At 58.9% G+C, this 98,852-nt stretch carries 87 protein-coding genes and 1 tRNA gene; 58 read left to right on the forward strand and 30 right to left on the reverse strand.

Annotated elements, in window-relative coordinates:
• Window positions 1-136 precede the first annotated feature (136 nt).
• Window positions 137-391 carry a hypothetical protein gene (locus AAAX72_RS06405; protein WP_022093864.1) on the reverse strand — a complete coding sequence of 85 codons (255 nt, stop codon included), beginning with the start codon at window positions 389-391 and terminating at the stop codon, window positions 137-139.
• A gap of 150 nt (window positions 392-541) precedes the next feature.
• Between AAAX72_RS06405 and AAAX72_RS06410 the strand changes: the two genes are divergently transcribed.
• The 7 genes from AAAX72_RS06410 to AAAX72_RS06440 all read left to right on the forward strand — a co-directional run bounded on the left by AAAX72_RS06410 (window position 542) and on the right by AAAX72_RS06440 (window position 7,483).
• Window positions 542-1,846: an aminotransferase class I/II-fold pyridoxal phosphate-dependent enzyme gene (locus tag AAAX72_RS06410; RefSeq protein ID WP_349129620.1), complete on the forward strand. Its 1,305-nt coding sequence runs from the start codon at window positions 542-544 to the stop codon at window positions 1,844-1,846.
• A 51-nt stretch (window positions 1,847-1,897) separates the two neighbouring features.
• Window positions 1,898-2,212 carry an STAS domain-containing protein gene (locus AAAX72_RS06415; RefSeq protein WP_035137695.1) on the forward strand — a complete coding sequence of 105 codons (315 nt, stop codon included), beginning with the start codon at window positions 1,898-1,900 and terminating at the stop codon, window positions 2,210-2,212.
• Between the two features lie 153 nt (window positions 2,213-2,365).
• Window positions 2,366-2,941, forward strand: a complete 576-nt coding sequence (locus AAAX72_RS06420) for a twin-arginine translocase TatA/TatE family subunit (protein ID WP_349129622.1) — start codon at window positions 2,366-2,368, stop codon at window positions 2,939-2,941.
• A complete protein-coding gene (gene tatC, locus AAAX72_RS06425) occupies window positions 2,941-3,732 on the forward strand; it encodes a twin-arginine translocase subunit TatC (protein WP_171025188.1) in 792 nt (263 codons plus the stop codon). Before AAAX72_RS06420 ends, tatC begins: the two co-directional genes overlap by 1 nt.
• 6 nt (window positions 3,733-3,738) lie before the next feature.
• Window positions 3,739-4,095, forward strand: a complete 357-nt coding sequence (hypA, locus tag AAAX72_RS06430; RefSeq protein ID WP_217108232.1) for a hydrogenase maturation nickel metallochaperone HypA — start codon at window positions 3,739-3,741, stop codon at window positions 4,093-4,095.
• A gap of 55 nt (window positions 4,096-4,150) precedes the next feature.
• Window positions 4,151-4,834 (forward strand): hydrogenase nickel incorporation protein HypB, encoded by a 684-nt coding sequence (hypB, locus tag AAAX72_RS06435; protein WP_349129624.1) that lies wholly within the window; start codon window positions 4,151-4,153, stop codon window positions 4,832-4,834.
• A 54-nt stretch (window positions 4,835-4,888) separates the two neighbouring features.
• Window positions 4,889-7,483, forward strand: a complete 2,595-nt coding sequence (locus AAAX72_RS06440; RefSeq protein ID WP_349129625.1) for a DNA topoisomerase I — start codon at window positions 4,889-4,891, stop codon at window positions 7,481-7,483.
• A 163-nt stretch (window positions 7,484-7,646) separates the two neighbouring features.
• Here AAAX72_RS06440 and AAAX72_RS06445 read toward each other — a convergent pair whose 3' ends face one another.
• Window positions 7,647-8,693 carry a zinc-ribbon domain-containing protein gene (locus AAAX72_RS06445; protein WP_349129626.1) on the reverse strand — a complete coding sequence of 349 codons (1,047 nt, stop codon included), beginning with the start codon at window positions 8,691-8,693 and terminating at the stop codon, window positions 7,647-7,649.
• 318 nt (window positions 8,694-9,011) lie between these two features.
• Here AAAX72_RS06445 and AAAX72_RS06450 point away from each other — a divergent pair, with 318 nt between their 5' ends.
• From AAAX72_RS06450 to AAAX72_RS06515, 14 genes are all read left to right on the forward strand, one after another.
• Window positions 9,012-9,950, forward strand: a complete 939-nt coding sequence (locus AAAX72_RS06450; protein WP_349129627.1) for a serine hydrolase — start codon at window positions 9,012-9,014, stop codon at window positions 9,948-9,950.
• A gap of 252 nt (window positions 9,951-10,202) precedes the next feature.
• The gene (gene tmk / locus AAAX72_RS06455; RefSeq protein WP_349129628.1) at window positions 10,203-10,886 is read left to right on the forward strand and encodes a dTMP kinase; all 684 of its coding nucleotides are present in this window, start codon (window positions 10,203-10,205) and stop codon (window positions 10,884-10,886) included.
• 1 nt (window position 10,887) lies between these two features.
• On the forward strand, window positions 10,888-12,015 hold the full coding sequence (locus AAAX72_RS06460; protein WP_349129629.1) for a DNA polymerase III subunit: 1,128 nt from the start codon (window positions 10,888-10,890) through the stop codon (window positions 12,013-12,015).
• The gene (gene ricT, locus AAAX72_RS06465; protein ID WP_349129630.1) at window positions 12,006-13,706 is read left to right on the forward strand and encodes a regulatory iron-sulfur-containing complex subunit RicT; all 1,701 of its coding nucleotides are present in this window, start codon (window positions 12,006-12,008) and stop codon (window positions 13,704-13,706) included. The genes AAAX72_RS06460 and ricT overlap by 10 nt, the downstream gene beginning before the upstream one ends.
• A gap of 102 nt (window positions 13,707-13,808) precedes the next feature.
• Entirely contained in the window at window positions 13,809-14,615 is an 807-nt protein-coding gene (locus tag AAAX72_RS06470; protein WP_349129631.1) for a double zinc ribbon domain-containing protein, read from the forward strand.
• A gap of 11 nt (window positions 14,616-14,626) precedes the next feature.
• The gene (locus AAAX72_RS06475) at window positions 14,627-15,736 is read left to right on the forward strand and encodes a hypothetical protein (protein WP_349129633.1); all 1,110 of its coding nucleotides are present in this window, start codon (window positions 14,627-14,629) and stop codon (window positions 15,734-15,736) included.
• Window positions 15,737-16,469: 733 nt separating this feature from the next.
• Window positions 16,470-17,480 carry a transporter substrate-binding domain-containing protein gene (locus tag AAAX72_RS06480; RefSeq protein ID WP_349129692.1) on the forward strand — a complete coding sequence of 337 codons (1,011 nt, stop codon included), beginning with the start codon at window positions 16,470-16,472 and terminating at the stop codon, window positions 17,478-17,480.
• Window positions 17,481-17,797: 317 nt separating this feature from the next.
• Window positions 17,798-18,382: a ribosome-associated translation inhibitor RaiA gene (gene raiA / locus AAAX72_RS06485; RefSeq protein WP_035137685.1), complete on the forward strand. Its 585-nt coding sequence runs from the start codon at window positions 17,798-17,800 to the stop codon at window positions 18,380-18,382.
• 79 nt (window positions 18,383-18,461) lie between these two features.
• A complete protein-coding gene (locus tag AAAX72_RS06490; protein ID WP_055310423.1) occupies window positions 18,462-19,415 on the forward strand; it encodes a DegV family protein in 954 nt (317 codons plus the stop codon).
• Window positions 19,416-19,514: 99 nt separating this feature from the next.
• Entirely contained in the window at window positions 19,515-20,594 is a 1,080-nt protein-coding gene (locus AAAX72_RS06495; RefSeq protein WP_195621877.1) for an NAD(P)-dependent oxidoreductase, read from the forward strand.
• A gap of 5 nt (window positions 20,595-20,599) precedes the next feature.
• On the forward strand, window positions 20,600-21,028 hold the full coding sequence (locus AAAX72_RS06500; protein WP_118206488.1) for a hypothetical protein: 429 nt from the start codon (window positions 20,600-20,602) through the stop codon (window positions 21,026-21,028).
• Window positions 21,029-21,043: 15 nt separating this feature from the next.
• Complete coding sequence (locus AAAX72_RS06505; RefSeq protein ID WP_349129634.1) at window positions 21,044-21,742, forward strand: hypothetical protein; 699 nt, start codon at window positions 21,044-21,046, stop codon at window positions 21,740-21,742.
• 6 nt (window positions 21,743-21,748) lie between these two features.
• The gene (locus AAAX72_RS06510) at window positions 21,749-22,834 is read left to right on the forward strand and encodes an isocitrate/isopropylmalate family dehydrogenase (protein ID WP_349129635.1); all 1,086 of its coding nucleotides are present in this window, start codon (window positions 21,749-21,751) and stop codon (window positions 22,832-22,834) included.
• Window positions 22,835-22,960: 126 nt separating this feature from the next.
• Window positions 22,961-24,055: a hypothetical protein gene (locus AAAX72_RS06515; protein ID WP_349129637.1), complete on the forward strand. Its 1,095-nt coding sequence runs from the start codon at window positions 22,961-22,963 to the stop codon at window positions 24,053-24,055.
• A 114-nt stretch (window positions 24,056-24,169) separates the two neighbouring features.
• Here AAAX72_RS06515 and AAAX72_RS06520 read toward each other — a convergent pair whose 3' ends face one another.
• Together AAAX72_RS06520 and AAAX72_RS06525 are read right to left on the reverse strand one after the other, a co-directional pair.
• The gene (locus AAAX72_RS06520; protein WP_254179377.1) at window positions 24,170-24,385 is read right to left on the reverse strand and encodes a helix-turn-helix transcriptional regulator; all 216 of its coding nucleotides are present in this window, start codon (window positions 24,383-24,385) and stop codon (window positions 24,170-24,172) included.
• A gap of 33 nt (window positions 24,386-24,418) precedes the next feature.
• Complete coding sequence (locus tag AAAX72_RS06525; RefSeq protein WP_349129638.1) at window positions 24,419-25,057, reverse strand: hypothetical protein; 639 nt, start codon at window positions 25,055-25,057, stop codon at window positions 24,419-24,421.
• Window positions 25,058-25,759: 702 nt separating this feature from the next.
• Here AAAX72_RS06525 and AAAX72_RS06530 point away from each other — a divergent pair.
• The 8 genes from AAAX72_RS06530 to nagA all read left to right on the forward strand — a co-directional run bounded on the left by AAAX72_RS06530 (window position 25,760) and on the right by nagA (window position 32,451).
• Window positions 25,760-26,203, forward strand: coding sequence for a PTS fructose transporter subunit IIA (locus AAAX72_RS06530; RefSeq protein WP_055310428.1), 444 nt, complete (start codon window positions 25,760-25,762; stop codon window positions 26,201-26,203).
• A complete protein-coding gene (yajC, locus tag AAAX72_RS06535) occupies window positions 26,203-26,484 on the forward strand; it encodes a preprotein translocase subunit YajC (RefSeq protein ID WP_022094612.1) in 282 nt (93 codons plus the stop codon). Before AAAX72_RS06530 ends, yajC begins: the two co-directional genes overlap by 1 nt.
• 36 nt (window positions 26,485-26,520) lie before the next feature.
• Window positions 26,521-27,003, forward strand: a complete 483-nt coding sequence (agaV, locus tag AAAX72_RS06540; RefSeq protein WP_022094611.1) for a PTS N-acetylgalactosamine transporter subunit IIB — start codon at window positions 26,521-26,523, stop codon at window positions 27,001-27,003.
• 90 nt (window positions 27,004-27,093) lie between these two features.
• A complete protein-coding gene (locus tag AAAX72_RS06545) occupies window positions 27,094-27,894 on the forward strand; it encodes a PTS sugar transporter subunit IIC (protein ID WP_022094610.1) in 801 nt (266 codons plus the stop codon).
• On the forward strand, window positions 27,884-28,966 hold the full coding sequence (locus tag AAAX72_RS06550; protein WP_138374505.1) for a PTS system mannose/fructose/sorbose family transporter subunit IID: 1,083 nt from the start codon (window positions 27,884-27,886) through the stop codon (window positions 28,964-28,966). The genes AAAX72_RS06545 and AAAX72_RS06550 overlap by 11 nt, the downstream gene beginning before the upstream one ends.
• Window positions 28,967-29,151: 185 nt before the next feature.
• Window positions 29,152-29,883, forward strand: coding sequence for a GntR family transcriptional regulator (locus AAAX72_RS06555; protein ID WP_349129639.1), 732 nt, complete (start codon window positions 29,152-29,154; stop codon window positions 29,881-29,883).
• A gap of 114 nt (window positions 29,884-29,997) precedes the next feature.
• On the forward strand, window positions 29,998-31,164 hold the full coding sequence (agaS, locus tag AAAX72_RS06560; RefSeq protein WP_349129640.1) for a tagatose-6-phosphate ketose isomerase: 1,167 nt from the start codon (window positions 29,998-30,000) through the stop codon (window positions 31,162-31,164).
• A 117-nt stretch (window positions 31,165-31,281) separates the two neighbouring features.
• Window positions 31,282-32,451 (forward strand): N-acetylglucosamine-6-phosphate deacetylase, encoded by a 1,170-nt coding sequence (gene nagA, locus AAAX72_RS06565; protein WP_271744016.1) that lies wholly within the window; start codon window positions 31,282-31,284, stop codon window positions 32,449-32,451.
• Between the two features lie 75 nt (window positions 32,452-32,526).
• Here nagA and AAAX72_RS06570 read toward each other — a convergent pair whose 3' ends face one another.
• Entirely contained in the window at window positions 32,527-33,111 is a 585-nt protein-coding gene (locus tag AAAX72_RS06570; protein WP_055310431.1) for a flavodoxin domain-containing protein, read from the reverse strand.
• A 156-nt stretch (window positions 33,112-33,267) separates the two neighbouring features.
• Here AAAX72_RS06570 and AAAX72_RS06575 point away from each other — a divergent pair, with 156 nt between their 5' ends.
• The 4 genes from AAAX72_RS06575 (at window position 33,268) to AAAX72_RS06590 (ending at window position 37,580) form a co-directional block, all read left to right on the forward strand.
• Window positions 33,268-34,149, forward strand: a complete 882-nt coding sequence (locus tag AAAX72_RS06575; RefSeq protein WP_349129641.1) for an aldose 1-epimerase family protein — start codon at window positions 33,268-33,270, stop codon at window positions 34,147-34,149.
• A gap of 59 nt (window positions 34,150-34,208) precedes the next feature.
• Window positions 34,209-35,144, forward strand: a complete 936-nt coding sequence (locus tag AAAX72_RS06580) for a hexose kinase (protein WP_349129643.1) — start codon at window positions 34,209-34,211, stop codon at window positions 35,142-35,144.
• A gap of 197 nt (window positions 35,145-35,341) precedes the next feature.
• A complete protein-coding gene (locus AAAX72_RS06585; protein WP_117743267.1) occupies window positions 35,342-35,815 on the forward strand; it encodes a YhcH/YjgK/YiaL family protein in 474 nt (157 codons plus the stop codon).
• 781 nt (window positions 35,816-36,596) lie between these two features.
• Window positions 36,597-37,580 carry a site-specific integrase gene (locus tag AAAX72_RS06590; protein WP_349129644.1) on the forward strand — a complete coding sequence of 328 codons (984 nt, stop codon included), beginning with the start codon at window positions 36,597-36,599 and terminating at the stop codon, window positions 37,578-37,580.
• Window positions 37,581-37,606: 26 nt separating this feature from the next.
• Here the strand turns inward: AAAX72_RS06590 and AAAX72_RS06595 are convergent, their stop codons facing one another.
• Window positions 37,607-38,341 carry a hypothetical protein gene (locus AAAX72_RS06595; protein WP_349129645.1) on the reverse strand — a complete coding sequence of 245 codons (735 nt, stop codon included), beginning with the start codon at window positions 38,339-38,341 and terminating at the stop codon, window positions 37,607-37,609.
• 571 nt (window positions 38,342-38,912) lie between these two features.
• Between AAAX72_RS06595 and AAAX72_RS06600 the strand changes: the two genes are divergently transcribed.
• The 4 genes from AAAX72_RS06600 to AAAX72_RS06615 all read left to right on the forward strand — a co-directional run bounded on the left by AAAX72_RS06600 (window position 38,913) and on the right by AAAX72_RS06615 (window position 43,287).
• Window positions 38,913-39,749, forward strand: coding sequence for a DnaB-like helicase C-terminal domain-containing protein (locus AAAX72_RS06600; RefSeq protein WP_349129647.1), 837 nt, complete (start codon window positions 38,913-38,915; stop codon window positions 39,747-39,749).
• A 323-nt stretch (window positions 39,750-40,072) separates the two neighbouring features.
• Complete coding sequence (gene mobC, locus AAAX72_RS06605) at window positions 40,073-40,411, forward strand: plasmid mobilization relaxosome protein MobC (protein WP_349129648.1); 339 nt, start codon at window positions 40,073-40,075, stop codon at window positions 40,409-40,411.
• Between the two features lie 9 nt (window positions 40,412-40,420).
• On the forward strand, window positions 40,421-42,325 hold the full coding sequence (locus AAAX72_RS06610) for a type IV secretory system conjugative DNA transfer family protein (RefSeq protein ID WP_349129650.1): 1,905 nt from the start codon (window positions 40,421-40,423) through the stop codon (window positions 42,323-42,325).
• Window positions 42,326-42,351: 26 nt separating this feature from the next.
• The gene (locus AAAX72_RS06615; protein ID WP_349129651.1) at window positions 42,352-43,287 is read left to right on the forward strand and encodes a relaxase/mobilization nuclease domain-containing protein; all 936 of its coding nucleotides are present in this window, start codon (window positions 42,352-42,354) and stop codon (window positions 43,285-43,287) included.
• A 464-nt stretch (window positions 43,288-43,751) separates the two neighbouring features.
• On the opposite strand, the gene AAAX72_RS06620 is transcribed toward AAAX72_RS06615, so the two are convergent.
• Together AAAX72_RS06620 and AAAX72_RS06625 are read right to left on the reverse strand one after the other, a co-directional pair.
• Window positions 43,752-44,279 (reverse strand): hypothetical protein, encoded by a 528-nt coding sequence (locus AAAX72_RS06620; RefSeq protein ID WP_349129653.1) that lies wholly within the window; start codon window positions 44,277-44,279, stop codon window positions 43,752-43,754.
• Between the two features lie 307 nt (window positions 44,280-44,586).
• Window positions 44,587-45,015: a hypothetical protein gene (locus AAAX72_RS06625; RefSeq protein ID WP_349129654.1), complete on the reverse strand. Its 429-nt coding sequence runs from the start codon at window positions 45,013-45,015 to the stop codon at window positions 44,587-44,589.
• Between the two features lie 281 nt (window positions 45,016-45,296).
• Here AAAX72_RS06625 and AAAX72_RS06630 point away from each other — a divergent pair, with 281 nt between their 5' ends.
• A complete protein-coding gene (locus AAAX72_RS06630; protein ID WP_349129656.1) occupies window positions 45,297-47,498 on the forward strand; it encodes a hypothetical protein in 2,202 nt (733 codons plus the stop codon).
• Window positions 47,499-47,644: 146 nt separating this feature from the next.
• Here the strand turns inward: AAAX72_RS06630 and AAAX72_RS06635 are convergent, their stop codons facing one another.
• Complete coding sequence (locus AAAX72_RS06635) at window positions 47,645-48,247, reverse strand: hypothetical protein (protein ID WP_349129657.1); 603 nt, start codon at window positions 48,245-48,247, stop codon at window positions 47,645-47,647.
• Window positions 48,248-48,251: 4 nt separating this feature from the next.
• On the reverse strand, window positions 48,252-48,551 hold the full coding sequence (locus AAAX72_RS06640) for a DUF2958 domain-containing protein (protein WP_349129659.1): 300 nt from the start codon (window positions 48,549-48,551) through the stop codon (window positions 48,252-48,254).
• Between the two features lie 331 nt (window positions 48,552-48,882).
• Between AAAX72_RS06640 and AAAX72_RS06645 the strand changes: the two genes are divergently transcribed.
• Window positions 48,883-49,113 carry a hypothetical protein gene (locus tag AAAX72_RS06645; RefSeq protein ID WP_117847931.1) on the forward strand — a complete coding sequence of 77 codons (231 nt, stop codon included), beginning with the start codon at window positions 48,883-48,885 and terminating at the stop codon, window positions 49,111-49,113.
• A gap of 43 nt (window positions 49,114-49,156) precedes the next feature.
• Here AAAX72_RS06645 and AAAX72_RS06650 read toward each other — a convergent pair whose 3' ends face one another.
• Both AAAX72_RS06650 and AAAX72_RS06655 read right to left on the reverse strand, forming a co-directional pair.
• Window positions 49,157-49,555: a hypothetical protein gene (locus AAAX72_RS06650; RefSeq protein WP_349129661.1), complete on the reverse strand. Its 399-nt coding sequence runs from the start codon at window positions 49,553-49,555 to the stop codon at window positions 49,157-49,159.
• Window positions 49,555-49,872, reverse strand: coding sequence for a hypothetical protein (locus AAAX72_RS06655; RefSeq protein ID WP_349129662.1), 318 nt, complete (start codon window positions 49,870-49,872; stop codon window positions 49,555-49,557). The genes AAAX72_RS06650 and AAAX72_RS06655 overlap by 1 nt, the downstream gene beginning before the upstream one ends.
• 202 nt (window positions 49,873-50,074) lie before the next feature.
• On the opposite strand from AAAX72_RS06655, the gene AAAX72_RS06660 reads away from it, so the two are divergent.
• Window positions 50,075-50,824 (forward strand): HNH endonuclease, encoded by a 750-nt coding sequence (locus AAAX72_RS06660; RefSeq protein WP_349129663.1) that lies wholly within the window; start codon window positions 50,075-50,077, stop codon window positions 50,822-50,824.
• Window positions 50,825-50,844: 20 nt separating this feature from the next.
• Here the strand turns inward: AAAX72_RS06660 and AAAX72_RS06665 are convergent, their stop codons facing one another.
• From AAAX72_RS06665 to AAAX72_RS06675, 3 genes are read right to left on the reverse strand one after another with little or no spacing between them, the layout of a single operon-like run.
• On the reverse strand, window positions 50,845-51,783 hold the full coding sequence (locus AAAX72_RS06665) for a restriction endonuclease (RefSeq protein ID WP_349129664.1): 939 nt from the start codon (window positions 51,781-51,783) through the stop codon (window positions 50,845-50,847).
• Entirely contained in the window at window positions 51,761-52,741 is a 981-nt protein-coding gene (locus AAAX72_RS06670) for a hypothetical protein (protein ID WP_349129695.1), read from the reverse strand. The genes AAAX72_RS06665 and AAAX72_RS06670 overlap by 23 nt, the downstream gene beginning before the upstream one ends.
• Window positions 52,677-55,454 carry a DNA methyltransferase gene (locus AAAX72_RS06675; protein ID WP_349129665.1) on the reverse strand — a complete coding sequence of 926 codons (2,778 nt, stop codon included), beginning with the start codon at window positions 55,452-55,454 and terminating at the stop codon, window positions 52,677-52,679. The genes AAAX72_RS06670 and AAAX72_RS06675 overlap by 65 nt, the downstream gene beginning before the upstream one ends.
• A gap of 380 nt (window positions 55,455-55,834) precedes the next feature.
• Here AAAX72_RS06675 and AAAX72_RS06680 point away from each other — a divergent pair, with 380 nt between their 5' ends.
• Complete coding sequence (locus AAAX72_RS06680; protein WP_349129666.1) at window positions 55,835-56,872, forward strand: hypothetical protein; 1,038 nt, start codon at window positions 55,835-55,837, stop codon at window positions 56,870-56,872.
• A gap of 192 nt (window positions 56,873-57,064) precedes the next feature.
• Here the strand turns inward: AAAX72_RS06680 and AAAX72_RS06685 are convergent.
• Window positions 57,065-57,140 (reverse strand) — tRNA-Thr (locus AAAX72_RS06685).
• A gap of 157 nt (window positions 57,141-57,297) precedes the next feature.
• On the opposite strand from AAAX72_RS06685, the gene AAAX72_RS06690 reads away from it, so the two are divergent.
• Entirely contained in the window at window positions 57,298-57,792 is a 495-nt protein-coding gene (locus AAAX72_RS06690; protein ID WP_349129668.1) for a PTS sugar transporter subunit IIB, read from the forward strand.
• 222 nt (window positions 57,793-58,014) lie between these two features.
• Here AAAX72_RS06690 and AAAX72_RS06695 read toward each other — a convergent pair whose 3' ends face one another.
• Window positions 58,015-59,067, reverse strand: coding sequence for an aldose epimerase family protein (locus tag AAAX72_RS06695; protein ID WP_349129669.1), 1,053 nt, complete (start codon window positions 59,065-59,067; stop codon window positions 58,015-58,017).
• Between the two features lie 205 nt (window positions 59,068-59,272).
• Between AAAX72_RS06695 and AAAX72_RS06700 the strand changes: the two genes are divergently transcribed.
• Entirely contained in the window at window positions 59,273-60,037 is a 765-nt protein-coding gene (locus AAAX72_RS06700; RefSeq protein ID WP_349129670.1) for a DeoR/GlpR family DNA-binding transcription regulator, read from the forward strand.
• Window positions 60,038-60,469: 432 nt separating this feature from the next.
• On the opposite strand, the gene AAAX72_RS06705 is transcribed toward AAAX72_RS06700, so the two are convergent.
• Both AAAX72_RS06705 and AAAX72_RS06710 read right to left on the reverse strand, forming a co-directional pair.
• Window positions 60,470-61,189 carry a GntR family transcriptional regulator gene (locus tag AAAX72_RS06705; protein WP_172678010.1) on the reverse strand — a complete coding sequence of 240 codons (720 nt, stop codon included), beginning with the start codon at window positions 61,187-61,189 and terminating at the stop codon, window positions 60,470-60,472.
• Window positions 61,190-61,261: 72 nt separating this feature from the next.
• Complete coding sequence (locus tag AAAX72_RS06710) at window positions 61,262-62,182, reverse strand: hypothetical protein (protein ID WP_022094155.1); 921 nt, start codon at window positions 62,180-62,182, stop codon at window positions 61,262-61,264.
• Between the two features lie 356 nt (window positions 62,183-62,538).
• Between AAAX72_RS06710 and AAAX72_RS06715 the strand changes: the two genes are divergently transcribed.
• Window positions 62,539-64,233, forward strand: a complete 1,695-nt coding sequence (locus AAAX72_RS06715) for a PTS lactose transporter subunit IIBC (RefSeq protein WP_195520962.1) — start codon at window positions 62,539-62,541, stop codon at window positions 64,231-64,233.
• Between the two features lie 162 nt (window positions 64,234-64,395).
• Entirely contained in the window at window positions 64,396-64,791 is a 396-nt protein-coding gene (locus AAAX72_RS06720) for a hypothetical protein (protein ID WP_349129671.1), read from the forward strand.
• 107 nt (window positions 64,792-64,898) lie between these two features.
• On the opposite strand, the gene AAAX72_RS06725 is transcribed toward AAAX72_RS06720, so the two are convergent.
• The 3 genes from AAAX72_RS06725 to AAAX72_RS06735 all read right to left on the reverse strand — a co-directional run bounded on the left by AAAX72_RS06725 (window position 64,899) and on the right by AAAX72_RS06735 (window position 69,773).
• Complete coding sequence (locus tag AAAX72_RS06725; protein WP_349129673.1) at window positions 64,899-66,131, reverse strand: Fic family protein; 1,233 nt, start codon at window positions 66,129-66,131, stop codon at window positions 64,899-64,901.
• A gap of 366 nt (window positions 66,132-66,497) precedes the next feature.
• Window positions 66,498-67,919 carry a 6-phospho-beta-galactosidase gene (gene lacG, locus AAAX72_RS06730; protein ID WP_349129674.1) on the reverse strand — a complete coding sequence of 474 codons (1,422 nt, stop codon included), beginning with the start codon at window positions 67,917-67,919 and terminating at the stop codon, window positions 66,498-66,500.
• A gap of 75 nt (window positions 67,920-67,994) precedes the next feature.
• Window positions 67,995-69,773 (reverse strand): PTS lactose transporter subunit IIBC, encoded by a 1,779-nt coding sequence (locus AAAX72_RS06735; RefSeq protein ID WP_349129676.1) that lies wholly within the window; start codon window positions 69,771-69,773, stop codon window positions 67,995-67,997.
• A 283-nt stretch (window positions 69,774-70,056) separates the two neighbouring features.
• On the opposite strand from AAAX72_RS06735, the gene AAAX72_RS06740 reads away from it, so the two are divergent.
• On the forward strand, window positions 70,057-71,058 hold the full coding sequence (locus AAAX72_RS06740) for a LacI family DNA-binding transcriptional regulator (RefSeq protein ID WP_349129677.1): 1,002 nt from the start codon (window positions 70,057-70,059) through the stop codon (window positions 71,056-71,058).
• 413 nt (window positions 71,059-71,471) lie between these two features.
• Here the strand turns inward: AAAX72_RS06740 and AAAX72_RS06745 are convergent, their stop codons facing one another.
• Window positions 71,472-73,232: a PTS lactose transporter subunit IIBC gene (locus AAAX72_RS06745; RefSeq protein ID WP_022094682.1), complete on the reverse strand. Its 1,761-nt coding sequence runs from the start codon at window positions 73,230-73,232 to the stop codon at window positions 71,472-71,474.
• A 176-nt stretch (window positions 73,233-73,408) separates the two neighbouring features.
• Window positions 73,409-74,857, reverse strand: a complete 1,449-nt coding sequence (lacG, locus tag AAAX72_RS06750) for a 6-phospho-beta-galactosidase (RefSeq protein WP_082437840.1) — start codon at window positions 74,855-74,857, stop codon at window positions 73,409-73,411.
• Between the two features lie 344 nt (window positions 74,858-75,201).
• Here lacG (AAAX72_RS06750) and AAAX72_RS06755 point away from each other — a divergent pair, with 344 nt between their 5' ends.
• Window positions 75,202-76,230, forward strand: a complete 1,029-nt coding sequence (locus tag AAAX72_RS06755) for a substrate-binding domain-containing protein (protein ID WP_055310566.1) — start codon at window positions 75,202-75,204, stop codon at window positions 76,228-76,230.
• A 267-nt stretch (window positions 76,231-76,497) separates the two neighbouring features.
• Here the strand turns inward: AAAX72_RS06755 and lacG (AAAX72_RS06760) are convergent, their stop codons facing one another.
• Window positions 76,498-77,937 (reverse strand): 6-phospho-beta-galactosidase, encoded by a 1,440-nt coding sequence (gene lacG, locus AAAX72_RS06760; RefSeq protein ID WP_349129678.1) that lies wholly within the window; start codon window positions 77,935-77,937, stop codon window positions 76,498-76,500.
• A gap of 66 nt (window positions 77,938-78,003) precedes the next feature.
• On the reverse strand, window positions 78,004-79,779 hold the full coding sequence (locus tag AAAX72_RS06765) for a lactose/cellobiose PTS transporter subunit IIB (protein WP_349129680.1): 1,776 nt from the start codon (window positions 79,777-79,779) through the stop codon (window positions 78,004-78,006).
• Window positions 79,780-80,135: 356 nt separating this feature from the next.
• On the opposite strand from AAAX72_RS06765, the gene AAAX72_RS06770 reads away from it, so the two are divergent.
• The 6 genes from AAAX72_RS06770 (at window position 80,136) to AAAX72_RS06795 (ending at window position 85,469) form a co-directional block, all read left to right on the forward strand.
• Complete coding sequence (locus AAAX72_RS06770; protein WP_349129681.1) at window positions 80,136-81,140, forward strand: LacI family DNA-binding transcriptional regulator; 1,005 nt, start codon at window positions 80,136-80,138, stop codon at window positions 81,138-81,140.
• Window positions 81,141-81,354: 214 nt separating this feature from the next.
• Window positions 81,355-81,693 carry a PTS lactose/cellobiose transporter subunit IIA gene (locus tag AAAX72_RS06775; protein WP_089572387.1) on the forward strand — a complete coding sequence of 113 codons (339 nt, stop codon included), beginning with the start codon at window positions 81,355-81,357 and terminating at the stop codon, window positions 81,691-81,693.
• A 327-nt stretch (window positions 81,694-82,020) separates the two neighbouring features.
• Complete coding sequence (locus AAAX72_RS06780) at window positions 82,021-83,010, forward strand: hypothetical protein (protein WP_349129682.1); 990 nt, start codon at window positions 82,021-82,023, stop codon at window positions 83,008-83,010.
• A 307-nt stretch (window positions 83,011-83,317) separates the two neighbouring features.
• The gene (gene lacA / locus AAAX72_RS06785) at window positions 83,318-83,746 is read left to right on the forward strand and encodes a galactose-6-phosphate isomerase subunit LacA (protein ID WP_006234830.1); all 429 of its coding nucleotides are present in this window, start codon (window positions 83,318-83,320) and stop codon (window positions 83,744-83,746) included.
• Between the two features lie 63 nt (window positions 83,747-83,809).
• A complete protein-coding gene (lacB, locus tag AAAX72_RS06790; protein ID WP_006234831.1) occupies window positions 83,810-84,334 on the forward strand; it encodes a galactose-6-phosphate isomerase subunit LacB in 525 nt (174 codons plus the stop codon).
• A gap of 199 nt (window positions 84,335-84,533) precedes the next feature.
• Window positions 84,534-85,469, forward strand: coding sequence for a hexose kinase (locus tag AAAX72_RS06795; protein ID WP_349129683.1), 936 nt, complete (start codon window positions 84,534-84,536; stop codon window positions 85,467-85,469).
• Window positions 85,470-85,816: 347 nt separating this feature from the next.
• Here AAAX72_RS06795 and AAAX72_RS06800 read toward each other — a convergent pair whose 3' ends face one another.
• Window positions 85,817-87,445: a UDP-glucose--hexose-1-phosphate uridylyltransferase gene (locus tag AAAX72_RS06800; protein ID WP_349129685.1), complete on the reverse strand. Its 1,629-nt coding sequence runs from the start codon at window positions 87,443-87,445 to the stop codon at window positions 85,817-85,819.
• Window positions 87,436-88,641: a galactokinase family protein gene (locus AAAX72_RS06805; protein ID WP_195445006.1), complete on the reverse strand. Its 1,206-nt coding sequence runs from the start codon at window positions 88,639-88,641 to the stop codon at window positions 87,436-87,438. Before AAAX72_RS06805 ends, AAAX72_RS06800 begins: the two co-directional genes overlap by 10 nt.
• A 383-nt stretch (window positions 88,642-89,024) precedes the next feature.
• Here AAAX72_RS06805 and AAAX72_RS06810 point away from each other — a divergent pair, with 383 nt between their 5' ends.
• Both AAAX72_RS06810 and AAAX72_RS06815 read left to right on the forward strand, forming a co-directional pair.
• On the forward strand, window positions 89,025-90,011 hold the full coding sequence (locus AAAX72_RS06810; protein ID WP_349129694.1) for a LacI family DNA-binding transcriptional regulator: 987 nt from the start codon (window positions 89,025-89,027) through the stop codon (window positions 90,009-90,011).
• 129 nt (window positions 90,012-90,140) lie between these two features.
• The gene (locus AAAX72_RS06815; RefSeq protein ID WP_161115048.1) at window positions 90,141-91,301 is read left to right on the forward strand and encodes an MBL fold metallo-hydrolase; all 1,161 of its coding nucleotides are present in this window, start codon (window positions 90,141-90,143) and stop codon (window positions 91,299-91,301) included.
• A 74-nt stretch (window positions 91,302-91,375) separates the two neighbouring features.
• Here AAAX72_RS06815 and AAAX72_RS06820 read toward each other — a convergent pair whose 3' ends face one another.
• Window positions 91,376-92,179 carry a DeoR/GlpR family DNA-binding transcription regulator gene (locus AAAX72_RS06820; protein ID WP_349129687.1) on the reverse strand — a complete coding sequence of 268 codons (804 nt, stop codon included), beginning with the start codon at window positions 92,177-92,179 and terminating at the stop codon, window positions 91,376-91,378.
• A 334-nt stretch (window positions 92,180-92,513) separates the two neighbouring features.
• Between AAAX72_RS06820 and AAAX72_RS06825 the strand changes: the two genes are divergently transcribed.
• Window positions 92,514-93,371 (forward strand): class II fructose-bisphosphate aldolase, encoded by an 858-nt coding sequence (locus tag AAAX72_RS06825; RefSeq protein WP_022095149.1) that lies wholly within the window; start codon window positions 92,514-92,516, stop codon window positions 93,369-93,371.
• A gap of 709 nt (window positions 93,372-94,080) precedes the next feature.
• On the opposite strand, the gene vsr is transcribed toward AAAX72_RS06825, so the two are convergent.
• A complete protein-coding gene (vsr, locus tag AAAX72_RS06830) occupies window positions 94,081-95,070 on the reverse strand; it encodes a DNA mismatch endonuclease Vsr (RefSeq protein WP_349129689.1) in 990 nt (329 codons plus the stop codon).
• Between the two features lie 148 nt (window positions 95,071-95,218).
• Here vsr and AAAX72_RS06835 point away from each other — a divergent pair, with 148 nt between their 5' ends.
• Together AAAX72_RS06835 and AAAX72_RS06840 are read left to right on the forward strand one after the other, a co-directional pair.
• Window positions 95,219-96,004 (forward strand): ABC transporter ATP-binding protein, encoded by a 786-nt coding sequence (locus AAAX72_RS06835; protein WP_349129690.1) that lies wholly within the window; start codon window positions 95,219-95,221, stop codon window positions 96,002-96,004.
• The gene (locus AAAX72_RS06840) at window positions 95,994-98,216 is read left to right on the forward strand and encodes an ABC transporter permease (protein ID WP_349129691.1); all 2,223 of its coding nucleotides are present in this window, start codon (window positions 95,994-95,996) and stop codon (window positions 98,214-98,216) included. Before AAAX72_RS06835 ends, AAAX72_RS06840 begins: the two co-directional genes overlap by 11 nt.
• Window positions 98,217-98,852 lie beyond the last annotated feature (636 nt).

The raw sequence follows: 98,852 nt of genomic DNA on the forward strand, positions 1-98,852 counted from the left end.
CCCTCTCGGGGGCAGGGACGTTCGGCCGTGCGCGGGCGCCCGGTCGGCGGCCCGTTCTGGGCGCGCCTCAATCGTAGCCCGAGACGGTCCCGGGCTGACAATTTCGACTGTAATGGACGTTCTTAAATGACTAGGGCTATTCCACCGTTCCGTAGACGGCACCCCAGCCGTGGGCGGCCAAGGCGGAGTTGAGCTGGTCGCAAAGTGACTGGCGGTCGTAATAGCCGGGCGGTAGCAGGTTGACGATCTCCATGAGATCGGGCGCCAGGTCCAAGATCTCGGCCTGTACGATCAGATCCAGGCGGTCGATGGCGTGGCGGTCGTAAAATAGTCCGTCGACCAGGCGCTGCAGGTCGCCGAATTCTTCGGCCTGGAACGATCCGTACTCCATAGTGCCTCCTTGGGCGCCCCACGCCGGCATGCGTGGCGATTCGTAATTTATTGCGATGTACTTAATCTATCACGGCTTCATAACGTTGCGGCGGTGGCGGTCTATACTTAGACGAACTGCAACGTACCGCTTCGCGAAAGGTCGCACCCCATGCAGACGATCTACCAGAAGATGGAAACCACCGAACTCGATGCCGCCATCGAGGCGCTCAAAGCCGAGGTCGCCGAGGTCAAGGCCAAGGGCCTGGCGCTCGACATGGCGCGCGGCAAGCCGTCGCCCTCCCAGGTGGACATCTCGCGCCCCATGCTCGATATCCTCAATGCCGACGCCGATCTGCACGACGGCAACGTCGATTGTTCCAACTACGGCTGTTTTGAGGGTATTCCCTCGGCGCGCAAGCTGGCGGGGGAGTTCCTGGGCTGTCCCGCCGAGCAGACGCTCGTGCTGGGTTCGTCGAGCCTTTTGATCGAGCATGACATCGCCGGCATGTTCTGGCGCTGCGGCTCGTGCGGCAGCGAGCCCTGGGACGCCTACGAGGCCGCGCACGACGGCAAGAAGGTCAAGTTCCTGTGCCCCGTTCCCGGCTACGATCGCCACTTTGGCATCACCGCCGACTTGGGCATCGAGAACGTCCCCGTCGCGATGACCGACAACGGCCCCGACATGGACGAGATCGAGCACCTCGTTGCCGCCGACGATTCCATCAAGGGTATCTGGTGCGTGCCCAAGTATTCCAACCCCACGGGCATCACCTTTAGCGAGGACACTGTGCGCCGTCTGGTCGAGATGCCCACGGCCGCGCCCGATTTTCGCATCTTCTGGGACAACGCCTACTGCGTGCACGACCTGTACGACGAGACCGACGAGCTCGCAAACATCTTTGACCTCGCTCGCGCGGCGGGCACCGAGGACCGCGTGGTGGCCTTTGCCTCGACGTCCAAGATCACCTTCCCGGGCGCCGGCATCGGCTTTATCGGTGCGAGCCCCGCGGTCATCGCCGAGTTCTCCAGGCGCCTGAAGGCCGGCCTCATCAGCGCCGACAAGCTCAACCAGCTGCGTCACGTGCGTTTCCTTCCCACCATCGAGGCGGTCAAGGAGCACATGAAAAAGCATGCCGAGTTCCTGCGTCCGCGCTTTGAGGCCGTCGAGCGCAAGCTCACCGAGGGCTTGGGCGATACGGGCTGTGCCACCTGGACGCACCCCCGCGGCGGCTACTTTGTAAGCTTCGATGGTCCCGAGGGCTCGGCCCAGAAGGTCGCCGCGCTTTGCGCCGACCTGGGCGTCAAGCTCACGCCTGCCGGTGCCACCTGGCCCTATGGCAAGGACCCGCGCGACACCAACATCCGCATCGCGCCGAGCTATCCCACGGTCGAGGACCTGGAGGCAGCGCTCGACGTACTGGTGCTGGCCGTTAAGCTTGTCGCTGCCGAGCTTGCTCGTGCCGAGCGCGCCTAACGCGCGGCTTCCCGTACTATCCGCACTTTCGATACGTAAAGGAGCGTATACATGGATCTGGGTATTTCCACCAACCCCACGCCAGAGCTCTACACCATTAAGGTAACCGGCGAGATCGATATTTCTAACGCCGATAGCCTGCGCAATGCCATCGATTTGGCGCTCGAGCAGCCCACCGAGGCCGTTGAGCTCGACTTTGCCCAGGTGAGCTACATCGATTCGACGGGCATTGGCGTGCTCGTGGGCGCCGCGCACCACGCGGTCGACCACGGCAAGCGCTTTAGCTGCACCAATGTGCAGCCCCCGGTGATGCGCGTGGTCCAGCTGTTGGGTGTCGACCAGGAGATTTCGATCACCGCTGCATAATCTTTGCTCCCAAAAGGGCGTGCCGTTTGGTATATGTTTGTGATGCGCTCGGACGTTTTAGCGTCCGGGCGCTATACTTGACCGAATGAATAGACGAGTTCCGGCCGAATGGCGCGGTGCGGGCTCGACTCACATCGAGCCTTGGAGGTATGTGTGTTTGGTATTGGAGAGGGTGAGCTCGCGATCATCGTGGTCTTCGGCTTTTTGCTGTTTGGCCCGGATAAGCTCCCGCAGATGGGCCGCACGATCGGCCGTGCCATCCGTCAGTTCCGCGAGACGCAGGAAAAGATGACGGCCGTTGTTCAGTCCGAGATCATCGATCCGGTAAGCGAGGCCGCTTCGGCTCCGGTTAAGCCCAAGAAGGCTGCCGTCGATGACGATTCCGATGCGGACGAGGATGCCGCCGAGACGGCAGCGGCCGCCAAGAAGGAGACCTTTGCCGAGCGCCGCGCCCGTCTTGCTGCCGAGAAGGCCGCGAGCGAGGGTGCTGCTGAGGGCGAGAATACTGCCGAGGAGCCTGCGACCGAGGGCACCGCCGGGTCCGCCGCTGCCGAGCCCGAACCTGCTGCAGAGCCGGAGCCCGAGCCGGAGCCGGCAGAGCCCACGACGGCTGACCTCTACGCCCGTCGTCCCCGCAAGCGCAAGGCCGTCGTCGACCAGCTCGCTCGTGAGCTCGAGGCCGAGGACGAAGCCGCTGCCGCCGACGCCTCGAAGGGAGGCGATGAGTAATGCCTATCGGACCTGCGCGAATGCCGCTCTTCGATCACCTGGGAGAGCTCCGTCGCCGTCTGACCATCGTGGTCGTATCGGTGTTTGCCGCCGCCATCGTGCTGTATTTCGCCACGCCCGTGGTGCTCGACATCCTGGAAGACCCCATCCGCTCCTTTGTGCCGGATGGTAAGTTCTACATCACCACCACGCTCGGCGGCTTTGGCTTGCGCTTCTCGCTGGCCATCAAGATGGCCGTGGTCATGTGCACGCCCATGATTATCTGGCAGATTCTGGCGTTTTTCCTGCCTGCGCTTCGCCCCAACGAGCGCAAGTGGGTCGTGCCCACGGTGCTCGCCTCGACGGTGCTGTTCTTTCTGGGCGCCATCTTTTGCTACTTCATCATCATCCCTGCGGGCTTTGAGTGGCTCATCGGCGAAACTTCGGCCGTCGCTACGGCGCTGCCCGATCTGGAGAACTACGTCAACATGGAGCTGCTCTTTATGATCGGCTTTGGTGTGGCGTTTGAGCTGCCGCTCATCATCTTTTATCTGTCCGTCTTCCATATCGTGTCCTACGCGGCCTTCCGTAGTGCCTGGCGTTTCGTGTACGTTGGCCTGCTTGTGGGCTCGGCTGTGATTACGCCCGACGGCTCGCCCGTTACGCTGGGCCTCATGTATGGCGCCCTGCTCTCGCTCTACGAGATTTCGCTTGCCATCGCCCGTGTGGTCATTACCGCGCGCGAGGGCAAGGAGGGCTTGTTTGTGAGTCGTCTGGACCTGTTCTCGGACGATGAGGACGACGAGGAGTAAATCGGTATGCACGAGGTTGGCATTGTCAACGGCATACTCGATACAGTGATTCGCGCGGCGCGTGGGGCGGGGGCCTCGCGCGCCGTTTTGGTAACGCTGCGTATCGGGGATATGACCGAAGTTGTGCGCGAGGCGCTCGACTTTGCGTGGGAGACGTTTCGCGACGAGGATCCGCTCACGCAAGGCTGCGAGCTTGCCGTGGAGGAGGTCCATCCACAAAGCGAGTGTCTGGATTGCGGCGAGGTTTTCGACCACGATCGCTTCCATTGCCGCTGCCCCCAATGTGGCGGCGCCAACGTGCGCCTGTTGCACGGCCGCGAGCTCGACATCGCGAGTATCGAAATCGAAACCCCCGACGATTAGCCCGCCAGCCACCTGGGGACGGGGTATAAAGGGGTCAAAGTAAGGAGTGCCGAGTATGGCCGAGAAAACGATTGATATCGCATCGCCGATTCTGTCGCGCAATGAGCGCCTGGCAGATCAGCTGCGTCAGCGATTTAAAGATACAAACACCTATGTGATCAACGTCTTGTCGAGCCCTGGCTCGGGTAAGACCACTACGATTCTGGGCACCAACGAGCGCCTGCGCGACAAGGCGGGCCTGCGTTGCGCCGTCATCGAGGGCGATATCGCCTCGGATGTCGATGCCATCACCATGAAGGAAGCCGGCATGCCCGCCATCCAGATCAACACGGGCGGCCTGTGCCACCTCGAAGGCAACATGATCATGGAGGCCGTTGACGCGTTCGACCAGGCCGTCGGTCTGGAGAACATCGACGTCATTTTTATCGAAAACGTGGGCAACTTGGTCTGTCCGGTCGACTTTGACCTGGGTGAGAACCTGTCCATCATGATCCTCTCGGTGCCCGAGGGCGACGACAAGCCCATCAAGTACCCGGGCATCTTCCAACACGCCGGCGCGCAGCTGCTCAACAAGGTCGATGTGGCCCCGGCTTTCGATTTTGACATGGATAGGTATACTAAGACACTCGATGACCTCAATCCGCAGGCGCCGCGGTTTGCCGTGAGCGCGCGCAAGGGCGAGGGCATGGATGCCTGGTGCGATTGGCTCATCGGGCAGATTGAGCAAGCAAGGGCGTAAGTCGGCCGCCATACGGGCGGGCGTAGCCGCAGAGATACGAGATAGGAGCCTCTTTTGAAGCTCATCATCGCCGAGAAAAACGACGCCGCGCGTCAGATCGCCGAGCGGCTGTCCACGGGTAAGCCCAAAAAGGACAAGGTGTACAACACCGCCATCTACCGTTTTGAGTGGAAGGGCGAGGAGTGCGTGACGATCGGTCTTGCCGGTCACATCCTGGCGCCCGATTTTTGCGACAGCGTGCTGTTCGATAAAAAGCTGGGCTGGTATTCGGTCACCGAGGACGGCGAGATGCTGCCGGCCGACATACCCGATGGCCTGGCGCGTCCGCCCTACGACACCAAGCGTAAACCGTTCCTTGCCGACGGCATTTCCATCAAGGGCTGGAAGCTCGAGAGCCTGCCTTACCTCACCTGGGCACCCGTCATTAAGCTACCGGCCGAGAAGGAGCTCATTCGTTCGCTCAAGAACCTGGCTAAGAAGTCCGACAGCGTCATCATCGCCACGGACTTCGACCGCGAGGGCGAGCTGATCGGTTCGGACGCTCTCAACAAGGTGCGCGAGGTGGCGCCCGACTTGCCGGTTGCCCGCGCCCAGTACTCTTCGTTTACCAAGGCCGAGATCACGCACGCCTTCGATAATCTCGTCTCACTCGACCAGAATCTAGCCGACGCCGGTGAGAGCCGCCAGCATATCGACCTCATTTGGGGCGCGGTGCTCACGCGTTATCTGACGCTCGCCAAGTTCGGCGGCTTTGGTAACGTGCGCTCTGCCGGCCGCGTGCAGACGCCGACGCTCGCCCTGGTGGTCGAGCGCGAGCGCGAGCGCATGGCGTTTGTGCCCGAGGACTATTGGCAGATTCGCGGCATGGGTGCCGCGCAGGGCGCTGCCGAGGACGACCGCTTTAAGATCGCGCACAAGACGGCGCGTTTTACCGACAAGGATGCTGCCGAGACGGCGTACGGCCATGTCGACGGCGCCAAGACGGCGACCGTTGCCGCGGTGACCAAGCGCTCGCGTAAGCAGCAGCCGCCCACGCCGTTTGCGACGACCTCGCTGCAGGCTGCCGCCGCGGCCGAGGGCATCTCGCCTGCGCGTACGATGCGCATCGCCGAGTCCCTCTACATGGCCGGTCTCATCAGCTACCCGCGTGTCGATAATACCGTGTACCCTGCGACGCTCGATCTGGGCGCCGTGGTGAGCGACCTGGCAAAGATCAACCCGGCGCTGGCGCCCGTGTGCAAAAAGGTGCTCGCCGGTCCCATGAAGCCCACGCGCGGCAAAGTCGAGACCACCGACCACCCGCCTATCTATCCCACGGGCGAGGGCGATCCGTCCACGCTCGACGGCGGCCAGCGCAAGCTCTACGACCTCATCGCCCGTCGCTTCCTGGCGACGCTCATGGGGCCCGCGACCATCGAGAACACCAAGCTCGAGCTCGACGTGAACGGTGAGCCGTTCGTGGCTTCGGGCGATGTGCTCGTGACCCCTGGCTTCCGCGAGGCCTACCCGTACGGCCTTAAACGCGACGAGCAGATGCCGCCGCTGGAGCAGGGCGATACGGTCGACGTGTTCGACATTAAGCTCGAGGCCAAGCAGACCGAGCCGCCCGCGCGCTATAGCCAGGGCAAGCTCGTTCAGGAGATGGAAAAGCGCGGCCTGGGTACCAAGTCCACGCGCGCGAGCATCATCGAGCGTCTGTACGCCGTGCGCTATCTCAAAAATGATCCCGTTGAGCCGAGCCAGCTGGGCATCGCCATCATCGACGCGCTGACGCAGTTTGCCCCGCGCATCACGAGCCCCGATATGACCAGCGAGCTCGATGGCGATATGACCCGTGTGGAGCGCGGCGAGGATACCGAAGAGCATGTCGTGACGCATTCGCGCGCGCTGCTGGCCGGCGTGCTCGACGAGTTGCTCAAGCACACGCAGGAGCTGGGCGACGCCATTAGCGACGCCGTCACGGCCGATGCGCGCGTGGGCGCCTGCCCCAAGTGCGGCAAGGACCTGGTTATGAAGACGAGCGCCAAGACCCGCGGCAGCTTTATCGGCTGCATGGGCTGGCCCGACTGCGACGTGACCTATCCGGTGCCGAGCGGCGTCAAGGTAAGCCCGCTCGAGGGCGAGGCGGCCGTGTGCCCCGAGTGCGGCGCGCCGCGCATTAAGTGCCAGCCGTTCCGCCAGAAGGCCTTCGAGATTTGCGTGAACCCCACGTGCCCCACCAACTACGAGCCCGATCTTAAGGTGGGCGAGTGCAAGGTGTGCGCCGAGGCAGGACGCCATGGCGACCTGATCGCGCACAAGAGCGAAAAGAGCGGCAAGCGCTTTATCCGCTGCACCAACTACGATGACTGCGGCGTGAGCTATCCGCTGCCGGCGCGCGGCAAGCTCGAGGCGACGGGCGAGACCTGTCCCGAGTGCGGCGCTCCCATCGTGGTGGTCAACACGGCGCGCGGTCCGTGGCGTATCTGCGTCAACATGGACTGCCCGACCAAGGAGAAGAAGCCCGCCCGCGGCCGCAAGACCACAACCAAGGCGAGCACGGTGAAGAAGACTTCGACGGCAAAGAAGGCCACGGCTAAGAAAGCCACTGCCGCCAAGAAGTCGACCGCGAAGAAGTCGACTGCCAAGAAAGCAGCCGCTGACAAGTAACCGAGCACATAACCGAGCACATATAGACACGGCGGGGCCGGGCGCGCAAATGCAAATGCGCGCCCGGCCCCACTTCTAAGTTGCGGTGAAATAGGGACTGTTTTTGCTGGCAAAAGGCCTAATTAATCCCTATTTCACCGCAAGTTTTGATCAGTTGTTGGGATTACTTCACCTCGACGGGTGCGGCGCCGGGGTAGCGGTCCTCAAAGTCCAGACGGTATTTGTTGTCGTTGGTGCCCGCTACGTTGTCGCGCGCCAGCGGTGCCACGATCTCGTCCTTGTGGTTGGCGGGGCTGGAGTACTCAAGGCTGATCTCCCAGGCATCGCAAATGACGTCAATGCGATTCTCCAGGTCGTCGTAGAGCGCGATGATGTCTTTCCACGAGCTGTAGTTCTGCGAGTCGATGGGAACGTCCAGGTCCTCGACCTCGTCCTTGAGGTCGTCGACCTGATCCTCGAGCGCCTCGGCGGCATCGCTGGCCGACTGACGCGAGCTTCGGTCATCCTTGAGATAGTACGTGTTGAATGTGGTGGCGCAGTCGCGAACCTGCTGATCAAGATCGGAGAGCCTGCTGTAGTAGGAGCTCAGCTGGTCGTAGACGTTCTGCTCGCTGATGGTGGCGGCATCGTGGACGTCATCGTCATCATCATCGTCAAGCTTGTTGGGGTCGCCCTTGACGGACGCATCGTCGTTATCGTGGTCGATCTTGACCTTCTCGATCGTCGTGCCCTTGGTATCATCGGCGCCCTTGTCGAAAGGCTTGATCATAAAGAACACGACGAGCGCGATAATCACGACGATTAGCGCGGCGATGATGCCGATGAGCAGGGCGTTGTTGTTTTTGGGAGCAGCGGGGGCGCCGGCCTGCGGAGCGGCGGTCGGAATGGGCTGCTGCGGCGCGGAGCCGGCTGGCGCCGCCCATTGCTGCGTCGTGCCAACTTCGGGCTGGGGAGCGGACACGGGCTGATGGGCGGACTGTACGGTCACGTCTGCCGGTTGGGGCTGAGTCGCCGTGGGCTGCTGCGCAGACTGAACCGTGGTCGCGGCGGTGTCGAAGGCGGCGTCGGGCGCGGCGGCATGTTCGGCTGCCTGCGCATTCTCTTGCGACTGAGAGGCCTGGCCATCATCGGTTACCGGCGTTCCGCAGCTGGTGCAAAAACGCTCGTCGTCATTCAGAAGCTTGCCGCAATGGGTACAAAACCGGGGCATGATGGTTCCTTCCGTTCGATGTGTTGGCTAGATTATAAGGTGGTTCAGGTGCGGTTGGGCCGCGCCGACCCAACTGGTTATGTGAGGATGATCATGTCGCGCAAGCCCTGTCGCATGCGTCACAATGAGTGCGGCGTACTGGGTGTCCGGCGCGGCCGTTTATCGACGGCTCGGTAGAATGCGATGGTGGGGAGTGAGTCTGTGTACTGCGGCGAGCAAGGTCGGGGTGGCGGCGAAAACGTGGAGGCGTTCCGGATCCCGCCGGGGGATGCACCCCTCACTGCGCGCGATTGCTCGCGTCGAGTGTTTTGTGCCGGGATGTTGACCGGAGCGCTTGCCTCGGTGATGAGTCTCGGCGGTTGTGCCGCGCGCCGCAACGAGGCTGAGGGCTCCGCTGTCCCTGCCAAACAAAAAGCGAATCATCCGTCCGCTCAAAAGGCGGAAGCTGTCTCCCGGGCTTCTTGGATTGCCGGCCTTCAGCAAGATATCGAAGCCCTTGTCGAGCCGTATGGTGGGTCTACCTCGGTCTATGCTGTGGCGCTTGATCCTCAAACGTTCGCGTCGCTCGATGGTGAAGCCGCTGTGGCGCCGGATGCGCGACATGTGGCGGCAAGCATCATCAAGCTTCCCGTTCTCGCTTGTGCGCTCGAGACCGTGGCGGCGGGCGAGCTGTCCCTCGACGAGCAGATAACGGTAACGCAACAGGATATCGTGGGTGGCAGCGGCAACATTCAGTCGCGCGGCGCGGGTGTGTCGTACAGTATTGACGAGCTACTGCACGCTATGATCGCCCAGAGCGATAACGTGGCAGCGAACCTTGTTATCGGCAGGGTTGGCATGGATACGGTCAACGAAACGTGTGCCGCATTGGGACTGACCCAGACCGTGCTCGCTCGTTTGATGATGGACACCGATGCCCAGGCGCAGGGTCGCGAGAACTATACGAGCGCCCGTGATGCTGCGGCCGTGTTGCAGCGGCTGGCGGCGGGGACAATCGCGACGCCCGAGCTGTGCGAGCGAGCGCGCGGATATCTGCTGGCGCAGGAAGACGCGCGCGGTATTGTCGAGGGTGTTCCCGGCGGCGTTTTGGTTGCGCACAAAACGGGCAGCCTGGCGAATGCTCAGCACGATGCCGCAATCGTCTATGCCGAGCGCCCTTACGTGCTGGCAATCCTCACCCAAGACCTCGAACGCGAGCAGGCCCTAGCGCTCGAGCGCGACATTTCCTTCGCCATCAACGCCCGCGCCCACTCCTAACTTGCGGTGAAATAGGGATTGTATTTGCTGCTAGAAGGCGTTTTCAGTCCCTATTTCACCGCAACTTAGAGGGTCGGCAGTTGGGGGACGTTCCTTTTCGGCCGGCACTTTGGGAACGTCCCTAACTGCCACCTAGCCATTTAAGAACGTCCCCAATGACTAGGTGGGATTTGGGGTGCACCGGACGCTGGGGTATCATGGCTTGGTTGCTATAACTTGCATTTTCGCGCCTTGTAGGAAGGGGCTGCGCCCATGGCTTTTGAGCCCGCTCAACATAGCTTTATCACGCTCGAGGGCGTCGACGGCGCCGGCAAGTCCACGCAGGCGCGCCTGCTGGCCCGCGCGCTCGACCTCGCTGGCTATCAGGTCGTAACTCTGCGCGAGCCGGGCGGCACCGCCATCAGCGAAAAGATCCGCGCCCTGCTGCTCGACCCCGCCAATACGGCGATGGGCGACACCTGCGAGCTGCTGCTCTACGAGGCCGCGCGTGCCCAGCTGGTGCACGAGGTTATCGCGCCCGCCCTTGCGGCCGGCAAGGTGGTCCTGTGTGATCGCTTCTACGATTCCACGACCTGCTATCAGGCGTTTGCCGATGGCCTCGACCGCCAGATGGTGCGCGATGCCAACAACCTGGCTGTTGCGGGGACGCATCCGGCGCTCACGCTCGTCTATCACATCGCGCCCGAGCAGGCGGCGCTGCGCATGGCGGCCCGCGGTGCGGCGGATCGCATGGAGGCCAAGGGCATGGCCTTCCAGGAGCGTGTTTACCAGGGATTCTGCAGCATTGCCGCCGAGGAGCCAGACCGCGTAAAGCTCATCGATGCCGCTGCGTCGATCGCAGACGTCTTCGCGCAAACGGTCGAGCTGGTTCGTGCGCACGGTCTCGACATCCCCCAGGATGCCGTCGCCGCCGCGCTTGCCCAGGAGGCCGAGTAACATGGCCCCCGCTCAGGCAAGCTTGCTGGCCAAGCTCGACACCCAGGAACGCGTGCGCGACTTTTTGACCAATGCCGTCACCAGCGGTCGCGCATCGCACGCCTACCTGTTTTTGGGCGCGCCCGGCGCCGGTAAGCTCGACGCCGCATGGGCGCTTGCCCAGGCATTCCTGTGCGAGCAGGACGGCTGTGGCTCGTGCGACAGCTGCGTACGCGTCGCCCGCCATACGCATCCCGACGTGCACTATTACACGCCCGAAAGCGCTACGGGCTACCTCATCGCGCAGACCCGCGAGCTGCTCGACGACGTGCCCTTGGCGCCTATCCGCGCCAAGGCAAAGGTCTACATCATCGACCGTGCCGAGCAGCTGCGCGCCAACACCGCCAACGCGCTGCTCAAAACGCTCGAGGAACCGCCCGAGGGCGTCATGTTCATCCTGTTGGGCACCTCGGCTGACGTGATGCTGCCCACCATCGTGAGCCGCTGCCAGTGCGTACCGTTTCGGCTGGTGTCGCCCACTGTGGCCGCGCAGGCCGTGAGCCGCGCCACCGGTCAGGATCCCGCGCGCTGCCGCATGGCCGTCGCTGTGGCGGGAAGCCCCACGCGTGGTATCGAGTTCCTCAAGAGCGCCGAGCGCCAGGACGCCCGTCGCCAGATGCTCCGCGCCATCGACTCGCTCATCGCTGCCGACGAGGCCGACGTGCTCAGCCGCGCCAAGTCACTCATCGTCGCCGTCAAAGCGCCGCTCGCCGAGGTCAAGTCCACGCAGGAAAAGGTGCTCGAGCAAAATGCCGACTACCTGTCGCGTGGAGCATTGAAGCAGCTTGAGGACCGCAACAAGCGCGAACTCAACGCGCGCGAGCGTTCGGGTATCATGGAAGCGCTGGCGAGCGCGCGGACGCTCATGCGCGACGTGCTGCTGACGCTTCAGGACGAGGCGGCAGACGTTGTGAACGAGGACGTGCGCGACACGATCGGGCGGCTTGCCGCCGCGACGAATGTTGCGGGTGCCACTCAGGCGCTTGAGGCGGTTGCCACCGCTGAGCGCAACATCGCCAGAAACGTTACTCCCCAGCTGGCCATCGAGGTCATGCTGTTCGATATCAGGAAGGCACTGAAATGCCGTTAGTCGTACCCGTTAAGTTTACCTACGCCTCGCGCGACCTGTGGTTCGACCCGCAGGATCTGGATATCCTCGAGGCCGATTATGCCATTTGCTCCACCGAGCGCGGAACCGAGATCGGCCTGGTCACGGCCGATCCCTTCGAGGTGCCGCAAGACGAGATTGGCCAGCCGCTCAAGCCCGTGTTGCGCGTAGCGAGCGACATCGACCTGCAGCTTGCCGACGACCTGGCTATCCAGGGTGACGAGGCCATGGTCGACTTCCGCCGTCTGGTCAAGGAACTCGACCTCGAGATGAAGCCGGTCGGCGTCGAGTACCTGTTTGGCGGCGAGAAGGCTGTGTTCTACTTTGCTGCCGAGGAGCGCGTCGATTTCCGTCAGCTCGTCAAGGACCTGTCCTCGACGCTGCACATTCGCGTCGACATGCGCCAGATCGGCGTGCGTGACGAGACCCGCCTGGTGGGCGGCTATGCCCAGTGCGGCCAGGAGCTCTGCTGCACGCGCTTTGGCGGACAGTTTGAGCCGGTTTCGATTCGCATGGCAAAAGAGCAGGACCTGCCGCTCAACTCGTCCAAAATTAGCGGCGTCTGCGGCCGCCTGATGTGCTGCCTGCGCTACGAGTTCGAGGCGTACAAGGACTTTAAGAGCCGCGCGCCCAAAAAGAAGACGCTTATCGATACGCCGCTTGGCAAGGCGCGTATCCAGGAATATGACACGCCGCGTGAGCAGCTGGTGTTGCGCCTGGAGAACGGCAAAGTCTTTAAGGTCAACTTGGCCGACATGACCTGCTCTGAGGGCTGCAAAAAGAAGGCCGCCGAGCAGGGCTGCAACTGCCGCCCCGACTGCGTGACGCGCGATGTGCTCGAGCGTATCGAGTCGCCCGAGATGCGCTTGGCGCTTATGGAGCTCGACCGCGAGAACGGCGTCGACGTGGGCGATGGCCTGTCGAGCGCCGACCGTCTGGCCGGCACGTCGATGCCCAAGCGCCGCCGTCGCGATGCGGACGCCGATACCCGTGCCGGTCAGAGCCAGGGCGAGGGTCGCGGCCGCGGTAAGGGTCGCGGCAAGGCCGAGGCACCCGAGGCTGAGGAGGCCGCCGGTGGACGTCGCCGCCGCAAGCGCTCGGGTTCGGTCGATGCCGGCGAGACCGCTCCCGCAGGCAAGAACTCCTCCCGCGAGCGCGAGGCTCAGCAGCCTCAGCAGCAAAACCGCGGCGGTGGCATGAATCCCACGCGCCGTCGCCGCCGCCATTTGTCGAGCGAGGAGCGCGAGGACGCCTTCCGCGCCGCAGCCGCTCGCGAAGCCGGTGCCGCCCCCAAGGGTGGTTCGGGTTCTGATACGCCTGCCGACAAGGGTGGCAAGCAGCGCAACGATGACGAGCGCACCCCGCGTCCGCGTCGTCGCCATTCCTCGGGCACGCAGCAAAAGCCCTCGGTGCCCTCCGTGGCCGATCAGGTCTCGGACGGCGAGGTCAAGGTCACGCGCCGTCGCCCCGGAGATGGCGGAGGGGCGGCAGCCAAGGCCGCACGCGGCGCTGCTCGCGACGAACGCGAGTCGCGCGAAGATCGTGGTGGCGAGGGTTCGGCCGACCAGGGTCAAAAGCGCCGTCGCCGTCGTCGTTCCCGCAAGCCGCGCCAGGATGGTGGCGAGGGCTCGACCCAAAACTCGTCCGCACCGCAACCGCCCACCGGCGAATAGTGCCCGCAAACGGATTTAACCTGCCTGACCCCAAACGCGTCGGGGTACCATAGCGCTGAATCAACAACCCTCCCTGCGACCGAACGTAGGGAGGGTTGTGTCGTGAAGAGACACTTGAATGTGTTGGGATGCCTGCAAGGTGCCGACATTCTACCGTTTGCGGACGAATTGCTACCGGTTGCCGAGCGGGCGGCGCACGAGGCGCTTGAGGCGTTGTCGCCCACGCGATGCGCCGGCTGCGAGCGCTCCGGCGCGCTTATTTGCCAAGACTGCCTGGCGGCGCTTGCGCTTATCGACCCGCGGCATAGCTGCACTCGATGCGGTGCCCCGTTTGGAGACTTGTTGTGCACCGAGTGCTCGGTCGAGGGTACGTCCTCGGCGATGGCCGAAGCACTCGACCGGTGCCTGGCATGTGCCGTTTACACGCATCCGCTGCCGCGGATCATCAAAGCGTACAAAGACGCGGGCGAGCGACGCCTGGCGCCGTATCTGGCAGAGCTGCTATACGACACCGCCTTACATGCCCAGGTCGCGGCACCCGATCGCTATGACGGTGTGTTGTCCGGCGCCGATGCAGTGGTGTTTGTGCCCGCGACGTCGGCGGCGTTTCGGCGACGCGGCTTCGATCATATGGAAGCCATCGCGCGCCCATTTTGCGAGCTGTCGGGTGTTCCGCTGCTCGACGCCCTCGTTAAGTACGGCCATGGCGACCAGCGTGAACTCGGTCGTGAAGAACGCCGTGAACGTGCCCGAGGCATGTACGAGACCGTTGAGGACGTGCGGGGCCGCCGCCTGCTGCTTATCGACGACGTTATCACCACGGGTGCGACGATGGCAGCGGCTTCGGCGGAACTCAAGCGCGCCGGTGCCGCGGCCATTGATGGCCTCGCTATCGCACGCGTTTGGTAGGGGTGATTCGTGTGGCGGTAACAATCAGGCAGTGCAACAAACCGACAAAAGAGCAGCTAGCGGCTTCCGTGATCCTGACGGGCGCCTCGGCGTTGCGTATGATTCGAGCCGAGCGCCGGCAGATGGGCTACATCGGCTGGAAGGACCTTGAGCCCGAGGAGGAGCACCGCGTGCTGTGCACGTCATCGCCTTCGACCGAGGATATCTATCTTCCCGACCTGGTTCGAATTGGAGCCAAAAGCGGCGAGGTGCAAGAAGATCTGTGCTTGCTGGTGGGATCTGCGGCGCAGCGCCGCCGCATGCCTGGCGTGGGCTGGTCCGTGTGTTCCGGGTTGCCTGCCGGCTCGATTCTAGAGGTGGAACCGGGGGTGTACAGCCTATCACCCGAGGCCCTTTGTGTTGCCGTCGCCCGCGAGGTCGGCTGTATCCAGGCGTTTGCCCTGGCCCAGGAACTGTGTTCCAAGATTTCACTGAGCGATCGCGGGAAGTATCTACCTCCCTATACCTCGCCTGTTGCGAATAGACTTGCAAAGGACAAGGACCAACCGGCAGACGTGGGCTACTTTGAAGTCGAGCCGGTGCTGACGCCCGATCGCCTGGCAGATTACCTTGCGGCATGCAAGGGGAATGTGGCCAAACAGCTGCTGAGCCTGTGTCCCTACCTGTCGGAAAACCTGCTCTCGCCCATGGAGTGCATCATGCTCGCTCTGTTTTCGCTTCCGTTTTCCTATGGCGGATTTGCCTGCGGTCCCTTTAAGACCGACTACAAGATCGAGTTCGATGACCGCGCGCAGGCAATCTCGGGGATGCCGCATGCAGTTTGCGATGCGTATCAGGAAGAAGCCCGGTTTGACCTGGAATACAACGGTGAGCTGGGCCATTCCTCCCGGAGGGGGCGTATCCATGATGAAAAACGCAACACGGGCTTGATTACTATGGGAATCGAGGTCGCGACGGTCAACAACGAAATGCTCTGCGACATGGAAGCGATGGAAGCGCTCGCATGGCGCATCCACCAGCGCATGGGTAAGCGATATCGCAACCGTGTTGACGCTCGCAGAAAGAAACAAGAGGCGCTATTTAACACGCTGCGGGCGTGTTTTGGGCTTAAACCCGCCTAACAATGCTCTGAAACAGGGGGTTGGATATATGCGCTGGCCAAAATATAGCAAATATGAGTACTGCTACAAATTCAGTAACAGCAAAATCAGGGATTTTGGGACTGGAAGATGGCGTAAATTAGAAAGATATTAAACAAATGTGGAATATCCTGGCATCAATCTGACGTTATAGAGCGCGAAAACTGCTTGCAGAGGCAAAAAACTCCTGCTACTAAATTGGTAACAGTACTCATATTTGCTATTTTTTGGCCACGGCACCCTGAGACGGGTGCCCCGGAGCTCCCCGTAGGGGAGCTCCGGGCTTCATGGGGGCACGAATAGTCCGCTCCGACCTGCAAAATCTGTGCTCACGGTGCGAATGACGCCCCTAACCTTAAACTTTAGCTTGAACTTAGCTATAATGCGCTACGTTCCTGCCAGGCTGTGGTTGCGGACGGACGAAATGTCCATCCTAGTCCAAGACAGACGCGGTCAAAGGGATCCACGTAAGCGACCGCGTGCGCGCGGCGCGATCATGGCGCGTCCTAGATGTAAGCCGCACCGTCCGTTCTACTTTCTTTGGGGCAATACCGCCTCGCGGGCGAGCGGGCCAGTCGTGAAGGTGGCTATGGCCTCCCGAGCAAACGCCCCGGTGCGCAAGTGTGGGGTCAAATACCAGGTCAGCTGGTGGGAACAACCCGTTATTCCGCGCAATGCACGGATTGTATACGACACAGAAGGCAGGGTAGTGGACATGGTGAGGGGCAGCTTGATGCACGCGGCTCGGTTAGGCGCTGGGACCGCGGCGGTCATTGCCGTATTGGGCTTGAGCGGATGCGCGTTCAATCCGCTGTCCACGTTCACGACGCCCACGATTGACCAGATCGAGCGCGAGACCGTTACCCCTACAGTGTCGGACGATGCCCTGGTCACTCCCGGCACCCTGACGGTTGCCCTCGATACCTCCGATGCTCCGCAGGCCATGCAGGGCGCCGATGGCAACCTCACGGGCTACGCGGTCGACGCTGCCCGCGCCCTTGCAAGTCGCATGGGCCTCAAGGTTGCCTTCGTCGATGCGTCTTCTGCCGATTCCGCGCTTGGCGACAAAAAGGCCGACATCTTCATTGGTGACATCAATTCCACGGATGGTGACATCAGCACGCTTGGTACTTGCCTGTACGACGCTGCGGCAGTGTTCGGAAAGACGAGCGACGGCGAGTCGCTGAGCGTTTCCACCGAAACGCTTAACGCCGCTACCCTGGGCGTTCAGACCTCTTCGGCCTCGCAGGAAGCGCTCGCCAAGCAGAGCATCACGGCCAACCAAAAGACCTTCTCCAACATCAACGAGTGCTTTGAGGCGCTCGAGTCCGGCGAGATCGACTACGTGATTTGCGATTCCACGGCCGGCGGCTACCTTGCGCGCCTGATGAGCCAGATCTCTTACGTCGGCGCGCTCGAGACACCCTCGACGCTCGGCGTCGCGGGCCTCGCGGCCAACGATGAGCTATGCCGTGCCGTGAGCGATGCCCTCGACGGTATCACGGTCGATGGCACGCTCGAGGCGGTCCACTCCGTCTGGTACGGCACGATGCCCTATGACCTCACCACCAAGACGGTCTCGGGCGCCGACGTGCAGTCGACCGATACCGGATCTAGTGAGTCCGCATCCTCCGATTCGAGCAGCGATGGTGCAACCTCCGAGGATAAATCGTCCAGCCAGGAGGGCACCATCACCGACGACGACATTAACAAGCTCAATAGCTAGTTATTGCCAGGGGTGGGGTCTCCTATGCGCTAGGAGAGACGCCTCTTCACGGTTTCAACACGCACTGCCGGGTTTTCCCAACAGGGGAGCCCGGCATTTTCATCCCAATAAAACCAGCAGGTCAAAGCCAATTTTCGGGACCAAAAACAAAGTCGCCGTTGCTCTCCCATAGCGCACTTTGCCACAGAAAAGTGCGAGACTTCGGTATGCGGTATCAAGCAATCGTTATTCGGGTCTTTGGGAATCCGCGTGATTAAATGCACGGCAATGGGTACATAGCCAGTACAGTAAGTCCCCGAGGCAGATTGGAGCCACGTATGGATATCAAGGTTTCTGGACGCAAGACGACGGTAACCGATGCTCTGCGTGCGCATGTGGATGAGAAGATCGGCGAGGCGCTCAAGGTTTTCGATATCGAGCCCATGACGGTCGACGTTGTACTTCGCTATGAGAAGAACCCCTCGAACCCCAACCCGGCGATCGTCGAGGTTACGGTTCGTGCCCGCGGTTCGGTGATTCGCGTTGCCGAGCACGGTGCAGATATGTACGCCGCCATCGACCTCTCCGCCGATAAGGTCACCCGCCAGCTGCGCAAGTTCAAGACCAAGGTCGTGGACAACCGCCAGGGCGGTGCCAGCGCAGCGGATGTCGCACCGGTCGAGCGCGTCGAGGATCTGGCCGACCTGCTGCTGCCCGAGGAGGAGGACGACCTGCTCGTCCGTGAGAAGGTCATTGATGTCACCCCGATGACTGAGGAGCAGGCGCTGGTGCAGACCGATCTGCTCGGCCACGACTTCTACGTGTTCGAGAACGCGACGACTGGCCTCATCAATGTGGTGTATCACCGTAAGAATGGTGGATATGGCATCATCAAGCCCCGCATCGAAACACTTGACGAGTAAAATACGTTAACTTGCATGAGTTAACGGTTGGCGGCCATCCCATGCGGGTGGCCGCCTTTTTACGTAAGGAGTCGCTTTGATGGACAAGGCTGCATCTACCGGCCATTCTGACCGCTGCCGCATCGTCGTCGATACCTGCTGCGACTTTAGCCCCGAGGTCGCCGCGAACCTCGATGTCGATATCTTGGGCTTCCCCTTTATCATCGATGGCGAGGAGCGCACGGACGATATCTGGTCGAGCATGAGCCCTAAGGAGTTCTACGACCGCATGCGCGCCGGCGCTCGCGTGTCTACCTCCGCCGTGTCGCTCGGTCGCTATATCGAGTTCTTTACCGAGTGTGCCAAGGAGGGCACGCCCACGGTCTACCTGTGCTTTACCTCGGCGCTGTCGTCGAGCTACAACTCCGCGTGCCAGGCGGCGGACGCCGTGCGCGCCGAGTATCCCGATTTTGAGCTGTACGTGGTCGACAACGCTCTGCCCTGTGCGACCGGCGCGCTCTTGGCGCTCGAGGCCGTGCGCCAGCGTTCGGCGGGACTGACCGCCAAGCAGCTGGTCGATTGGGCAAACGAGGCAAAGACCTACGTCCACGGTTACTTTACGCTCGAGAGCTTCGACGCACTGGCTGCTGGTGGCCGCATTCCGCCCGCGGCGGCACAGCTCACGGCAAAGCTCGATGTCAAGCCCGAGCTCTCCTACGACCTTGCCGGCTCGCTGTCGCTGATCGGCGTCAACCGCGGCCGCAAGAAGGCGCTCAAGTCCATCCTCAAGTCGTTCCGCGAGAACTACGTGCCCGACCGCACCATGCCCATCGCCATCATGACGGCCGATGCCGAGAAGGACGGCGACTGGCTCGAAGCCGCCATCCGCAAGGAGGAGGGCTGCGCCGACGTCACGATCATTCGCAGCTCCGTGGGTCCCACCATTGGCTCGCACGTGGGCCCCGGCATGGTGGCCTGCGCGTTTTGGGGCAAGAATCGCGCCGAGAAAGCCTCGCTTTCCGACCGCATCGCGCGCCGCGTGCGAGGCGAGTAGGTAGGCGCTGCGGCTGCAAGTGCCCTCAAGTCACGGCCGAAACGCTGGCACCGAGTATTTTAACCTGGTAACAACACCCAACCCAAAAGGAAAGGTTTCATGGCAAACAAGCTCTCCGTCGCATTCATCGGCACCGGAATCATGGGTGCCCCCATCGCCGGCCACATCCTGGACGCCGGCTACCCCGTCACGGTCAACAACCGCACCAAGTCCAAGGCCGCCGCGCTTATCGAGCGCGGCGCCGTCTGGGCCGATACGCCGGCCGAGGCCGTGGCGAACGCCGATGTCGTCTTTACCATGGTGGGCTATCCCTCCGAGGTCGAGGAGCTCTATCTGGCGGGCAACGGCCTGCTTGCGTGCACCAAGCCGGGCGCGGTCTTGATCGATCTCACCACGAGCTCGCCCGAGCTCGCCCGTGACATTGCCGAGGCCGCCCAGGTTTCTGGTCGCATGGCGTTTGACTGCCCCGTCACCGGCGGCGAGTCGGGTGCTATCGCCGGCACGCTCACGGCTATCGTGGGCGCTACCGAGAACGACATCGCCCCGGTCCGCGACATCCTTGCCACCTTTGCGGCCAACATCTGCTGCTTCGACGGCGCCGGCAAGGGCCAGGCTGCCAAGCTCGCCAATCAGGTGTCGCTGGGCGCCTGCATGGTCGGCATGGCGGACGCCATGGCATTTGCCGAGCTGAGCGGCCTTGACCTGGAGAAGACCCGCCAGATGATCCTGGGCGGTACCGGCAAGTCCGGCGCCATGGAGAGCCTGGCGCCCAAGGCGCTCGACGGCGACTACAAGCCCGGCTTTATGGTCGAGCACTTCATCAAGGACCTGCGTCTGGCGCTCGCCTATGCCGACGACCGCGAGCTTGCGCTGCCCGGCGCCGACGTGGCCTTTACGCTCTACGACATGCTCGACGCCATCGGTGGCGCCAAGCTGGGCACCCAGGCCATCACGGTCCTCTACAAGGAGGAGGCCGACGCCATCGCCGCCGGTCTGGACTGGTCGCAGTATCGTCCCGAAGAGCATGGCGCTCACGAGGAAGGCTGCGGTTGCGGCGAGCATGGCGACGACCACGAGTGCGGTTGTGGCCACCACCATGGCGAGGACCACGAGTGCTGCGGCGGCCACGGCCATGATGACGGCCACGAGTGCTGCTGCGGCCACCATCACGAGGAGTAGCGCCCATGAGCTGGACGTTCGTGGTGCTTGCGCTGGTACTTTTTATCTTTGCGATCTACATCGGGTTTTTGTGCGGACAGTGGGCGTGCGAAAAGCGCGTCATCACCAAGCGCGACTACTGGATCGCCAACTTTGCAGGAGCGGCGGCAGTCGTCCTGCTGACCTGGGTGTTTTCGCTGTTCCCGCTGGTGCAGTTTGCGCCGATCGGCTGGCTCGGCGGCTTTATCGCCGGCCTTAAGATGAGCTTTGGCGAGTCCGTCGGTCCGTGGCGCAAACACGACGAGGTCTTTAACGTCAACAAGGCTCACCGCGCCGCCGCCGACGCGGGCGACGCGGAGGAGCGTCGCCGCGCACGCCGCAATGGCGCGGCCGACCGACAGCTCATCTCGGTCACCGATGACAGCAAGGGTGCTGGCAAGCACGCTAAGAAATAGTAAGAAGAGGTAACTATGGCAGAAAACAAGGAAGAACAGCTCACCGACGAGGAGCTGGCACAGCTTCAGCTGGCAGAGGAGAACGAGAACGCCGTCGACCGCCTGGTCAAGGAGCTCGGCTGCCCCACGCGCCGCATCCGTCAGTTTGCCGCCCGCGTGCTGCACCTGCTTGCCGAGCGCGATCCGCAGCGCGTCGTGCCCTGCGTGCCCGCGCTGATCGAGGCACTCGACCGCCCCGAGGCTCAGACCCGCTGGGAGGCCCTCGATGCCCTGGCGGCGCTCGCCACCACCTGCCCCGAGCAGCTGGGCGATGCCTTTGAGGGTGCCGAGACCGCGCTGTTCGACGAGATTTCCTCCACGCTGCGCTATGCCGCCTTCCGCCTGCTGTGCGTGTGGGGTGCCACGAGCGTCGAGCGTTCGCGCGAGGCTTGGCCCATCCTGGACGAGGCTATCCAGTGCTACCACGGCGACCTTGAGTATCGCGACATGCTCGGTTGCCTGTACGAGTTTGGCCAGGGCGAGATTGACGCCGAGGTCGCCGAGAAGCTCGCGCTGCGCCTTAGGTTCGACGCCGAGAACGGCAAGGGCAGCTATCTCAAGGCCCGTTCGAGCGAGATTTGCGAAATGCTTGTTAAACGTTTTGGCCTGGATCTCTCCAAAAAGAAGAAGCGTGCTAGCGTTAAAAAATCTGACGACGCCGAAAACGAGGAGTAACAGATTATGGCGCACGATGTAGTCCTGATTCCCGGTGACGGTATCGGTCCCGAGATTACGCAGGCCATGCGCCGCGTGGTCGAGGCCACCGGTGTCCAGATCAACTGGAACGTCCAGGAGGCCGGTGCCGGCGTCATGGACGAGTTTGGCACGCCGCTGCCCCAGCACGTGCTCGATGCGGTCGCCGAGACCAAGGTTGCCATCAAGGGTCCCATCACCACGCCGGTCGGCACGGGTTTCCGCAGCGTCAACGTGGCTCTGCGCAAGCATTTTGACCTGTACGCCTGCGTGCGCCCTTGCCTGTCGCAGCCGGGCGACGGCTCTCGTTTCCGCGGTGTCGACCTGGTTATCGTGCGCGAGAACACCGAGGACCTCTACGCCGGCATCGAGTTCGATGAGGGCGCTGCCGAGGTCGAGGAGCTCTCGCAGCTCGTCGAGCGCTCGGGCCAGAAGACCTTCGCCGCTGATTCCGCCATCTCGATCAAGCCCATCTCCATCGCCAAGAGCCGCCGCATTGTGGAGTATGCCTTTGAGTATGCCCGCCGCTGCGGCCGCAAAAAGGTGACGGCCGTGCATAAGGCCAACATCATGAAGGCGACCGATGGCCTGTTCCTGCGCGTGGCGCGCGAGGTGGCCGCCAACTATCCCGATATCGAGTTCAACGACAAGATCGTCGACGCCACCTGCATGGGTCTGGTCCAGAACCCCAACGACTTCGATGTCCTGGTGCTGCCCAACCTGTACGGTGACATCGTGAGCGACCTGTGCGCCGGTCTGGTAGGTGGACTGGGTATGGCTCCGGGTTCCAACATCGGTGCCGACTGCGCCATCTTCGAGGCGACGCACGGCTCCGCGCCCGATATCGCTGGCCAGGATATCGCCAACCCCACGGCCGAGATTCTGTCTGCGGCTATGATGCTCGATCACCTGGGCGAGAACGACGCGGCCAATCGCATTCGCGCCGCCGTTTCTGCCACGCTCGACGAGGGCGAGCAGGTTACCGGCGACGTTCGTCGTGCCCAGACCGGCTCCGTCGAGGGTGCGGTGGGCACGCAGGCTTTTGCCGATGCCGTTATCGCGCACCTGGCCTAAGGTATGCAGACTGCAAACGCCTAAATAGTACTTAAGTGTTTGCGTATAACCTGAGAATCAATACGCCCGGCGCTCTGTCGGGCGTATTCTATTGCGGACTATGTTTCCTAACAAGGAGTAACTGATATGGGTCTGATTCAAAAGAAGGACGAGAAGGACGAGATCGACGGCATCCAGATCATCGAGCGCGGCGAAGGCCCCGACGGTGATGAGGACGAGAAGATCGATCTGGTCGCCGGTACGTCTGCCGAGCACATTGCTGCCGGAACGACGGCCGAGGAGGAGGACGCCCGCCTGGAGGCTCAGATTGCCGCGGATGCCGCTGACGAGAATCTGATGCCCGAGGAGCAAGACGAGGACAACGATATCCTGGGTTCCGACGAAGACGACCATGCATCCAAGCACAAGAAGACGATGATTGCCGCCTTTGTGGTCGCTATCGTGATCGCTGCTGTGGTCGGTTTCTTTATTGGCAATGGCGGCTTTGGCGGCAAGGGCGTCGGCTCGGCGACTCTGACCGAGGATCAGCTCGATTCGACCGTGGCAAGCTACAGCTACAACGGCAAGAAGAGCGACATCACCGCGCGCGAGGCTATCGAGAGCCAGTACAGCCTCGACACCGTCAAGGATAGCGATGGCAACTACACCGCTCCGTCTGCCGACGTTATCCTGTCCTACGTGCGCAACAAGATCCTGCTCGATGCTGCCGCGGACGAGGGCATTACCGTTTCTTCCAAGGAAATGAAGAAGTACGCCGAGGATTCCATCGGCACCTCCGACTACAAGACCATGGCCACGCAGTATGGCGTGTCCAAGGACCAGGCCAAGCAGATCGTCCGCCAGTCCGCGACGCTGCAGAAGCTCTACAAGAAGAAGGTGGGCGATAGCTCCGCAAACATGCCGACCGCCCCGACCGAGCCTGCTGACGGCAACGAGGAGACCGCGAGCAAGGATTACGCCGATTACATCATCAACCTTGCCGGCGACGAGTGGGATAACTCAAAGGGCACTTGGAAGGACGCCGATAGCACCTACGCTAAGGCCTTCGCCGACGATGCCTTTACTGCCGATAGCGCCACCTATAAGCAGGCCATGACCGCCTATTACACCGCCTACCAGCAGTATTCCTCGCAGGCTTCGAGCGCCAGCTCCAAGTGGACCGAGTATGCTAACGGCCTCTACGCCAAGGCCAACATCAGCATCTACGGCCTGTTTGCGTAAAGAGTTGCACGGCTCATCGAGCATCTAGCCGATAGACAGCAAGTAGCCCGCCAGTACGGAAGTCGTTCTGGCGGGCTATTTGCGTTGAGAGCGTGATCGGCAGTTTAATTATGGCTATTCATCTTTAAGTCCAAAAAGGCTATCGGCTTCATCGTCGGATATATATTCCAGCACATCACCTGGTTGGCAGTCGAGTGCCCGGCATATCGCGTCAAGAGTTGAAAAACGTATGGCAGAAACCTTGCCCGTCTTAATGCGTGACATATTGACCTGGGAGATGCCCACACGTTCCGCAAGCTCTTTGGATGAGATCTTGCGTTCGGCGAGCATGCGGTCAAGCCGCAGAATAATCATGGATTCCCCCTAGAGCAACTCGTCATCTTGTTTTTGCAGGATATACCCGTAGCGGAAGATGCTGGCAATCAGGCAAATAATCAGGCCTGCAAAGAGCATGGAGGGCTCGAATAACTGGCCGACGAACGCATCCGTAAAGCTGCCACCAAATCCTGAGAGTATCATTCCCGTGATTACGGCACCAAGAAGCCTCACGGCAACGCCGCCGATAAGGAATAAATGTCCTACTCGACGAAGTGTCTGGTTACATTCAAGGTCAAAGGGCCTGCCTTCCTTTTCAATGTTGAAGAAAAGCCTGCGCACGCTTATTGCGATGGTAAGCGCGAGGCATGTCATCAAGAGGCTCCCTATGGCAGTGTGACCATCGTGTGCGACGAGCATAAGTGGGGCCTGCACATCGGTACCGACGATAGCAAGGCACGGCCCTTCGCCGGCTTGAAGTTCTACGGATTGGAGACACGGGCCTTGGGAGAGGCCAGGCAATATGAGTAGAAGGTCAATCGCAATGACTGCGAGGAGCCCCAGAGCGAGCGCGGTGGTAATGCAGATCGTGGCCCATTTGCAGATGCGAGCGAGCTTCCTCAGTTTGGCTACCGTCTGTTCGCGGCTGATGGTTTCATTCGATATAGATGCGTTTCGATGGACCATAACCCCTCCAATCGGCGTTTGGGATGATACTTGTATCATATCAGAATTAACGATAAACGATAAATAATTACGGATACTGAGTAAGTAATGATTGAAAACGATTAGCGTGAGCTATTAGCTCATTTTGGATGCCGGAGTTTGGCGCGTGGGGGATAAGGACAAATGCCAAAATTTCCTGTGATCGCGCAAGCGCTCCATCGGGTTCCCCTAATTCATCTGGGAAAACAACTGCAAACGATTGCAAGTAACCGGTGAACGGTCGAAAACTACCGTTCACCGATAATCTCAAAACTGGTTCTAACTGGTATTAAGTCAAAAAGACCAATTCACATATCTTCACAATGACCTGCAATTTTTCTACACGCTATTTTTAGCCGCCCTGCGTTGTTTAGACACAGGAAAAGATCCGATTTTTTGCCAAAGCATTTCGAAACGGTTTCAAAACCGCAGGTAGAAGTGTTAACGACCGGTAAACGGTCGATTTATCACCGTGAGCGGTGCAAAAACGTTTTACCGTATGAATCAACGAAAGCGACCTCTTCTGGGGTGATATAGTGACAACAACACGTCACGTGGTTACTACCAGTTTAGAAACCACTGGTCTTCAAAGAACGCTTTCTAAGAAGCTTTAAGGGCGAGTGCCCGCTGGCTTCCGAAAATCATCGGACTCAGATTGTACACACCTTCGGAAGGGAAATTTGAATGGTTGGCTTTATTCTTACCGGTCATGGACAGTTCGCACCCGGCCTTGCAAGCGCTATCGCTATGGTTGCCGGCGACCAGCCTGCTTTTACCGTCGTTCCTTTTGAGGGCGACCAGGCCGCATCCTACGGTGAGGATCTCCGCGCCGCTATTACCGCCATGCGCGAGGAGTGCGATGGCGTGCTTGTCTTTACCGACCTGCTTGGCGGCACCCCGTTCAACCAGTCGATGATGATTGCCCAGGATGTCGACAACGTCGAGGTTCTGACTGGCACCAACCTTCCCATGGTTATTGAGCTTCTGTTCCTCCGCGGCAATGCCACGCTCGCCGAGCTTGGCGAGCAGGCCGTGACCGTTGGCCAGACGGGCATCACCGCCCAGACGGTCGCATCCGTTGCCGGCTCCGAGGAAGAGGATATCTTCGGCGACGAGGACGGCATCTAATGGCCGATTTCGGAGCCAACGTCCTGAGCTCCTCGGTCGCCCTTTTAGGCCTGCTTGTCATCATGGGCTTGATTTACACCATCTGGTCGCAAATCAACATGAAGAAGAAGCAGAAGTACTTCAAGGAGCTGCACACCGAGCTCAAGCCGGGTCAGGAGGTTCTTTTCGCCGGCGGTATCTACGGAACCGTCAAAGGCATCGAAGGCGAGAAGGTCCAGATCAAAGTCCGATCCGGAGCCGTCGTAGATGTTTCGCGTTACGCGATTCAGGAGATCAAGTAACTGTCGTCAGCAAATATCGAAAGGAAGCTGATCAACATGGCAGAACCCAACATTCTTCTTACCCGCATCGATAACCGACTGGTTCATGGTCAGGTTGCAACCCAGTGGAACTCCACCCTGGGCTCCAACCTCATCCTCGTCGCCAACGACGACGTGGCGTCCAACACCATGCGCCAGAACCTCATGAAGATGGCCGCTCCCGCCGGCGTCGCTACGCGTTTCTTCTCCCTGCAGAAGACCATCGACGTCATTGGCAAGGCGAGCCCGCGCCAGAAGATCTTCATCGTGGCCGAAACACCGGAAGACGTGCTTACGCTCGTCAAGGGCGGTGTGCCTATAAAGAAGGTAAACATCGGCAACATGCACATGTCGGAAGGAAAGCGCCAAGTCGCCACCTCCGTCGCAGTTAACGACGAGGATGTCGCTGCGTTTAAAGAGCTGCAGGAATTGGGGGTGGAGTTGGAGATCAGGCGCGTTCCGAGCACGCCTGTTGAGGACACGAGCAAGCTCTTCTCGTAATCCTCGTGATCCACGTTGTCAGGAGTGAAACCCTGACGTTCTGTACGTGATATCCAAAGTGCGTACATTCATTTTGAAAGGAGGAGCAAGATGGAATACTCGATCATCCAGATCGCTCTGGTCTTCGTTGTTACGTTCATCGCGGCAATCGACCAGTTTGATTTCCTCGAGTCTCTCTATCAGCCCATCGTCACCGGCGCCGTCATCGGTCTTATCCTTGGCGACCTCAACACCGGTCTTCTCGTGGGTGGTACCTATCAGCTCATGACGATCGGCAACATGCCGATCGGAGGCGCTCAGCCGCCTAACGCCGTCATCGGCGGCATCATGGCAGCCATTCTCGCTATCGCCACGGGCCTCGAGCCCAACGCGGCAGTCGGCCTCGCTATTCCGTTCGCCCTGCTTGGCCAGCTTGGCGTTACCCTGGTCTTCACGCTTATGTCCCCGCTTATGTCCACGGCCGATAACATGGCTCACAACGCGGACACCAAGGGCATCGAGCGCCTGAACTACTTCGCCATGGCTCTGCTCGGCCTGATCTTCGCTGTCGTCGTCACCCTGTTCTTCATCGCTGGCGCTACCATTGGTCAGACCATCGCTTCCGCCATCCCGACTTGGCTGCAGACCGGTCTGTCCGCTGCAGGCGGCATGATGCGCTTCGTCGGCTTCGCCGTCCTGCTCAAGGTTATGATGAACCGCGATATGTGGGGCTTCTTCCTCATGGGCTTTGGCCTCGCGCTCATCACCGTTGCCAACGATTCGCTGGCAACCCCTGCTCTGCTCATCCTCGCTCTCATCGGCTTCGGCATCGCTTTCTGGGACTTCCAGCAGCAGACCGAGCTGAAGGGTGCAGCTGTTTCTGACGGAGGTGACTTCGAAGATGGCATCTAATGAGTATGTGATCCCGGAGCACTACGAGGATCTCACTCCTGCTCCGCAGCTCGACCAGAAGACCCTCAACAAGATGGCTTGGCGCTCCTGCTTCCTGCAGGCCTCGTTCAACTACGAGCGTATGCAGGCCGCTGGCTGGCTCTACTCCATCATCCCCGGTCTGGAGAAGATCCACACCAACAAGAACGACCTCGCGGCTTCCATGAGCCATAACCTGGAGTTCTTCAACACCCACCCGTTCCTCGTCACCTTTGTTATGGGCATCGTGCTTTCGCTCGAGCAGAACAAGGTTGACATCCCCACGATCCGCGCCGTCCGCGTCGCCGCAATGGGCCCGCTCGGTGGTATCGGTGACGCCCTGTTCTGGCTGACGCTCGTGCCTATCACGGCCGGCATCACCTCCAACATGGCCATCAACGGCAACGCCGCTGCGCCGATCATCTTCCTGGTGATCTTCAACGCCGTTCAGTTCGCTCTGCGCTTCTGGCTCATGAACTGGTCCTACAAGCTTGGCACCAGCGCTATTGACGCTCTGACCGCCAACATGCAGGCCTTCACGCGTGCCGCTTCCATCATGGGCGTCTTCGTCGTCGGTTGCCTGGTCGTCACCATGGGTGGCACCCAGATCAACCTCCAGATCCCCAACGGCACCACCCGCGGCCTCTCCGCTACTACCGTGATTGTCTCCGAGAAGGAGGCCGAGAACTTCACCGGTATGGAGGGCATCGATACCGAGACCGCTGAGGCCGGTACCATCGCCATGACCGATAAGGACGGCAACGCCCTTACCGCTTCCGATGCCGACGGCAACGCTGTCGAGTGCGGCGTCACCGATCTGGGCAACGGCATGGAGTCCGTGACCTACGGCACCGTTACCGAGGATCCGGTCAACTTCTCTGTTGCCGACACCCTCAACACCATCGTCCCGAAGCTCGTCCCGCTTATGCTTACGCTGCTGCTTTACTACATGTTCGCTAAGCACAGCTGGACCCCGACCAAGGGCATTCTCCTGCTCTTCGTCCTTGGCATCCTGGGCGCTGGCCCGCTTGGTCTCTGGCCGAGCATCTGGTAAGGCTCTAGCTTGAGGGGTGTGTCCCTACGCGGCTCACACCCCGACCCCTTAAGCCATGTGTATGTTAAAAGCCGCGCGCTCTTTCGAGCACGCGGCTTTTGTTTTCTTGATGATTCAGGTGTTGCAGACTGATAATGCTTAACACCCTAGGTAGTTAGCCGAATTCGAGCAAAAGGGAGGATAGGATGGCGATCGGAGCGCGTAAGCAACCGCTGTACGATCAGCTGGTCGATATTCTGACCGAAAAGATCGACCATGAATATCGCGCCGGTGACATGATTCCTTCCGAGCGCGAACTTTCGGAGCGCTATGGTCTCTCGCGCACTACGGTACGCCTGGCTCTGCAGGAACTGGAGCGTTTAGGACTGGTGGTTCGGCAGCACGGTCGCGGTACCTTTGTGACCGACCGTTCGGCAAAAGCAACCAATCTTATGCAGTCCTACAGCTTTACCGAGCAGATGCGCGCAATGGGTCGCGACCCCGAGACCACGATTCTCGAGTTTTGCGAGATGGAGGCCGATAAGAATCTGGCCGAGCATATGGGATTGCGTATCGGTGATCGCATTTTTAAGCTTAAGCGCCTTCGTTCTGCCGATAACATGCCCATGATGGTCGAACGCAGCTATCTACCGGTTTCTCAATTTCTGTCCCTAAAGCGACCACTGCTGGAGCGTAAGCCGCTTTACGATGTGATTGAGCAAGACTTTCAGCAAAAGATTCGCGTGGCCGAAGAGGAGTTCTATGCGAGCATAGCCCGTCCCACCGACGCCCACCTTTTGGGAATTGTCGAGGGCTCGCCTGTGCTCGATTTGGTCAGGACTACGTATAACGAGTCAAACGAGGTTGTGGAGTATACACTCTCGGTTGCTCGTGCCGATCAGTTTAAATACAAGGTTTACCACCAGCGTAGCAACTAGTGTCCGCATCGTTTCCATATGATGATTCTTTGCATTTAACTGGTTACTACCAGATAACCAACCGAAGTGTATAATTGCACGTCAGAGGATTACTTCTAGAGAGAGGTATTAGAAATGTTCGAGAAGAGTGTCGAGGAGCTCACCGAGCTCGGCGCCCAGATCACCACGGCCGAGATTGCTCAGCAGCCCGAGCTTTGGCGTGATACGCTCAACATCTATCGCGAGAACAAGGAGGCCATCGAGGCCTTCCTGGCCGAGGCTCGCGCTATGGGCGAGGGTCGTCTGTCCGTTGTCTTCACCGGTGCCGGTACGTCCGACTACGTTGGCGATACCTGCGCCCCGTACCTGCGTCACGCTGGCAACACTGATCTCTACGACTTTAAGCCCATCGCCACGACCGACATCGTGAGCGCCCCGCGCGACTTCCTGCGCGCCGAGGATCCCACGCTCGTGGTTTCCTTTGCCCGCTCTGGCAACAGCCCCGAGAGCCTTGCCGCCGTTGCCGTTGCCAAGGAGCTCGTCCACAGCGTCAAGTTCCTCAACATCACCTGCGCTCCCGAGGGCAAGCTCGCCGTCGAGTCTGCCGATGATCCCAATGCGCTGACGCTGCTCATTCCGCGCGCCAACGACAAGGGCTTCGCCATGACCGGTTCTTATTCCTGCATGACCCTGCTCTCCACCCTTATTTTCGACACTGCCTCTGACGAGCAGAAGGCCGAGTGGGTCGAGACCATCGCCAAGATGGGCGAGGAGGTTATCGCTCGCGAGTCCGAGGTCGCCGATTACCTCGCTGGCGACTTCAACCGCGTGACCTACCTGGGCTCCGGCTCCTTTGGCGGCCTTGCTCAGGAGAGCCAGCTTAAGATTCTCGAGCTTGCTCACGGCCTGGTTGCCACTTCTTACGACACTTCCATGGGCTATCGTCACGGACCCAAGTCCTTCGTCGACGATAAGACGCTCGTCTTCGTGTTCGTCAACAACGACGCCTACACCCGTCAGTACGACATCGACATCCTCAACGAGATCGGTGGCGACAAGATCGCTCAGCACACCGTCGCCGTTCAGCAGGAAGGTGCCACCGTCTATGAGGGTGAGTCCTTCACCTTTAAGGGCTACGAGGCACTTCCCGAGGGCTACCTTGCTCTGCCGTTCGTGATGTTTGCCCAGGCCATCAGCCTGCTCAACTCCGTGCGCGTGGGCAACACGCCCGATACGCCGAGCCCCACCGGCACGGTCAACCGCGTGGTTAAGGGCGTGACGATTCACCCCTTCACCGCTTAATCGCGTCCCCCTGTAAGGGCGCCCGTCCGCTCATAACGGCGGGCGGGCGCTTTTTGTTTTACGTGTGCTGGGTATAAGCATCACCACAGTCAACTGCTTTAGAAGCAAGGAGTGCATATGAGCACGTACGCAATTAAGGCTGACAAGTTCTTCTTGCCGGCAGGCCCGCAACTGGGCGGCTATCTTATGGTCGAGGATGGCGTCTTTGGCGCCTGGCAGGCCGACGAGCCCTCTTGCGAGATTAAGGACTACACGGGATCGTGGATCGCGCCGGGTATGGTCGATACTCACATCCATGGCTTCTACAACCACTCAACTACCGATAACGATCCCGAGGGCATCGATATCAGCTCGACCGAGCTCGCCCGTCGCGGTACCACCAGCTGGCTGCCCACGACGTTCACCGATGGCGTCGAGCAGATCAAGGACGCCTGCGCCGCTATCGCCCAGGCGGACGAGGGTCGCGGCCCCGACTTCTGCGGTGCTCGCATTCAGGGCATCTACCTGGAGGGCCCCTTCTTTACCATGAAGCATGTGGGCGCGCAGAACCCCGCTTACCTGATCGATCCCTCCGAGGAGGTCTTCGACCAGTGGCAGGAGGCTGCGGGTGGTCGCATCGTCAAGAGCGCCATGGCGGCCGAGCGCGACGGTGCCGCTGCTTATGCGGCTGCTCTGAACGCCAAGGGCGTGGTGACCAGCATCGGTCACTCCGACGCCACCTATGATGAGTGCATCGCCGCCATCAACGCCGGTGCCAGCTGCTTTACGCATACCTATAACGGCCAGCGCGGGCTGCATCACCGCGAGCCCGGTGTCGTGGGCGCTGCCATGTCCACGCCCGAGACCTACGCCGAGATCATCTGTGACGGCAAGCACGTAAACCCTGCCGCCATCAAGGCGCTGCTGCAGGCAAAGGGCTGGCAGCACACGGTGCTCATCACCGACTGCCTGGGTTGCGGTGGCATGCCCGAGGGCAGCTACACCAGTGGTGGTATGGACGTCATCATGAAGGACAACCTGTGCTGGCTCGCCGACGGCAAGAGCATTGCCGGCTCGGTGCTCACGCTTGCCCAGGGCGTCAAGAACATCGTCGACTGGGGCATCGCCAGCGCCGATATCGCCATTCGCATGGCAACCGAGGTGCCGGCACGCTCCGCGCACATCGAGGGTAAGTGCGGCAGCATCATGCCGGGTCGCGACGCCGACTTTGTCGTGTTCGACCATGAGCTTACCCTCGTCGAGACGTATGTTGGCGGCCAGAGCGTCGGCAACGCCTTTACCGAGTAACGATAGAAAAAGACGGCGGGCCCGAATCTGCTCGGACCCGCCGTATGGGTTAAATGCTCAAAAGCACCTTCACAGTTACAGCTTGTTAGCGATCTTCTTTGCCGTGCGCTTGACGCCGGCCACCAGGCCTCCTGCAGGATGCTCCTTCTCGTATGCTAGACGCTTCTCGCGCTTGGCGTACTCTTCGACGATGATATCGCCATATTCGTCTTCGATCTTGTCGAAGAAGTCGACGGCGCCCTTAATTTCCTCAGCGGTCGGGTGTCCCTTTTGGACACCGCCGGCGAGTTTGAACGGCCCCCACGTATCAAAGCCGGGGCAGCCGTAGACACCCATAAAGATGGCCTGCCTCATGCGGCAGATGCCATCGATATCCTTGCCGTACCACTTGTTTTTGCCACCGTAGGTCATAAGGCCAAACACCTTGTCCTGCGGCTGCAGCACGTTCGTGAGCACGCGTGCCATGTCCTTGTCGATCTCGGAGTAATAGATGCCCGTGGCGACACCGATCAGATGATATTCGTGCAGGTCGGGGTACTCGTTTTTACCGAGCGCCTTGACGTCGAGGGTATCGATCTCGGGGTGTGCCTCGACGATGGCGTCCACGAGCTTTTTCGTATTGCCGTGATGGCGCGAGGCGTAGAGGATGATGGTTCGCATAAGAAGGCCTTTCAGCTGTAATTGCATCAATGTCTGTATGGTACCCCGTTACATGGCTGGGATACCGGACGCATCGATGAACGTGCGGGTTTGTCCTTTGGTTAGGGCCGAGACGGGTACTTGCGAGCAAAAAGCAGTTGTTCGAAAGGATGGGCAATGGAATACGCTCTCTCCAACGATTCGATTTCTATTAAGGTGTCCACGGCTGGCGGTTCGTTTACCTCGATTGAGGCCGGAGGCCGCGAGTATCTGTGGCAGGGCGATCCCGCCGTGTGGTCTGGCCAGGCACCGATTTGCTTCCCGATTTGCGGAGGCTTGCGCGATAACAACGCCATGACGTTTGCCGGGCATCATGTAAAGCTCGCCCGCCATGGGTTTGCGCGCAAACAGGAGTGGAAGCTGCTGAGCCAGAGCGAGAACGAGCTGGCGATGTGCCTGGCTTCGGAGGATAACGCCGCGCTGCTGAGCGATTATCCGTATCCGTTTAAGCTTGTCGCCCGTTATACGCTTGAGGGAGATGCCGTTCGCGTCTCCTATGAGGTGACCAACGAGGGAACCGAGGACATGCCGTTCTTTATCGGCGGTCATCCCGGCTTTAGGTGTCCGCTCGATGAGGGCGAGGCCTATACGGATTACGAGTTGCGCTTTGAGAAAGACGAGGCTGCGGAGCTCTGCACCGCCGTTCCCTCGACTGGATTGATTGACGTGGCAAACCGCTCCAAGAACCCCATGGTGGGAAAGACGCTGCCCCTGTCGCACGAGCTCTTCGATTTTGCGGAGACCATCTTTGACGTGCTCGAGAGCCGTCAGGTCACGCTTTCCAAAAAGGGCGAGGACAAGGGCGTCCGCCTGAGCTTTGAGGGCTTCCCATATCTCATTGTGTGGAGCAAGCCCGAGGGCGATTTTGTGGCGGTTGAGCCTTGGGGCGGTCTCTCGACCTGCTCCGATGAGGACGACGTGCTTGAGCACAAGCGCGGCTGCCTTATCGCCAAGCCCAAAGAAACCATCGTGCGCTCGTTCACGATTGAGATTCTGTAATTCCGTTTTGTCGACTCGTATCGCGAGGCACAAGGAGCCTGCGAGATAAGGAGCTAAAAATGATCCTCACCGTCACGATGAACCCGTCTGTCGATACGCGCTATCAGCTCGATGAGCTCATTATCGACGACGTCAACCGTGTGACGCCCGAAAAGACCGCCGGCGGCAAGGGCCTTAACGTAGCCCGCGTCCTTGGTCAGTTGGGCGACGACGTTGTGGCAACCGGCCTGCTTGGTGGTCATATGGGCGCCTATATGGCAGAGCTCATGGATGCCAACGGCATTAAGAATGATTTTGTGCCCATCAAGGGCGAGACCCGCATCTGCCTCAATATCCTTCATGCCGGCAATCAGACCGAGCTGCTCGAGAGCGGCCCGACGATTGCCCCCGAGGAGCTCGATGCCTTTACCGCCAAGTTTACCGAGCTTGCAGGTAAGGCCGACGTCGTCACCATCTCGGGTTCGCTGCCCCGCGGCGTCGAGGCGGACTACTACGCCAAGATCACGGGCATTGCCGAGAACGCCGGAGCCAAGGTGCTGCTCGATACCTCGGGTGCCTCTCTCGAGGCCGCCCTTAAGTCTGAAATTAAGCCCGAGCTGGTCAAGCCTAACCTGACCGAGATCAACGGCCTTTTGGGTACGAGCTTTACCACCGACGATGTGGACGAGCTCCGCGCCGCGCTCGCCTCTGATGTCCGCTTCTCCGATATCCCCTGGGTCGTCGTGTCCATGGGCGCTGCCGGCTCCGTTGGCTTCCACAATGGCCGTGCGTTCCGCGCAAAGACGCCCGATATCCCTGCCGTTAACGCCACGGGCTCTGGTGACTCCACTATCGCTGGCTTCGCGCATGCCATCGCTGCTGGCGCGGACGACGAGACGGTGCTGCGTACCGCCAACACCTGCGGCAAGCTCAATGCCATGGATCCTATGACTGGTCACTTGGTCATGGATCGTTGGGACGAGGTCTACAACGGCGTTGTCGTGACCGAGCTGTAAGGGCTTGGGCGTCGGCCCCGGCATCGATTGCTAGCTCATGTCGACGACAAGTGCGATAGCATTATGTCGGGGCGCGACGCCGACGTTGTCGTGTTCAATCCCGACCTTACCCTGGTCGAGACGTATGTGGGCGGCAACAGCGGCGGTAACGCTTTTATCGCGTAGCCGCCAAAGAAACGATCCGAGAGGGGATTTAGATGATTTACGGTGCATTGGGCGATATCGAGGAGTACCGCGGAATGCTCAAGGGCCTCGACGTGCTGATCGACTGGCTCGAGGAGAACGATCCGGCGCAGCTCGAGGTCGGCAGCCATCCGATTCTGGGCGACAAGGTCTATGCGAACGTCATGGCTCCCACGACGCGTCCCGAGGCCGAGGCTCACTATGAGACGCATCAGCGCTATCACGACCTGCAGATCGATGTCGAGGGTCGCGAGGCCTTTAAGGTCGCTACGGGCAGCTTGACGCTGGTCCAGGAGTTTGACGAGAAGGACGACTACGATCTGGTCGATTCCGACGCCTCGATCGCCGGCGATCTTGCTGACGATAAGTTTGCGCTGTTCGTTGCCGGCGAGCCTCATATGCCCACGCTCGAGTTCCCGGGCGATGGCGCGCAGCCGGTCAAGAAGATCTGCTTTAAGCTACTTGCAGATGCTTACTGGGAGGAGTAACGCGCTGCTCGGTTGAGCTGTTCGCGTGTTGGCGTGATTCCCCTAGGGAAACCACGCTAGGACCCCGCCAAACGTGCTTTCCCTAGGGGAATCACGTTTGGCGGGGTTTTCTGTTTTTGAATAGGGGAGCTGCCGACGTGGCGATGCTTGGATTGGCACACACGTACTCAAAATCGGCAACAAAAAAGCCGCCCGAGAGCGGCTATCTTGTGCAATGGAGCCAGCGACCGGGCTCGAACCGGTGACCCCCGCTTTACGAGTACGTGAATTTGACATTTGACGAGATGAGGCCAATTTCACTGAACTTAAAAGAGATGCAGGTAAATATAGGTAAATAGCAAATATCGAGCTAGCTATTAGAATCATATTTCCCACTCTTTTCACTCTTAACTGGACTTGAAAGTGTGAAAAACTTCGATTAGGCTAGGGGGCGTAGCCTTTAAAGCTACGCCCCCTAGCCTAATCGAAAACTAAATGAGGGATGCAATTGCAGGGCACGATAAAAAAGACCGCTCGTGGAACATCGGAGTGTATCGACAGGAGCAAGGGGATCTATCGGATCTACTTTTCTCTGGGAAAGGATCCTGAGACGGGACGGTACCGCCGTAGTCCGTCACGCAGGGTTCACTGCAGAAGCAAGAACCCGAAAAATTGGCCGAGTGAAGTCGCCAAGGCGCTGGAGGCCTATAGAGCTGAGCTGGAGGGCACTTCCAGCCGGGACAATGGTCCCCTGGGCCTATCGGATTATGCGGATAGGTTTCATGCGAACAGGGAGTCGACCATGGGGTCACCGCTTGCTTATGAGCGCGAAGGTTTGGATATTCGTCACATACGCGAGCTGTTCGGCAATCCCGATCTCGATCGGATTAAATCGGATGGCATTCGTGCTGCTTATGCCAAGGCCAGAAAAGAAGGCCGATTCAGCGAGAGCGAAATACGCCGCATCCACATTAAGCTCAAACAGATAATGGAGGATGCCGTCGACAATGATCTTGTGGGCAAGAACCCCTGTAGGGGAGTGAAGCTGCCCAAGCAGAACGTTGAAGCTCGTAAGGCGTTGAGTGCCGAAGAAGCGGCAAGGCTTCTTACGGTCCTTTTGGAGGAGAAACCATCTTCCTTTATCACATGCACAATGCTTCTGCTTCTCTGCGGTTTGAGGAAGGGGGAAGCCCTGGGTCTTTCATGGAAAGACTATGACCCTGACGCCAGGACGCTAAGGGTAGTTAAGCAGTACACGAATGACAGGACGTTAAGGCCGCCTAAATCAAAGATGAGTAGGCGTAAGATCTCGGTCGGAAATGAACTTGCCGATTATCTGGACAGGTGGAAAGCCATTCAGCGGAGTGAGTTCGATTCCTTTGCAGTGGGGCAGACTGGAGAAACGCCCATTGTACATTCGATTGGGGTCGTTGACGCCGCTGACGGCAAACGGGCTCTTGTGACCCGGATGGATGGACATAACTATTCAAGGGCGTTTAGGCTGTTTGCGGCGAAAAACGGCTTCGGTACTTTTGAGGAGAGCAGGGAGGTCGTTGGGAGCGACGGGGTCAAACGTACCCGCTATACGGGTTATAGCGGGCTGAAGCCTCATGAGCTTAGACATACGCAAGCGACTTTGCTCGTTGGTGCCAATGCAGACATTAAGACGATCCAGGCGCGTTTGGGTCATGCTAGCCCATCGACGACGCTGTCTATCTATAGTCACTTTATTGAGGCAAACGATCAGAAGGCAGCATCAGTGCTGGACAATCTGTTGAAAGGCTAAAAAAGAGGCCCTTGTGGGCCTCTTTTTTAATCGATATTGTTTCGGTAAATCATTGCGCCATATGGCGGCTCTAGTTCCATAGACTGATAGTAGCTGGCATCTAACAGATTGAAATAGCAAATGATGGGGGCGGCAAGGTGCTCGTCCATATTCAGGTAGCGCCCTTCATCATCCGTGATTAGCTTGACCTCGTCGCGAATTACATCGGTCATGCGGGGCCAGAGCTCGACTGCACGCTGCAATTTGTCCTTTTGGCTATAGTCGCCATCATGGAAGAAGGCAAAATGGGGCGCATTGTACCTGGAGCCACCGCGGACTTCGATAATTCCGACCTGGCTGCACGATGCGGCGCAGCTGTCTGGTTCTAGAAGCACCCATGAAGAAGGGAAAACCGCATAATCGCCACTGAGGAGGTCGACTCGCTTCATGCCCTGGGGCTTATCTTCCTTCCCGCGGTACTGAGAAAAATGCTTGTGAAGCCGCTGAAGTTGCTCCCTTTCCAGTTCTTTCTGACTGAACGACATCTCTTCAGAGCCATCAAGGGGGAGAGTGCGCATCTCGTTAGTGATAAGTTGGACTTCGCCAACACAGGCCTCATCAACGACTTTGGCAGCGCGAGGAGTGAGCTCGGCGAGCAGGTTGCACAGGTAGTCGATGACTTCGCCGGTGCTTCGGATTGATTCAGGGTTATTCCGGCGGATCTCTTCGAGTATGGCCGCAGTAGTCTCCTGAACAGTTGTTCCAATCTTAATTTTACTCACTTTGTTTCCCGATAATGGTAAGCGTCCCATTGATACTCCAATCATCGCTTTTAGATTGTCTGTTGAAAAACTAGTTACTATCTGAAAATCAATTAGGATTATCCGACAAATTAGTAGAAATGTCCAATGATTTAATTATCTTAGTCAGATTCGGCTATAATATAACCAACCAATCAAGCCTGACCAGCCTGGATGAAAGGAGTATTGCTTTTTGGTCGTGAATTAGACGGCGCTCGCCCTTCCCCTCTTGTCGCCAAACTAGGAAAGGGAAGGACGGGCAACCATGAAAGGATTCTACCATGTTTGGAGAACCTGAACCGTACGCTGCCGTACAGTCTTCACCTGCGGTTTCCTCTGGCCCCAACTTGGGCCACGAACGCCTTCTTAGCATCTCAGATGTAAGTAAAATGACTGGGCTCAGCCCAGTCACCGCATCGAAGTTCATGAAGGAAAGCGGGCGTGCGATTGCGCTGCATCGCCGCGTTTATATCCTCGAGTCCAGCCTATTTACTTACCTTCATGAGCTGGAGGCGAGCAAGACATGCCGGTAGTAAAATCCATGAGAGATGGCTTGGACAAGACCACCCTTGACATTTTAAGCAATAAGCCTCTTGGGCATATTGAACACAATGCGCTCGATGCCCTGCTCGGCGGTATCCGCCAGTATTTATGCATTGTGCCGGGTGGACCGGGCACTGGTAAGACCACTTTCATGCATCAGGTCTGCGACAGCTGGGCTATTGCTGGTCATCCGGTTGTTATTTTTGAAGGTGAGCTCGGCCGCGCGAGCATGCTGGCGAAAAGCCTGACTCGAATTTCTGGCGGCGAGCTTACTTATGATGATATGTACAGCGGCGATATGTCTGCCGAAAAGCGGGAGCTATTCGACAAGATGGTCGACATATATACACACAGCATAGCCGAGCGTATGTTCATCATTTCGGGCGAAATTAAGAATACTGAGATGCGCAAGGCGATTGAAGAAGTTGCTGAAAAATATGGCGAGCCCCCGCTTGTTGTTGTCGATTATGCGCAAATAGTTTCACTGCCACAGGACTTACGGATCGCGGACGAACGCATCGGGCTCAAGCTTGTTGCGTCTGAGCTGCGGCGTATTGTGGACGAGACCCATTGCCCGCTATTCGCCATTTCCTCAATTAATCGAATGAATTATGACAAGCAGACTACTGGTCTTCAAGCGATCGGCGGCTGTAGTATGTTCGAATATTCAGCGGACTTGGTCATGTCGCTCTCGATCAAGGGTGATAAAAACGACGAACGCAACGCCAATATGATGCTCAAAAAGCGTCCGGTCGTTGCGTCGATTACAAAGAACCGATACGGCTCGTGCGGTGTTGTCGAGTTTGAGTTTAACGCGCCGGCAGCAACTTTTACCGAAATCGGATAGCTATGGAGCCCGGGCCCTGCATTGGCGGGTACCGGGCGCCCAACCCATGCTTGTCTTCTGATGAGCTCGCTCGAGCCGAGAACAGAGACCTTCCACTGCTTTCGGCCGCGGAGCTCATTTGGGAACGGAAACGCCTGCTCGATGCTCTCGATGTTTATAGGGAGCAATGGCGTCCATATCGCATATATCTCGGCAGCTTGCCGGGAGTTCCCTTTGATGTTTGGGCGAGGGTGAGGATTGGGCGCATCGGTCAGATGCTCCAAACAATGTCAATTAAATAGAAGGGATGGGGCCGGTATCGGTCCCATCCGGATTGGATAGCCATGTCATCCATGAATGCGCACATCAACGTGCGAATGAGTGAGGCGCAGCGCAAAGCGATCGAGGAGAAGGCGGCGGTCATGAATATGCCGGCGTCTACCTTCATGCGTGACGCCGCCCTGCTCTGCGGCGAGAAGCCGGTCAAGGTCGCCGATGCAGGGGAGCTTGCTGGCATCAGGGCCGAGCTGAAAAAGATCGGCACGAACCTCAATCAGGCGGTCCGCGCCCTCAATACCTACGGCCCCGACCCGGTGGTCCTCAACAACCTCAACCGGGCGACTTCAATCGTTTCAACCTCGGTGAGTTGGGTCAACGATCTGCTCGCCCGTGCGAGAGAGTAGGTGGTTCATGTGAAGGAGAAGCTGGTCATGGCGCTGATTTTCGCCGCGCTGCTTACCGCCGGGTTTGCACCTCTTGTTGCCATTCCCCTCGATTGCGTGATCCTCGGACTTCCAATCGAGCTCAGCTCGATTGGATTCACCCTGAGCGTGGATAGCATCATCTGGTGGTGGGCCAACGTGGCACCTCACTGCATCCCGGGCTGCCTTGCCTCGTTTGCCCTGTTCTTGTTGGTATTCATGCTCATGCAGCTATCGGCTTCCTCGAAGGAGCGGGCCGCCGATGGAGGCGTGCTCGGAGAGGCGCGGGTGAAATCGGGGCCTGAGACCATCCAAGGCTCGGAGATTTGGGATGGGCACGGACAGCCGAAAAACAGGGGATTCGTGTACGGTTTTGAAAAGACGTTGTTCGGCTCCAAGTATCTGTTCGAGCCGAGGCGACATATGTTTCTCGACGGCTCAACGGGCGCTGGAAAATCCAGGGCACTTCTGATTCCAACAATCGATCTGCTGACGTATGGGGCGGATGACGGGGAATCAAGCCCGCAGACCATCATCGTGTCTGACGTGAAGAGTGAACTCATCGAGTTGACGGGCGACGAGCTGGAGCGTCGCGGATACCGGGTGCTTCTGCTGGATGCTCAACATCCCGAAAGGAGCGACACGTTCAATCCCCTGGAGCTGGTCGATAGACTTGCGAACGGGGGAGATTTGTCGGAGGCGGAGCAGGCCGCGGACGCCGTCGCCCGTACGCTCGTCGTCGGGGAGAACGATGCGAAGGCGAGCCACTGGACGGAATCCGCGCGATCGCTGCTCGCGGCGACGATCCTTCTGGTCGTACTGGACGAGGGCTGCCCACAGAGCTGCAAGCATCTTGCGACGGTCTATCACATCATATGCTCGGGGACGGAGGGGACCGGCGAAGACCCATGCGAGCCGCTGAAAGGCCTGTTCCGCTCCCTGCCACAGGAGCATCCGGCGCGCTCGCGTGCCTCGCAGTTCATCTCGAGTGGCGGTAACGAGCTGAGGAGCATCGTTTCCACGCTGAAGGTCAACCTGAGGATTTACGCTTCGGCGCCGATTGCCCGCATGACCTCAGGGGATGATATTGATCCGAGGAGAATCTTGAGCGAGAAGACCGCGCTGTTCCTCCATGTGATGGACGAGGGATCCCCCTACAACGCGATCGCGGCGGTCCTGTTCGAGCAGCTTTATGCCGCCGTATATTCCATCGCGGACGCAACTGGCGGAAAGCTGCCGAGGCCGGTGTCCATCCTCGGTGACGAATGGGGGAACCTGCCGAAGGTTGAGTGCCTGCCGAGCCTTCTAAGCCTTGGACGTTCGTATGACCTATTCTGGATGGGTGCGGTTCAGAATATCTCTCAATTGAACAAGTACGGCGAGCGTGACGGACGGAAGAAGATCCTGGCAAACTGCGGCGTCAAGGTCGCCATGAAGCTGGGCGAGGCCGAGGATCGCCAGTATTTCACCGAGTTGGTCGGGAAGACGACGCGCCACACCATGGGAACCAGCTCGAGCAGGGGGCCCTCGGGCGGCACGGGCTCGACATCCTATAGCGAGCATGCCGACGACCTGATCCACACCTGGGAGTGGACGGAGATGTCCCCCGACAAGGACGGCGTCATCGTGGTGAAGACCGCGGAGAACGGTGTGGGCAGGGAACATGCGGGGTGCTTCCGGGCTTCCGTCTGCGATTGCACGCGGATGCCGACGAAAGGGCATTTCGATCTGGGCACGCGCGAGCATGAAACGGCCAAGAGAATGGAATACCAGGCCAGACTGACATCAAGGCGAGCGGGTCGGGCGGACGGCGTCGATCTCTGGACTCCCGGATTCGAGGAAGAAGCCGCGGAGTCACCTGCCGCCGATGGATGGTCCGGCCTCTTCGTCGACTGACGTCGGCTTTTGAAGGGAGTTGGAAAATGACCGTAATCAAGCAGACGAGCGTCATGAGCAGGGAGCACCTCCAAAACCTCAAGCGGTATTTCGATTGGGATAGGGAGAAAGTGCTGGAGCACGATACCCAGCACATCATCAATGAGGACCGCTGGTTCGAGGAAATGGACGCTACCCGGGAGGCGGCCGGGCACAACCGGCCCGGGAAACAGGGCGCAAGGTGCACGTACATGCAGCATCAGGTGATCGGCTTCAACCCGGACGAGTGCTCCTGCAACGGCGGGCCGATGACGCCCTCGCGTTGCATGGAGTACGCGAGGGACTACATCGCCAAGCGCTATCCCAACCAGGAGATCGTGATCGTGCTGCATGAGGAGAGGTGCAGGTCGGATGGATCGGCCCGATTCGCCGCTCACCTCGCCATCAATAGGACGGACCTCGAGACGGGGCGACGCCTGAACGACGGGCCGGCGAGGGCGGCGGCGAAATCCCGCGTGAGAACGGTGAAGGACCTTGACGCAGAGTACGGTCTGAAGCAACTCGAAAGGGGCCTCTCGAACTCAAAGGTGCACGCGCGCCAGCCCGGTCGCGAGGAGCGCGAGATGGCAAAGAAGGGGCGATCCGACAAGTCCGAGAACGCAAGGGTCCGAGCGATTATCGCCCAGAGGGCGGAGGAGGTCGGGAGGCTCAAAAGCTGCCCCGACCGCTTCGGGGAGTTTGCAAGGCGGTTGGAATCCGATGGGATTGAGGTCGCCCGCTCCAAGCGGGGGGCGCTGCAATACCGCTATCACTCGGAGTCCCTCGGCAAGACGAGGAAGATCAACGGCGCGAGGCTCGGCTACGCCGTCAACCGCTCGACCGGGCAGATCATGAGGTTCACGGCAAGGGGGATCGACCTCGCCATGCGGGCCGCCTGGGAGCTTGCCCGCGAGAGCACAGATGACGGAAGAGGCCGGGACTGACTTCCATATCTGGGGTCCGTGCAACAGCTGGCAAAGCTGTTGCACGGTTTTGCGGGAGCGACTTCGGAGTGGCTCGCACATCCCGGCTTTGGCCGGGCAAGATATTCCGTTGCACGGAATACATATCTTGCATGTCCCGTGTAGCGGAAGTCCATGCGGCTGGAGTGCAACGGGGCAGGTGAGCGGAGGCGCAGTGATGGCGACCCTTGGGAGCCATCGAACGGAGTCGGAACGAGAGCCGGTGGACCGTGACACGGCGGGGCGATCGCGAGTTGAAGCCGAGTGATTGCCCCGCCGTTCACGGTCCGCCGGCGGCAGTCCGGGGTTCCAAGGGGACTCGTCCCTTTGGCGCGCAGGGGTGCGGGGATGGTGCGAGGCATCCCCGCGGACATTACGCGCTGTCTCGGATGCGAGGTTATGCTGTCGGACCGATGAAGGTTCGACGCGATATCTCTCGGGCTGCGCTAGCGCCCATCGAGCCACGCCTTGAAGATGGGGCGGATACGGTCCCTGATATCTCGGTCGAGCCTGCTGTAGGCATCTAGCGGACCGATGCTCAACCCAAGTCTCTCCGCGTAAGTTCCGTCCGCAAACCAGATGATCAGGTAGGCAAGTGCTCGGGCGGCGGGCGTGCCGCCGCCTCCGAGTAACGCCATGGTCAGTGCCCTTTTGGCGATATCGATTTCCGCACTCCGTTGGGTATCGACGTAAAGCGCCTCGAGGAGGGCATGTCGGCTTCCGAAGAGAAAGATGAGGGAATTCACGTCCTCGACCGAGCAATCCCGAACGAAATGACGCACGATATCCGCCTGCACATAGGGGACCTTTGAGGCGGCAACATCCAGGTCGTCCGGGGCCGTCTGAATGATTTGAAATGCCGCTGGGGCGGTGCATGCCTGGACAGCACGCACCGCGTCTGCCCTGTCTTCATAGAGGTCAAAGACAGGCTCGTGGCCCTTGCTGGTTCCGATGGGGACGATCTTGTATTTCATTATGCTGCTCCAATCACATCTGATTTTTTACTGCGTTCACGATGGCGGGGTTAAATCGCCGCCACGGCTCCCCGCGGCGGCGAGACGTCAAACACCCCTCTGCCTGAGCGATTTTAGGTATTCGAGAAGATCGCTCTCTAGGACGTACTTCCGTCCATGGGCTCGGAACGCGGAGCCGGTCTCCGACATGAGTTCGGAGGCGGCCCGGTCGGCGAGGCCCGTGATGGCCTTTACCTCCTGGATGCCGATGAGGCGATCGCTTCCGATCGCGGACGGGCCGCCGTCCCCGGCAGCGTTCACGGGTTCGCTACTCATCGTGGGCGAGGGGCTTGGCCGGGTTCACCTCCTCGTAACGGCGCAGCTCCTCGACGCAGCGGTGATACTGCCCGTCGGCCAGCAAGCGCGCGTGCTCCGGACCGCCGGTCTCGTTGCCGTTCGCCTTGAGATAGGCGTCCACCCGCAACTCGCGCCCCTCCATGAGCCAGTATTGATCGAGGAGCTCGAGGAGGTCGTCAATCGGCGCCCGAAGGATGTATTGCAACGCGAAGTTAGCAGTGAACTTCGCGTTGACACTGAAGATGTGGGTGTTGAAGGTGTTAATCATGTACGCACACAGCCCGGGCATGATGATGCCGCTGATGATCTCCGCGCGCCCGCCGAAATACTCGTCGGGATCGGCGCGCTCGCAGCAGGCATCGCGATCGTCTTTGGTCTGGTCCTCGTCCTTATGAGTCATCGTGGACTCCTTTCTGCCGGTATCGTCCGGCGCTAGGCGGAAGGCCTCTCCTTCCGACGCCCCCATACTGCCTGAGTTCCGCTACTTACCGATCGTGTATGAGATAATGCAGCTAACGTAAAGTTACCTGCATTTCTAGAGGTGAACCACATATGGAGTTCAGTCCGGGCCTGCGATTCTTTCCAAGCGTTGAACCTTGGAGAACGTGCAGACTTGCCCCGGTCGACTTGCCCCTTCCTTCAAGCCTCGACCGGGTCATTGGTGGTGCGCAGGAAAGTTACATGCTTTTCGGCAGAATTTACGTCGCCGATTCGGCTGTGCGCCACGGGTACAGGGCCTTATCAGTCGATGAGTGCTGGCGGCGGTACCGCTGGAACGACGGGGGGCGCTGTATCGCGCTTGTCGAGGATCCCTGCGAGTCGACGGTCGTCGAGAGTGCCAACAGGTCCATAGGGAGGAGGGGAGGGGAGTATGCCTGCAAGATCGAGAGACGGTCGAATTCGAGGTCTGCCGAACGCGACCCCTTCCGGATAACCGTGGAGGTCGAGGACTCCGACGACGATGCGGCCCTGCGGCTTTTCACAAGGGTGATCGCCTCCGTAAAGGGCAACAGGACCGTCAAGCGTTCCGCCTTCAAACGTCCCGAGGGCGCATGGGAATACTCCTTCTCCCCGCACGACCTCCATGCAGTCGGAGACGCATCGTGGGAGATCGCTTTCCCGTCCTCAGGTCCGGCCGGCGCGCCGCGATCGGTCGATGGGTTCTGGTCGGCAGCCGTATACGGGGCGTGGCATGGTCGGGAGGACCATGAGGATCGGTTGGACGCGGCGCTAGCCGACGCGGTCGACTGCTTGGGGCCGGGGGATGCTCCGGCCAGGGCGCTCCTGCGGCTCGATCAAGTCAAGGGGGATTCCGAGTTCACGGACTCAATTCTTGCCGCGGACGGTTTCCACACCGCAATCTGCTATCTGGACGGCTTCGATTGGTCCGGCGGGCGCGGGTGCAGGCTCCCGGAGGAACTCGCCTTCCGCGAGCTTCTCGACTGCGAGGCACCGATGGGCAGCGATGAAATCTCGGAATTGGCTTCGACCTATGGGCTGCCGTTCCTTCCCTTCTTCAGCTCGAAGGCGCGCTTCCATTCGGAGCGCCTCGATAGGCGGCGCGAGCAAATCGATCGGAGGAGGGATCCCGGTCGCCCCCAGGCCGCTCTGATGGCATGCCTGGAGGATTCGCCCGATATAGAAGAGAGGGCTCTTGAGGGCCTGTTCAGGAGTGCGTTGGACTCAACCTTGTCAAGGCGTGCGGACGAGGAGCCCGGTGACTCTCGTCCGTTCTCTGCTTTCCGGGGCACTCCCTGGACGACGGAACTCGAGCCGCTCGATCGCGCCCCGTCCGAGATCGATGGAACGCCTTTCCTGGCTTGTGTCATGTCGGAGTATTGCCGCCTCGTCGCCTTGGAGATCAGAAACAAGCGCTCATGCGCGTTTGATTACGGCGGCCTCGAGTCGCTTGCCGAGGCGAGCCTATCGTTAGGCCTTATCGGTCAGGCTGCCGGCGTCGTGCGGGACTACCAGCGGGGAAGGGGATCCGCACTCGCTGGGGCAAGGGGTAAAAACATCGCTAGCGACATCGACGCGGCGGAACGGGGAAGTCTCGATATCGCAGCCTGCCTAAGAATCTCTTCTGGGTCTGCGGAATCGGATTTTGATATCGCCGATGAAGCCCGCCGCATTAACGGGGCCATGGCATACCTGTCGAGATCTGCCTCCCTCAACGGCTCGATGCGTCTGGGTGGCCTCTACACGGGTCCGGGCCTGACGGCCGAGATGCTCCAACGCCAATATGCGCGCACGGTGCACTCTGGGGTCCCCGTCGCGTTGATAGAGGATATCGGGTCTGATGATCCGGGCGGATCCCTCGATGCGGCGATTTCACTCCAGGCGTTAAGGACTCTCCAAGCGCCGGAACAATGGCGGAAGTGCAAGTGCTGCGGCAGGGAATTCAAGTTCAAGCGCGGCCCGAAAAGTGGCACGAGAAAGCCTCGTCAGGATGCGAAGTTCTGTTCAGATAAATGCAGGGTCAGATACTCCAACGCATCGAGCTCGAACTGGAGAAGAGCTGCTGCGGACTGGGGCGAGGTGACGGGTTGGGCGGTGTGTCGGTGCTTTGACGAGAAACCGGCATCTGTCGAACAGGCTTTGAAATGGGCTGTCGACCTGTCGCTGAGCAAGTTCGAGAGGATGGAATCCGACAGGGTCGTAGCTGTGGTGTGCCGATATGGCCTCGAGACGGAACCTTTCCCCCAAGGTTACGGCGGACCCTATCTTGAAGAAAGAGGCATTGACGAGAAAAGGGCGTTGTCGGTGATAGGCGACGGTGTCCTGACTTACGCGAAGTATGATCCGAGCAAGAGTCCATTGGCGAGAGATCTCCTGTCTCTCATCGAGGAGAGTGCTCGGGAAAGGGGCCTCATCACGCGCTAGGCGCGAGCCCTGAAAAGGAACGCGGGATTCCAAAGGGGTTAGCCCCTTTGGCGCGCAGGGGTCCGGGGATGGCGGGGTCCATCCCCGGTAAGCATCTCAGCCGGGTGTGCCGTTCCCGACACACCCGGTCGCCTCTCGAGCCGGCCCTATTCCGTTCCCGCTATGTAGACCGTTCTTCCAGTTTCGCAGTCGATGGTCTCGGCGTCCCCGAAACCGACCCGGACGGCCGCCCATCCGCCGGCGGCTGCCAACTCGTCCGCCTCGGACCTCGCGGCGGCGATGAGGCGCTCGAGCTCGGGAGAGCCCGCCGGCGCGGTCCCCACCTCGAACGCGCCGCCGTCGCCGCCCGACTCGTGCTCGACGACGACCGTCGAGCCGAGGGCCTCCTCGAGGGTCTCGGGCAGGCCGCCCATGCTCTCGAGGGCGTGCCCGGCGACCGTGGCCAGCGGGTAGCGGGCCATCCCGGACGCCGCCGAGCGGTCGGCCATCCGGACCGTGCCGGCGGCCTCGAGCGCCTCGAGGAGCGCCGCGGGCGCGTCGGCGTCGATGGCGATGTTGCCCCGCCCGCGGCACCACTCGGCCGCCGCCGGCACGCTCGCCGTGAGCACGCCCCACTCGGCCATGTAGCCCTCGGAGCGCGGGTCCGTGGCGTCGAGGAGGAGGACGGCCAGGCCGCCGCCCACGTACTCCCCGGCCACGAGGGCGAGGCGGACCGCCTCGCCCATGGAGTCGAACTCGACCGCGACCATGCGTCTACCTCCTCCTGACGGCGCTGAGCGGCTTCGGGGAGAAGTGCTCGTCGCGCTCGACGGCGGCGAACCCCATCTGGCGGTTCAGCTCGGCCATCTCCTTGATGCTGAAGTAGCCGAGCTCGTCGTCGTAGCCCTCGACGAGGCCGAACGCCTCGTCCGTGCCGTCGAACTCGAGCAGCCACCAGTCCCATCCGTTCACGCACGAGAAGTAGTGGGCGTAGACCGTGGGGTCCTCCGCCCCGTCCTGCCCATAGAGCCTCGGCACCGTCTTGGCGATTTCCTCGGTCATCAGCCGCTGCATGTCTTCCTCCGTTCCGGGCACGTGGCCCTCAACATCTCGCCCCTGCGGGCAAAGCCGAATGGCGACGCCGCGCGTCGTCGTCGGCTTTGCTCCCTGCAAAGCCGCACCGGAGCGAAGGCGGGTCAAGGGAGGTCCATGACGACCTCCACCAACCGGAGCGGAGCGGAGGTTTGTGCGGGGTCTCATGGGCCCCCTTGACGCGGCGTAGCGGAGGTGCCACCCGGCCGCGAAGCCGTGGCCGCCGTCGGCGGATGCCGTAAAACGCTGTTTATGCTGGCCTGGACAGCACCTGCTATCATCGCCTTTCTCGCATAGAGAGGATTGTTTCGGCATGGAAGAACGTCATGTCACGACGGGGGACGGGCCGAGCGAAGCCGCCCAGCGGCTCATGGACGGTATCGGGGTATTCTCCGAGATCGAGGATTATGGCAGAAGGATTGAAGTCCTCGCCGAGGCCATGTCGGTCGGGATCAGGATCGCGGACTACGAACTGCTCGCGGCATGCGGTGCGCTCCTCGCGGCGACGAGGAACCGGAGCGAGTGGACCGGAGCTTGGCTCTAGCCGACGTCACCCTCTGCGTTCCGCATGACGACCCAGCCCGCGTTCACCGGACGCGCGTGTCGGCAGGCGGTGCGGAAACGTCGTTCTTCGAGCGGGTGTTCTCGAACGCCCAGACCCACCATCGCAGGCGGTCATCTGCCCCGTGAATGGGGTCCTCCCTGTGGTAGTGCTCCAGCATGAGCTGAGTGGTCCAGCCGCCGAAGCGCACCGTGTAGACCGCCGTCTGCGTGTCGTGGATGACCGCGCCGAAGGGGTCTATTCGAATGATTTGGTCGATCGTGAAGCCGCGGCCGTCCGGCCAGCAGACGCGGACAGGCACCGTCGTTCCGTCGGCGTTAGTGCGGGCGTAGACGTCTACGTACTGCTTATGGACGCGTCTGCCGGGCTTGTCGCCGTTGGCGCGAACGGTGATGCCGCCGCCGAAGTCCTTTGTGTGGCCCATCACTCGGGCATCACCGCCATGCCGCCACCGCGCTCGACGAACCAGTCGCCGTGCTCCCACCAGACCGTTTTGCGCTGCCTCGCGATGCAGACGTCGTAACGCACACAGAGGTTACCGAAGATGGCGCGGCCGAACTCCTGGCGGATGTAGATGCTCTCAACCTTCCAACTGCGGCCGTCCGGCCAGTGGATGGTGACGGGATCGGACGGGCCGTGGTCGGGGTCGTCCGCGCCGTTGGCGTCCACGGGGATGTAGATGCGCTGTGCATCGGTGGGTATGCCGCAGGTTCCCGCAAGCGAGTGCTTTTTCATGATCATGCGCGTACCCCCGAACATCCGTTTGTATCTCACGGGCTTCATTGTCGAACGAATGTTCTTGATTGTAAAGCGAACGTGGTGTGGGGGTTCGGTGTGCGGTGTCCGGACGGAGGGGCATGGATGTATCGCGTGGAAAGCGCCCGCGATCCGGAAGACCCGCGTCTTGGTATCATTTTGCCATCCTTGGGGAAGGAAGAATGCCATGACTCAGCTCTATGAGATAGACGGGTACCACTATATAGTCGACCTGACGCCCTATTTCGTTCTCGGCGTGCTGGTCATAGCCCTGGTCTGTGCAATCGCGGTCCTGCTTCGCAGGATTCTGGCGAGCCCCTTTAGGTATCCCTACTACGTGGCCCGCTTCGATGTGTCTGGCAGACGCAACGTGAGGATCGAGGACTACATCGACCGTCACCTGATGGACCCGGCCGGTTGGGACGCCATCGTCGCCCATAGGGCATACATCCAGAACTGGAAGCACGAGCAAGAAGAGTATCTGAAAACCTGCCGGCTCCGCAGCCGGCGCGAGCGTCAGTACGCCGAGGCGGTCGACGATGACAGGGCCTTCAGGTTCATTACCCGCCGCGACCAGACGAGGTACAAGCAGGCCAACTACATGAAGACGTCCTACAAGGTGTCGATGGATGATTCCGAGCTTGACGTGAACTGGGAGTGGATCGTCGAGCGCCGCATCCGCCTCGCCGCTATCAACGACGAGGCGACGCTCAGGGACTATCACGCCAAGAACCAGCGAAGGCTGATGACGAAGCAGCTGCGCGAGCAGATCGCCCGCCGGGACAACTACACCTGCCAGATATGCGGGAAATACATGCCGGACGGCGTGGGCCTGCACGTCGACCATATCGTGCCGGTCGCGAAGGGCGGCAAGACCGTTCCATCCAACCTGCAGGTGCTCTGCTCGAAATGCAACGGGCGGAAGGGCGCGCGGTAGCGGCGCGTTGCAGACACGCGCTATTCGTCGAAGAAATCGGTGTCAACGGCCTTGATCTCGTAGACCTGTCTCGTGCTCACGCCGACGCCGTAGTCGATCATGAGGCCGGCGAGCGCGGGGCCGTCGACGAGCACGACCGTCTGCCCCAGGAGGCCCTCAGCATATTTGCGGGCATCCTTGGAGAAGCGAGCCGTGGTGATGAAAAGGCCCTTCGATACGCCCTTTCCGGAAAGCGCCCCGACGAATGCCTGAACCTCCGGCCGTCCGACCGTCCTTTGCGGATCCCACCGCTTAGCCTGGTAGCAGATGGTTCCAAATCCGAGTCGGTCCTCACGGACGACGCCGTCTATCCCCTCGTCACCACTCTTTTTGGTGACGTCGGCACGGGAGTCCAGGCTCTCGCCGTAACCCATCGCCACGAGCAGCTTTCCGACCAGGTGCTCGAAGAAATACGGATCTTTTCCCATGATGATCGAAATGAGGTCGTCGGCGAGCGCGTCGCGAATCTCGCCGTAGGCAGACTCCATCGCCTCCTGAGGGGACTCCTGGTCCTCCAGCGTCGAAACGCCCTCGGGCTCTGAAGCGTTTTTGGCCTTGCTTGCGGCCTGATAGCCGTCTTTCCACTTCTTGAATGCCGTGCAGTTCTCATAGAGACCCTTGGCTGTAATGGGTCCGGGATAATCAGAGAGGTACGTCCTGCCGACATCGGTGATACGGTAGGTTCCCTTCTTCTCGCCGTATTCCAGAAGCTTAGCCTTCTCCAAATCGGTGATACCCCAGTACACGCGGTTGTAGAGTCTCGACTGGCCGCTCTTGAGACGCTCGGCCCGTTCGTCATCGGTCATGTCGAATTCGATCGCCACGGCATCCTGGAGGTCGGTGCCTGCCAGATATCCATCGACATGCGCCAGCGCTTCAAGGACGGGCCGCATGGTCTCATGCCATTTGGGCATCGTCATCGCTCGTCATCCCCTTCATTTCAGCAAAATCAATAAAAGGCTCAACCGCCACTGCGGTCAAGGGGCCTGTCGCCTGTGGCAACAACCTGAGCTCCCCTGCAAGCCTCCTGGACCCACCTTTGAGGCTGACGAACGTGAGGCCTCCCGAGATGAAGCCGCCGACGACCGGAACGACCTTGCTTACCGCGTCGCCGAAACTGCTTTTGGTGATTTTGACGCCGATTCCGGCAAGAACCTTTTTGATGATCGGGTAGTAGCTTGTCTGCATAAGCGCCTTATTGGCGACTTTCTTGGCGATATTCGACTGGACCGTTTTGGAAAACGCCGTCAACGCGGAGTTGGCCCCGCTCACCCCGGCCATCACAGCCAGGAGAAGGGCGAAAGCCGCCAAGGTCTCATCGTCCATCTCGTCGCAATCGTCGATGAGGGACTGCCAGCCGTAGAGATACGCCAGCTTCTGCATGATTCGAAAGGCGTGGACATAGTACTGCGTCACGTCCGCCGGGATCGTTCCGAGCATCGCGAGTCCTCCGGGCAATCCCGCGGAGAATGAAAGCACGGTCGATTTCTTCGTCTCGAAATCAATAACGTCCATGGCGATGGAGTCGACAAGGCCGGAATCCATCCCGGCGGATGCCGGGCTCGTTGAAATCGCGAGCTCCACTCGCTCTTCCGAGACGCCTCGCTTCCGGAACTCAGAACGGAGGAAATGGTCGCGCTCGATCGCCACGCCCTTCAGCCTCATCACCTTTTTTAGGAAAGTAATGGCATATCTCTGGGCTTCCTCCTCCTGCCGATCGGCCTCGGCCTTTAGGCCCCCAACACCTTCTTTCACAGAATCGAGTTCGGATAGCTCCGCCCCATCTTTCAGCTTTACGGCACTCCTCTTCACGCTACTCACCGACTTTTTCAGCATAGAGATTGAACAGATGGGCAACGATCCCGTTTTCGTCGCCATTGAAGTCGACGCCATATGCCGATTCAACCGCCGCATCAAGCTCCGCATGCGCCTTCATAAGATCCGGAAAGAGGAATTCGTTGTCCGGATTGTACATGTCCGCAAGGGTCGCATCGGGGTGCTCTGCGCGGGCGTCTAGAACCTCCTGTGCGCAGGACTCGATATATCCGTGCTGTTCGGTCGAGGCATCAGGCCAGACGAAGTTGTTATAGACAATGGTGTTCGTATAACGATAATCACTCTTTAAACGGCCGGCGACCTGTCGCATCCAAGCGTTGTGGAACTGGCTTTCTAGGATGCCGAATTCATAAAGACCGGCATTCGAAACCGAAAAAAGCATGTCTCCTGGGATCATCTCGTTGGTCACAAAGCCCATGGGGACGTACTTTCGGCGACCGGAAGAAACCTTGGGAACCGCGATATAACTCTTACCCTTGGGCGGACGCACCTCGTCGAAGAGCCATGGGGTTGCGGCTTTCTTCTGTGTTGCTGCCTTCTTTGATGTAAATCGAAATTCCCTTACGGCCTGGACGCGGGTGCGGACCAGCGGGAGCTTTGTCAGTATCGCCGGGTCGACGCCATCTAGCCAGATGCAGTAGCGCGGTATGCCGTTGATGTATTCGGCACCCATTGAAAATGGCTTGATATATGGGGCGGCATCCGGTTCGCGGCACAGCAGCTCGTCGCGTTCCTCCTGCGTGAGAAGAAGGTTTCCACCATCGGTCGGCTTACCACCCGCCATCATTGCAGGGACATCGCAAATTGGCTTTGCCCTCCTTGAAACGAAAGCATCCGGTGCGGCTGCAAGATATGCGTTGATGTGTGTTACCTCGCTCTTGCTGCCACTGCAATCGAATAAGTCTTTTTTAATGCCATTAACCCGGGAGAAACCAACAATGACCACGTGCACATGAGCTTCGTCGGCGGCTTGGGAGTTCCATACGAAGGACTTGTGGGCGAAGTTAATATTGACCTTGTCTTCAAAAAGTGGTTTCCACAACGGTTCCACCTGCTGCCCCTGGCATATGGAGTTGGTTGATACGAACGCGCAGCGCGCCTGCGTCTCACGCGTGTAGTCAGCCGCTTTGCGATACCAACAAGCCACGTAGTCGAGCACGCCGCCCGTTTTGCCAAATATGTCGACGCGGTCGGCCTTTTGCTCCTCGTTGAGGTTCGAATACCCGATGAACGGCGGGTTTCCGAGGACATAGTCGACCTCGTCGGCCGGAACGACGTCGTTCCAATCGATGCGGAGGGCGTTGGCGTTGACGATGCCCTCATAGTCGGTAAGCGGCAGTTCCTGGTAGACACGTTGTGTCACCTTTGCCGTGTCGGCGTCTGCCTGCTTCTCGGCGATCCAGAGTGCCGTGCGGGCGACGCAACAAGCGAAGTCCTCCAGCTCGATGCCGTGGAAGTTCCTCAGGCTCACGAGCACGTCGCGGTCTCCCGAGTCCTCGAAGCTGAACGATGCCTGATCGCCCTGAAGCTCGAAAAGTATGCGGTTTTCCAGCCGTCTCAGGCAGAGATAGCTTTCGGTGAGGAAGTTGCCGGAACCTGCGGCCGGGTCGAGGATGGAGATGCTGCCGATCTTCTTATGCAGGTCCTTGAGCGCACGGGTCCTCGCGCCGCCCGCGACGGGCTTGGCGCAGGCCTCATCGAACTCGGCTTTGAGACCGTCGAGGAAGAGCGGGTCTATGACCTTGTGGATGTTCTCGGGGCTCGTGAAGTGCTGACCGTTTGCGCGGCGGTGGTCGTGGGACAGCGCGCCCTCGAAGATGGAGCCGAAAACCGTGGGGCTCACGCCCGACCAATCGAACTCCTGGCACCCCTCGACGATGAGCGTATGGCGGAAGTTCTCGGACAGGGGCGGAATCTCCGTCTTCTCGCGGAAGAGGCCGCCGTTCATGTAGGGCAGCTTCTTCAGCCAGGACTCGGCATACTTGTCGCGGTCCTCATCTTTGGTGTCGAGCCAGACGAACAGGTCCTTGAGGCCTCGCCTGAGATCACCCGCCTGGAAGTGCGAGACGTAGTCGCGGAAGGCGTTGGGGGCAACGAGCCCCGAGTCCTCGCAGAACATGAGGAACATGAGGCGCGTCATGAGCACGGAGAGCGCATGGTGATTCTCGGGCGTGTCGGGGTCATCGAACGCCTCGGCGACCTGGTCATGAAGTTTCGACATGATCTTGCCGGCCTCGACGGAAACGGCGCGGGAGATCGTGGCCGGGGCCTCCGTCCCGCCCTTGAGGAACTGAATGGCCGCGAGGTTCTTGGGGAGCTCGGCGAGCGGCAACTTGAAAAGAGGCTCCCGGCATAGCGAGTCCCGCTCGCGGTCGAAGACCCAAAACTCGGCAAAATTGCAAGCGATGATGTAGCGCGGCTGTTGGGAGAGGGGCATACCCTGGGCGTAGGCGTTACCCTGCTTCGCGGGCGTCACTTTACGGCCCTGGCGCGTCTCCTCCTTGGCGAGGTCGATTCCCAGCGACTTCTGCTCGACGAGGGTTTTAACCGACGGTATGAAGACGTCGATATACCCCTCATGCATGCTTGCATCGGTGGACACGGGCTTTTCGAACTCGAGCCTCGAGACCGCATCCTCAACGCCCAGGACGTTCTGATAGAAGTCGATCCAGAACCGCTGAGTATCCTGGTTCTCATTCCCCTTGTTCGCCCACCTGCTGGCGAATGACTCCGCGTCAGATTTTTTACCGGCCATCCGGCCTCCTTGTATCGAAATCCATCTCTTTCGATTGTAGGGGAGGGAAGTCCGGTGACTCCCCTATATAGCTCAGTAATGAATAATTGTTATGGGCGGATGGGGTGAAAACAAATTGCGCATCAAAGGGTGTCGGAGAATAGTCTTTCTTTGTGCTGACGATTTCTCAATTTCGATTGGATTGATCTGCCTTGTCTTATTCGGTTCAGCATTGAGGCTCCATGGCATATGAAGCCAGCAATTTCAATACGACGCAGATGAGTACGGGAACATACCCGGTTTTGTTGTTTAGCTTAAGATTGAGCTGTTGCGACGTTATGTGTGCTTTTTCGGCGGCAGGCGTGTTTGCTTGCCGATGAGTGATTTGATTGGAAGGCTGTATGGACGTCAGACTGCTTGGAAAGAAAAACGAGGGCGAGGGCCTCGAGGTCGTCGTTCCCGTTGATTCGGTTTTTGGGGAGCTAAAAGACAAGAGCGATGAACAGCTGGCAGAGGCCCAGAGATTTTTGATTGACTTTATGAAAAAAGTTGCTCGGTTAAAGGGAGTGAGAATTGATCGGCCCCATTTCCTCCGCTCGGAGCTGAGAAGGAAGGGTGTCCATAAAGATGTTGTCGAGTTTGCCGTGGAAACGACCCCCGTTACCGCCGGAATCGATGTGGGCCTGATCGATAGAATTGCTAGAGAAGTAATTGATTTTGAGACAAAGAAGTCAACGGCCCTTTCCTTTGCAGCGGGTCTTCCCGGAGGTGTCGCGATGGCGGGCACCATTCCTGCCGATATTACGCAATACTACGTGCACGCATTCAGGATTATGCAGAAGCTGGCATACCTATATGGCTGGCAGACCTTTTTTGAAGAATGTGATGACGTTGATGACGAGACTCTCTACGAAATGGCAGTGTTGCTCGGTGTGATGATGGGCGTAGGTAGCGCGAATTCGATGCTAACCGTAATCGCCAAAAACGCCCAGGAGGCGGTCGCGAAAAAGGTCGCTCGCCAGTCGCTAACCAAGACAAGTTGGTATCCGATCCTAAAGAAGCTCTCGAGCTTCATGGGTATCAAGATAACCAAGCAGACGGTGGGGGATGCCGCAGGCAAAGTTGTTGTGGGTGTCGGCGGCGTAATCTCTGGTGCTGTCACCTTTATGGGTCTTTCAAAGGGATCGGCGCGCTTGTGCAGGCAGCTTAAGTGCTTGCCGCAGGCAAACGAGCGGATTCCTGGCACTGGGTACTATGAAAAGGATGAGGCCGCGGTTGCCAAGAGGAGGGTGGACGTAGCGGAACCCCTCTTTATCGAAAAGTTCGGATTTACTCCCATGTTCTACGGCTCTATTGTTGAATATGCTGACCGGCTGGAGGAATCACTGGCGACTGGAGAAGCGAAGCTGGATGCATATAATCCGGACGTTCTTCTCTGATACTCAGCGGAATTAGGCTATGCGCAACAGGATTGTTGTTCGATCTAATGTGAACGTTGGATGATGCTAACTATTAGTGGAAAACGGTTAAAAAAGTTTTTCACCCCTTTTTCACTCCTCGGAGAAGGAGGAAAGGGACGCGAAAAAGAAAAAGCTCAGAAGCAATTATGCTTCTGAGCTGCACTAATGCAATGGAGCCAGCGACCGGGCTCGAACCGGTGACCCCCGCTTTACGAGAGCGGTGCTCTACCAACTGAGCTACGCTGGCGGCCATGTGGTGACGCAACTGAGGCGTCAACGGCTGTCTATGATACGGGACATCGCACATCCGCGCAAGGGTTCTGACGGCTTTTCTCACTTTAAATGCACTAATATTGGAGACGTGATGTCCCGCTCGTATGGGTCTCAAACAGAATGGGGCAGCCATGGCTCAACCCAAGATTCTTCTCACGCGTATCGATGACCGTTTCATTTACGGGCAAGACGTTGAGCTGTGGAACGAAGCCGTGGGTACCAACCTTGTTTTAATCGTCAACGATGAGATCGCGGCGGATTCGCGCCAATGGGCACCCATGAGGGTGGCGGCGCCGGAAGGCGTTTGGACGCGGTGTTTCTCGGTGCAAAGGACCATCGACATCATTCATACTGCAACGCCGCGTCAGTGGATTCTGATCGTGGTGGCCTTACCCGCCGATGCGCTCGCACTGGTTAAGGGTGGTGTGCCGATCACCAAGATCAGCATTGGCCATATGCAGGCGGGGGAGGGCAAGCACCCCATAACGCCCGCAGTCGCCGTAGACGATACGGACATCGCTGCCTTCAAAGAGCTACAAGAACTCGGCATAGAGCTAGAAATCCGTTACCTCCCCAGCTCCAATCCCGACCCCATCCAACTAGTCATTGGGGACGTTCTTAAATGAGTAGTCAAACGGGACACCCTTAGCACTTGGGGACGTTCCTTATGTGCCGGCCTTTTAGGAACGTCCCCAAGTGTCGGCAGATTGGGACAGTCCTTCTCGCCAAACGTTAAAGACTGTCCCCAATGACTAGTCATTTAAGAACGTCCCCAATGACTAGGTAGAAAAACGCCCGTCGGCGGTGGTGCCGGCGGGCGCTGCTGTGCGATATGTTGCGTTGTGGGCTTAGTGCCTCATAAAGTGGTATTCGATCACATTGCTATAGGGGTGACCCGGGCCCACAATGCCCTGCGGGAACAGCGGCTGGTGCGGCGTGTCGGGGTACATCTCTGCCTCGAGGGCAAAGCCGGCGCCCCAGCTATAGTTGGCATCGTCCTTGGCGTGCTCGTCGCCCAGCCAATTGCCAGTGTAGAGCTGCACGCCCGGGGCGGTGGTGTAGTAGTCCAGCTCGCGGCCGGTCCACATCTCCTCGACATGCAGGGCGCGGCGCAGGTTGCGACCGTATTGATAGTCATCGATGCACAGGCAGTGGTCGTAGCCGCGTGCCTGCTTAATCTGCGGATCGTCGGCCTCCATGCCGGGCGCGACGGGGCGCAGCTCACGGAAGTCAAACGGCGTGCCCTCGACCGGAGCAATCTCGCCGGTGGGGATGTTCTGCTCGTTGATGGGCAGGTAGTGGGCAGCGTTAGCAACAAAGAAGTGCTCACAGTCCATTCCGGCGTTATGGCCGGCAAGGTTAAAGTACGTGTGGTTGGTCATGGCCACGTAGGTGGCGCGGTCGCTCTCGCAGCCGTATTCGATACGGAAGCAGCCGGTGCGCGTCACGGTAAACACGGCCGTAAAGGTGCGGTTGCCGGGAAGACCCAGCTCACCGTCCTCAAGCGAGGTGGTCATGCGCACGGCATTGTGGACCTCGTCGAGCTCAACGTCCCACACGCGCTTGTGCAGGCCGTGCTCAAGATCGCTGTGTAGGTTGTTGGCGCCTTCGTTGGCCGGCATATGCCAGTCCGTGCCGGCGATGGTGATCGTGGCGCCCGCGGTGCGGTTTGCCACAGGGCCGATGGTCGCGCCAAAGCAGGCGGGGTTGTCAAAGTAATCCTCGAGCTTATCGAAGCCCAGCACCACATCGCGCGCGTTGCCGGGAATGTCGGGCACGTCGATGCCCAGCACGGTGGCGCCATAGTCCATAATGCGAACGCAGATCTCGGGCCCGTTGAGGGTGTAGCGATGAACGGGGGTACCGCACGGCGCGGTGCCGAAAAGCTCGGAAGTGATCATTTGGTTCCTAACATCGAGGTATTTCGGACAAACTGTAGCGCGAACAGGCGAGATTATCACTACACCCCACTAAAGCAGGGGGTATTTTTCTCAAAAAAGTGATGATTGGAGCTGTGCGGGCGTTCATTTCTGACGCGCGCGAGTCTGATACAATTTGTTCGTTATTGTTTGAATTGACGTGAGCGTGGAACAGCGAGGACTCATCGTGATTAAAGCGGAGCGACAGGATAAGGTTCGGCAGCTGCTCGAGGAACAGGGAACGGTCTCGGTCAAGGAGATTTCGGATGTGTTAGGTGTCTCGGATATGACGATCCGCCGTGACCTTGAGGAGCTTGCGAGCCTGGGCGAGATCGAGCGCGTGCACGGCGGAGCCCGCAGTGCGCAGAGCCGTCCACACGCTATGCTGCGCCATGAGTATTCGCACAGCGAAAAGCGCGCGAAGCATGCCGAGGAAAAGTTGCAGATTGCGCGCCGTTCTGTGGAGCTTATCGAGGAAGGCTCGACCATCTTTTTGGGCACGGGCACCACGGTTGAGCAGATGGCCTCGATGCTGCCGGCGTTTCGCCTGCGCATTGTGACCAATTCGCTTTCGGTGTTTAACCTGCTCGAGGCGCGCGAAGACTGCGACCTGTGCCTGGTGGGCGGCATGTACCGTCGCCGCACCGCCGCTTTTGTGGGACCAACGGCCGAGGATACCCTGCGTGCGCTGGGCATCGACGCGGCGTTTATCGGTGCCAACGGCATTCTGGACGGCGACGTGTCTACATCCAATATGGAAGAGGGCCGCATCCAGCAGCTCGCCTTTAGCAAGGCCGACTCGCGCTATCTGATCGCCGATTCCAGCAAGATCGGCAAGCGCGACTTCTACACCTTCTGCCGTCTGGAAAGCCTGGACGCCGTGGTGTGCGAGCCGGGTATTACCGCCGAGGATCGTGTCGCCATCGAGGAACACACGCAGGTCATCTGCTAACTAGCGCTACGGGATTGCCAACGGGCGATGCGGGAGGACTTTTACCTCCTGTCATTGTGGAAACCAGCGCGTCAGCGCTACGCGATATGACGCGCAAATGAGGATTCCACTATCAAATCGTCTCAACCTGTAACAGGTAGGGGTGAAACCACCAACCAGATGTTGCAGATTGAGATTTTTGACCCGGCCTATTCCGTTTGTCTCGATCTGTAACAGCTAGGACCGAATAATTCAGCTAGTTGTTACAGATTTAGATTGGGGATATTGGCCTGTGTATTCATCTCAATCTGTAACATCTAGACGTCCAAAACCGGTCTTAGTGTTACAGATTGAGACAATTCGGCGGGGTCTACCTTGTTTGTCTCGATCTGTAACGGTTAGGACTTAAAAACTCGGCTACGTGTTACAGATCGAGACAAAAGAAAAAGAACATTAGGACTTGAAAATAAAGTTTTGATAAGGGATTCGCCCAGTTAAGACGGTGCGGCAGACAATTGAGATTAGTTTGCCTCCGGAGTCGTAAGCATAATGAGTCAGTTCGATGACCGGAAGTTTTGCAACACCATAATTACTGGCTTCGGAATCGCTAAGCTGACGTGCTCTATAGCTTTCCCTAACAGATTGGATAGACTTGGACAAGTCGTCCATGATTCTGCTAAATGCCTGAAAATCTAACTGGTTATTCGGAACGCGCGACTTTGAAATGAAGAACGTATCAGCGCCTATGAAGCTGCCTTCAAGTTCGTAGGTCAATTCAAGACGCTGAATTTCATCGCGACTTTGACATCCAAATTGTTGGAGCATCATTACGGAAATTGGACGACCTGATGTGAGGCCGCCGAAATGTTTGGTGATGGCATCCGGATCAACGCCATCGCAATGGCTTGCAAAGTCAAAGTCTAAAAGTGAATTGAGCTCGCTAACGCGTTTCGGTGCAACAAACGATCCCTTACCTTGGATTCGATAGATACTTCCACGACGCTCCAGCTCACTCATGGCAAGTCGGACGGTTGTTCTGCTTACGGCGTATTCGTCGCAGAGTTCCATTTCTGTTGGAAGTTTATCGTCTGCTTGATATTCATCGACGATCTGCTTGAGCAGCGCGTCGGTGAGCTGTAAATAGAGTGGCCGTTTTTCGTGTGTATCGAGCATTAGAGCCTCAGTTTGCATGTTGGTTATACCTGATGGTTGCCTCAGTCGGGATGTAACGTGGGCAAGGTAACCTTAACGTATCACAGAGCGGCTCAGCATGACGATCTGATGCCTGTATCCACGAAGGGCTTGTCCGAGCGTGAAGATATTCTGGGGCAGGCAAATACCGTTCATGGAGTCCCCGATATGTTGGAGGTCAGCGCCGGCTGCTTTTGCTGCAAGGCCTATTTTCTTAATGGTCTCGCTGTCGCAGGAGTCTTGACTCGTCCCGTTCGCCGCCATGACGAGAACCTTCTCTTCAATTGACTTGCCTACGTTGTGGGATCGTACAAAGTCTACGATGGCGCGCAGGTCTGCTTCTTGGAAGCAAGGGACGGTGTAGGGGGCTGGCACGAGAAGGATATCGACGCCGAGGTCAACAAACTTGCGCGCAATTTCGAGCGTCATGACAGGTTCTGCAACGCCCGCTCCATGCATTTTTCCGGCTATGACCAGGCCATTGAAATGCTCTTTGGAGAGTTTAATCGAATGGGCGATTGCATCGTTGGAGACGCCGGTTCCAGGGTTGCCCGTCAGGCAGATAAAATCAAATCCGAGTTCGTTAGCCTTTTCTAAGGTCTTGGGAGAGACGCGACGACCCATGGGGATTTCCGTTCGGGATTCAGACATCTCTGCCTCGTTATCAACTGGCTCCAGATTGACGCCAATGGGCCTTCCGCATGCTCGCTTCACCCAAGTGACCGGGTTTTCATTGAGATCATCTGGAATACCGGCAATAACTGGATCGAACACATCGAGCGCGTTAAACAGAAGCAGGTCGGCACCTGCGGCACGTTCGATTTCTGCATTAGTAACGCCGCCGAGAAATTGGGAAGAGGGTACGTTTTCCGCCATGATGGTACGTCCCTCGGAAGCCAGAATTGCCTGTTTTAGATCCATGGGTGACGTGGCGGCAAAATCGGATGCGGACATGTTCAGTAATCGTTTGGGCATTGTTACTTCCTTTGACTAGAACGACAGGCTTGTGACATTGTCTCTAATATTGTTACAACAATATATTCAATATGTTATATCCAATCGGTGAACGGTTGCAAACTTATTGTACTGCTCGGAAAAAATAGACCCTAGCTGGGAAAACCTTAAATTAATCAACTACCGTTCACCGAATAAGTATTTGAATTCTTGACATATCGACAAAGCGGAAAAAGAATTGGTTATGACAAATCGCTCAAATGATATTACATTTCGCACAAGAACGTATTCACTTACATAAGTGGATACAAACGGGGACGACGACGGTTGAGTCCGGATAAATCGTTGTGTGCCCGGGAATCATGAAAGGATGTGTTATGGACGCTATCGTCAAATTCCTTGAAAAACACCAGCCCCTCTTCGACAAAATCTCGAGGAACATTTATCTGGTGGCGATTAAGGATGGCTTTCTCTCGAATATGCCAATTGTGCTGTTCTCGAGCCTGTTCCTTCTTCTTTCGACGCTCCCTGCCTATGTAGGCATCACGCTTCCGTCTGAGGTGCTGGATTTCTTCAATAAAATCTATGCATATACCATGGGACTTCTTGGCATTATGGTGGCCGGCACCACGGCGAGCTCACTTGCCATGTCGATGAACCGTCGCATGCCTTCGGGTAAATCTCTCAACCCCACCTCGTGCATGGTTTGTGCCATGTGCGGCATGCTCTTGCTATCGGTGACGAACGATGTTGTCTCGATTGGCGGGGCAGATACATCTGTTTTTGAAACCGGCTATATGGGAACCAAGGGTTTTCTCGCTGCGTTCGTAGCCGCATTCTTGACCGTTAATATCTATAAGGTGTGCATTAGCCATAATGTGACGATCAAGCTTCCCAAAGAGGTCCCTGGCTCTATTGCGCAGAGTTTTCGCGATATCTTTGCATTTGGGTTTTCGATCCTTGCGTGCGCTTTTATCGATCTTGCGAGCCGCAAGCTGCTTGCTGTGCCGTTCGCCAATTTGGTATCCGCTCTCATCTCGCCGCTGTTCTCCGCGGTCGACACCTATCCTGGCATGGCGCTTATCGAAGGCGCGGTCGCGCTTTTCCAATTTATGGGTATCCACGGTGCTTCGGTTGTCATGAGTCCGATCAATGCTGCGCTCTACGGCAATACCGTTACCAATCTTGAGGTTTTTCAAGCAGGTGGACACCCGTCAATTGCTCTCACGCAGGACTTTACAAGCTTCATCGGCGGTCTGGGCGGTTCTGGCTGCACGTTCATCGTTCCTATTATCCTGATCATGTTTATGCGCTCCAAGCAGCTTAAAGCCATGGGCAAGGCATCGATTATCCCGGTGATTTTTGGAGTTAACGAGCCCGTTATCTTCGGTATGCCGATTGTTCTCAATCCCTATATGTTCGTGCCCTTCCTAGTGGCTCCTATGGTCAACGCCATTATCGGTAAATTTTTCATTGACGTCATTGGAATGAACGCCCCCATGTATACCATGCCGTGGGCGCTTCCCGGCCCAATCGGTGCATTCCTCACCACGGGTCTCGATCTGCGTTCTCTCGTATTGATGGCAGTGCTGTTGGTCGTTGACTTTGTGATTTACTATCCGTTCTGCAAGGCGTATGACCATCAGCTTTGTTTGGAAGAGTCTGCAAAGGAGACTGCAGGAACCTCGGATGCAGATGCTATTGCCGCACAGGAAAATGTCGCAAAAGCTCTCGAGGCGGTAAAGGACAAGGCGGAGCAGATCCGCGTGCTTGTGCTTTGCCAGGGTGCTGGCACTTCGACTCTCTTGGCAAATGCTCTTCGCGAAGGTGCCGCTGCTAAGGGTATCGATCTGGTTTCTCAGTCCGGTGCGTACGGAAGCCACTATGAGACGATGGATCAGTACAACGTGATTGTTCTGGCACCCCAGGCACGCATGTACTATGACGCTATGAAGGCCGATACCGATCGCCTTGGAATTAAACTGCTCACCACAAGGGGCAAGGAGTATATCGACCTTACCAACGATCCCGAAGGCGCAATTGACTGGATCGTTCAGGAGCTGGCCAAATAGTGGATGCACTCCGTCGTTGATTCGTCGGTGTATAGTACGGCCCCGCAGCTTATTGAGCTGCGGGGCCGTATTTCGTTGAGTATCTAATTGAGACAATGAACGCAACCGTCGTGAGATCGCATTGGCGCTCTTCGAGTCACCGACAAGCTGACTTCCATCTATGTGACCAATTCGCTTTCGGTGTTTAACCTGCTCGAGGCGCGCGAGGATTGCGAGCTGTGCCTGGTGGGCGGCATGTACCGCCGCCGCACCGCCGCCTTTGTGGGACCAACGGCCGAGGATACCCTGCGTGCGCTGGGCATCGACGCGGCGTTTATCGGTGCCAACGGCATTCTGGACGGCGACGCGTCCACGTCCAACATGAACGAGGGCCGCATCCAGCAGCTCGCCTTTAGCAAGGCCGACTCGCGCTATCTGATCGCCGACTCCAGCAAGATTGGCAAGCGCGACTTCTACACCTTCTGCCGCCTGGACAATTTGGACGCCGTGGTGTGCGAGCCGGGTATTACCGCCGAGGATCGTGCCGCCATCGAGGAACACACGCAGGCCATTTGCTAGCTAGCGCAGCAGGCGATACTTCTGCCCCCTGCCAGCGCAGGGGCACCGCTTTACAATGACACGCAAATAACTTTGGGCAACAAGGATGAGGCTATTCTGAGATATGACTAGACTCCGTATTTCGTCTTTATGTCCATTGAGAATGAATCGTAGTCTTCATAGAGCCCTTCTCTGCTTTCATCCTCGGCGTGGTTTACACGTTCAAGGAGCTTATCCTTTGGAGCCTCTTTTGTTATTGCGGCCTCGCCATCGGGTATTGTGGCTTGCAAGAATAGTTCTAGAGCATGGACGTCTTTGAGTATGTAGCCCGTCGAACGACCCGCTCCTGTTTTTTCGATTGCGCTGCAACTAACAAGCTGGCCGAGGGTTCGTTTAACGGTTACCTCGCTGATATCGGGGCAGTTGGACCGGATGTCGGATTTCTTAATGACGCCGGGTCTCTGTTGAAATAGAACAGCGATGCGCGCTTGCTTCGACATGGGACGAGTGCTTGATTCAATTAAGGTACGCTGCTCGAGCTGTCGGTAGGCGGCCAGGGTTGTTCCGAGCATGAAACGGATAAAGGGTACTTCGGTGTTTTGATTTTCATTCCATCCAGTGGAGCTTGCAGCGAGGGCGTTGTAGTAAAGCGCTTTGTTGTCTTCAATAAGTCGCTCGATGCTGATGTAACGCGCAACGTCGTATCCAGTCTTTTCGAGCAACAGCGTTGTAAGGAGCCGACTCATCCTGCCATTGCCATCGTTGAAGGGATGAATGCTAACAAAATCGAAGATAAAGCGGAGCGATATAAGGAGGGGATCGCAAACTTGGCGAGATAAAGCATCGTTGAGGGACTGGCAGGCTTCTTTAATAAGTCCCGGGGTTGCTAGAGCCGAAGGGGGCCTAAAGCGCACAAATCGATTACCTTGATCGTCAATGGAGACGATTTCGTTATCGCCATCTTTCCAATGGCCTCCATACGAGATTGCCGTGTGCGCCATGAGGTCACGATGCAACTGCAGAATGACCGATGGCGTTACGGGAATGGAATCGTGTTGCTCGTGAATAAGCGACAGCACATCTCGGTATCCAGCGATTTCTTCCTCTGCGCGGGAGCTTGGCTTGGCGGAATACGCCATGATCGCTTTGAGTCTTTTTTGGGTGGTAACAATTCCTTCAAGTCCGTTGGAGGATTGGGTGCTTTGGATCTTAGCCTCCTCCATTAGGGACGATAGAAGTTCGGGTTTGACTTGACTCAGAGCAAGCTGTCGGCCTTTATGCTCGCGTATCGAGAGGAGGAGGTTGGTGATTGGAGTTGCTTCGAGTTCCGCTGGGACTGTGGTGTAATCGAACTGGCGCATGCGGCTCCTTTCGGTATCACGAACACACTTTCGATATCATAATACCATTAAATGATACCGAAAGTATGTTCGTGATACCGAAAACTAGAAACCATGCTTCATAACTGCTTGGAAAGTTTGGATTTGACTATCTTATTGTCTTGATCTGTAACATCTAGACGGTCAAAAGTGGTCTACATGTTACAGATCGAGATTGTTCGGCCCGGGCCACCCGTTCGTCTAAATCTGTAACAGCTAGGGCCGAAATACTCGACTAGATGTTACAGATCGAGACGAATGATCCGCTCGGGCCCACCAAAACAAAAAAGCCGCATGCGAACCCATGGAGGGATTCGTATGCGGCCGACAGGGGGTATGCGGCAAAAGTTAGGCCATGAGCAGGCCGGTCTCCGCGACGTTCTTGTACCAGTACGCGCTTGCCTTGGGATAGCGCTTCTGGGTCTCAAAGTCGATGTAGAACAGGCCGTAACGCTTGTTATAGCCGTTGGTCCAGGAGAACTGGTCCTGCAGCGACCACACGAAGTAACCGTCGACGTTCACGCCGCCGTCGATTGCCTTGAGGATCCATGCGAGATGCTGGCGCATATAGTCGATGCGAGGGGCGTCGTCGATAAAGCCATCCTCGAAGTCGTCCTTATAGCCCATGCCGTTCTCGGTGATGTAGATCTTCTTGTAGTTGGGGTAATCGTTCTTAATACGCAGCAGCAGGTCGTAGAGGCCCTCGGGATAGATGATCCAGTCCCAATCGGTGGTGGGTACGCCTTCGCGCACGCATGACTCGCCCACGCCCTTGAGGAACCAGCGCGAGGAGCCCTTGTCACCGGTGCCATTGTGGTTGATGTCATTTTCGCCCTCGGCGGCACGCAGGAACTGGCACTTGTAGGTGTTGACGCCCAGGCAATCGTTGTAGGGGAGCGCGGCGGTCAGCGCGGCGATGTCCTCGTCGCGGACGTCGAGCTCGCCGCCGGCGATATGGGCCAGCTTGGTCGCAGCCTCCATGGTATCGGCTGCATAGTGGCCGCGGAAGGTGGCGTCGAGTACCCAGCGGTTGTTGATGACGTCGGCCATGCGAGCTGCCTCGCAGTCGGCGGCGTTGTTGGGGTCGAGGGGATACTTGGGCTCCAGGTTCTGGACAATGCCGATCTCGCCCTCAAAGCCGCCCTCATGGAAGGCGACGACAGCCTTGGCGTGGGCCACCATCATGTTGTGCATGAGCTGGAAGGCCTTGTCCAGGCGGTACTTCTCGCCGTGCGGCCAGTTGCCGACGATAAAGCTGCCCTCGGCGGTTGCGGGAATCTCGTTAAAGGTAAACCAGTGCTTGACCTCGGTGAACTCGGCAAAGCAGAACTTGGCGTACTCGACAAAGGCGTCGATCGTCGTGCGCGTCAGGAAGCCCTCGCCGCCGTTCTGGTAAAAGGCCTCAGGTGTATCAAAGTGATCGAGCGTGACATAGGGGATAACGCCGGCCTTATTGCAGGTGGCAAAGAGCTCGTGATAGAAGGCGACGCCCTCGGGGTTGATCTCGCCAGTGCCGCTGGGGAAGATGCGGCTCCAAGCGATGGAGACGCGGATACCGTTGATGCCGAAGCGCTGGCACAGGTCGATATCGACCGGGTATTTGTTGTAGAAGTCGCTTGCGGGATCGGGGGAGAAGCGACCCTGGGCTGCCAGGAAATCGTCCCAGGGCACTTTGCCCTTGCCGTGCGTACGGGTCTCGCCCTCAACCTGGTAAGCAGCGGTGGCGCCACCAAACACAAAGCCGTCGGGGAACTGCATGGGGTTGGTCATGAGTCATCCTTTCTGTGGGATACGAATAGGGAGAGGTGTCCGAACTGGGGATCCGGGCACCAACAGAGGGAGGAACTAGTCGAGGTTCTCGCGGAGCCACTTGATGGCGCCAGCGGGGTCGCGGGTAAGGTCGATATATTCCTTGCCGCGCGGGGCGAGCAGCTTAATGCCCAGACGATCGGTGTCGGCCTTCATGTCGTTGTAGTAGCTACGGACCTGCGGGGCAAGCACGATAACGTCGTACTGATCCATGATGGCAGTGTGCTGGCCATAGGCGCCTGCGGAGGAAGCGATGTTCTCTCCGGTCTGCGCAGCACCTTCCTTGATGGCGTTGGCAAGCATGGCAGAGGTGCCGGCGCCGGCGCACAGAACGAGGACCTTCAGGCCATCGACGTCCTTCTTAGCGGATGCGTCGGCGGCGGGCTCGGGCTGATCGGCGACAGGCTTGCTGTCGGCGGCAGCGGCGGTCGGCTCGACGGAAGCGGTAGCCTGCTCGACAACGGGCGCAGGGGCGTTGGCGGCGATGGTGGCAGCACCATCGGACTCAAGACCCAGCTCGGCGGCGCGTTCGGCCTCCTGGTCGCAGAGCAGCTTATCGTATGCCTTCAAGAACGGCAGGTAGATGATGGCGTCCAGCAATATGATGATTGCGACAAACACCAGGGCGATAAGCTGGAAGTTCGTGGTGATGAAGATGCCGATGGGGGCAGGGGTAGCCCAAGGCACCACGAAGGAGAACCCGTTCATGCCCACATTGTCGATAAAGAACTTGGCAACACTCACGTTGACGCAGCCGGCGGCAACAAAGGGGATGAGCATGTAGGGGTTAAGGATCATCGGCGCGCCAAAGAGCAGCGGTTCGTTGACGGCGAAGGCAACAGGAACAATCGAGGCCTTACCGACGGCTTTGAGCTGCTTGGACTTCATAAAGAGAATCAGCAGAAGCGGCACGATGAACGTGGCGCCGGTGCCGCCGAACTCACCCACGAGCGACATGTTAAAGGTGAGGGAGTGGGCGGGGTGGCCACCGGCCAACAGAACCTGCAGGTTCTCGGCCTGATTGGCAAGACGGATGGGGTCGATGCCCGGCTGGACAATCGAAGGACCGTGGACACCGATGAACCAGAAGAACGCGGTGGCTGCCTGGATAAGGATGAGTCCGGGGTAGGTCTCTGCCGCAGTGAAGAGCGGGGAGAGCAGCTTGATGAGCAGCTCGGAGAACGGAACGCCCATAAGGTTGCGCACAACCACATCGATGATGCCGCAGATGATGACAGCGCCACCGAAGGGGATGATGTCACGGAAGTTCTGAGCGATGGCGCCCGGGACCTCCTTGGGCAGCTTAATGGTCAGATCGCGCGAGACGCAGAATTTGTAGACCCAAACGGTAATGAACGCGGCGATATAGGCGGAGAACAGACCGCGTGTACCCATGCTGGTGCAATCGAAGACCGAAAGCTCGGAGCCGTTGAACTTGGTGGTGAACTGCGTAACAGCGAGCAGCAGCATGCTGCACTGGGCGGCAACCATGGTGGAGCCGTCGTTGAGCACCTTGCCGGCGGGCATGCGACGGTTCATGGAAGCCGTGAAGTTCTTGGCGGTGGTGCCGGCAACCATGATGCCCATGACGCCCATGGTGAAGTTGTACAGCTTGTTGCACCAGTCGATGAGCGGTTGGGGCAGCGTGATGCCAACGACGCCGGGAAGGGTGGCGATTAGCAGGAAGATCGAAGAGGTGAGGACGATGGGCATGCACCCAAGGAATCCGTCTTTGATGGCCTGGAGGTAGATGTTTCTCGAGATCTTCTCAAAGAACGGTTGATGCTTTTCGAGCATCTTTACGATGGCGTCCATAGAGCTCCTTTGCTACTTGATGCGCGATGCATGTGGATGGAACTGGTCGTCGATGGATGGTCAGGACTGCCCGGAAACCTTCCTGCTTAAGGAAGGCATTGTGAAATGACAACGTTGTCATTTCGTTAATGACAACGTAAGACATTTTTGGAAGAGCAACAAGGATATACGGGTGAGCGGTCGATATTGTCCGGTAAACGGTTGATTTGTCAGTCGGGCAGGTAGTGTATGCTAGAACGCAAAAGCAAGCGATAGAGAACCGAGTGGAGAAGCAGTGGCAACGATGGACAAGAAAAATGTCTCAATGAATGATGTGGCAGTTGCCGCGGGCGTTTCTCTCAAGACGGTGTCGCGCGTGATCAACGAGCCCGATAGCGTGCGAGAGTCGACACGCGATAAGGTCCATTCCGCAATGGAGGCGCTCGGGTTTCGAGCCAACTTTGCCGCGCGTTCACTCAAGTTGGGCCGTTACGGGTGCATCGGCGTGGTGATGTTCCACTTGTCGGGCGGTGCCGTGGACATGATTGACGGTATCGCCGATGCCGCCGAAGAACGCGGCTTTGCGCTCACGATGATTAAGAAGCGCGCGGGGGAGAAGATGACCCTTGCCGAAGCGGCGCGCAGGATGTCGCAGCTGCCTGTTGATGGCATGATCTTCAACCTGCGTCAGATGGTCGATGACTTTGATACCTTTGAGGCACCGAAGGACCTCAAGACGGTGATTATCACACCGATGGAACATCCTACCTGCTCCACCGTCAGTGACGACCAAGAGGGCGGCGCGCGCATGGCATGCGAGTACTTCTTGAATCGCGGGCACAAGAATGTGTACTTCGTCTCTGGTAAGAAAGAGTCGCTGTCGAGCCAGTGTCGTATGAAAGGTTGGCGTGCGGCACTCGAGGCGCGTGGCATTGAGCCGCCCGGGCCTCTGCAAGGCGATTGGAATGCGGATAGTGGCTATGCCGCGGGCCTTGTGCTTGCCGATAAACCCGATTGCACGGCGGTCCTCGCTGCTAACGACTGCATGGCAAACGGCGTGATGATGGCTCTACGTGACAAAGGGCTCAGTGTGCCCGACGACGTGTCCGTGATCGGCTTTGATGACGAGCTTTACAAGACGATTCCCAACTCGATTCTGACGTCGGTGAAGTTCCGTCACCGCGAGCTGGGCGTCCGTGCGCTTAATGAGGTCGTCGCAGGTCTGGAAGCCCCGAGCTCCAGAAGCCGCACGCTCGTCTCGGGCGTGCTGGTCGAGCGTTCCAGCGTGAAGGACCTGCGGGCGTAGACGTGCTCGGCCTGTTCGTCTAAATCTGTAACAGGTGGGACCCGAAAACTCGACTAGGTGTTATAGATTGAGATTTTGTCTACCCAGCCATCATCTTTGTCTCGATCTGTAACAGTTAGGAGTGAAATGACCAGCCAGGTGTTACAGATCTAGATTGATTGGATTGACCCATCTGTTTGTCTCGATCTGTAACATCTAAGCGGTCAAAAGCGGTCTACATGTTACAGATTGAGATTTTTGGCTTGGCCTGTGCGTTCACCTCGATCTGTAACAGCTGGGACCCAAAAACTCGGCTAGATGTTACAGATTAAGATGAACAGGAGGACGGGTGCGGTCTAAACAAAATGGCCCGCGCATCACGCATCGATGCACGGGCCATTTTTTTTCTGCGAGCGGCAGGTGGCGTCAGCGTCTTATGCCTCGAGGTTTTCCTCGATCCAGGCGACGGCACCCTTGGGATCCTTAGTGAGGTCGATGTACTGTTTGCCCTTGGGCGACAGCAGCGTGATGCCCAGGCGGTCGGTGTCGGCCTTCATCTCGTTGTAATAGGTGCGAACCTGCGGAGCCAGGACGATGACGTTGTACTGGTCCATGATGGCGTAGTGGCTGCCGTAGGCACCGGCGTTGGCGGTAATGTCGATGCCCAGCTCGTCGGCGCCTTCCTTAAGCGCGTTGGCGAGCAGTGCAGAGGTGCCGGCGCCAGCGCACAGAACCAGAACCCTCAGATCCTTGCCCTTAAGGGCGGACGGAGCTGCGGAGGCCTCAGTGGCAGAAGCGGTCTCGACAACAGGAGCCTCAACGGCGGGGGCGGCAGCGGTCTTGACGGCCTTGGTCTCCTCGGCCTCTTCTTCGGCCAGGGTCTCGGCCTCCTGCTTGCACAGGACGTTGTCGTAGGCCTTGCAGAACGGGTAGTAGATTAAGAAGTCAACGACCAGCAGGACGACAACCAGGACCAGAGAGATCGGCTGGAAGTTGGTGTCGATGAAGGTGCCGATCGGTCCGGGGAGTGCCCACGGCATGGCATAGATAAAGCCGTTCATGCCCAAAAAGTCGATGAAGAACTTACCAATGAGGACGTTGGCCACGGGGGCAAACAGGAACGGGATCAGGAAGTACGGGTTGAGGATGATGGGCGCGGCGAACAGCAGCGGTTCGTTGACGGCGAACATCACGGGTACGACAGAGGCTTTGCCGACGGCCTTGAGCTGCTTGGAGCGCATAAAGAGCAGGAAGATGATCGGGACAATGAACGTGGCGCCGGTGCCGCCGAGTTCGCCGATGTAGTTACCGAAGTTCTCGGTCAGGGCGAGGGCGGGGTGACCGCCGGCCTGCAGCGTGGCGAGGTTGGTGGTGATGTTGCCAAACAGCGCGGCGTTGAGGGCAGGCTTAACGACCGAGGGGCCGTGGATGCCCATGAACCAGAACAGCGGGATCATGAACCAGATGAGGGCGAGGCCGGCGTAGGAATCGGCAGCGGCGAACAGCGGGCTCACCAGCGTGGAGATGACGTTGGCAAACGGGACGGCCAAGCAGGTGCGGCAGATAACGTCGATGACGGCGACAAACAGGATGGAGAAGCTGAAGGCGAAGATGTCGCGGAAGTTCTGGGCGATGGCGCCGGGGACTTCTTTGGGCAGCTTGATGGTGATGTCTCGCTTAATGCAGAAGGCATAGATGTTGACCGTGGCAAATGCGGCGACAAAGGAGCTCAGTAGGCCCTTGGTGCCCATGTTGTCGGTAAAGAACACCGAGACATCGGCGCCGTCGATCTTGGCACTCGTCTGGGTAACGGCCAAGATGAGCATAGCGCACATGGCGGCGACCATGGTGCTCGTGGCGTTGATGGCCTTGCCGGCAGGCATGCGGCGGTTCTTGGAGCCGGTCAGCGCGCTTGCGGTGGTGCCGGCGACCATGATGCCCACGACGCCCATCGTGAAGTTGTAAACCTTGTTGCAGAAGTTCACGACGTCGACGTTCCACCAGTCGGGCAGCGTAAAGCCGCCGACCGTGGCGACAACGCCCGGCAGGGTCGAAATAAGCAGGAAGACAGAAGAAGACAGGATGATGGGCATTGCTGCCAAAAAGCCGTCTTTAATGGCCTGAAGGTAGATGTTCTTAGAGACCTTGTCGAAGTACGGCTGACCTTTCTCCAAGAACTTAACGATCGATTCCATAGTTCACGCTCCTCTTTGCATGAAATCTTAATGGCATGGACGTTGAAAACCTATATGGTCTCCCGCTTGCTAAAAGCCCGGGTGCAGGCGGGGTCGGTCCCAGGGGGAGAGAGGGGAGCGGCTGGGTTTGTATCGCATAGGGCCGCTCCCCTCTCGGGGGAAAGCGAGGCGATGCGCTACTGCGCGTCCGCCATAGTGTCGGCGAGCTCCTTGTACCAGAGTGCCGACTGCTTGATGTAGCGTTTTTGCGTGTCGAAGTCGATGTAGAACAGGCCGTAGCGCTTGTTATAGCCGTTGGCCCACGAGAACTGGTCCTGCAGGCTCCAGATAAAGTAGCCCTGGACGTCGACGCCCTCGGCGCGCGCCCGGAGCACCTTCTCCATGTGCTGGTCGACAAAGTCGATGCGCTCGGGATCGGCGACGATGCCGTTTGCGTCGGGCTCGGGGTCCTTGTGGCCCAGGCCGTTTTCGGTGATATAGATGACGGGGAGGTTGGGATAGGTGGCGCTGATGTGCTTGAGCGTGTCGTAGAGGCCTTGCGGGTAGATGAGCCAATCCCAGTCGGTGGTGGGGATACCCGGCATATCGACCTGCTGCCCGACGCCCTTAAACTTAAAGCACGAGGTGCCCTTGTCTCCGGTGCCGTTAAAGCTGTTGGTGGACTCGCCATCGTAGGCGGCGATAAACGCCGACTGATAGTAGTTGAGGCCGAACATATCGTTGCGGGGCGCCGCCTTGGCGAGCTCCTCCATGTCGCTGTCCTCAACCGTAAGCGTGGCGTTGTTGGCACGCAGAATCTCGTTGATGAGTGAGAGGGTGCGCGCGGAGTAGTGACCCAGGAAGGCGCCGTCCATGATGAAGTCGGTGTAGAAGGCGTTGTACAGGTCGGCGGCGTGCTGGTCGGCGGGCGAGTCTGTGGCAGGATATGCCGGCGTCAGGACGTTGACCATGCCAATGCGTCCGCCCAGGTGCTCGGTCTCGTCAAGATCCTTATACAGGTTGACGGCGCGGGCGTGGGCAACGAGCTCGTTGTGCTGGCTCTGGATGCCGCTCGTCACATCAAAGTGATGGTTGGGCGGGAAGTTGCCTTGGATGTATTGGGAGTGCGAGAGGCTGATGAGCTCGTTGATGGTGAACCAATTCTTGACCTCGCGGAACTCGCGGAAGCAGAACTCGGCATAGCGCACATAGGCGTCGACGGTCTTGCGGTTGAGCCAGTCGCCCTGGTTGAACAGGGCGGCGGGGGAGTCAAAGTGATGCAGGGACACATAGGGCTCGACGCCATACTTTTTGCAGCAGGCGAACAGCTCGTGGTAGTGCTTAACGCCCTCGGCGAGGGGCTCGGCATCGTCGCCGTTGGGGAAGATGCGGGTCCAGGCGATGGACACACGGATGGCGTTGAGTCCATGCTCGGCAGAAAGGCGGATATCCTCCTCGTAGCGGTTGTAGAAATCACTGGCCGGGTCGGGCAAAAAGCGACCCTGGGCGACAAGGTAATCGTCCCACATGGTCTTACCCTTGCCTGCCACCTTCGTGGAACCTTCCGTTTGGTACGCGGCGGTTGCGGCGCCCCAAACAAAGCCCTTCGGCAGCTGCTGTACGCGGTTTAGCAAAGACATATGCATACACCCTCTCGTCTCGCTGTTCGATATTGTGCGTTTGCGCTCAGGAGGCTCCCTGGTTAGCGTTCAGCGGTGAAAAAGCCCGATAAACACTATCTTAAAATGATTAGAACCAAAATGAGCACGTGAACATTTGACAATGAGCACGTTAACATCCGGCTGGGATGTATAGAAACAAAACAACTTCAAACAGCCGCGAACGGTTGTATTTGTTCGGTAAGCGGTTTTGATTGACAGAAGTTTTCATGTTGTGGTATATGGCTCGGGTATCATGAGCACGTTATCGATGTATGTACGATGCGCCATGGGCGCGGGGAATAGTTGGGAAGCAGGTTAGCGTGGAAGGCATGGCTCAGCAGACAAGGAATGGTCATTCGGCGAGCGCGGCAGAGGTTGCGGCGCTCGCTGGCGTGAGCCGCCAGACTGTGTCTCGCGTGGTCAACGGTATGCCCAACGTGACGGAAAAGACGCGCAAGCGTGTGCTGGCCGCCATGGAAGAGCTGGGCTTTCGTCCCAATTTTGCTGGAGCGGCGTTGCGCGGCGGGTCGTATCGTTCTATTGGCCTGTGCATGTACAACATCACACGTGTCGGTAACCTGGCGACGCTCGAGGGTATCATGCAAGCGGCGCGCGAGCACGATTTTGCCGTCACTATGATCGAGATGGGCGGCGACAAGCCCTATACACTTGCCGATGCCTCGCGCCGCATGGTCGAGCGACCCGTCGACGGCATGATTCTCAACATGAACCGCATGGCTCCCGATTTTGAGGAGTTTGTTCCCCAGCCGGGAGTGCGAACGGTCATCCTGTCCATGTATGCGCATCCGCGCTGCACGACGATCGACTCCGACCAGTATGGTTCGTGCGAGCTGTTGACCAATTATCTGCTGGAACATGGTCACTCGAATATGCGGTTTGTGGCGGGTCCGGAAAACTCGATTTCCTCGCGTTTTCGTGAGGCCGGTTGGCGCGATACACTGGGTCGTGCTCATGTCGATGCCGCTCCGATGCTGCGTGGCGATTGGAGTGCGGACAGTGGGTACGCCATGGGCGAGCGGATTGCGGCCGAGGTGCTTGCCGGCGGGTCGCAGGCGCCGACTGCCGTGCTTGCGGCAAATGACCAGATGGCGCTGGGCGTTATCGCCGCGCTCGAGAACGCGGGCCTGTCCGTGCCCGACGACGTGAGCGTGGTTGGTATCGACGACGCACTCGAGGGACTTGTTCCTCACAATCGGCTGACGACGCTGCGATTTGATTTGCGCGGTGTCGGTAAGCTTGCGTTTGAGGCGGCGATTGGAGAGAGCTCGTCTATCGAGGCGATTCATGTGCCGAGTACGCTGGTCGAACGCTCGACTGTTAGGGACATACGGGGTTAGGTCCTACTCCGTTTGTCTCGATCTGTAACAGGTAGACGGTCAAAAGCGGGCTACGTGTTACAGATTTAGATTCTTCGGAAAGAGCAATCCTGTTCGTCTCAATCTGTAACAGCTAGGACCAAAAAACTCGGCTAGATGTTACAGATCGAGACAAACGGCTCCCGACCAGCCCAAAAACAAAAAGACCGGGGGCGGCGCGCCGTGTGACGTGCCGCCCCCGGCTGAGAAATGGGGACAGGTTGTGTGAGCGGGCAACCCCGCCAGCCACTAGTCCAGACGACGGGTCTGCGCCACGTGCTTGTACCAGTAGGCGCTTGCCTTGGGCGTGCGCTTCTGGGTTTCAAAGTCAACGTAAAAGAAGCCGTAACGCTTGTTGTAGCCATTGGTCCAGGAGAACTGATCCTGCAGGCTCCACAGGAAGTAGCCGCCCACGTTGACGCCCACCTCCATGGCCTTGAGCAGCCAACGCAGGTGCTGCTCGATGTAGTCGATGCGCGGCTGGTCGTCCACAAAACCGTTCTTGTAGGGGTCCTTGTAGCCCATGCCGTTCTCGGTGATGAAGATCTGCTTGTAGTTGGGGTAGCGCTGCTTAATGTAGACGAGCAGATCGAACAGACCCTCGGGATAGATGATCCAGTCCCAGTCGGTGGTGGGGATGCCGGGCTTGTTCACATGCTCGCCAATGCCCTTGACGCGCCAGCGACCGGTGCCCTTCTCGCCCGTACCGTTGTGGTGCAGGTCGTTCTCGCCATCGTAAGCCTTCAAGAAACGGCACTGGTAGTTGTTAACGCCCAGGTAATCGTTGCAGAGCGCGGCCTCGCGCATAATCTCGAGGTCCTCGTCCAAGATCTCGATGGTGCCGCCCGAGACGGCAGCCAGGCGGTTAGCGCACTCGAGGGTGTCGGGCGCGTAGTCGCCGCGGAAGGTGGCGTCGAGCAAGAACTGGTTTTGCAGCACGTGCTCGTTGTTGGCGGCTTTGATGTCGGCGGGGTCGTTCTCGTTGAGCGGGTACTTGAACTCCAGCGACTGAATGACGCCAATCTTGCCCTTAAAACCGCCGTTGTGGAAGGCCAGTACTGCCTTGGCGTGGGCGAGCATCATGTTGTGCTCGCACTGGAAGGCCTCGGCAAGATGCGCCTTGACGCCACCGGGGAAGGTGCCCTCGATGTAGGTGTTGGAGGCGTCGGCCCAAATCTCGTTAAAGGTGAACCAGTAGGTTACCTGTTCGGCGTACTCCTTAAAGCAGAAGGTGGCAAAGTCCACAAAGGCGTCGATAGTCTCGCGGTTGAGGAAGTCGCCCTTCTCAAAGAGGGGAAGCGGCGTGTCAAAGTGATGCAGCGTGACGAACGGCTCAACGTGGTGCTTATGGCACTCGGCGAAGAGATCGTGATAGAACTGGACGCCCTCGGGGTTAATCTCACCGGTGCCGTTGGGAAAGATGCGGCTCCAGGCGATGGAGAGGCGGATGCCGTTGATACCGAACTCCTCGCACAGCTCCAAGTCGACGGGGTACTGGTTGTAGAAGTCCGAAGCGGGATCGGGGGAGAAGCGCCCCTGGGCCTCCAGGAAGTCGTCCCAGGCAACCTTGCCCTTACCGTGGGTGCGGGTCTCACCCTCTACCTGGTAGGCAGCGGTAGCACCGCCAAAGACAAAGTCCTCGGGAAACTGCGCAGGCGGGTTGGTGACGCTAGCGGGGTTAACGGACATGATGATCCAATCGTCTAAATCGAAGGGCCAGCCGGTCTTGGATGGTCGGCTGGCCCTGAGCGTTACTTACTTCGAGAGTTGCTCGGAGACGAAGGCGAGAGACTTATCGCCGTTCTGGGAGAGCTCGATGTACTGCTTGCAACGGCAGGCGACGCACTTGTTGCCCACGCGTTCGCAGTCCTTCTGCAGGTCGGCCAGGTAGCTGGCGGCCTGCGGGGCCAGGACGACCAGGTCAAAGTCGGGGAGCATGTCGACATGGTTGCCATATGCCTCGGCAGCGGTTTCAAGATCGATGCCGCGCTCCTTGGCAGCCTTGGCCAGTGCGTTGGCGAGCAGGCCCGAGGTTCCGCCGCCCTGGCAGAGCACGAGCACGCGCTTGCCGTTGAGGTCGCTGGCGGTCGTTGCCTCGGCAGCGGGTGCTGCAGAAGCGGCGGGGGAGTCGGCCTTCACGGCCTCGGCGGCAGCGCCGGCGGCAACGCTCTTGGCGTCAGCCTTGCCCTGGAAGGCATCGTTGAGCTTGGCGGCCTTCTCGGCCTTCTTGGCGGCGAGCTCCTCTTGGGAGATCTCGGCCTCCTCGGCGCACTTCTGGGCGTCATAGGCACGGAAGAACGGGTAGTACAGAACGAAGTCGACGACCAGGATAAGGGCGAGCATCACAAAGGCGAGCGGCTGGAAGCCCAGGCCCATGATGGTACCGATGGGGCCGGGGACGGTCCAGGGCAGGGTGTACATAAAGCCGTTCATGCCCAAGAAGTCGATAAAGATCTTGAGGATCCAGATGTTGGCGATCGGGGCAAAGACAAACGGGACAAAGAAGACGGGGTTGAGCACGATGGGTGCGGCGAACAGCAGCGGCTCGTTGACGGCAAAGCACACGGGAACGATAGCGGCCTTACCGACGGCGCGCATCTCCTGGGACTTGGCCAGGAAGCAGAACATAAAGACCAGGACGAGCGTGGCGCCGGTGCCGCCCATGCAGACGACGAAGTACTGGGCACCCTGGGTCAGGACAGCGGAAGCGTGCTGGCCAGCCTGGAACGCGGCCAGGTTGTCGGTCATGTTGGCAACGAGAGCGGCGGCGATGGCGGGCTCGACGATCGAGGGGCCGTGGACGCCGACGAACCAGAACAGGCTCATGGCGCCGTAGATCACAGCGAGGCCGATGTAGCCATCGGCAGCGGTGAACAGGGGCTGGAACACCTGGATGACACCCTGGGCAAAGCAGAAGCCAAAAGCAGCGCGGAAGACGATGTCAAAAACCCAAAAGACGGTGATGCAGACGGAGAAGGGGATGATGTCCTTAAAGGTCTGCGAGATGTTGGGCGGAACCTGCTCGGGCATCTTGACGGTGATGTTGCGCTTAATGAAGAACTTGTAGATGATGCCGGTCACAAACGCAGCGATGAAAGCGGTCAGCAGGCCCTTGGAACCAAGGTAGGTGGTGTTGAAGCCGCTGGCGGCGTCCGTGGCGATGGTGTCGCTCGAAAGGAGCAAGAAGCCGATGATGGCCGCGCACATGCACGAGATGAAGTTGATCTGGTTGTTCTTGGGCAGATCGCGGTTCTGGGCGTCGGCGAAGTGCTTGGCCGTGGTGGCGGCGCAGGCGATGGCCAGGATGCCCATGGAGTAGTTGTAGCACTTCCACAGGGCGTTGTTGATGTCATCGGGCCAGTAGAAACCCCAGATGTTGGGGACCGAGGCTACCAGGCAAAAGATGGACGAGAAGATGATGATGGGGATGACGGAGATAAAGCCGTCGCGGATCGCCTTGAGGTACTTGTTGCGGGCGATCGCGTTGAAAAAGGGCTGACCCTTTTCGATGGTGGCGATGAGTTGCTCCATGCAATGCTCCTAAGAGTCGGTGGGTTAGCAACGATGGTAGCTTTTGACTTTCGGTTGCCAAAATGTTGACGTTGCCATTTTGTGACACAAAAAAGAAGCGAACCGGTGGTTCCTGTGCCTGCGAACCGTCGATTCCTTACGCGTAAACGTTTGAGCCGCCCGGTGGCTCTGTGTTTGCATAATGGCAACGTTAACATTTGGGCGACAAAAGCCGTTCGGGGAAGCAAAAATGTCGGTGAACGGTAGGTTTTGGGTGGTGAGCGTATGGTGGGGGAGGCGTTGGATATACTTGAAGGCGGTAAAAATGACTGCGCAAGGTGCCACCAATGGCATCGTTGACATAGAAAGATCGACCTATGGCCGCTGTTAAAAAATCGGTATCCGTCAAAGACGTGGCGCGCCTAGCGGGCGTCTCGGAGCAGACGGTCTCGCGCACCGTGCACGATTCGCCCAGTGTGCGCCCTGAGACCAAGGAACGCGTGCGTGCCGCCATGCGCGAGCTGGGGTATCGCCCCAATTTTGCCGGTCGATCGCTGCGCCGCGGTAAGTTTAAGACCGTCGGCGTCGCCATGTTCAACATTACCGGCACCGGCAACCTCGACCGTATGGAGGGCTTTGCCGCCGCGGCTGACAAACACGGCTATGCCATCACCCTCACTAAAGTAGATGGACACCCCTATACCCTCGAGAGCGCATCGTCGCGTATGAGCGCACTGCCGGTGGACGGCATGGTCGTGATCATGAATCGCATGCCGGCGGACTTTGGCACTTTTGAGCCGCTGCCCGGCATGCAGACGGTGCTCGTTACCATGCTGGAGCACCCGCTCTGTTCAACGGTCGATAACGACCAGTTCGATTGTTCGCGCCAGGTGGTCGAGTACTTGCTGGGGCGGGGGCACAAAACCGTGCACTTTATCTCGTGTCCCGAGCGCTCGCTTTCGGGCATGCGGCGCGAGGAAGGCTGGCGCGAGACATTGCGTGCGCATGGCATTGAGCCCCCGCAGCTCGTGCGCGGCGATTGGACGGCACAGAGCGGGTATGCTGCCGGTCAGGCTCTGGCGGACGATCCGACCTGTACTGCCATCTACGCCTCCAACGATGCCATGGCATATGGCTGCATTCGCGGGCTCGAGTCGCGCGGAAAGCACGTGCCCCAGGACGTGAGCGTGGTAGGTGTTGATGACAGTCTGGGCGACATCGTGCCCGATTGTCGCCTGACTACGGTGCGCTTTGACAACAAGCGCGTCGGCATGTGGGCGGTCGACAAGATTGCCGGCGCCGAGGGCGTTGAACCCGGTGTGGAGCACATGCTGTTTCCGGGCGTGCTCGTCGAGGGCGATACGGTGCGCGATGTACGCTAGGGCGCGGGTCTGTTTGGGTTTCCGCTAATTGTGTTCGATATTGTTCAAATTGGTTTAAAAACCGTTCACGGGCGAAAAGTGACCGTTCATAGCTCGAAATTACGTTTTGCGCTGTTCTTTTTTGTTTGAATGTTATTGTTTCTGTCATACACAACGCAGCGCGTATGCCCGGACGCGATGCTCTCCATTGGTTCATATGTGAAAGGAACGCAACATGGCAACCAAAGAAGAAATCTCGATGGTTGGATTCGAGATTGTCGCATACGCAGGTGACGCCCAGACCGATCTGCTTGCAGCGCTCGATGCTGCTCGCGAGGGTGACTTTGAGAAGGCCGAGCAGCTGCACAAGGATGCCAGCGATGCGCTCATCGGTGCCCACGACACGCAGACCAAGCTGCTTTCGCAGGAGGCCGGCGGTGGCGAGATGGAGATGACCTTCATCATGGCTCACGCTCAGGACACCCTCATGACCACTATGATCCTGGAGAAGCAGACCCGCTTTACCATCGACGCCTACAAGCGCATCGCTGCGCTCGAGGCCAAGCTCGCCTAACGAGCCCGCACAACCAAGTCCCCTTCCAAAAGCCCTGCCGCTACCCGCGACAGGGCTTTTTCTGTTCTCCTCCAAGTTGCGGTGAAATAGGGACTGAATAGGGGCCGGCGGGCGCAAAACAATCCCTATTCCACCGCAACTCATCCCGAGGTAGTCATTGGGGACGTTCTTAAACGACTAGTCATTGGGGACAGTCTTGGTGCGCTCTGTTCGTCTTCCCGTTCGTTTTTTGCTCGGTGGGTATACTTTCTTTCGCATTAAACGCCGGACTGAGGAGGTATCCAAATGCCGGATAACGGGTCAATACAAAAAAGAGACGCGCACGAGATGGCTCATGGGCGTCCTGTCCAGATAACCGAGCACACGACGGTAACAGAGCTGCAGCCCAGCCTGTCCGATGTCGTGTGCGCAAACAAAAAGCTGCAGATTGGCTTTATCGTTGCGCTCGTGGTACTGGCGCTGTTGTCAGGCTTTGTAGCTCGTCCGCATTTTGCCGATACCAAGACCTGGGACTCCACCATCGAGGTCATCGATCAAAAGAAAGGCAATGTTTTGGCGCTCACGACCTCGTGCGTCGCCCTATCTGCGGGTATCACTGCGCTGCCGGGTGATACGGGAACGCCGGTTGCCGAGCAGCTCGCGCAGCTTTCAGGCAACCTTGGTATCGTGCTTGCCGTGCTCTACCTCGAGAAATACCTGCTAACCATTTTGTGGTCGGTTGGCTTGGGCATCTTAATCCCGTTTGCGTTGGTGCTCTTTGCGGTGTCGCTCGGCATTCACGGGCGCTGGAGTACGAGCGCCGTCCTGCGCCGTGTGGCGACACGCGTGCTGGTGGTTGCCGTGATCGGCATGGCGCTCGTACCCGCGAGCGTATGGGTGTCGCAGAAGGTCGATGAAACGTATCGCGTAAGTATTGAGCAAGCTGAGCAAAAGGCTGCGGACGCTGCGGATGTGGCCGACACCACGGACAAGTCAGCCGAGACCAGCTCAAAATCGAACAAGAAAAAATCCGAGGCCAAGGAGTCCAAAAACGTGCTCGAGCAGTTGACTGACGGGGCCTCGAGCCTTATTACGTCGGTGACCAGCGGCGCCAAGCAGATGACCGATGAGATCGTGCATCAGGTGACCGATCTGATCGAAGGCGTCATCGTGATGATCGTGACCTCGTGCGTTATCCCGCTGCTGGTGCTCGTGGCGTTCCTGTGGCTGGGACACGTACTGCTGGGGATTGATATTTCCGGCCCGGCGAACTATTTGACGGGCCGCTTTCTGAGTGCTCCGTCCAAGCACGCCAAAAAGGGTGGGCAGTCCGAGTAGCTAAAACAGCTGTATATACCGGGGAATACCGCCGAAGGGCGGCCGAGACACGTTCTTGGCCGCCCTTTTGTTTGTTAAACACATGGTCGCTACGTCCGCGCCCGGCTCAAACGGTCAGCAATCATCCGTGAACGATATTTGTTCAAAAAAGAACAAAGATAAACAAATAGTTGTTGCAGTTACTGTTCGAATGTGTTCAAATAAACATGAACAGTGAAGAACCGCACATTCAGATGCCCGGACCTGAACGCGATTCAACACTTCCAAACAGAAACTACGCACCTGCGTATCTCTCAAGGAGGATGTCATGAGGGTTGTAATCGCTTCCGATGCCGACGGTATGTCGATGAAGGAGTCCATCAAGGAGATGCTCATCGCCGACGGTCACGAGGTCGTCGACTATTCCGAGACCCCTGCCGCGGACTTTGTCGATTCCGCGACCGCCGTTGCCAAGGACCTGCTGGAGCACAAGGATTCCCAGGGCTTCGCATTCGATAAGTACGGCGTCGGCTCCTATATGGCCGCCGTCAAGATTAAGGGTATGGTCGTCGCCAACATTTCCGACGAGCGTTCCGCTTACATGACCCGCGAGCACAACGGCTCGCGCATGGTCACCATGGGCCCGGGCGTTGTGGGCACCGAGGTCGCCAAAAAGATCGCCCGCGAGTTCCTGCGCGCCCAGTACGCCGGCGGCCGTCACCAGATCCGTGTCGACATGCTCAACAAGATGGCCTAACGAGAGCCACCGAGAACTCGAACTTCTACCTCAACTTGTGAATTCAGACGAAAGGACGTTCTGATGAAGAAGACCATCGCAATCGGTTGCGACCATATCGTTACGGACGAGAAGATCTATCTGGCCGACCGCCTGGAGCAGGCTGGCTACAAGGTGCTCGACTGCGGCACCTACAGCCACACCCGTACGCACTATCCCATCTACGGTAAGGCCGTGGGCGAGGCTGTTGCCAGCGGCAAGGCCGACTTTGGCGTGGCCCTGTGCGGCACCGGCATTGGCATCACCAACGCCGTCAACAAGGTTCCCGGCGCCCGCTGCGCCCTGGTTCGCGACATGACCTCTGCCCTGTATGCCCGTCGCGAGCTCAACGCCAACATCGTGGGCTTTGGCGGCAAGATTACCGGCGAGTTCCTGATGGCCGATATCATGCTTGCCTTCTTGGAGGAGCCCTACGAGAAGACCCCCGAGCACGATGCCCTGATCGCCAAGATCGATGCCTGCAATAAGGCCGATGCCGAGGCTCAGGCTGACCCGCACTTCTTTGACGAGTTCCTCGAGAAGTGGGACCGCGGCGAATACCACGACTAAGGAGGTTCCGGCGTTCTACCGAACGCCAGACCAGTCGACGCTGCGAAGCCATCTGGCGGGCGAGTTGCTCTGATAACACTTTTGCTTGCTGAGCTTGGGTGCTTCGTTTTTGGCGGTACCCGGCATTCTGCAGCTTTTTAATTGACGGCTCGCGTTTCTGCGATGGGGCGCGGGCCGGTTTTCTAAACAGGAGTTCAACATGATTCTGACCGTTACCATGAACCCGTCGATTGATACGCGCTATCAGCTCGGCAAGCTGATCATCGACGATGTTAACCGCGTGACGCCCGAAAAGACTGCTGGCGGTAAGGGCCTCAACGTGAGCCGTGTGCTGCTGCAGCTGGGCGACGACGTGCTCGCGACTGGCCTGCTCGGCGGCCACATGGGTGCCTATATGGCCGAGCTTATGGATGCCGACGGCGTCAAGAACGACTTTGTGCCCATCGCCGGTGAGACGCGCATTTGCCTGAATATTCTGCACGAGGGCAATCAGACCGAGCTGCTGGAGAGCGGCCCGCAGATCGCCCCGGCCGAGCTCGAGGCCTTTACGGCCAAGTTCGCCGAGCTTGCAGCGAAGGCGGACGTTGTGACGCTTTCGGGCTCGCTGCCGCGCGGCGTCGATGCCGGCTACTATGCCGAGCTCGTCAAGATCGCCGAGAAGGCGGGCGCCAAGGTGCTGCTCGACACCTCGGGTGCATCGCTGGAGGCCGCGCTGGAGTCCGACGCTAAGCCCGAGCTCGTAAAGCCCAACCTGACCGAGATTAACGGCCTGCTGGGTACGTCCTTTACGACCGATGATGTCGATGCCCTGCGCGAGGCGCTTGCCGCCGATGACCGCTTTGCCGGTATTCCCTGGGTTGTCGTTTCGATGGGCGCTGCCGGTTCGGTGGGCTTCCATGAGGGTCGTGCGTTCCGCGCCAAGACGCCCGCGATTGCGGCTGTGAACGCGACGGGTTCCGGCGACTCGACCATCGCCGGCTTTGCGCATGCGATTGCTGCTGATGCCGACGACGTCACGGTGCTCAAGACCGCCAATACCTGCGGCAAGCTTAACGCCATGGATCCCAAGACCGGCCACCTGGTCATGGACCGCTGGGACGAGGTCTACAACAGCGTTGTCGTGACTGAACTGTAGGGTTACGCGGTTTTACCAAACCGCGTAACGGCGCGACGCTGCAAACGCCCCTAAGCGGCAATCTGACGTTCAATCGTCGGGCATGACCAAAAGGTCAATGCCCTCCTCTTTCACGTCACCTTGCTCGCTTAGGGGCGTTTTCGCTGTCGTTGCCAAGACACCGGCGTTGCCTTGGTCGCAAGTAGTCATTGGGGACGCTCTTTAATGACTAGTCGTTTAAGAACGCCCCTTAAGAATGACCCCAATGACTACACTCAAAAACGGCGCCCGTCGGCGATGTTGCCGGCGGGCGCCGTTGTCGTGTGGGCGGTTATGTCGTGGCCGCTGATGAGGCTCGAACCTGTATGCTACAGTGAGTCGATAAAGCGCTGTTGGGCGGCGCGGCCGGCTTCGTCCCACTTAAAGACGCCGGCGTTGTCGAGCACGTGGCCAAACACCACGCCGACCTCCTCGTGCAGGATATCGATGGCGTTGTCGGCCGTAAGCTCGTCGGCGCGGCGAGCAAAGACGTCCTCGGCCCACGCGGCATGGCTGCGGCAAAGGTCGTCGCCCTCGAGCGCGCCAGCAAGGTCGTAGCTGGCATCGGCCTTGGCCGCCAGCAAGTGCTCGCGGACAGCGCCGAGCTCGGGAACCAAGCGCGGCGGCAAAATGGCCAGGCCCATGACCTCGATCAGGCCGATGTTCTCCTTTTTGATGTGGTGGTACTCGGCATGCGGGTGGAATACGCCCAGCGGATGCTCGTCGGTCGTGATGTTGCAGCGAAGCGCCAGGTAGGCCTCGTAAATCTCGCCGCCGGCATTGCCGCGGGAGTCGACGCGGCGGATGACGGGCGTCACGGTGTTGTGCGCCACGCCGTCGGCTGTGTGCGCGATGACGCCCACCGACTCATCGGTCCACTCGCGCCAGGCGAGGATGATCTTCTCGGCGGCGTCGAGCAGCTGGGCGCGGTCGTGCGAGCGCAGTCGCAGCACCGAAAGCGGCCACTGCAACACGGTACCGCTGACCTGGTCAAAGCCGGGCACGCTAAACTGCGAGACCTCGGCGGCATGCATCATGGGGAACTCGTGCGCGCCGCCCTGGAAGTGGTCGTGCGACAGAATCGAGCCGCCCACGATGGGCAGGTCGGCGTTGGAGCCAATAAAGTAATGCGGGAACAGGTCCACAAAGTCGAGCAGGCAGGTCAGACCCTTGCGGTCGACGTGCATCGGACGATGCTCAGAGCTCATGGCAATGCAGTGCTCGTTAAAGTACGCGTACGGGCTGTACTGGAAGCCCCAGCGCTCGCCGTCGAGCTTAATGGGGATAACGCGCAGATTCTGGCGGGCGGGATGGGCGCCGCCGTCGGCTGCAGCGGAGCGTCCGGGATAGCCTTCGTTTTCGATGCAGAGCTGGCAGGCGGGATACTTCTCGCCCGTGTTTTTGGCGGCGCCGGCCGCGGCAATATCGCGCGGGTCCTTTTCGGGCTTTGACAGGTTGATGGTAATCTCGAGGTCGCCCCAGTTGGTGGGGGTGCTCCATTTGATGTTGCGCGCGATGGCGGCACGGCGCACGTAGCCGGCGTCGCAGCACAGACCGTAGAACCAGTCGGTCGCGGCGCGGGGCTCGTTGACGCCCATGCGTCCGTTGAACTCCTCGTTTACAACCGAAGGCCTTGGCATGAGCGCGCCCATGATGCGCATGGCGATGCGGTCGCGGCCCGATGCCGTGTCCTCGGCGGCGCCGTTGGCAACAGCCGCCTCGGCAAGCGCGGCAAGTGTGCCTTCAAGGTCAAAGTTGGGCAGGGTGTCGGGGTGCAAGAGCGAGAGTTTTTCGACCTGGAGCGCCCAGGCCATGTCGAGCGCCGGGCCCGTAGCACCGATGCACTCGAGAATGGTGTTATACGCCCAGATGCGATCGTCCTGGCCGATCATCGATCGGTGGATAGCGTACTCGATCAGGTTCTGCGCGGCCTCGCGCACGTCAGTCATTACAGCCATGCCGCGTAAGCCCCCTTGTCAGAAATTGCGTAGTGGCGGGCAGAGCCCTCGCCCAGCCAGCCGTTCATCTTGGTGATAAAGGTGTCGACCAGGTCGAGCGGCACGAAGGCCTGGATGGTGCCACCAAAGCCGCCACCGTGGATACGGACGGCGCCACGGCCGTCGAGCACGTGCTCGGCCAGTGCCAGGGCATACATCGAGGGCTGCTCGGAGCCCAGCTTGGCAACGACATTCTGTAGGTACATGGCAGAGCTGGCGCCGGACTCGCGCGTCAGGACCAGGAACTGATCGATGTCGCCGGCGTTCAGGGCAGCCCAGCGCTTATCGACCAGGCCGTTTTCGTACCAGTAGTGAACGGCGCGCAGGCAGGCGCGGTCGCCCAGCTTGGCGCGCAGCTCGGGGAGCTTGGCGTCAAAGTCCGCCACGTTTACCTCGCACAGGCGTGCCTTGCCAAACTCGGCAGCGACGTCCTGCATCTCGCGCGGAACGGCGGCGTAGTCGTCGGTGGCGGCCACGTGGTCGGCACCGACCTTAACGAGCACGAGCGCATAACCGTGATCCTCAAAGTTGAGCTCGAGCTTCTGGGTTTTAGGCTGAGCCTGATCCTCAAAGTCCATGTAGGCGAGGCCGCCCAAGCAAACGGCGGCCTGGTCCATCAGACCGCAGGGCTTGCCGTAATAGTTGTTCTCGGTGCGCTGGCTCATCTGGGCGAGCGCGACGGGCTCGATGGCGGGTGCGTCCCAGAGCGTCTCCATGGCGCGACCGTATGCCGCCTCGACAGCAGCGGAGCTCGAAAGACCGCCGCCCGAGGGGACGGAGCAGGTGAAGGCAAAGTCGAAGCCCTGGGGCTCAACGCCCAGAGCAGCGATTTCGTGGGCCATGCCGCGGACGAGGCTCGCGGACGTGCCCTTCTCGGACTCCTGAACGTCTAGCGTGTCGAGCGCGATTTCAAACGTGGGATAGCCCTCGTCGGCTACGCGAACCTTGTTGGAATCGGTTGCCACGGCGATGCCGTCGACGGCGACATCGAGCGAGCCGGCGATAACGTGGCCACCCTCGTGGTCAGTGTGGTTGCCGCTGATCTCGGAGCGGCCGGGCGCGTGCACGTAGAGCACCTGGCGGTCGCCGATGGGGCCAAACTCCTCCTCGAACAGCTTGGTGAGCGTGGCGAATGTCTTTTCGTCGGGGGTGGTCATGGGAGTCCTTTCCTTGGCGCGCCCGGGTGGGTTTTGCGTCGTTATGAGTACGTTAACAACTTAAAGCGGCATGAACCAAGTGTTCACGATACCGCACGTTACGGGCTATGTTAACGTACTCATAACACATCACTTGTCACTTTTTGAGAATCTGGTAATCGGTAGAAATTCAGCCGTGAACGGTACTGCCGTATGGACTTATAAAGCAGAAGAGATGCAGATAGAAAAAGTAGAGTACGTTAACATGCGTCCGACGATAGCGGGCCTCGGCGCGGGATGTATTTCTGCCCGGGCCGGCATTCACGCTATTCAGATCTCGCAAGGGTGAAGGTGATCCTGTGGCAAGGCGCCCGTCCAACGATACCAGTTCGCGTCCGGTCTCCATGGCCGACGTCGCCCGCGCTGCCGGCGTTTCGCAGCAGACGGTTTCGCGCGTCGCCAACGGCTTGCCTAACGTTAACGAGCAGACGCGCCAGCGCGTACAGGCCGCTATGCAAAAGCTCGGCTTTCGTCCGAGTTATGCCGGTCGCTCGCTGCGCGACGGCCGTTATCATTCGGTCGGCCTGTGCGTCAACGATGTCACCAAGTTCGGCAACCTCTCAATGATCGACGGCATCGCCAGCGCTGCTCGCGAGCATAATTGCGCCATCACGCTGGTCGAGATGTCCAAGACCGAGGAGTTTTCGCTTGCCGAGGCCACGCGTCGTATGGCCGCATTGCCGGTGGACGGCATCATCATCGGTATGAGTCGCATGGCGCCCGATTTTGAGACGTTTGATCCACTGCCGGGCATTGGCACGGTCATCGTTACCATGTACGCGCACCCGCGGGTGACCACGGTCGATTCCGACCATTACGGCTGCTCGCTATTGCTTATGGATCACCTGTTTGAGCTAGGGCACGAGCAGATTCGCTATATTGGCGGCCCGTCATTCTCGGTCGACGAGCAATTTCGTCGCGCCGGTTGGCAGGATGCACTCGAGCGTAAACACATCGAGCCGGCAGAGCCGCTCGAGGGCGACTGGTCTGCCAACAGCGGCTACGAGGCCGGCAGGTACCTGGCCGAGCACGATCGCACCATGACGGCGATTTACGCGGCAAACGACCAGATGGCAAATGGTGCGATTGCAGCGCTGCGCGATAGCGGTCTGCGCGTGCCCGAGGACGTGAGCGTGGTGGGCGTCGACGATTCGCTCGATGATTTTGTGGCACACAACGAGCTCACGACCGTTCGATTCGATTTGCATCAGCGTGGACGCGAGGTGTTCGAGCACGCGGTTCCCAAGGCGGGGGCAACGGACAAAACCGTTGCCATTCGTATTCCCGGCCAGCTCATTATTCGACATAGCACGGCGATACTGCGCGCATAGTTTGTGCAGGTCAACGGCAGTATATTCCGCCTCAATTACAATCGGTAAGGATGCTGACGGATAGCCGTGGCTATGAAGGCGAGTGTTATGATAGACGGGTTCTTTTGTCTATCTAGGAGGCTTTGCCTGATGGAGATCACCAAGGATATCCGCTACATTGGCGTTAACGATCACGACATTGACCTGTTCGAGGGCCAGTACGATGTGTCCGAGAACGGCATGGCATACAACAGCTACGTTATCTTGGGCGAAAAGATCGCTGTCGCCGATTCAGTCGACGGCGGTTTTGTTGACGAGTGGCTCGGCAACCTCGAGGCCGTGCTCGATGGCCGCACGCCCGACTACCTGATCGTCCATCACATGGAGCCCGATCACTCCGCCGGCATCGCCGCCTTTATGGAGCGCTATCCCCAGGCGCAGATTGTTGCCAGCATGGGCGCCTTCCGTATGATGGTCAACTACTTTGGCACCGACTTCCCCGAGCGCAAGATGGTCGTCAAAGATGGCGACGTGCTCGACCTGGGCGGCCACAGCCTAACCTTTGTCGGTGCCCCCAATGTTCACTGGCCCGAGGTGCTCTTCTCCTACGAGTCCACCGACAAGGTGCTCTTTAGTGCCGACGGTTTTGGCAAGTTTGGCGCCAACGACATCGAGGATCCCGAGGGCTGGGCTTGCGAAGCGCGCCGTTACTACTTTGGCATCGTCGGTAAGTTCGGCAAGTTCGTGCAGGCCGTCCTCAAGAAGGCCGCCGACCTGGACATCCAGATTATCTGCCCGCTCCACGGCCCCGTGCTGACTGAGAACCTGGGCTACTACCTCGACACCTATAACACCTGGTCGAGCTATCAGCCCGAGGACGAGGGTATCACGATTGCCTATGCGAGCGTGTACGGGCATCTGAAGGCTGCCGTCGAGGAGCTCGCATCTGCGCTTGAGGCTCGCGGCCAGAAGGTCTCCGTCTTTGACCTGGCTCGTGACGACATGGCCGAGGCCGTTGAGGATGCGTTCCGCTACGACCGTCTGGTGCTCGCCTCCATCACCTATCAGGGCGAGATCTTCCCGTGCATGAGCACCTTCATCCATACGCTCGCCGAGCACGCCTACCAGAACCGTACGGTGGCGCTCGTCGAGGCCGGCTCTTGGGCACCCGCGGCTGCCAAGGTTATGACCAAGGAGCTCGAGGGCATGAAGGACATCACCCTGACGCAGAACAAGGTGACTGTGCTGGGCTCGCTCAACGAAGCCTCGCGCGCCCAGATCGAGGCCCTCGCCGACGAGCTGTCCAAGTAGCGACACGCTCACTTTTGACGTTCAGCCATCACAACCACCACAAAGGGGACAGGCACCTTTGTGGTGGTTTTTATTTAGTTGGCGGCGATGATGAGTGCTGGACGTGCGCCGTCGGCGGTCTTGGCGATTGAGGTGGCGACGGCGCCTTCGGAGTCTCGGTCCATCACGATGGCGTCGACATCGGTCAGCTCGGCAAAGCGGTACATGCCGCGTCCGTTAACCTTGCTGGCGTCCATGAGGGCGACGCTTTGATGGGCCGCGGCGATCATAGCCGTTTTAGTCTCGGCCATCTGGGGAAAGTCGGTCGTAAAGCCGCAGCTGGAGACAAAGGCGCCGGGGCACATGACGGCAAGATCGGCGTGGACCATTTGGAGCGCCTGCATGGTAAGTGGGCCGTACAGATAGCGATGACCTTTGCGCAGCGCCCCGCCCAGCATGACGACATCGACCGAGGGCATGCTTTCGTCGATGTAATCGGCGATGGTAATGTCGGCCGTGATAACGGTGATGCCGTCGCGCTGATCGAGGAGCCGGACGAACTCGAGCGCCGTGGTGCCCGAGTCAACGAGCAGCGTGTCGCCGTCATTGACGAGCTCGATGGCGCTTTGCGCGATGGCCTGCTTGGCGGCGACGTTGACATTGATGCGGCGATCCTGCGTGGAAACAGTCAGACGCTTGTGGAGCGATACGGCGCCACCATGCGTGCGACGCAGCTTGCCTGCTTCGGCGAGCGCGTCCAGGTCGGCGCGGGCGGTAACGGAGGACACGCCAAAGGTCTGGGCGATTTCTGCTACCTGCACCGAGGCATTATGCTCAAGCATTTCCATGATGGCGGCACGACGCTCATCGGCGAAGGCTCGGGTTGTTGCGTGGGCCATAGCTGCTCCATTCTCGGCCAAATTTGCAGGAATTGTGTTGACTCTATTTTCGTTCATTTTCTTTTTGAGTAAGAAAACGCCTTTCGATTACTTATCTTTTCTATAAAAGAAAGACGCTGAACGCCCAAAATTCAATATCGAACACGCCCGCCCGGCCCCAATTCCTTCCGTTTACTTTTCAAAAACGACGGTATTGACCTGCATGGGCTCAATATCTCGCACATGCAAAGACGCTGAATTTCATACAATGAGCGCAGCAAAACGCAAGGTAAAACGCCTTGTGAACAACTACGCCCGATGTCCAGATGCGGGCGAGGGAGAGGAGCAAACGCTCATGGCACTTGTTACCACCGAAAAGATGCTCAAGGACGCTCAGGCCGGCCACTACGCCGTCGGCGCGTTCAACGTTGAGAACCTCGAGTTTGTTATGGCCGTTCTGGCTGCTGCCGAGGAGACCAAGTCCCCCGTCATCATGCAGACCACCCCGGGCACCATCAAGACCGCTGGTCTGGACTACTTCTACGGCATGGTCAAGGCTGCCGCCGAGCGCGCTTCCGTGCCCGTCGCTCTGCACCTCGATCACGGCGATGGCTATGACCGCTGCATGCAGGCTTTCCGCACTGGCTACACCTCTGTCATGATTGACGGTTCGCACGAGTCTTTCGAGGACAACATCGCTCTGACCAAGTCCGTCGCCGACGCTGGCCGCGCCATGGGCGTGCCCGTCGAGGCTGAGCTCGGTAAGGTTGGCGGCAAGGAGGACGACGGTCCCGCGGTTGAGGGCGAGAGCCCCTACACCGATCCGGCCGAGGCCAAGGAGTTCGTCGAGCGTACCGGCTGCACCTCCCTCGCAATTGGCGTTGGCACCAGCCACGGTGTGTACACGAGCGATCCGCACATCGAGCAGTCCGTGGTCAAGGCCATCCGCGACGCCGTCGACGTGCCGCTGGTCCTGCACGGCACCTCCGGTGTGCCCGATGAGCAGGTTGCCGAGGCTGTGAAGAACGGCATCTGCAAGGTTAACTACGCCACCGAGCTGCGTCAGGCCTACACCAAGGGCTTCATGGCCTACATGGCCGAGAACCCCGCCTGCTTCGACCCCAAGAAGCCGGCCAAGGAGGGCATGCGTGAGATCACCGAGCTGGTTAAGATCCGCATGACCAACCTCAACTCTGTGGGCAAAGCAGAGTAACAGCAAGGGTACTCTGATCCCACCGGACGGCTTGGGCGGGTCCCCGTACTTAGTTTCCAAAACGTCCTCGCGCATGAAGGCCCCCGTTGCCTCGCTTCTACGAAGCGTTGGCAACGGGGGCCTTCGCGCTGCGGAATGATTTTGGAAACTAAGTACGGGGACCCGCCCAAGCCGTCCTGCTCGATCGCCCTTGTGGCGTTGGGGCTGAAGGGGTGGGGCGCGAGGGGCGCTTTGTTGATGAGGGGTTAGTATGCCCGGGCTTGGTTGGGGAAGGTTTTGTCTAGGGATGCTTGGAGCTTTTCGAACGATGCTCGCAAGTTGTGGCTCTGGTTGGTTGAGCGTTTGGCTTTTGTGGTGGGGGAGTCGAGGAGGCCGTCTCTCTGTGTCGGGGGGAAGGAGAAAAGGTCTGCATGTTTTAGGGATGGCTGCCGTGCTACGGCATTGGAAGAATGCATGCTTATGCGGCCTCCTCGATGTCCACCAAAAGGTTGCGCACGGGGTGTGCTGCTAGGTCCCGTGCGTTGGCAGTATTATGCCGCGAGCGCAGATAAGGAAGCGCTAAAGAAAGGCTTAATCAGATTTGATGTAACAATGAAACCGCAGGTCAAAGCTATCGGGTAACACTCTTGAAAGGTTTTGAGCTTAAGGGCTTTCTAAGGTTTGTGGCGCGGATGTGGCTCGCCTGTGTGGGGCGTGTGAATGCTCGCTGTTAGCGCTGCGGCCCTGCAGCCCGTACCTGTTCGATGACCTTTTCCATCGTGGCGTCGATGCGGTCTTTTTTGAGCTCGCATTCCCAGACGGTGATGGGCGTCCAGCCCATTTGGGTAAGTGCGTTGATGGCTGCTCGGTCGCGCTCGACGTTGCGACGGAACTTTGCCTCCCAAAACTCAACGTTGCGCTTGGGCTGGCTGGGGTTGCACTTGGGGCAGCGATGCCAAAAGCAGCCGTTGACGAAGATGGCGATCTTGCGCCCGGGAAAGGCGATGTCGGGCTTGCCGGGTACCTTCCATTCCAAACGATAGCCCGTAAGGCCCGCGGCCCGCAGGCGCTGTCGTACGAGCAGCTCGGGCTTGGTGTTGGCGCGCTTGTTGCCCTTCATGGACTTTTTTATAGCGGCGCGGCGGCGCACCAGTTCGCGCTCGTCGGCTGAAAGGTCCGAGGTATCGATGCCGTCGAGCAGACCGGGTTTGGGACGCTTCTTGCTGCGGCGCTTAGGTGCGCGCTTGGATTTGGTGGCGGGTTTGTCAGTCGTGGTGGCCTCGGCGTCGTTGGCAGTGCCGTTGGCCTCAAGCCGATCTTCCTTCAACTCAATCAGAGCATCGATAAGCCCTTTGTCGGCGGGCATCCACTCAACCGTGGCAAGCGAGGTGCGCGGAATCCAGCGGATATCGAGCTGGCGGTCGTGCTTCTGGGGTTCATCGGATTCATCGGCGAGCGAGCAGTAGTAACACTCCATCGAGAGATGGAAATCGGGGTAGTCATACTCAACGGTGTAAAAATCGCGCAGGTTGGTGACTTTTACCCGCAGCTCTTCCATGAGTTCGCGGCGTACGGCGTCCTCGGGCGTCTCGCCGCGCATGAGCTTGCCGCCGGGGAACTCCCAAAGTCCCTGCATGTCGCCATAGCCGCGCTGCACGGCAAGCAGCTCGTCAGATCCTTCCTTGCGAATGATCCCAGCGGCAACATGAACAGTCTTCAACAGGAGTCCTCTCTCAATATCAACACGTGGCAGGGCGGCTACCCGTACCTTACACAACGGTAAGGCAAGCGTAAGCCATATCGATGGTAGCCGACTCGTCTTCTTGCGACTATAGATGCCGTAGACTAATCGCAAGAAAGGACTCGGTATGCAAACCACGCACATGGCGACCCCGGTACTGGAGGTCGCGCATCTCGAAAAGGTATATGGGGCGCTGGGCAACGTGACCCGCGCGCTCAACGACGTCAGCTTTACCGTCAACCGCGGCGAATTTGTTGGCATCATGGGCGCTTCGGGCTCGGGCAAGTCGACCCTGCTCAGCTGCGTGTCGACCATCGATAGCGCCACAAGTGGCACGATCCGCATCAACGGGCAGGACGTAACACGCATGAAGCAGGCCAAGCTTTCGCAGTTCCGCCGCGAGGAGCTCGGCTTTATCTTCCAGGACTCCAACCTGCTCGATACGCTCACGGCACGCGAGAACATCGCCCTGCCGCTCACCATCGCCCGCACAAACTCGGCAGAGATTTCGACCCGCGTGCAGGATGTGGCAGCGCGCCTGTCCATCAGTCAGGTGCTCGACAAGTATCCCTACCAAATGTCCGGCGGCCAGCAGCAGCGCGTCGCCGCGGCTCGCGCGCTCGTCACCGACCCCACCATGATCATGGCCGACGAGCCCACCGGCGCCCTCGATTCCAAGAGCGCTCGCCTGCTGCTCGAGAGCCTGGAGGCCCTCAATCGCCGCCTGCGCGCCACCGTGCTCATGGTCACGCATGACAGCTTTGCTGCCAGCTATACGAGCCGCGTGCTGTTTATCCGCGACGGCAAGATTTTCACCGAGCTGCGCCGCGGCGACACCGACCGCCGAGAGTTCTTCGACCGCATTATGGAGGTCGTTGCCATGATGGGCGGTGAGGGCTCCGATGCTCTGTAAACTCGCTTGGGGTAACGTCCGCCGCGCCGGCCGCGACTACCTCGTCTACCTTTTGACGCTCACCCTGGGCGTCACGGTCTTCTATGCCTTTAACACCATCTCGATGCAGGTCGACATCGCCGGCATCGATGAAAAGGGCTTGGCGCAGGTTATGGGCAGCATGCTCGGCGACCTGACGTACTTTTTGGCCGGTGTCATGGCCTTTTTGATGGTGTATGCCAATAACTTCATCATGAAACGCCGCAAGAAGGAATTTGGCCTGTATCAGGTGCTCGGCATGGGGCGTGGACGCGTCGCCACGATCATGGCGCTCGAGACGGTGATTGTCTCGGTCGTGGCCTTTGTCGCCGGCATTGTGCTGGGTGTGGGACTCTCCCAGCTCATGACGTTCTTTACGGCCTCGCTCTTTAAGACGCAGATCGCCAATTTCCACTTCTTTTTCTCGGTGCATGCGTTCAATCTGACCCTTGCCTGCATGCTCGTAATGTTTGTGCTCACGCTACTGCTGAACCTTCGCGCCGTGCGTCGTACCAAACTCATCGAGCTTATGGGTGCCGAGCGTCGCAACGAGAGCATCAAGACACGCAACCTCTGGATTGCGATTGCCATCTTTGCCGTGGGCGTGGTGCTTGTGGGCGTGGCCTATTACCGTCTGCTACGTGATGGGTTCCCGCTAGCCGCGACGGACAGCAAGCTGCAAGAGGCCATGAACCAGTTTGGCATTACGACCGCTATGGTTACAGTGGGCACCTTTGCCCTGTTCTGGGGACTCTCGGGCATGCTCATCAAGCTGCTGCAGAGCCTGCGCGGCGTGTATTGGCGCGGCCTCAACATGTTTACCGTGCGCCAGCTTGCGGCCAAGGTCAACACGGTGTGCTTTTCGATGGGCGTCATCGCGATGCTCCTGTTTTTGGCCATCACCTCGGTGACGTGCGGTATGTCGATTGCCAATGTGATGAACGAAAACGCGGAGCGCTATAACCCTGTTGACGTGTCACAGACGTATGTCTATTACACGCCCGATACGCTCGACTACTACAAAGAGTACATCAATCCGTCTGAAGCCGATCGCATGGTGCTGGCCGATAGTACGGTCGATTTGTACTCCGCATGGCACGGCGATCCATGGCACGGCGATCGTAAGGGCAAGTCGGCGGACAACAACGACGAGACCGGCAAGAAGGTCAATATTGCCGATGTTGCCGGTGAGCATGTGCAGATCGATTCGTATCTGAGTTACCCGCTTGGCGGTTCGGATCCTTCGGTGACTCCAAGTGAAATGTGCAAGGCCATGGGCGAAAAGCTTCCCAAGGCGTTCGGGGGTAGCAATGCCGATACGATGGGTCTGTTTGTGACGCCGGCGAGCCAGTACAACAAACTGCGTCAGATGATGGGCGAGGAGCCGGTGCACATCGGTCACGACCAGTATCTGCTCACGTGTGATATGGGCGGCGAGCTGGTCGACCTGTACACCAAGTATATGGCTGGCGGCCATGCCCTTACCTTGGGCGGGCATACGCTCAAGCCCGCAACCGATAAGTCGGACGAAGATGCAGCGGCCATCGCCAACTCGGCGATGGGCAGTAATGGGGGTACCGTCGTCGTTGCCGACGAGCTGTTGTCCCAACTTAATCTGCAGCCGTATTCCAGTAGCCTGCTCGTTAACTACAAACAGGGGATGGATACGACCGAGGCAGACGAGAGCATTAAATACACTGTGCTCGACAATCTGCTCGTTGACGGCAAGGAGCCGGGGTCGTGGGGAACCTTCATCACACGCTCCGAGATGTACACGCAAGCAGCGCAAATGAACGGTCTAATTAGCTACCTAGCCATCTACATCGGCTTTGTATTGGTTGTTGCATGCGCGGCGATTCTATCGATCCAGCAGCTCTCCAACGTGGCCGACGGCAGCCGCAGCTATCGTGTGCTGGCACAGATCGGCTGCGACGACCGCCAGATTCGCCATTCGGTGATGGCGCAACAAGCGGTGTTCTTCCTGTTCCCGTTGGCGGTGGGCTTGGCGCACTCCTTTGTGGCACTTAAGGTGATCATCGAGCTGGTGAGCATTTTCGGAAATATGAGCATCGGCGGCACCGTGGGCCTCACCTGTGCAATCTTCCTGGCAGCCTATGGTGGCTACTTCCTGGTGACCTACCTCATGAGCACCGGCATGGTACAAGCCGCCATCGCTACCCGCTACAGCGAGTAACAAGCGGGCAAAATCGTCGCAAAATCAGAGGCGTATGACCGCCGCGAAGGGACCAGGGGCCCTTTCGCGGTGGTTTTTGCCTATCTGGGGTGTCTCGGATGCAAGTGAGTAGACTTTTTTGAACCTGCCGAGCACATCGCGACAAATGATCGATGAAACCGCAGGTTAGAGCTGTGGCGTTTTAGGGCTTGCTCGGCCTTCTGCAAAAAGCCTACTCACTTGGTTTTTCTGCTAGAAGACCGCCACGAGGGAAGGCAACTCCCTTACGTCGGTTTGGACGTTTGCCCAGATAAAACCTGCCAAAATAAACCTGTCCCTTTTTGGCAGGTGGTTTCAGCTGAACGGCGGGCGGTGCGGCTTGGGTGTGCGGGCTCACAATCTGGGGAAACCGAACAGATTGGGGGCTTGTATGATCGATTCGAGGGGAAACGTGCGACCCGAGGGCATGTTTAACAGAGTGTGCCTGGCCCCCGAAGCCCGGCGCGCATACGATACGCGAGGGGTAGTCGTTGGGTGTTCCTATAGTTTTGTCAACCGTCGGGGCTACTCCCGGTAGGGCACCCGGTCGCGCATCACGGCGTATATCGCCCTGAGCCGCTTCCTCGCGACGGCCTTGAGCGCCCGCCCGTGCCCCAT

This window comes from Collinsella sp. CLA-ER-H8 (genome assembly GCF_040092335.1).
In the GTDB taxonomy this organism is placed as follows: domain Bacteria; phylum Actinomycetota; class Coriobacteriia; order Coriobacteriales; family Coriobacteriaceae; genus Collinsella.

Coding starts and splice junctions, on each gene's coding strand:
- AAAX72_RS06630 (WP_349129656.1), top strand. CDS start 45,297: ATGCTTTTCGGCAGAATTTACGTCGCCGATTCGGCTGTGCGCCACGGG.
- AAAX72_RS06810 (WP_349129694.1), top strand. CDS start 89,025: ATGGCCGACGTCGCCCGCGCTGCCGGCGTTTCGCAGCAGACGGTTTCG.
- AAAX72_RS06590 (WP_349129644.1), top strand. CDS start 36,597: ATGGGGTCACCGCTTGCTTATGAGCGCGAAGGTTTGGATATTCGTCAC.
- AAAX72_RS06670 (WP_349129695.1), bottom strand. CDS start 52,741: ATGGCGACGAAAACGGGATCGTTGCCCATCTGTTCAATCTCTATGCTG.
- AAAX72_RS06765 (WP_349129680.1), bottom strand. CDS start 79,779: ATGGAGCAACTCATCGCCACCATCGAAAAGGGTCAGCCCTTTTTCAAC.
- AAAX72_RS06495 (WP_195621877.1), top strand. CDS start 19,515: ATGGCAAACAAGCTCTCCGTCGCATTCATCGGCACCGGAATCATGGGT.
- AAAX72_RS06580 (WP_349129643.1), top strand. CDS start 34,209: ATGATCCTCACCGTCACGATGAACCCGTCTGTCGATACGCGCTATCAG.
- AAAX72_RS06710 (WP_022094155.1), bottom strand. CDS start 62,182: ATGCCCAAACGATTACTGAACATGTCCGCATCCGATTTTGCCGCCACG.
- AAAX72_RS06820 (WP_349129687.1), bottom strand. CDS start 92,179: ATGGCCCACGCAACAACCCGAGCCTTCGCCGATGAGCGTCGTGCCGCC.
- AAAX72_RS06570 (WP_055310431.1), bottom strand. CDS start 33,111: ATGCGAACCATCATCCTCTACGCCTCGCGCCATCACGGCAATACGAAA.
- AAAX72_RS06660 (WP_349129663.1), top strand. CDS start 50,075: ATGACTCAGCTCTATGAGATAGACGGGTACCACTATATAGTCGACCTG.
- AAAX72_RS06555 (WP_349129639.1), top strand. CDS start 29,152: ATGGCGATCGGAGCGCGTAAGCAACCGCTGTACGATCAGCTGGTCGAT.
- lacB (WP_006234831.1), top strand. CDS start 83,810: ATGAAGAAGACCATCGCAATCGGTTGCGACCATATCGTTACGGACGAG.
- lacG (WP_349129678.1), bottom strand. CDS start 77,937: ATGTCCGTTAACCCCGCTAGCGTCACCAACCCGCCTGCGCAGTTTCCC.
- nagA (WP_271744016.1), top strand. CDS start 31,282: ATGAGCACGTACGCAATTAAGGCTGACAAGTTCTTCTTGCCGGCAGGC.
- AAAX72_RS06515 (WP_349129637.1), top strand. CDS start 22,961: ATGGGTCTGATTCAAAAGAAGGACGAGAAGGACGAGATCGACGGCATC.
- AAAX72_RS06500 (WP_118206488.1), top strand. CDS start 20,600: ATGAGCTGGACGTTCGTGGTGCTTGCGCTGGTACTTTTTATCTTTGCG.
- AAAX72_RS06725 (WP_349129673.1), bottom strand. CDS start 66,131: ATGCGCCAGTTCGATTACACCACAGTCCCAGCGGAACTCGAAGCAACT.
- AAAX72_RS06745 (WP_022094682.1), bottom strand. CDS start 73,232: ATGGAATCGATCGTTAAGTTCTTGGAGAAAGGTCAGCCGTACTTCGAC.
- AAAX72_RS06635 (WP_349129657.1), bottom strand. CDS start 48,247: ATGGTCGCGGTCGAGTTCGACTCCATGGGCGAGGCGGTCCGCCTCGCC.
- AAAX72_RS06445 (WP_349129626.1), bottom strand. CDS start 8,693: ATGCCCCGGTTTTGTACCCATTGCGGCAAGCTTCTGAATGACGACGAG.
- AAAX72_RS06835 (WP_349129690.1), top strand. CDS start 95,219: ATGCAAACCACGCACATGGCGACCCCGGTACTGGAGGTCGCGCATCTC.
- AAAX72_RS06655 (WP_349129662.1), bottom strand. CDS start 49,872: ATGATCATGAAAAAGCACTCGCTTGCGGGAACCTGCGGCATACCCACC.
- lacG (WP_349129674.1), bottom strand. CDS start 67,919: ATGACCAACCCCATGCAGTTCCCCGACGGCTTTGTGTTTGGTGGCGCC.
- ricT (WP_349129630.1), top strand. CDS start 12,006: ATGCCGTTAGTCGTACCCGTTAAGTTTACCTACGCCTCGCGCGACCTG.
- hypA (WP_217108232.1), top strand. CDS start 3,739: ATGCACGAGGTTGGCATTGTCAACGGCATACTCGATACAGTGATTCGC.
- AAAX72_RS06815 (WP_161115048.1), top strand. CDS start 90,141: ATGGAGATCACCAAGGATATCCGCTACATTGGCGTTAACGATCACGAC.
- AAAX72_RS06545 (WP_022094610.1), top strand. CDS start 27,094: ATGGAATACTCGATCATCCAGATCGCTCTGGTCTTCGTTGTTACGTTC.
- AAAX72_RS06450 (WP_349129627.1), top strand. CDS start 9,012: ATGTTGACCGGAGCGCTTGCCTCGGTGATGAGTCTCGGCGGTTGTGCC.
- AAAX72_RS06775 (WP_089572387.1), top strand. CDS start 81,355: ATGGCAACCAAAGAAGAAATCTCGATGGTTGGATTCGAGATTGTCGCA.
- lacG (WP_082437840.1), bottom strand. CDS start 74,857: ATGCATATGTCTTTGCTAAACCGCGTACAGCAGCTGCCGAAGGGCTTT.
- AAAX72_RS06690 (WP_349129668.1), top strand. CDS start 57,298: ATGGCTCAACCCAAGATTCTTCTCACGCGTATCGATGACCGTTTCATT.
- AAAX72_RS06795 (WP_349129683.1), top strand. CDS start 84,534: ATGATTCTGACCGTTACCATGAACCCGTCGATTGATACGCGCTATCAG.
- mobC (WP_349129648.1), top strand. CDS start 40,073: ATGTCATCCATGAATGCGCACATCAACGTGCGAATGAGTGAGGCGCAG.
- AAAX72_RS06805 (WP_195445006.1), bottom strand. CDS start 88,641: ATGACCACCCCCGACGAAAAGACATTCGCCACGCTCACCAAGCTGTTC.
- tatC (WP_171025188.1), top strand. CDS start 2,941: ATGCCTATCGGACCTGCGCGAATGCCGCTCTTCGATCACCTGGGAGAG.
- tmk (WP_349129628.1), top strand. CDS start 10,203: ATGGCTTTTGAGCCCGCTCAACATAGCTTTATCACGCTCGAGGGCGTC.
- AAAX72_RS06800 (WP_349129685.1), bottom strand. CDS start 87,445: ATGGCTGTAATGACTGACGTGCGCGAGGCCGCGCAGAACCTGATCGAG.
- AAAX72_RS06620 (WP_349129653.1), bottom strand. CDS start 44,279: ATGAAATACAAGATCGTCCCCATCGGAACCAGCAAGGGCCACGAGCCT.
- AAAX72_RS06825 (WP_022095149.1), top strand. CDS start 92,514: ATGGCACTTGTTACCACCGAAAAGATGCTCAAGGACGCTCAGGCCGGC.
- AAAX72_RS06755 (WP_055310566.1), top strand. CDS start 75,202: ATGGCTCAGCAGACAAGGAATGGTCATTCGGCGAGCGCGGCAGAGGTT.
- AAAX72_RS06575 (WP_349129641.1), top strand. CDS start 33,268: ATGGAATACGCTCTCTCCAACGATTCGATTTCTATTAAGGTGTCCACG.
- AAAX72_RS06650 (WP_349129661.1), bottom strand. CDS start 49,555: ATGGGCCACACAAAGGACTTCGGCGGCGGCATCACCGTTCGCGCCAAC.
- AAAX72_RS06405 (WP_022093864.1), bottom strand. CDS start 391: ATGGAGTACGGATCGTTCCAGGCCGAAGAATTCGGCGACCTGCAGCGC.
- AAAX72_RS06645 (WP_117847931.1), top strand. CDS start 48,883: ATGGAAGAACGTCATGTCACGACGGGGGACGGGCCGAGCGAAGCCGCC.
- AAAX72_RS06520 (WP_254179377.1), bottom strand. CDS start 24,385: ATGCTCGCCGAACGCAAGATCTCATCCAAAGAGCTTGCGGAACGTGTG.
- agaS (WP_349129640.1), top strand. CDS start 29,998: ATGTTCGAGAAGAGTGTCGAGGAGCTCACCGAGCTCGGCGCCCAGATC.
- AAAX72_RS06740 (WP_349129677.1), top strand. CDS start 70,057: ATGGACAAGAAAAATGTCTCAATGAATGATGTGGCAGTTGCCGCGGGC.
- AAAX72_RS06715 (WP_195520962.1), top strand. CDS start 62,539: ATGGACGCTATCGTCAAATTCCTTGAAAAACACCAGCCCCTCTTCGAC.
- AAAX72_RS06780 (WP_349129682.1), top strand. CDS start 82,021: ATGGCTCATGGGCGTCCTGTCCAGATAACCGAGCACACGACGGTAACA.
- AAAX72_RS06585 (WP_117743267.1), top strand. CDS start 35,342: ATGATTTACGGTGCATTGGGCGATATCGAGGAGTACCGCGGAATGCTC.
- raiA (WP_035137685.1), top strand. CDS start 17,798: ATGGATATCAAGGTTTCTGGACGCAAGACGACGGTAACCGATGCTCTG.
- AAAX72_RS06510 (WP_349129635.1), top strand. CDS start 21,749: ATGGCGCACGATGTAGTCCTGATTCCCGGTGACGGTATCGGTCCCGAG.
- hypB (WP_349129624.1), top strand. CDS start 4,151: ATGGCCGAGAAAACGATTGATATCGCATCGCCGATTCTGTCGCGCAAT.
- AAAX72_RS06460 (WP_349129629.1), top strand. CDS start 10,888: ATGGCCCCCGCTCAGGCAAGCTTGCTGGCCAAGCTCGACACCCAGGAA.
- agaV (WP_022094611.1), top strand. CDS start 26,521: ATGGCAGAACCCAACATTCTTCTTACCCGCATCGATAACCGACTGGTT.
- AAAX72_RS06675 (WP_349129665.1), bottom strand. CDS start 55,454: ATGGCCGGTAAAAAATCTGACGCGGAGTCATTCGCCAGCAGGTGGGCG.
- AAAX72_RS06625 (WP_349129654.1), bottom strand. CDS start 45,015: ATGACTCATAAGGACGAGGACCAGACCAAAGACGATCGCGATGCCTGC.
- AAAX72_RS06735 (WP_349129676.1), bottom strand. CDS start 69,773: ATGGACGCCATCGTAAAGATGCTCGAAAAGCATCAACCGTTCTTTGAG.
- AAAX72_RS06665 (WP_349129664.1), bottom strand. CDS start 51,783: ATGACGATGCCCAAATGGCATGAGACCATGCGGCCCGTCCTTGAAGCG.
- AAAX72_RS06480 (WP_349129692.1), top strand. CDS start 16,470: ATGGTGAGGGGCAGCTTGATGCACGCGGCTCGGTTAGGCGCTGGGACC.
- AAAX72_RS06770 (WP_349129681.1), top strand. CDS start 80,136: ATGGCCGCTGTTAAAAAATCGGTATCCGTCAAAGACGTGGCGCGCCTA.
- AAAX72_RS06530 (WP_055310428.1), top strand. CDS start 25,760: ATGGTTGGCTTTATTCTTACCGGTCATGGACAGTTCGCACCCGGCCTT.
- AAAX72_RS06550 (WP_138374505.1), top strand. CDS start 27,884: ATGGCATCTAATGAGTATGTGATCCCGGAGCACTACGAGGATCTCACT.
- AAAX72_RS06680 (WP_349129666.1), top strand. CDS start 55,835: ATGGACGTCAGACTGCTTGGAAAGAAAAACGAGGGCGAGGGCCTCGAG.
- AAAX72_RS06640 (WP_349129659.1), bottom strand. CDS start 48,551: ATGCAGCGGCTGATGACCGAGGAAATCGCCAAGACGGTGCCGAGGCTC.
- AAAX72_RS06525 (WP_349129638.1), bottom strand. CDS start 25,057: ATGGTCCATCGAAACGCATCTATATCGAATGAAACCATCAGCCGCGAA.
- AAAX72_RS06695 (WP_349129669.1), bottom strand. CDS start 59,067: ATGATCACTTCCGAGCTTTTCGGCACCGCGCCGTGCGGTACCCCCGTT.
- lacA (WP_006234830.1), top strand. CDS start 83,318: ATGAGGGTTGTAATCGCTTCCGATGCCGACGGTATGTCGATGAAGGAG.
- AAAX72_RS06410 (WP_349129620.1), top strand. CDS start 542: ATGCAGACGATCTACCAGAAGATGGAAACCACCGAACTCGATGCCGCC.
- AAAX72_RS06705 (WP_172678010.1), bottom strand. CDS start 61,189: ATGCTCGATACACACGAAAAACGGCCACTCTATTTACAGCTCACCGAC.
- AAAX72_RS06840 (WP_349129691.1), top strand. CDS start 95,994: ATGCTCTGTAAACTCGCTTGGGGTAACGTCCGCCGCGCCGGCCGCGAC.
- AAAX72_RS06615 (WP_349129651.1), top strand. CDS start 42,352: ATGACCGTAATCAAGCAGACGAGCGTCATGAGCAGGGAGCACCTCCAA.
- yajC (WP_022094612.1), top strand. CDS start 26,203: ATGGCCGATTTCGGAGCCAACGTCCTGAGCTCCTCGGTCGCCCTTTTA.
- AAAX72_RS06415 (WP_035137695.1), top strand. CDS start 1,898: ATGGATCTGGGTATTTCCACCAACCCCACGCCAGAGCTCTACACCATT.
- AAAX72_RS06490 (WP_055310423.1), top strand. CDS start 18,462: ATGGACAAGGCTGCATCTACCGGCCATTCTGACCGCTGCCGCATCGTC.
- AAAX72_RS06505 (WP_349129634.1), top strand. CDS start 21,044: ATGGCAGAAAACAAGGAAGAACAGCTCACCGACGAGGAGCTGGCACAG.